The sequence below is a fragment of the Mediterraneibacter sp. 210702-DFI.3.120 genome, from assembly GCF_020561005.1.
Classification (GTDB): domain Bacteria; phylum Bacillota; class Clostridia; order Lachnospirales; family Lachnospiraceae; genus Mediterraneibacter; species Mediterraneibacter faecis.
Genome location: NZ_JAJCNG010000013.1, coordinates 1 through 91,320 on the forward strand (window position 1 = coordinate 1; position 91,320 = coordinate 91,320).

Annotated in this window: 91 protein-coding genes and 5 pseudogenes; 88 read left to right on the forward strand and 8 right to left on the reverse strand. The window is 40.1% G+C overall.

Features of this window, described 5'->3' with window-relative positions; genetic code table 11:
* Both LI162_RS08300 and LI162_RS08305 read left to right on the forward strand, forming a co-directional pair.
* A pseudogene (locus tag LI162_RS08300) lies at positions 1-244 on the forward strand (ABC transporter permease); the annotation flags it as partial.
* An 8-nt stretch (positions 245-252) separates the two neighbouring features.
* On the forward strand, positions 253-957 hold the full coding sequence (locus tag LI162_RS08305) for a M15 family metallopeptidase (protein WP_227156255.1): 705 nt from the start codon (positions 253-255) through the stop codon (positions 955-957).
* Positions 958-1,370: 413 nt separating this feature from the next.
* Here the strand turns inward: LI162_RS08305 and LI162_RS08310 are convergent, their stop codons facing one another.
* Positions 1,371-1,577 carry a DUF6219 family protein gene (locus tag LI162_RS08310; protein WP_008688150.1) on the reverse strand — a complete coding sequence of 69 codons (207 nt, stop codon included), beginning with the start codon at positions 1,575-1,577 and terminating at the stop codon, positions 1,371-1,373.
* A 333-nt stretch (positions 1,578-1,910) separates the two neighbouring features.
* Between LI162_RS08310 and LI162_RS08315 the strand changes: the two genes are divergently transcribed.
* From LI162_RS08315 to LI162_RS08350, 10 genes and pseudogenes are all read left to right on the forward strand, one after another.
* Positions 1,911-2,318 carry a Fur family transcriptional regulator gene (locus tag LI162_RS08315; RefSeq protein WP_195937608.1) on the forward strand — a complete coding sequence of 136 codons (408 nt, stop codon included), beginning with the start codon at positions 1,911-1,913 and terminating at the stop codon, positions 2,316-2,318.
* Positions 2,282-2,440: pseudogene (locus tag LI162_RS15925) on the forward strand (rubredoxin-like domain-containing protein); the annotation flags it as partial. The gene LI162_RS08315 and the pseudogene LI162_RS15925, both read left to right, overlap by 37 nt.
* A 42-nt stretch (positions 2,441-2,482) precedes the next feature.
* Complete coding sequence (rbr, locus tag LI162_RS08320; RefSeq protein ID WP_055156848.1) at positions 2,483-3,025, forward strand: rubrerythrin; 543 nt, start codon at positions 2,483-2,485, stop codon at positions 3,023-3,025.
* A 15-nt stretch (positions 3,026-3,040) separates the two neighbouring features.
* Complete coding sequence (locus LI162_RS08325) at positions 3,041-3,997, forward strand: L-lactate dehydrogenase (RefSeq protein WP_227156257.1); 957 nt, start codon at positions 3,041-3,043, stop codon at positions 3,995-3,997.
* A gap of 27 nt (positions 3,998-4,024) precedes the next feature.
* Positions 4,025-4,399 carry a desulfoferrodoxin family protein gene (locus LI162_RS08330; protein ID WP_227156316.1) on the forward strand — a complete coding sequence of 125 codons (375 nt, stop codon included), beginning with the start codon at positions 4,025-4,027 and terminating at the stop codon, positions 4,397-4,399.
* A gap of 94 nt (positions 4,400-4,493) precedes the next feature.
* Positions 4,494-4,652, forward strand: a complete 159-nt coding sequence (locus LI162_RS08335) for a rubredoxin (protein WP_005339874.1) — start codon at positions 4,494-4,496, stop codon at positions 4,650-4,652.
* Positions 4,653-4,806: 154 nt separating this feature from the next.
* Positions 4,807-5,079, forward strand: a complete 273-nt coding sequence (locus LI162_RS15570; RefSeq protein WP_195937601.1) for an SDR family NAD(P)-dependent oxidoreductase — start codon at positions 4,807-4,809, stop codon at positions 5,077-5,079.
* Entirely contained in the window at positions 5,042-5,395 is a 354-nt protein-coding gene (locus LI162_RS15770) for a thioredoxin family protein (RefSeq protein WP_331470809.1), read from the forward strand. Before LI162_RS15570 ends, LI162_RS15770 begins: the two co-directional genes overlap by 38 nt.
* A 12-nt stretch (positions 5,396-5,407) precedes the next feature.
* Positions 5,408-5,728, forward strand: coding sequence for a rhodanese-like domain-containing protein (locus tag LI162_RS08345; protein ID WP_195937603.1), 321 nt, complete (start codon positions 5,408-5,410; stop codon positions 5,726-5,728).
* Position 5,729: 1 nt separating this feature from the next.
* Positions 5,730-7,421, forward strand: coding sequence for an FAD-dependent oxidoreductase (locus LI162_RS08350; protein ID WP_227156259.1), 1,692 nt, complete (start codon positions 5,730-5,732; stop codon positions 7,419-7,421).
* 121 nt (positions 7,422-7,542) lie between these two features.
* Here LI162_RS08350 and LI162_RS08355 read toward each other — a convergent pair whose 3' ends face one another.
* The gene (locus tag LI162_RS08355) at positions 7,543-8,226 is read right to left on the reverse strand and encodes a Crp/Fnr family transcriptional regulator (protein WP_195937068.1); all 684 of its coding nucleotides are present in this window, start codon (positions 8,224-8,226) and stop codon (positions 7,543-7,545) included.
* A 505-nt stretch (positions 8,227-8,731) separates the two neighbouring features.
* Between LI162_RS08355 and LI162_RS08360 the strand changes: the two are divergent.
* The 25 genes and pseudogenes from LI162_RS08360 to LI162_RS08480 all read left to right on the forward strand — a co-directional run.
* Positions 8,732-8,911 (forward strand): annotated as a pseudogene (locus LI162_RS08360) (TnpV protein); the annotation flags it as partial.
* 188 nt (positions 8,912-9,099) lie between these two features.
* Positions 9,100-9,789 (forward strand): annotated as a pseudogene (locus LI162_RS08365) (Fic family protein); the annotation flags it as partial.
* 183 nt (positions 9,790-9,972) lie between these two features.
* Positions 9,973-13,404, forward strand: a complete 3,432-nt coding sequence (locus LI162_RS08370) for a VaFE repeat-containing surface-anchored protein (protein WP_227156263.1) — start codon at positions 9,973-9,975, stop codon at positions 13,402-13,404.
* On the forward strand, positions 13,404-14,468 hold the full coding sequence (locus tag LI162_RS08375) for a DNA cytosine methyltransferase (RefSeq protein WP_255616099.1): 1,065 nt from the start codon (positions 13,404-13,406) through the stop codon (positions 14,466-14,468). Before LI162_RS08370 ends, LI162_RS08375 begins: the two co-directional genes overlap by 1 nt.
* A 244-nt stretch (positions 14,469-14,712) precedes the next feature.
* The gene (locus LI162_RS08380) at positions 14,713-15,027 is read left to right on the forward strand and encodes a YdcP family protein (RefSeq protein ID WP_005363246.1); all 315 of its coding nucleotides are present in this window, start codon (positions 14,713-14,715) and stop codon (positions 15,025-15,027) included.
* A 14-nt stretch (positions 15,028-15,041) separates the two neighbouring features.
* The gene (locus tag LI162_RS08385; RefSeq protein ID WP_227156265.1) at positions 15,042-15,428 is read left to right on the forward strand and encodes a YdcP family protein; all 387 of its coding nucleotides are present in this window, start codon (positions 15,042-15,044) and stop codon (positions 15,426-15,428) included.
* Positions 15,429-15,565: 137 nt separating this feature from the next.
* A complete protein-coding gene (locus LI162_RS08390; RefSeq protein WP_227156267.1) occupies positions 15,566-16,099 on the forward strand; it encodes a hypothetical protein in 534 nt (177 codons plus the stop codon).
* Between the two features lie 98 nt (positions 16,100-16,197).
* Positions 16,198-17,601 carry an FtsK/SpoIIIE domain-containing protein gene (locus LI162_RS08395; protein WP_227156269.1) on the forward strand — a complete coding sequence of 468 codons (1,404 nt, stop codon included), beginning with the start codon at positions 16,198-16,200 and terminating at the stop codon, positions 17,599-17,601.
* Between the two features lie 188 nt (positions 17,602-17,789).
* Positions 17,790-18,989: a MobT family relaxase gene (mobT, locus tag LI162_RS08400; RefSeq protein WP_255616118.1), complete on the forward strand. Its 1,200-nt coding sequence runs from the start codon at positions 17,790-17,792 to the stop codon at positions 18,987-18,989.
* Positions 18,990-18,993: 4 nt separating this feature from the next.
* A complete protein-coding gene (locus tag LI162_RS08405) occupies positions 18,994-19,125 on the forward strand; it encodes a DUF3789 domain-containing protein (protein WP_118638329.1) in 132 nt (43 codons plus the stop codon).
* The gene (locus LI162_RS08410) at positions 19,125-19,346 is read left to right on the forward strand and encodes a hypothetical protein (RefSeq protein WP_005363222.1); all 222 of its coding nucleotides are present in this window, start codon (positions 19,125-19,127) and stop codon (positions 19,344-19,346) included. Before LI162_RS08405 ends, LI162_RS08410 begins: the two co-directional genes overlap by 1 nt.
* 71 nt (positions 19,347-19,417) lie before the next feature.
* Positions 19,418-19,876, forward strand: a complete 459-nt coding sequence (locus LI162_RS08415) for a hypothetical protein (RefSeq protein ID WP_118638328.1) — start codon at positions 19,418-19,420, stop codon at positions 19,874-19,876.
* A 65-nt stretch (positions 19,877-19,941) separates the two neighbouring features.
* A complete protein-coding gene (locus LI162_RS08420) occupies positions 19,942-20,184 on the forward strand; it encodes a hypothetical protein (protein ID WP_227156271.1) in 243 nt (80 codons plus the stop codon).
* On the forward strand, positions 20,166-20,660 hold the full coding sequence (locus LI162_RS08425; protein ID WP_182457068.1) for an antirestriction protein ArdA: 495 nt from the start codon (positions 20,166-20,168) through the stop codon (positions 20,658-20,660). Before LI162_RS08420 ends, LI162_RS08425 begins: the two co-directional genes overlap by 19 nt.
* Positions 20,661-20,683: 23 nt before the next feature.
* A complete protein-coding gene (locus tag LI162_RS08430) occupies positions 20,684-21,172 on the forward strand; it encodes an antirestriction protein ArdA (RefSeq protein ID WP_118638325.1) in 489 nt (162 codons plus the stop codon).
* Between the two features lie 123 nt (positions 21,173-21,295).
* Positions 21,296-21,685: a conjugal transfer protein gene (locus LI162_RS08435; protein ID WP_118638324.1), complete on the forward strand. Its 390-nt coding sequence runs from the start codon at positions 21,296-21,298 to the stop codon at positions 21,683-21,685.
* The gene (locus tag LI162_RS08440; RefSeq protein ID WP_227156273.1) at positions 21,672-24,122 is read left to right on the forward strand and encodes an ATP-binding protein; all 2,451 of its coding nucleotides are present in this window, start codon (positions 21,672-21,674) and stop codon (positions 24,120-24,122) included. Before LI162_RS08435 ends, LI162_RS08440 begins: the two co-directional genes overlap by 14 nt.
* Before the next feature lie 5 nt (positions 24,123-24,127).
* A complete protein-coding gene (locus tag LI162_RS08445; RefSeq protein ID WP_227156275.1) occupies positions 24,128-26,257 on the forward strand; it encodes a CD3337/EF1877 family mobilome membrane protein in 2,130 nt (709 codons plus the stop codon).
* Positions 26,254-27,258 carry a bifunctional lytic transglycosylase/C40 family peptidase gene (locus tag LI162_RS08450; RefSeq protein WP_227156277.1) on the forward strand — a complete coding sequence of 335 codons (1,005 nt, stop codon included), beginning with the start codon at positions 26,254-26,256 and terminating at the stop codon, positions 27,256-27,258. Before LI162_RS08445 ends, LI162_RS08450 begins: the two co-directional genes overlap by 4 nt.
* 15 nt (positions 27,259-27,273) lie before the next feature.
* On the forward strand, positions 27,274-28,179 hold the full coding sequence (locus tag LI162_RS08455) for a conjugal transfer protein (protein ID WP_117605952.1): 906 nt from the start codon (positions 27,274-27,276) through the stop codon (positions 28,177-28,179).
* 221 nt (positions 28,180-28,400) lie between these two features.
* Positions 28,401-28,955 (forward strand): RNA polymerase sigma factor, encoded by a 555-nt coding sequence (locus LI162_RS08460; RefSeq protein ID WP_118177788.1) that lies wholly within the window; start codon positions 28,401-28,403, stop codon positions 28,953-28,955.
* Positions 28,952-29,689 carry a hypothetical protein gene (locus tag LI162_RS08465; RefSeq protein WP_117605953.1) on the forward strand — a complete coding sequence of 246 codons (738 nt, stop codon included), beginning with the start codon at positions 28,952-28,954 and terminating at the stop codon, positions 29,687-29,689. The genes LI162_RS08460 and LI162_RS08465 overlap by 4 nt, the downstream gene beginning before the upstream one ends.
* A 1-nt stretch (position 29,690) precedes the next feature.
* Entirely contained in the window at positions 29,691-30,563 is an 873-nt protein-coding gene (locus tag LI162_RS08470) for an ABC transporter ATP-binding protein (protein WP_227156278.1), read from the forward strand.
* Positions 30,563-31,729 carry an ABC transporter permease subunit gene (locus LI162_RS08475; protein ID WP_117605955.1) on the forward strand — a complete coding sequence of 389 codons (1,167 nt, stop codon included), beginning with the start codon at positions 30,563-30,565 and terminating at the stop codon, positions 31,727-31,729. Before LI162_RS08470 ends, LI162_RS08475 begins: the two co-directional genes overlap by 1 nt.
* Before the next feature lie 46 nt (positions 31,730-31,775).
* Positions 31,776-31,976, forward strand: coding sequence for a cysteine-rich KTR domain-containing protein (locus tag LI162_RS08480; RefSeq protein WP_117980623.1), 201 nt, complete (start codon positions 31,776-31,778; stop codon positions 31,974-31,976).
* Between the two features lie 66 nt (positions 31,977-32,042).
* Here LI162_RS08480 and LI162_RS08485 read toward each other — a convergent pair whose 3' ends face one another.
* Positions 32,043-32,399, reverse strand: a complete 357-nt coding sequence (locus tag LI162_RS08485; protein ID WP_117739535.1) for a helix-turn-helix domain-containing protein — start codon at positions 32,397-32,399, stop codon at positions 32,043-32,045.
* Between the two features lie 567 nt (positions 32,400-32,966).
* Between LI162_RS08485 and LI162_RS08490 the strand changes: the two genes are divergently transcribed.
* From LI162_RS08490 to LI162_RS08545, 12 genes and pseudogenes are all read left to right on the forward strand, one after another.
* Positions 32,967-33,383 carry a sigma-70 family RNA polymerase sigma factor gene (locus LI162_RS08490; protein ID WP_087287479.1) on the forward strand — a complete coding sequence of 139 codons (417 nt, stop codon included), beginning with the start codon at positions 32,967-32,969 and terminating at the stop codon, positions 33,381-33,383.
* Between the two features lie 2 nt (positions 33,384-33,385).
* Positions 33,386-33,622 carry a helix-turn-helix domain-containing protein gene (locus LI162_RS08495; protein ID WP_117605958.1) on the forward strand — a complete coding sequence of 79 codons (237 nt, stop codon included), beginning with the start codon at positions 33,386-33,388 and terminating at the stop codon, positions 33,620-33,622.
* Positions 33,623-34,119: 497 nt separating this feature from the next.
* A complete protein-coding gene (locus LI162_RS08500) occupies positions 34,120-34,971 on the forward strand; it encodes a metallophosphoesterase family protein (protein ID WP_117682563.1) in 852 nt (283 codons plus the stop codon).
* 297 nt (positions 34,972-35,268) lie between these two features.
* Positions 35,269-36,882 carry a recombinase family protein gene (locus tag LI162_RS08505; RefSeq protein WP_008393050.1) on the forward strand — a complete coding sequence of 538 codons (1,614 nt, stop codon included), beginning with the start codon at positions 35,269-35,271 and terminating at the stop codon, positions 36,880-36,882.
* Positions 36,878-37,090 (forward strand): annotated as a pseudogene (locus LI162_RS08510) (cell filamentation protein Fic); the annotation flags it as partial. The gene LI162_RS08505 and the pseudogene LI162_RS08510, both read left to right, overlap by 5 nt.
* 84 nt (positions 37,091-37,174) lie before the next feature.
* The gene (locus tag LI162_RS08515) at positions 37,175-37,345 is read left to right on the forward strand and encodes a hypothetical protein (protein WP_227156280.1); all 171 of its coding nucleotides are present in this window, start codon (positions 37,175-37,177) and stop codon (positions 37,343-37,345) included.
* Positions 37,342-37,548 (forward strand): hypothetical protein, encoded by a 207-nt coding sequence (locus LI162_RS08520; protein ID WP_117826295.1) that lies wholly within the window; start codon positions 37,342-37,344, stop codon positions 37,546-37,548. Before LI162_RS08515 ends, LI162_RS08520 begins: the two co-directional genes overlap by 4 nt.
* Before the next feature lie 29 nt (positions 37,549-37,577).
* Positions 37,578-38,255, forward strand: coding sequence for a response regulator transcription factor (locus tag LI162_RS08525; protein WP_227156322.1), 678 nt, complete (start codon positions 37,578-37,580; stop codon positions 38,253-38,255).
* Positions 38,248-39,147, forward strand: a complete 900-nt coding sequence (locus tag LI162_RS08530) for a sensor histidine kinase (protein WP_227156282.1) — start codon at positions 38,248-38,250, stop codon at positions 39,145-39,147. The genes LI162_RS08525 and LI162_RS08530 overlap by 8 nt, the downstream gene beginning before the upstream one ends.
* Before the next feature lie 135 nt (positions 39,148-39,282).
* The gene (locus tag LI162_RS08535; protein WP_227156284.1) at positions 39,283-39,954 is read left to right on the forward strand and encodes an ABC transporter ATP-binding protein; all 672 of its coding nucleotides are present in this window, start codon (positions 39,283-39,285) and stop codon (positions 39,952-39,954) included.
* Between the two features lie 15 nt (positions 39,955-39,969).
* The gene (locus LI162_RS08540; protein WP_117826288.1) at positions 39,970-42,615 is read left to right on the forward strand and encodes an ABC transporter permease; all 2,646 of its coding nucleotides are present in this window, start codon (positions 39,970-39,972) and stop codon (positions 42,613-42,615) included.
* A gap of 137 nt (positions 42,616-42,752) precedes the next feature.
* On the forward strand, positions 42,753-43,037 hold the full coding sequence (locus LI162_RS08545; protein WP_015529291.1) for a hypothetical protein: 285 nt from the start codon (positions 42,753-42,755) through the stop codon (positions 43,035-43,037).
* A 40-nt stretch (positions 43,038-43,077) separates the two neighbouring features.
* On the opposite strand, the gene LI162_RS08550 is transcribed toward LI162_RS08545, so the two are convergent.
* On the reverse strand, positions 43,078-43,542 hold the full coding sequence (locus LI162_RS08550; protein ID WP_227156286.1) for a low molecular weight protein-tyrosine-phosphatase: 465 nt from the start codon (positions 43,540-43,542) through the stop codon (positions 43,078-43,080).
* Between the two features lie 51 nt (positions 43,543-43,593).
* The gene (locus LI162_RS08555; RefSeq protein WP_195942635.1) at positions 43,594-44,301 is read right to left on the reverse strand and encodes a J domain-containing protein; all 708 of its coding nucleotides are present in this window, start codon (positions 44,299-44,301) and stop codon (positions 43,594-43,596) included.
* Positions 44,302-44,460: 159 nt separating this feature from the next.
* On the opposite strand from LI162_RS08555, the gene LI162_RS08560 reads away from it, so the two are divergent.
* The 7 genes from LI162_RS08560 to LI162_RS08590 all read left to right on the forward strand — a co-directional run bounded on the left by LI162_RS08560 (position 44,461) and on the right by LI162_RS08590 (position 52,207).
* Positions 44,461-45,618: a D-alanyl-D-alanine carboxypeptidase family protein gene (locus tag LI162_RS08560; protein WP_227156288.1), complete on the forward strand. Its 1,158-nt coding sequence runs from the start codon at positions 44,461-44,463 to the stop codon at positions 45,616-45,618.
* Positions 45,619-45,751: 133 nt separating this feature from the next.
* Positions 45,752-46,417, forward strand: coding sequence for a deoxyribose-phosphate aldolase (gene deoC, locus LI162_RS08565; RefSeq protein WP_015529287.1), 666 nt, complete (start codon positions 45,752-45,754; stop codon positions 46,415-46,417).
* Entirely contained in the window at positions 46,414-47,343 is a 930-nt protein-coding gene (locus LI162_RS08570) for a metallophosphoesterase (RefSeq protein WP_227156290.1), read from the forward strand. Before deoC ends, LI162_RS08570 begins: the two co-directional genes overlap by 4 nt.
* Before the next feature lie 12 nt (positions 47,344-47,355).
* Complete coding sequence (locus LI162_RS08575) at positions 47,356-48,108, forward strand: segregation and condensation protein A (protein WP_055163155.1); 753 nt, start codon at positions 47,356-47,358, stop codon at positions 48,106-48,108.
* On the forward strand, positions 48,109-48,681 hold the full coding sequence (scpB, locus tag LI162_RS08580) for an SMC-Scp complex subunit ScpB (protein ID WP_117568244.1): 573 nt from the start codon (positions 48,109-48,111) through the stop codon (positions 48,679-48,681). It begins immediately after the preceding gene.
* A gap of 80 nt (positions 48,682-48,761) precedes the next feature.
* On the forward strand, positions 48,762-50,120 hold the full coding sequence (locus LI162_RS08585) for a D-alanyl-D-alanine carboxypeptidase family protein (RefSeq protein WP_227156292.1): 1,359 nt from the start codon (positions 48,762-48,764) through the stop codon (positions 50,118-50,120).
* Positions 50,121-50,218: 98 nt separating this feature from the next.
* On the forward strand, positions 50,219-52,207 hold the full coding sequence (locus LI162_RS08590) for a 2-isopropylmalate synthase (protein WP_118173922.1): 1,989 nt from the start codon (positions 50,219-50,221) through the stop codon (positions 52,205-52,207).
* Between the two features lie 104 nt (positions 52,208-52,311).
* Here the strand turns inward: LI162_RS08590 and LI162_RS08595 are convergent, their stop codons facing one another.
* Entirely contained in the window at positions 52,312-54,252 is a 1,941-nt protein-coding gene (locus LI162_RS08595; RefSeq protein WP_227156294.1) for an ABC-F family ATP-binding cassette domain-containing protein, read from the reverse strand.
* 165 nt (positions 54,253-54,417) lie between these two features.
* Here LI162_RS08595 and LI162_RS08600 point away from each other — a divergent pair, with 165 nt between their 5' ends.
* The 14 genes from LI162_RS08600 (at position 54,418) to gltA (ending at position 72,149) form a co-directional block, all read left to right on the forward strand.
* Entirely contained in the window at positions 54,418-55,053 is a 636-nt protein-coding gene (locus LI162_RS08600; protein WP_020437041.1) for a redox-sensing transcriptional repressor Rex, read from the forward strand.
* Between the two features lie 110 nt (positions 55,054-55,163).
* Positions 55,164-56,681, forward strand: coding sequence for a bifunctional ADP-dependent NAD(P)H-hydrate dehydratase/NAD(P)H-hydrate epimerase (locus LI162_RS08605; protein ID WP_020437040.1), 1,518 nt, complete (start codon positions 55,164-55,166; stop codon positions 56,679-56,681).
* A 3-nt stretch (positions 56,682-56,684) separates the two neighbouring features.
* A complete protein-coding gene (gene alr / locus LI162_RS08610) occupies positions 56,685-57,851 on the forward strand; it encodes an alanine racemase (RefSeq protein WP_055145403.1) in 1,167 nt (388 codons plus the stop codon).
* A gap of 148 nt (positions 57,852-57,999) precedes the next feature.
* Entirely contained in the window at positions 58,000-58,347 is a 348-nt protein-coding gene (locus LI162_RS08615; protein WP_020437038.1) for a type II toxin-antitoxin system PemK/MazF family toxin, read from the forward strand.
* Between the two features lie 139 nt (positions 58,348-58,486).
* Positions 58,487-59,218 carry a YebC/PmpR family DNA-binding transcriptional regulator gene (locus tag LI162_RS08620; RefSeq protein WP_020437037.1) on the forward strand — a complete coding sequence of 244 codons (732 nt, stop codon included), beginning with the start codon at positions 58,487-58,489 and terminating at the stop codon, positions 59,216-59,218.
* Positions 59,219-59,244: 26 nt separating this feature from the next.
* A complete protein-coding gene (locus LI162_RS08625) occupies positions 59,245-60,522 on the forward strand; it encodes an O-acetylhomoserine aminocarboxypropyltransferase/cysteine synthase family protein (RefSeq protein ID WP_055172488.1) in 1,278 nt (425 codons plus the stop codon).
* 215 nt (positions 60,523-60,737) lie between these two features.
* Positions 60,738-61,427 (forward strand): ClpP family protease, encoded by a 690-nt coding sequence (locus tag LI162_RS08630; protein ID WP_227156297.1) that lies wholly within the window; start codon positions 60,738-60,740, stop codon positions 61,425-61,427.
* A gap of 142 nt (positions 61,428-61,569) precedes the next feature.
* Complete coding sequence (locus LI162_RS08635) at positions 61,570-64,314, forward strand: FtsK/SpoIIIE family DNA translocase (protein ID WP_227156298.1); 2,745 nt, start codon at positions 61,570-61,572, stop codon at positions 64,312-64,314.
* A 40-nt stretch (positions 64,315-64,354) separates the two neighbouring features.
* On the forward strand, positions 64,355-66,025 hold the full coding sequence (locus tag LI162_RS08640; protein ID WP_015529275.1) for a formate--tetrahydrofolate ligase: 1,671 nt from the start codon (positions 64,355-64,357) through the stop codon (positions 66,023-66,025).
* Positions 66,026-66,117: 92 nt separating this feature from the next.
* On the forward strand, positions 66,118-66,957 hold the full coding sequence (gene folD / locus LI162_RS08645; RefSeq protein ID WP_015529274.1) for a bifunctional methylenetetrahydrofolate dehydrogenase/methenyltetrahydrofolate cyclohydrolase FolD: 840 nt from the start codon (positions 66,118-66,120) through the stop codon (positions 66,955-66,957).
* A gap of 13 nt (positions 66,958-66,970) precedes the next feature.
* Complete coding sequence (locus tag LI162_RS08650; protein WP_117568235.1) at positions 66,971-68,323, forward strand: chitobiase/beta-hexosaminidase C-terminal domain-containing protein; 1,353 nt, start codon at positions 66,971-66,973, stop codon at positions 68,321-68,323.
* 150 nt (positions 68,324-68,473) lie between these two features.
* Positions 68,474-69,655: an iron-containing alcohol dehydrogenase gene (locus LI162_RS08655; RefSeq protein ID WP_117568234.1), complete on the forward strand. Its 1,182-nt coding sequence runs from the start codon at positions 68,474-68,476 to the stop codon at positions 69,653-69,655.
* Positions 69,656-69,873: 218 nt separating this feature from the next.
* Positions 69,874-70,761: a sulfide/dihydroorotate dehydrogenase-like FAD/NAD-binding protein gene (locus LI162_RS08660; protein WP_117568233.1), complete on the forward strand. Its 888-nt coding sequence runs from the start codon at positions 69,874-69,876 to the stop codon at positions 70,759-70,761.
* The gene (gene gltA, locus LI162_RS08665; protein ID WP_117568232.1) at positions 70,761-72,149 is read left to right on the forward strand and encodes an NADPH-dependent glutamate synthase; all 1,389 of its coding nucleotides are present in this window, start codon (positions 70,761-70,763) and stop codon (positions 72,147-72,149) included. Before LI162_RS08660 ends, gltA begins: the two co-directional genes overlap by 1 nt.
* 239 nt (positions 72,150-72,388) lie before the next feature.
* On the opposite strand, the gene LI162_RS08670 is transcribed toward gltA, so the two are convergent.
* Complete coding sequence (locus LI162_RS08670; protein WP_227156300.1) at positions 72,389-73,696, reverse strand: sensor histidine kinase; 1,308 nt, start codon at positions 73,694-73,696, stop codon at positions 72,389-72,391.
* Positions 73,689-74,384 carry a response regulator transcription factor gene (locus tag LI162_RS08675; RefSeq protein WP_227156302.1) on the reverse strand — a complete coding sequence of 232 codons (696 nt, stop codon included), beginning with the start codon at positions 74,382-74,384 and terminating at the stop codon, positions 73,689-73,691. The genes LI162_RS08670 and LI162_RS08675 overlap by 8 nt, the downstream gene beginning before the upstream one ends.
* Positions 74,385-74,699: 315 nt before the next feature.
* On the opposite strand from LI162_RS08675, the gene LI162_RS08680 reads away from it, so the two are divergent.
* The 18 genes from LI162_RS08680 (at position 74,700) to LI162_RS08765 (ending at position 91,191) form a co-directional block, all read left to right on the forward strand.
* Positions 74,700-75,422 carry a hypothetical protein gene (locus LI162_RS08680; RefSeq protein WP_227156304.1) on the forward strand — a complete coding sequence of 241 codons (723 nt, stop codon included), beginning with the start codon at positions 74,700-74,702 and terminating at the stop codon, positions 75,420-75,422.
* Positions 75,423-75,424: 2 nt separating this feature from the next.
* Positions 75,425-75,649 (forward strand): hypothetical protein, encoded by a 225-nt coding sequence (locus LI162_RS08685; protein ID WP_227156306.1) that lies wholly within the window; start codon positions 75,425-75,427, stop codon positions 75,647-75,649.
* Positions 75,646-76,020 (forward strand): hypothetical protein, encoded by a 375-nt coding sequence (locus LI162_RS08690; protein WP_227156308.1) that lies wholly within the window; start codon positions 75,646-75,648, stop codon positions 76,018-76,020. Before LI162_RS08685 ends, LI162_RS08690 begins: the two co-directional genes overlap by 4 nt.
* 14 nt (positions 76,021-76,034) lie before the next feature.
* Positions 76,035-76,724, forward strand: coding sequence for a hypothetical protein (locus LI162_RS08695; protein WP_227156310.1), 690 nt, complete (start codon positions 76,035-76,037; stop codon positions 76,722-76,724).
* Between the two features lie 507 nt (positions 76,725-77,231).
* The gene (locus LI162_RS08700; protein ID WP_227156312.1) at positions 77,232-79,301 is read left to right on the forward strand and encodes a HelD family protein; all 2,070 of its coding nucleotides are present in this window, start codon (positions 77,232-77,234) and stop codon (positions 79,299-79,301) included.
* Between the two features lie 48 nt (positions 79,302-79,349).
* Positions 79,350-79,829, forward strand: coding sequence for a 23S rRNA (pseudouridine(1915)-N(3))-methyltransferase RlmH (gene rlmH, locus LI162_RS08705; RefSeq protein WP_196021023.1), 480 nt, complete (start codon positions 79,350-79,352; stop codon positions 79,827-79,829).
* Between the two features lie 85 nt (positions 79,830-79,914).
* Positions 79,915-80,202 carry a sporulation protein YqfC gene (gene yqfC, locus LI162_RS08710; protein WP_196021025.1) on the forward strand — a complete coding sequence of 96 codons (288 nt, stop codon included), beginning with the start codon at positions 79,915-79,917 and terminating at the stop codon, positions 80,200-80,202.
* Positions 80,199-81,467 carry a sporulation protein YqfD gene (locus LI162_RS08715; RefSeq protein ID WP_196021027.1) on the forward strand — a complete coding sequence of 423 codons (1,269 nt, stop codon included), beginning with the start codon at positions 80,199-80,201 and terminating at the stop codon, positions 81,465-81,467. The genes yqfC and LI162_RS08715 overlap by 4 nt, the downstream gene beginning before the upstream one ends.
* Positions 81,442-82,434, forward strand: coding sequence for a PhoH family protein (locus LI162_RS08720; RefSeq protein ID WP_015529266.1), 993 nt, complete (start codon positions 81,442-81,444; stop codon positions 82,432-82,434). The genes LI162_RS08715 and LI162_RS08720 overlap by 26 nt, the downstream gene beginning before the upstream one ends.
* On the forward strand, positions 82,431-82,928 hold the full coding sequence (gene ybeY, locus LI162_RS08725; RefSeq protein ID WP_015529265.1) for an rRNA maturation RNase YbeY: 498 nt from the start codon (positions 82,431-82,433) through the stop codon (positions 82,926-82,928). Before LI162_RS08720 ends, ybeY begins: the two co-directional genes overlap by 4 nt.
* Positions 82,929-82,980: 52 nt before the next feature.
* Positions 82,981-84,675 (forward strand): putative polysaccharide biosynthesis protein, encoded by a 1,695-nt coding sequence (locus LI162_RS08730; protein WP_196021029.1) that lies wholly within the window; start codon positions 82,981-82,983, stop codon positions 84,673-84,675.
* A gap of 46 nt (positions 84,676-84,721) precedes the next feature.
* On the forward strand, positions 84,722-85,096 hold the full coding sequence (locus LI162_RS08735) for a hypothetical protein (protein WP_054751224.1): 375 nt from the start codon (positions 84,722-84,724) through the stop codon (positions 85,094-85,096).
* Positions 85,097-85,343: 247 nt separating this feature from the next.
* The gene (locus LI162_RS08740; protein WP_015529262.1) at positions 85,344-85,577 is read left to right on the forward strand and encodes a DUF896 domain-containing protein; all 234 of its coding nucleotides are present in this window, start codon (positions 85,344-85,346) and stop codon (positions 85,575-85,577) included.
* Positions 85,578-85,581: 4 nt separating this feature from the next.
* Positions 85,582-85,764 carry a DUF4250 domain-containing protein gene (locus tag LI162_RS08745; protein ID WP_020437024.1) on the forward strand — a complete coding sequence of 61 codons (183 nt, stop codon included), beginning with the start codon at positions 85,582-85,584 and terminating at the stop codon, positions 85,762-85,764.
* Positions 85,765-85,775: 11 nt separating this feature from the next.
* Complete coding sequence (miaB, locus tag LI162_RS08750) at positions 85,776-87,224, forward strand: tRNA (N6-isopentenyl adenosine(37)-C2)-methylthiotransferase MiaB (RefSeq protein WP_196021031.1); 1,449 nt, start codon at positions 85,776-85,778, stop codon at positions 87,222-87,224.
* A 196-nt stretch (positions 87,225-87,420) separates the two neighbouring features.
* On the forward strand, positions 87,421-89,154 hold the full coding sequence (locus tag LI162_RS08755) for a class I adenylate-forming enzyme family protein (protein ID WP_227156314.1): 1,734 nt from the start codon (positions 87,421-87,423) through the stop codon (positions 89,152-89,154).
* 142 nt (positions 89,155-89,296) lie between these two features.
* Positions 89,297-89,971, forward strand: coding sequence for a response regulator transcription factor (locus tag LI162_RS08760; RefSeq protein ID WP_196021033.1), 675 nt, complete (start codon positions 89,297-89,299; stop codon positions 89,969-89,971).
* Positions 89,968-91,191, forward strand: a complete 1,224-nt coding sequence (locus LI162_RS08765) for a sensor histidine kinase (protein WP_196021035.1) — start codon at positions 89,968-89,970, stop codon at positions 91,189-91,191. The genes LI162_RS08760 and LI162_RS08765 overlap by 4 nt, the downstream gene beginning before the upstream one ends.
* Positions 91,192-91,320 lie beyond the last annotated feature (129 nt).

Consider the following 91,320-nt stretch of genomic DNA (forward strand, 5'->3'; position numbering starts at 1 on the left):
GCTTAGTCTGGCTGTTGTATATGGACCAATGATGATTGCAGAATATCTTCCTTATAAAATGCAAAAAGCATTGGATTTAATACCATTGGTAGGAAGTTCAACAGATATTTTCAGAACTAATACTTTTCGTATTTTGGGGAAGCTTATCTGGTCACCATATCTACTTATTACTATTCCTGTCTTGATTGGTATTCTATGTATGCCATTCGCTATAAAGAGCTGGTCAAAAAGGATGAAGGCATAAATAACAATATGGCAAAGAAAAGAGATAAAAAAAATAAGTTGCGAGGGAAATGGTTGAGAGGAATTATCATAGTTTACTTGCTTTTGATACTATGTAATCTATTTCACGAATTTCCTTCTCGATTAGGGAATTTACATAGTATTCCAGTTCCGGAGGAGTGGTATTCAATTGTAATAAACCGTTGGAATGAAATACCGGAAGATTATAGAGTGGAATTAACAGAGTTATCGAATGGTCAAAAGGTGGATAGCAGGATATATACGTATTTACAAGAAATGTTTGATGCAGCAAGGAAAGATAGAATATATCCGGTTGTTCGGGAAGGTTATCGAACTTATGATGAACAGCAGAAAATATTAGATGATAAGATAAAGGCTTATATAAATGAAGGATATTCACAGTCAAGAGCAGAAAGAACTACTAAGGAATGGGTAGCTTTGCCTGGAACAAGTGAACACCAATTAGGCATTGCAGTTGATATTAATGCTGATAAATCAAAGAGCTCAAATGATGAGGTATATACGTGGCTTGCCGCAAATGCACATAATTATGGTTTCATATTACGGTACCCACAAGGGAAACAGGAGATTACAGGGACAAGCTATGAGCCATGGCATTATCGTTATGTAGGAGTAGATGCGGCACGTTTTGACTTTCCTTCTTTTTCTTTCTTCAAAATAAATCTATATATAATGGCGGTACTGTCGACCTAAAAGCTTTAGTTCTGCGTAAATACTTTCTTCCGGTTCATATTCTTTCAGTCGATACCAATGATCAATTCCTACACTTATCATCTGTAACCTCCTAAAAAATCTGTAATTGTCCCATCCACACTTATTACCACTCATTTTAGTTCGTTACACGAAAGCACCTTGCGGGTTTCAACCTGCTTAAACGACCGCTTATAATAAGGGGTGGTTGACGGTTTTTATGAAGGATGTGGTTAATCCAAAAAGCAGCTCGCCAGACCAATTACTCCCTTATCATAAAAAATAAGTGCAGAAGATAAAGCACTAATGGTATACTTTATCTCTTACACTTATATGGTACTAAATGGAGCAGATTGATTACTCATCTATTTTGCAACAGCCCCTTTGTCTTTGATGAATAAAGGTCAATTTTTTATTTAACTATTCTCACTATTATTTGATTCAGTGATTTTTTTCTTCTTTGGAGAAACCAGTTTGTGACCGGAATAAATGGACATGCCCATACAAAGCAATGAAGAATAGGCAAAGTATTTATGTGCAGTCATAGATTTTTTGATTCCAGAATAAATGCATCCCAACATACAGAAAAGTGCGCCTAAGGACCAGTATTTATGTGATTTCATGATTTGATACCTCCTTTGATTTAACTGATTCAATCATAACGCTTTTTTTACGGAAATGCAAAGAAAAACTTTGAATATAGTTCTATAGAATTAGAACTTGGTTTTGCGATTCTGTATATTTAAGATATCCACAAGTATACTAAATGCAGAACGATTATTCGTTCTGGAGGAGGTGCTACGATGTATTTGAACGCGAAATAAAATAGTTATTCAGGTAAAAGATGCTCAGTTTGGCAGTTTTTATAATAATGATAATTATTACTATTTTTATTGACAACAGGATAATAGTGGTATATAATCCTTATTAAGAACTAATCCTAATAAGGAGGAGAAATGACAAGTAGGAGAAATACCATTCAAAAAGATCTTGTAAGAAATGCCGTATACGAAATGAAAAGACATGTTACAGCAAATGAAGTGTATGAATTTATAAAAGAAGCATATCCTACAATCGGAAAAGGAACTGTATATAGAAATCTTGATATATTGGTAGATGAGGGTTCGTTAAGGAAGGTTGAAGTTCCGGATGGACCGAACCGATTTGATTTTACATTGAAAAATCATTACCATGTAAGATGTATAAAGTGCGGTGAAGTTTTTGATGTGGATATGGATCCAATACCGGATTTGCTGGAAAGAATTCATAACACTCATGGAATTGAATTTGTGGATTATGATATTTCATTTAAAGGCGTTTGCCCGAAATGCAGGGAGAAGGTAAAGGAGGAACAGCATGGATAGCTGTGACAGTTACTAAAACAGAGGACAGTCAGACAATATGGCGTTGCAGAATTTGCGGATATGAATATGTAGGCGAGGAATTACCAGATGACTTTATATGTCCTTTGTGCAAGCACCCGGCATCAGATTTTGAAAAAGTAGTAAAGAAAACGGAGGTAAAAGAGATGGCAGCAAACAAATATGCAGGAACACAGACAGAGAAGAATTTACAGGAGGCATTTGCAGGGGAATCACAGGCAAGAAATAAGTATACCTTTTTTGCTTCTGTAGCAAAAAAGGAAGGTTACGAGCAGATGTCAGCATTGTTTTTAAAGACTGCAGATAATGAGAAAGAACATGCAAAGATGTGGTTCAAGGAATTAGCAGGAATTGGTGATACAAAGGAAAACCTGGCGGCAGCGGCAGAAGGCGAAAATTATGAGTGGACAGATATGTATGAAGGCTTTGCTAAAACAGCTGAGGAAGAAGGATTCCCTGAGCTTGCAGCAAAATTCAGGGCAGTAGGTGAGATTGAGAAGCACCATGAGGAAAGATATCGTGCACTTCTTAAGAATATTGAAACTGCACAGGTATTTGAAAAGAGCGAAGTTAAGGTATGGGAATGCCGTAACTGCGGACATATTGTGGTAGGAACTAAGGCGCCTGAAGTATGTCCGGTATGTAATCATCCACAGAGCTATTTTGAAGTACATGAAGAGAATTATTAAGGAGATGAGATTATTATGAAGAAGAAAGCGATTAATTCAAAAAAAGCAGTAATGATAGGCTGTGGCTTTGTTGGTTCTGCATCGGTATTTGCTCTGATGCAGAGTGGCTTGTTTACAGAGATTGTCCTTATCGATGCAGATAAGAACAAGGCAGAAGGAGAAGCGATGGATATCAGTCATGGTATTCCATTTGCGAGTCCGATGAAAATATATGCCGGAGATTATGATGATGTGGCTGATGCTGCAATTGTTGTCATATCTGCCGGAGCGGGACAGAAACCGGGAGAGACAAGGCTTGATCTCGTAAATAAAAATGTAGCAATATTTAAGTCAATCATTCCTGAAATAGCAAAGAGAAATTTTGCAGGTATCATGCTTGTAGTTGCGAATCCGGTAGATATCCTGACTCAGGTAGCCATAAAGTTATCAGGACTTCCAGAAAACAAGGTTATTGGATCGGGTACTGTGTTAGATAGTGCCAGATTAAGATATAAGCTTGGTGAGCATTTATCTGTGGACAGCAGGAGCGTTCATGCATTTATAGTAGGTGAGCATGGAGACAGCGAAGTTGTAGCATGGTCATCAGCCAATGTATCTGGTGTTCCATTAAGTGAAATGTGTGAAATGCGTGGACATTACAAGCACAAGGAAAACACGGCAGAAATAGCTACAGCAGTCAAGAACAGTGCGTATGAGATCATAAACAAAAAGCATGCTACTTATTATGGGATTGCAATGTCTGTAAAAAGAATCTGCGAAGTGATTATGAGAGATGAAAAATCAATACTTCCTGTATCACACATGATTCATGGAGTATATGATATTGACGGAGTATCGTTAAGTATGCCAGCTATTGTAGGTGCAGATGGTATTGAGTCTGATATACCTATTAATTTAAGTGGCGAAGAAGCGTTAAAGCTTAAGGAATCTGCAGATTCATTGAAAAAGATTATAGAGACAATTGAATTATAAATTTTACACATGGACGGAGAAAAAGGCATGGAAGTAAGGTACTGTATTTGTAAGCATTGTGGAAACATTGTTGAAAAGGTAAAGGATAAGGGTGTACCTGTAATTTGTTGCGGAGAACCTATGCAGGAATTAAAAGCTGGAGTGACAGATGCTGCTGTTGAGAAGCATGTACCTGTATATACGGTAGAAGGCAATCATGTTCATGTCGTGGTCGGAGAGACAAAACATCCAATGCTTGAAGAAGATTTCATTGAGTGGATTACATTAAATACAAACCAGGGAATATACAGAAAACAGTTAAATCCAGGTCAGGAGCCGGTAGCGGATTTTTGCCTCTGCGATGGAGAATATGTAGAAGAAGTATACGCATACTGCAATCTTCATGGGTTCAGGAAATGCTAAAAACACTTGATATTCGTGCTAAGATTACAAAACAATTCAGATACAACAGTAATATATGCTGTGTATTAATATATTTGTAAGGAGGAATAAACTAATGAAATATGTATGTGACGTTTGCGGATGGGAATATGATGAAGAGGAAGGTTATCCTGAAGGTGGTATTGCACCAGGAACAAAGTGGGAGGATGTTCCGGAAGATTTTGAATGTCCATTATGTAATGTTGGAAAAGATCAGTTTTCAGAAGTTGAATAGAAGCCTAATCTTGTGTTAAATACGGATGGATAAACCAAAACCCTGGTGCGTGAGCAACAGGGTTTTTTATTGCGATATTTTGTGATGATATCACAGAAAATAATCTACCTTTTGCTTATAATGTAGCTAGAAACTAAGTGAGGAGGTAGTCTAAATGAGATTAAAAGACAAAGTTGCAATCATTACGGGTGGAAGCCGTGGCATAGGATTTGCTACAGCTGATAAATTCTTGAAGGAAGGCGCTACAGTCGTATCGGCGGCAAGTTCAAAGGAATCGGCAGATACTGCTGTAGATAAATTAAAAGAGAAATATCCCAATGCAATAGTTGCTGGAATTAGTCCAAATCTGGCAAGCATGGAGTCTGTCAGAAAGGCTTTTAAAGAGACAAGTGAAAAATATTGGATGTGTCGACATACTGGTAAATAATGCAGGAATTTCAGAAAATACCTCATTTATGGATTATGTAGAGGAGACTTTTGATAAAGTCATTGACTTAAATGTAAAAGGAGTATTTAATGTTACTCGTGTAGCAGTAGAATGTATGGTAGTACCTATTGTAGAGAAGATTGCAGGTGAGCGTAGGGATATTAAAGTTGGAAAGATTAATGTAGATGAAGAGCCTGAACTGGCAAATAAGTTCAGTATTATGAGCATTCCGACTTTAGTGGTTATGAAGAATGGGAAGATTGTACAGCAGGTTTCAGGGGCGAGACCTAAGAATGCGATTTTAGAAATGCTTTAGGGAGGTGTGCTAATGGGATTTTTTGATTTCTTTAAACAGTCGAATATTAATCAAGGCATAGAAGAGTATAAAAGGACTGCTGGTGCAGTTCTGCTGGATGTCCGTACTCCGCAGGAATATCAGGAAGGACATATACCAGAAAGTAAAAATGTGCCGTTGCAGCAACTAGACAATATTATTTCTGTAGCGAAGAATAAGGATATCCCTCTGTTTGTATACTGTTATTCCGGTTCTCGGAGCCGTCAGGCAACTGGGATACTGCAACGAATGGGATATTCTAAAGTAAATAATATCGGTGGCATTGCAGATTACTCAGGAAAGGTGGAAAAATAAGATGAAGGTAATAATCGTAGGAGGTGTAGCAGGAGGAGCTACAGCCGCAGCAAGAATACGCAGACTGGATGAACATGCAGAAATTACTGTGTTTGAAAGATCCGGATACATATCCTATGCTAATTGTGGGCTTCCATATTATATTGGAGACGTGATCACAGACCCGGAAGAACTTACACTACAGACACCAGAAAGTTTTTTTAAACGCTTTCGTATTAACATGAAAATTCATCATGAAGTTATCTCCATACATCCGGATCGTAAAATTGTTTCAGTGAAAAATTTGGAGAATGATGAGATATTTGAAGAAAACTATGATAAGTTGATTCTTTCTCCAGGTGCAAAGCCAACACAGCCGAGACTTCCCGGAGTAGGTATTGATAAACTTTTTACACTTCGTACTGTAGAAGACACTTTTCGGATAAAGGAATATATAAATAAGAACCATCCAAAATCGGCTGTATTGGCAGGTGGCGGTTTTATTGGTCTGGAACTGGCAGAAAATTTGAGGGAGCTTGGCATGGATGTTACGATTGTCCAGCGGCCTAAGCAGCTGATGAACCCTTTTGACCCGGATATGGCATCCATGATCCATAATGAAATGAGAAAGCATGGGATAAAACTGGTACTGGGCTATACAGTAGAAGGATTTAAAGAAAAAGACAACGAAGTGGAGGTTCTGTTGAAAGATAATCCATCCCTTCAGGCTGATATGGTAGTTCTGGCAATCGGAGTCACACCAGACACAGTATTAGCAAAAGAAGCCGGTCTGGAACTTGGCATCAAGGAAAGTATTGTAGTGAATGACAGAATGGAAACCTCTGTACCGGATATTTATGCTGCAGGTGATGCAGTTCAGGTAAAACATTATGTTACGGGTAATGATGCGCTGATTTCTTTGGCAGGACCAGCCAATAAACAGGGCAGAATCATCGCTGATAATATTTGTGGCGGTGATAGTCGTTACCTGGGCAGTCAGGGAAGCTCCGTTATAAAAGTGTTTGATATGACAGCAGCCACTACAGGTATCAATGAAACCAATGCCAAAAAGTCAGGATTAGAGGTAGATACAGTAATTCTTTCTCCTATGAGTCATGCCGGTTACTATCCTGGTGGAAAAGTGATGACCATGAAGGTGGTTTTTGAAAAAGAGAGCTATCGTTTGCTTGGCGCTCAGATTATCGGATATGAAGGAGTTGATAAACGTATTGATGTGCTGGCAACAGCAATTCATGCGGGGCTGAATGCAACTCAGTTGAAAGATCTGGATCTGGCATATGCACCACCTTATTCTTCTGCCAAGGATCCGGTAAACATGTCTGGATTTATGATAGACAATATTGCAAAAGGGACATTAAAGCAATGGCATTTGGAAGATATGGACAAGATTTCTAAAGATAAAGATGTGGTGTTGCTAGATGTGAGAACTGTAGGTGAATTCAGCAGGGGGCATATTGATGGATTCAAAAACATACCTGTAGATGAACTGAGAGAACGAATTAGTGAAATTGAGAAAGGAAAGCCTGTGTATCTGATATGCCAGAGTGGTCTGCGCAGTTATATTGCGAGCCGTATTCTGGAAGGAAACGGTTATGAAACGTATAATTTTTCTGGCGGATTTCGCTTCTATGATGCAGTGGTCAATGACCGTGCGCTGATTGAAAGGGCATATGCATGTGGTATGGATTATTAAAAAATAATCACGATATTTTTATAATTTTCTTATAGCATAAAAAGATCCCCCATTTATTAGAATGACTTTCATAATTCTGATAAATGGAGGATTCTTCTTTATATGTTACAGAAAAACAGTTTTATGACCTTTGGAGTGTTTCCAGTCTTTTTGGATCAAGGATTGTGATTTTGCCGCGGGAGAGTTTGACGAGACCCTCGCCTTGAAAGTATCGAAGCATTCGAGTGATAACTTCCCTGTGGGAACCAAGATGATTAGCAATCGTCTCATGAGTGATTTTCAGCTCGTTTGTTCCTTCGATAGAGGCCTCTTCTAAAAGAAATGAAGCAACACGCTTATCCAAACTCTTCCACATGATTTGTTCAATCAGCCACATGACATCAGAAAAACGGGTAGCCATTAACTCATTGGTATAGTTTGCGACGGGAGCAGATTCCTTCATAATGTCCTTATAGATTTCAGCAGGGATGATCCAAAGATCAGTATCTTTTTCTGCTTCAATGGTTACTTCAAATTGAATGGAGCGTATGATACATGAGGCGGATAAAAGACACATATCCATATCGAACAGACGGTAAAGTGTAATCTCTCGTCCTTCATTTGAAAGTATGTAAGTTCGAAGCTGCCCGGATTTAACCAGTAATAATCCGGTACAGTCCAGGTTTCCGTTGTGAATGACCGTTCCTTTTTTTACATGCTGTGTGATTAAATTATCTGAAATTAGTTTTTTCTGTGCTGTATTTAAGTCATTCCATAGTGGAAAACAATTTTCGAAATTCATAACCGTTATCTCCTTTACGAACATAGTATACTTGCTTTTTTTAGATGCGTCAATTATATAACTGGCATATGCCATAAATAGAAATAAAAAGAAGTGTAATAATGTAATGACAAATATGAAGAGGAGCATAAGTATCATGCATATGCGTTTTGTGAGAATAATAGTTCAACACCATATTTTAGCTTAGAAGAAATTTCTTAACGAAAATCTTTAGTAGTAACCCTTTCCCTTTTACTACCAATTTTACTACTAACAGGTAGTAACAACTTGCTTAATCTTGCCCTGATTTGCCACAATCTGTAATTTCAGAGCAAACTACACGAATCCCAGAACCCCTTGCAAAACAGGGCATTCCGGGGCAAAACAAGGAGAAATAAAACAATGATAAAAGTGCTTTTCATCTGCCACGGCATTATTTGCAGAAATCTCTAAAATCCCCTGTAATATCAAGTTTTTTTAGGCTTGAAGGTAGTTCTACTACACCAGTGAGTCTCGATGTGACAAAAATTTTGAAATCGAGGTCAAGTTTATGGAAAACAAAAAGAGTATCAACAATATGGACTATGTGCTGGTTGGAGATTACTACATCCCGGATCTGAAGCTTCCCAATGAGGAACGGCCTATAGGAAAATATGGGCGGATGTACCGAGAGTATCTAAAAGATCATAACCCTATGAGATTCAACAACCTGGTTCTGGATGGGCAGCTTTGAGTTTATCTTGCCGACTTCATTTTCGATGGAGTCCGGCTTTCTATATCCGGAAGCGCCATTTCCTATGTCGGCAAAAAGAACAGAAATCGATCTTGGAATGTGTTGGTATTTTTGCCGATGATGTGATATACTATGTAATAGATTAACGTAGTTTTTTGGATAGATTTTATGGCGGAGGATCATAGATGCGATATCTTTCAGTTACTGAAATAGCGAAAAAGTGGGATGTGTCCGAGCGCAGTGTTAGAAATTACTGTGCCAAGGGGCGTGTGAACGGTGCATTTCTTACCGGCAAGACCTGGAACATTCCTGAGAATGCAGAGAAGCCGGAGCGTTCCAATAAAAAGAAAGAGCAGCCAATTATATTGCTGGATATTCTACAAGAGCAGAAGGCAAGTACGTATCCCGGTGGTATTTACCATAAGACACAGATTGACTTAACATATAACTCCAATCATATTGAAGGCAGCCGCCTGACCCACGATCAGACCAGATATATCTTTGAAACCAACACCATCGGTGTAGAAAAAGATGTGCTGAATGTGGACGATGTGATTGAAACAGCAAATCACTTCCGGTGTATTGATATGATTATTGATAATGCAAAGGCAGCTCTGACAGAGAAGTTTATCAAAGAACTTCATCTGATCTTGAAGAGCGGTACCAGTAATTCCAGAAAAGATTGGTTTGCTGTAGGCGATTATAAAAAGATGCCGAATGAAGTCGGTGGCATGGATACTGCACTTCCGGAAGAAGTTGCAGATAAAATGAAAGCGCTGCTTACAGAGTACAACGGAAAAGAAGAAAAGATTTTTGAAGATATCCTCGACTTCCATGTGAAGTTTGAGAGAATCCATCCGTTCCAGGATGGTAATGTACCATTGAGATACCAACAACAAATAGCGGCATAACAGCAGCAAACAACTTCATATCACATAAATACAATTTAATAACATATAGAATTAGAAATACTTGAAAAATGGTATTTCTTTTTTATTTTCAGACGTTCAGAAATGAGCGTCTATTTTTTTACCCAAATGAAAGGAGAATCAAAAAATATGAATAAGATATTGAAACGATTGTTTACAGGTGTTCTCACCCTTGCAACCGTCTTTACTGCTCTACCCACAACCGCTGTTCATGCTGCGGAAACGCAATACTGGACGGAATCAGAGGAACGTGTCGGAATCGTCGAGCGTGTAGAGAATAACGGTTCTATCAGCGAAACATTCAACAAGGGGCATATGACCGTCGAGGGCGAGGACGCTTACTGTATCGACATCAACACAGGTTTTAAGAATGGATATAAGACCAGAAGCGACGCAAGCACACGCATGAGCGCTGAACAGATAGAGGACGTTGCCTTATCCCTTGAATACGTCAAACAGTACACAAAAAATCATTCTGGAATCAGCAGCCAGCACGCCTATCTTTTAAGACAGTTGGTAGTCTGGCAGAGATTGAGCGTCCATCTTGGGTGGAGCTGTGACAATGTACGAGCTTCCTATGATGAAATCTCAAAATCCGTACAAGATGAAGTATTCGCCGGAGCGAAAGCCTTTGTAAGAGAAAATAAAGGACGCTATGACTGTTACGGCTATATCTACACTGGTGAGGGGCAGGATTTAGGACAGTTTTTCGCAGAGCTGGCTGTCGGAAATGGCAAGATTCAGAAATTTTCCAGTAATGTCACAGTCACAAACGGGAATGACTGCTATTCTCTCTCTGGTGCGACTTATGGTGTCTATTCTGATAAAGGCTGCACGAAGTCTGTTGCCACACTTGCGACAAATGCCAATGGCAATACTGACATTGTGGAATTAAGAGCTGCAACATACTATGTGAAAGAAACGAAAGCTCCAAAAGGATTTCAGTTAGATAAGAACGTCTATACTATGACGGTCAAAGCTGGCGAAACTACGACTTTAAAAGTCAGCGACACACCAAAAGTCACGGATACTTTGGTTGAGCTTTTCAAGATTGATATGGAAACTTCCAAAGCTACGCCACAGGGTAACGCTTCTTTGGAGGGTGCGGAGTTCGTCTGGAAGTATTATGACGGTTACTACACAAAAGACAATCTTCCATCAGAACCAACACGCACATGGACGACAAAGACAATCGCTGAAAAAGACAGCAATAATGAAGTCCATTACATCACAAGATTGGCGGATTCTTACAAGGTGTCTGGTGACAGTTTCTATACACAGAATGGTACTATCTGCTTGCCACTTGGTACTATCACTGTAGAAGAAAAGGCAGCTCCAAACGGTTACTTATTGGAGGGTGCTTATATGCAGGCTGCCGGAAGTTCTGAACAGATAAAAGGTGTCTATGTGGCACAGATTACAGAAGATGGTGAGCTTGCGGCGTTGAGTGGCAGCAACCAGTATTCCGTATCAGACAAGGTTATCCGTGGCGGTGTGAAAATCCAGAAACGTGACCTTGAAACCAAAGATACAAAAGCACAGGGTGGTGCGACTTTGAAAGATACTGCCTTTGAAATCATTTCCTTAAATGATAACGCTGTCTTGGTAGATGGCAAGTTATACAACAAAAATGAAGTCGTCAAGACAATCCATACTGGTGTTGACGGTATCGCTGCAACTGACGCTGATACGTTACCATACGGAAAATACCGTATCGAAGAAAGTAACGCACCAGAGGGATATTTGACGGACGGTGCAAAACCGATTGAATTTGAAATCACAGAAGATGGAAAAATCGTGGATTTAACAGATGAAACACACTCTATCTACAATCAGATTAAACGTGGTGATTTGGAGGGGGTGAAAATCGGTGATGGTACTCACAAGAGACTTGCGAATGTTCCCTTTAGGATCACGAGCAAGACGACTGGTGAAAGCCATATCATTGTGACAGATAAAAATGGTCAGTTCTCCACTTCCTCTGACTGGGTATCTCACAAGCAGAATACCAATGCTGGAAAGACCAGTGAAGATGGTATCTGGTTCGGTACTTCCACACCAGACGACAGCAAAGGTGCTTTGCTCTATGATACTTACACAATCGAAGAATTACGCTGCGATTCCAACAAGGGAATGACGCTGATTCCGGCATTTGATGTCGTGGTATCGAGAAATAAAGTTGTTGTGGATTTAGGTACGCTCACAGATGAATATGAGCCAGAAATCACTATCTATACGACTGCCACAGATAAGGTGACAGGTGAAAAATCAATCATTGCCGGAAAAAGCGTGACTATCGTTGATACTGTGACTTTGGACGGTCTGACAAAAGGCACAAAATATCAGTTGAAAGGCTGGGAGATGGTGAAGTCTGAAAATGCACAGCTTCTTATAGATGGTAAACCTGTGGAAAGTGATTACACGTTCACTGCGAAAAAATCAGAAATGGAAGTTGAGGTTTCCTATACGTTCAATGCTTCTGCTCTTGGCGGTAAAGACCTTGTGACATTTGAGGAATTGTACGATTTATCCAACCCGGACGAGCCTGTCAAGGTGGCAGAACACAAGGACATTGAGGACGAGGGGCAGACCGTGACTATCGAAGAACGAATGATTACGATTCATACTAATGCTGCCGACAAAGCCACAGGTGAAAAGATGATTGTTGCTGGTAAAGAGGTAACTGTCATTGATACGGTCATTTTAGATGGCTTGGAAAAAGGTACAGCTTATCAGTTAAAAGGCTGGCAGATGGTGAAATCTGAAAATGCACAGCTTTTGATTGATGGTCAGCCTGTAGAAAGTGGCTATACCTTTACTGCAAAAGATTCCAGTATGGAAGTCGAGATTGCCTTTACATTCAATGCTTCTTCTCTTGCAGGAAAAGACCTTGTGACATTCGAGGAATTGTACGACTTATCCAATCCAGATGAGCCTATCAAGGTGGCTGAACACAAGGACATTGAGGACGAGGGGCAAACGGTGACGATTACGGAACGTATCATCACTATGCACACAACCGCTACCGATAAGGCAACAGGTGAAAAGACGATTGAAGCAGACGATGAAGTAACGATTGTCGATACAGTCACTTTAGATGGTCTTGAAAAAGGCGTGAAATATACTCTTAAAGGCTGGCAGATGGTGAAGTCTGAAAATACAGAACTTCTAGTGAATGGCAAGCGTGTAGAAAACAACCTTACCTTTACTGCCGAGGATTCTAAAATGGAGGTTCAGATTGAATTTACGTTCAATGCTTCGGAGCTTGGCGGCAAAGAGGTTGTGACCTTTGAAGAATTGTACGATACGTCCAATCCAGACGAGCCTATCAAAGTGGCTGAACATAAGGACATCAAGGACGAGGGGCAGACTGTGACAGTCAAAGAAAAACCAGAATCCCCTACGACACCAGAAGAACCTAGCACACCAACAAAGACAAGTGATTCACCAAAAACAGGTGACAACACGCCATTTGTCGCACTATTCGTTATGATGGGAATTTCTGCTGCTGGTCTTATCTTTGCCGGATATAAGAGATTTGGCAGAAAAGGAAACAGATAATGTGCCTTACACTTGGGAGTCTGTTTGATGGAATCGGGGTATTTCCTCTTGCGGCTTCCCGTCACGGGATTACTCCCGTGTGGGCCAGTGAGATTGAAAAAGTACCGATTTCCATTACGAAAAGGCATTTTCCCGATATGCTCCACTTGGGGGATATAACGAAGCTGAAAGGCTCTGAAATACCTCCAGTGCATATCATCACATTCGGCTCACCTTGTCAGAACCTCTCCACAATCGGATTCCGTGAGGGGCTGGCAGGAAGTAAATCGGGGCTTTTCTACCATGCAATCAGAATCATAAAAGAAATGAGGTGTGCGACCAATGGAATATTTCCAGTTATCGCTGTTTGGGAAAACGTCGCAGGAGCGTTTTCATCAAATCACAGGCTGGACTTTAAATCCGTGCTGGAATCATTCACAGATTCCGAGATTCCAATGCCTGATTCTGGAAGATGGGCAAAATGCGGAATGGTTAGAGGGAGTGTCGCTGACGTCTGTTGGCGCCTCTTGGACGCCCAGTATTGGGGAGAACCCTCCCTCGTACAGAGAAGAAAGCGCGTCTTTGTCGTGGCAGATTTTGGAGGACAGCGTGCCGCAGAAATATTACTTAAACCCCGTCAACTGTACCCACTTCCTGACACTGGCACAGAGAGCAGGCTATCCTCCGCCGGAGCCGGTGGAATATCTGCTGCTGAAACAGGGAGGGAAATACCCGTCTTATGTCCCTTTGAGGAAAGAAGAATGCGAAGCTGTGCAAAATCGGGAGATATACCCGGATTCCTACGAAGCTTCGGACGGTCAGATGACCCTTTTCCCACTCTTTTAGCTGGTGCTGTCAATATTTTTTCGCTCTGGTATGAGGGGAAAGAAAAAGACGGAGTTATCCGCTATCTGACACCGCTTGAATGTGAACGTCTGATGGGGCTTCCTGACAACTGGACGAAGTATGACAATCTCGGAAAACAGACCAGCGACAATGCAAGGTGTACCGCACTTGGAAACGCAATCGCCTTACCCTGTGCGGAGTACATCATGGCAGGAATCAAAGAAGTATTGGAGGGATAAAGATTGAAAAACTATCACAACAAAGAACCGCCGGAAACACATTTATTTTAGGAAAATCAGCATATGCCTGATATTTTATCTAACTTCTGCTTGATTACGATTTATCTTTCTGAATGGGGATTGTCAAGGGTGCTTTCAGCACAACGCCTGCCCTTGATAATTCACAGGCAGACAGATATTATCCCGACAGCAGAATGACACAATCAATCTTTAAAAATATAGAAAGAAAAGAGGTAAACAATTTATGGAATTAAAACACGTTATCCCAAACATGGAAAAAACATTCGGAAATTTGGAGTTTGCAGGTGAGAATAAGGTGGAACAGCGTAGGATCAACGGACGTATGACGGTAGTTTCCCGTAGCTTCAACCTTTATTCGGACGTACAGAGGGCAGATGATATTATCGTGGTGCTGCCTGCTTCTGCCGGTGAGAAGAACTTTGAATCAGAGGAAAAAGTGAAACTTATCAATCCCAAAATCACCGCAGAGGGTTACAAAATCGGTACAAGAGGATTCACAAACTATATCTTATCGGCTGACGATATGGTGAAAGCATAAGGAGGTAAAATTTTATGAGATTAGCAAACGGAATCATTATTGACAAGGAAAAGACTTTCGGGGTATTGAAATTCTCCGCATTAAGACGAGAGGTACATATCCAGAATGAGGACGGTACGGTTTCTGAAGAAATCAAGGAACGCACCTACGATTTGAAGTGTAAAGAGCAAGGACGCATGATACAGGTGAGTATTCCGGCTTCTGTTCCATTAAAGGAATTTGATTACAATGCAGAGGTGGAAATCATCAATCCTGTAGCTGACACGGTGGCAACCGCTACATTTCAAGGTGCAGACGTTGACTGGTATATCAAGGCAGATGATATTGTCTTGAAGAATAAGAACGGTCAGACAGCCGGAAATCCGCAAAATCATAACCAGCAACCACAGCATAAAAAATAAGCGTAATTCTATTTTGCTTGAAAGCGGTGTTAAATAACTGTATAATATTGTTAGAAATCAGTGTCAGACAGTATTTATAAATAAATTTATCTATACCTATGACTATCTGGTCAAATTATTGATAAGGAAGAAAAAACATGGCAAACGATATTTTCTCTAAAGTAAACTTAGATAATTTTTCCTCTCTTGATTTATCACGTACAACGAATATGGCATTAAGCGTTCAGGCAGAAATAGAAGAAAATAACAAACTAATGAAACAAGCAGCTGATGAAGCCTATAATAATCGTCAAAAAATGCAAAAAGCGATTGAGCAAACAGCAGTTAATACCGCAGAAACCAATCTTCAATTACACAAAGTTGTAGAAAATCAAAATGCCTATATTGATATTTTGAAAAATCAATTATCTGTACAAACACAGCAGCTTGAATTTAATGAACAACAGTTGTCAATTCTCAAAAATATTTTTGCTTCTGGCGAGGATGGTGTAGCTGTTGAAAAAGAAATCTTGAATCTTATACAAGAACAAATAGATTCAAGTCATCCACTTTGGGATTATGTTAAAGATAAAGGTGGAGATGTTGCAGTAGCTGGAATTACTGCTGGTGTGCCTGTTTTATATAATGCAATTAAGATGTACTTGGCTTCAAAAGGAATACAGTTACCATAATAAATATTTTTGATTTATATTATAATTTCATATTCAATACCATAAGCAGTTAGTCTGTAAAAGATTAGCTGCTTTTTTCATGGAAAGGAGGATTTTATATGCCACAATTCAATAAACGTGGGAATCGAATCAGAGCCAGTGACAAATCACTGGTTTTTCGTTTCTCTTTTGGTTCACTGCTCCTGCTGTTCTTTGCGGTGGTTATGCTGCTGAACCTAAAGTCAATCATCACTACGGACTGGAAAGCAATCTCACTTTTTCAAGATGGCAGCGTCCATTTGACAATCATGCCATACAGGATAATGACTATCGTTGTGGCGGCTCTGGTCTGTGTGCTGGCTGCCCTTTTCTATCGCAGATTCCAGTATGACAGAGTGAAGCAGCTCTTTCACCGTCAAAAGCTGGCTCGTATGCTGTTGGAAAATGGCTGGTATGAATCGGAATCCACACAGGATAGCGGATTCTTCAAGGACTTGCCAGCTACTACTAAAAAAGAGAAAATCACCTATTTTCCAAAACTGTATTACCGTATGGAGCATGGACTTTTATATATCCGTACAGAAATCACATTGGGGAAATATCAAGAGCAGCTTTTACACTTGGAAAAGAAACTGGAAACAGGCTTGTACTGTGAGCTGGTTTCCAAAGAGCTGAAAGACAGCTATGTGGAATATGTGTTGCTCTATGATACGATTGCGAACAGAATCACTATCAATGAGGTACAGGCTGAACATGGCAGCTTGCGTCTGATGAAAAATGTCTGGTGGGAGTATGACAAGCTCCCACATATGCTAATTGCTGGCGGCACTGGTGGTGGTAAAACCTACTTTATCCTTACTATCATTGAAGCTCTGCTCCGCAGCAATGCGGTCATGTATATTTTAGACCCAAAGAACGCCGACCTTGCGGATTTGTCCGTTGTCATGTCGGAAGTCTGGTACAAGAAAGACGATATAACCGCCTGTATTGACAGGTTCTATGACGGTATGATGGCAAGAAGTGAAGCAATGAAGCTCATGGAGAATTACAGGACAGGTGAAAACTATGCCTATTTAGGACTATCGCCCCACTTCCTTATCTTTGATGAATATGTGGCGTTCATGGAAATGCTCACCACAAAGGAAAATGCTGCTGTCCTTAACAAGCTGAAACAGATAGTCATGCTCGGACGACAGGCAGGATATTTTCTCATTCTCGCCTGTCAGCGTCCAGACGCAAAGTATCTCGGTGATGGAATCCGTGACCAGTTCAATTTCCGTGTGGCTCTTGGGCGTATGTCGGAGCTTGGATACAGTATGATGTTCGGTGAAGTAGACAAGGACTTTTTCTTGAAGCAGATTAAGGGGCGTGGCTATGTTGATACGGGAAACAGTGTCATATCCGAGTTTTACACTCCCCTTGTACCCAAAGGACATGACTTTTTAAAAGAGATAGGAAGATTGTCACAAAACAGGCAGGACGGACAGGCGGCGTGCGGAGCGAAAGACGCAGGTACGGACTAGCCTGTGTTGGGGTAGCGTAAGCCGCCCCAACCATCTGCCCCCGTTATCTAACAGGGGGGCACAAATCAACAGGAAACAGGCAACAAAATATCGGAAAGTCCTTGAAAACAGAGGACTTTTCAAACATTCAAGGGAGTGTGACAAAATCGGTAACTGTCACATTCCTTTTTTGATAGGAGGGATTTTATCTGAATGATACCGACTGGATAAACAAACTCAAAGAAAAACGGACGCAGTACGGCGTTTCCCAGAATCGTCTTGCGGTCATGGCTGGTGTCAGTCGTGAGTATGTCAGCAGGGTTGAATCTGGAAAAGTAGCCTTGACGGAAGAAATCAAGGGGAAATTCACGGACGCTCTGGAAAAGCTGAATCCAGAGAATCCGCTGGAAATGGTCTTGGATTACGTCAGAATCCGATTCCCCACACAGGACATTCGGCACGTGATTGAAGATATTCTGCAATTAAAGCTGGACGTGATGATACATGAGGACTACGGGTTCTACTCCTATGCGGAACATTATGTCTTGGGTGATGTGTTCGTGCTGGCTTCACCCGATAAGGAAAAAGGCACATTGCTGGAGCTGAAAGGCAAAGGCTGTCGGCAGATGGAAAGCTACCTGCTGGCACAGCATAGGAGCTGGTATGAATTTCTCATGGACGCTCTGGTGGAGGGAGGTGTGATGAAACGTCTTGACCTTGCCATCAACGATATGACAGGAATCTTGGATATTCCAGAGCTGACAGAGAAATGCAACCATGAAGAATGTATTTCCGTATTCCGCAGCTTCAAGAGCTACCGCAGCGGTGAGCTGGTGAGAAGCAATGAACAGGACAGATACGGAATGGGAAATACGCTTTATATCGGTTCGCTCAAATCGGAGGTTTATTTCTGTATCTATGAAAAGGATTATGAACAGTACGCAAAGTATGACATAGCCATTGAAGATACGAAAATCAAGAACCGTTTTGAAATCCGGCTGAAAAATGAGCGAGCCTATTATGCTGTGCGTGACCTGCTGACCTACCATGACGCAGAACGTACCGCTTTTAACATTATCAACCGTTATATGCGGTTCGCTGACAGGGAGGTGGAGAAAAGACGCAGCGAATGGCAGACCAATGAAAAATGGGCGTACTTTATCGGCTCTGATCGTGGGCGTTTGAAACTGACGACCAAACCAGAGCCCTATACGCTCACAAGGACGCTGAACTGGATAAGCAGGCAGGTGGCTCCCACTTGGAAAGTCTTAGAGAAGATTGACAGTAAAAATGGCACGACTTATCTCAAAGATATTTTAGACCATGCGAAGCTCACGGAGCGTCACAAAAAGCTGATTGAACAGCAGACAACCTCTACGGAGGAAATGATTACAGAAACGGAGGAATGACAACATGAAGCATATCTTATTTGATTTATTCCTGTTCTCACTTGGGGCAGGATTCGGTGTAATTACCATGTGTCTTATGCAGGCAGGAGCAACCGCAGACAAAGAAATTGAAATGATGGAAAGGAGCAAAAAATAATGAATTTCGGACAGAACTTATACAACTGGTTTTTATCTAACGCACAGAGCTTGGTACTTATGGCGATTGCGGTTATCGGCGTGTATCTCGGATTCAAGCGTGAATTTTCCAAACTGATTGGATTCTTGGTGATTGCCTTAATCGCTGTCGGCTTGGTATTCAATGCTGCTGGCGTGAAAGACGTACTGTTGCAGCTATTCAATAAGATTATCGGAGCGTAATATATTGTTATCCCTCCTAGAGTTTTGATATACTAGAGAAAAGTCAATCTAAATCTGGGAGGGATAACCTTATGCTCCAATATGCTATAAAGAAAAGTTTTGAAGAAATGCAATCAGTAATTAAACTTGCTGAAACTGATTTAAACAATGATGAATTGAAAAAAGAAGTCAATTACAGAGTTGGTACATTTTTACATTGGCTATTAGATTATTATGAGTGGTTAGAAAAGACCTATGAAAAAAAGTTGGATAAGAACGATATTTCTTTTTTTAGCGGATTAAGATATGCAAATAATAAATTAAAACATGACCCTACCGTAATACAAATCTATGAACGTACAGGAGGTTTTTCTTTTCCGATTACATTTCCGCTATCCATTGAAAAAATTGAGTTTAAGTGGGGAAAGATTGATGTAGAAAAAAATCCAAAACGCCAAAATCAATATAATAATTACATTACTTATATTGAGGGGAAAGAAATCATCATTGTATCACAAAAGGCATTGAAACGACTAGATAATTATAAGTAGAACATACGAACAGCAGCTAAATAGTTGCTGTTTTTGTTTGCCAAAATCAAAGATTGGAGGACAACATGAAAACAGATATTTTTGAGGATATGAAAGAATGTATCGGCTGCAATGATGTTTCCGACCTGCCTTACCGCAAGCGTGAGGTATGGGAAGAAATCAAACGACAGCTACCGCTTAAATATCCTAAAGAACAGTTAGAAAAGTTTTCTCATTATGTGTTCGGTGTAGATTATGCTGTTATAATGGGAATACTGGAAATGAAAGGAAGTGACAGACCATGCAGGAAATGCGAGTTTACCTGTTAAATAATACAAAACCTTACCATGACGAAGACGATGGTTACTCTGGCGACTGGTTCAACTGCCCTGTGGATTTTGAGGAAGTCAAGGAAAAACTCGGCGTGGAACATGAAGAACAGATTGAGATTGCCGACTATGAGCTGCCCTTTGACTTACACAGCGATACGCCGCTCTGGGAAATCAACGCCAACTGCCGCATGGTGCTTGAATTGGAGGGTACGCCTATCGGCAATGAAATGAAAGCCATTCAGCAGAAATGGTTTTCCAGCTTCGAGGAATTTATCGACCACAAAGACGAGATACGCTACTATGATGTAGGTGACGGTGCAGCTCTGGCAGAATACCTTATCTGTGAGGAAAACGTATTTGGTGAGATTCCTCACGAACTGCAAAAGCACATAGATTATCATTCCTATGGAAGTGAGCTGGAACTGGACGACAGATACTTATTCACCACAAGCGGCGTGTTCCGCTACCAGTAAAGGGGTGATGTGGTATCGAAGAAATGCGAATCTATATTGCCAATCTTGGGAAATACAATGAGGGTGAGCTTGTAGGCGACTGGTTCACGCCGCCCGTTGATTATGACGAGATGGCAGAACGTATCGGCTTGAATGACAGGTACGAAGAATACGCTATCCATGATTATGAGCTGCCCTTTGAGATTGACGAGTACACCTCGATTGAGGAAGTCAATCGCCTTTGTGCAATGGTGGAGGACTTACCAGCGGACATACAGGACGAGTTATCGGAACTTCTCTGCTGTTTCAGCAGCATAGAGGAATTGTGCGAACACGCAGACGAGATTATCCACTATCCCGATTGTGACGATATGACAGACGTTGCCTATTACTTCATAGATGAATGTCAAAGTCTGGGTGAGATACCAGACAGAATCCGTAATTACATAGACTATGAAGCATACGGGCGTGACCTTGATATAGAGGGGCGTTTTGTCGTCACCAATCATGGCGTGTTTGAATTTCCATATTGACAACAACTGAATATTTTACTATCTGCCAGTGAAATGACACTGGTTATTTTTATACAGCAGCCTTGAAACACAGGCTGCTGTTTCCATGTAAAGAAAAATCTTCAAAGAAAGGAGCTGTGAAAATTGAAGAAAATCAAAAGCTATACAAGCATATGGAGCGTGGAGAAAGTCATTTACGCAATCAACGACTTTCAGCTCCCGTTCCCTGTCACGTTCAGCCAGATGGCTTGGTTTGTGGTGTCGCTGTTCGTGGTGATTCTCTTTGGGGAACTTCCGCCCTTTAACATGATTGATGGTGCGTTCCTCAAATACTTTGGAATCCCTATAGCGTTCACTTGGTTCGTGTCGCAAAAGACCTTTGACGGAAAGAAGCCTTTTGGATTCCTAAAATCCTGTGCGAGCTTTTTTCTCCGACCAAAAGTGACCTATGCTGGAAAAGCCATCAAATTGAAAAATGAGAAATTCAATCCCGTTATTACGACAGTTAGGAGTGTGATGTATGTTCCCGATTAAATATATCGAAAACAATCTGGTGTTCAACCATGACGGTGAGTGCTTCGCCTACTATGAGCTGACACCTTACAATTATTCGTTCCTGTCACCAGAAGAAAAGTACATGGTGCATGACAACTTCCGTCAGCTTATCGCCCAGAACCGTGACGGGAAAATCCATGCCCTACAGATTGCCACGGAGGACAGCTTACGTGCGGTACAGGAGCGTTCCAAAAAAGGAATCACAGGCAGGTTAAAAGAGATTGCCTGTAAAAAGGTAGACGAACAGACAGAAGCGTTGGTTGAAATGATTGGGGAAAATCAGATTGACTACCGCTTTTTTCTTGGATTCAAGCTGCTGGTGAATGAGGAAGAAATCAGCTTCAAGGGTATGCGAAAATCAGCGGCTATGACCTTTACGGATTTTATCTATGAAGTCAATCACAAGCTCATGGGTGATTTTGTTTCCATGAGCAATGATGAAATCAACCGTTTTCTAAAGATGGAAAAACTCTTGGAAAGTAAAATCTCACGCCGCTTTCAGTTCCGCAGGCTGGATAAGAACGATTTCGGGTATCTCTTGGAACATATCTACGGGAATACTGGCGTTGCCTACAGTGATTACAGTTATGACCTCCCGATAAAGAAACTAAAGCGTAAAACACTGGTGAAGCGATATGACCTTATCCGTCCGACACGCTGCATGATTGAAGAAAATCAGCGATACCTAAAGATGGAGCGTGAAGATCAGACAACGTATGTTGCCTACTTCACGATAAACAATATCGTGGGTGAGCTGAATTTCCCGTCAAGCGAGATATTTTATTACCAGCAACAGCAATTCACGTTCCCTGTTTCAACTTCTATGAATGTGGAGATTGTGACGAACAAGAAAGCATTAACTACAGTTCGTAACAAGAAAAAGGAATTGAAAGATTTAGATAATCACGCTTGGGAATCCAATAACGAAACGGGAAGTAATGTGATGGACGCTCTGGATTCGGTGAATGAGCTGGAAACGAATTTAGACCAGTCCAAAGAATCCATGTATAAACTCTCTTATGTTATTCGTGTAGCTGCGGATTCTCTGGACGAGTTGAAAAGACGTTGTGATGAAGTCAAAGACTTCTATGATGATTTGAATGTGAAGCTAGTTCGCCCATTCGGGGATATGTTGGGACTGCATGGTGAGTTTATCCCGTCAAGCAAAAGATATATCAATGATTATATCCAGTATGTCACTTCTGACTTTCTCGCTGGACTTGGATTCGGTGCGACACAACAGCTTGGGGAAACGGACGGAATCTATATCGGTTATAACCTTGATACAGGAAAGAACGTCTATCTGAAACCTAGCCTTGCGGCACAGGGCGTAAAGGGTTCTGTGACAAATGCTCTTGCGGCTGCTTTTCTCGGTTCGCTCGGTGGTGGGAAATCATTCTGTAACAACCTTATCATCTATTATGCGGTGCTGTTTGGAGGAAAAGCGGTCATTGTAGACCCAAAATCAGAGCGTGGCAACTGGCAGGAAACGCTACCCGACATTGCACAGGAAATCAAGATAGTCAACCTTACCAGTGAGGACAAAAACAGAGGACTTCTTGACCCGTATGTGATTATGAAGCGAACAAAAGACGCTGAAAGTCTGGCGATTGATATTTTGACATTCCTTACAGGTATTTCCTCCCGTGATGGTGAGAAGTTCCCTGTATTAAGGCGTGCGATCCGTTCTGTGACACAGAGCAAGAAAAGAGGATTGCTCCGTGTCATTGATGAGCTTCGCAAAGACGGTTCTCCTGTGGCAGAAAATATCGCAGGCCATATCGAGAGCATGACTGATTATGACTTTGCACACCTTTTGTTCTCGGACGGTGATGTGGAGCAGTCCATCAGTTTAGACAGGCAGCTCAACATCATACAGGTGGCAGACCTTGTATTGCCGGATAAGGACACGAAGTTTGAAGAATACACCACAATGGAGCTGCTTTCTGTGGCAATGCTTATCGTTATCAGTACCTTTGCCCTTGATTTTATCCATTCCGACAGGAGCATTTTTAAGATGGTGGATTTGGACGAAGCGTGGACGTTCTTACAGGTGGCACAGGGGAAAGCACTTTCTAACAAGCTGATTCGTGCCGGACGTTCCATGAACGCCGCTGTTTACTTCGTCACGCAAAACTCTGGTGATGTGGACGACGAAAAAATAAAGAACAATATCGGCTTGAAGTTTGCTTTTCGTAGCACAGACATAAAGGAAATCAAGAATACCCTTGAATTTTTCGGCGTGGATAAGCAGGACGAGGGAAACCAGAAACGACTTAGGGATTTGGAAAACGGGCAATGCCTGTTTCAAGACTTGTACGGGCGTGTGGGCGTTATCCAGATTCACCCTGTATTCTCTGACCTGTTCCATGCCTTTGATACCAGACCGCCAGTGCAGACAGAAGAAACGAGGTGAAGCCTATGCGTAAGAAAAAGATAATTCGCTGGCTGCTCATTACTCTTGCGGTGATTCTCGGCGTGCTGGTGATTTTATCCATCACAGGAACAGTGGCTTATGCGGCTGGACTGGTGGATAATACAGTGAGTGACGCTAACGCCTACTCTAAATATCCCCTAGAGAATTATCAGCTTGACTTTTACGTTGACAGCTCTTGGGATTGGCTACCGTGGAACTGGCTTGATGGAATCGGGAAAAGTATTCAGTATGGCTTGTACGCTATCACAAATTTTGTCTGGACGGTGAGCCTTTATATCTCCAATGCGACAGGCTATGTAGTACAGGAAGCCTACAAGCTGAACTTTATCTCTGATACTGCAAGCTCCATTGGAAAGAACATTCAAACGCTGGCTGGCGTGACTTCCAGTGGCTTTTCCAACGAGGGGTTCTATGTGGGATTCCTGCTTATCCTCATTCTGGTAATGGGTATCTATGTGGCATACACAGGACTGTTAAAAAGAGAAACCACAAAAGCCATTCATGCGGTTATCAACTTTCTTGTGGTATTTATTCTGTCAGCGTCCTTTATTGCCTATGCCACAAACTATATCAGCAAAATCAATGACTTTTCCGCAGATATAAGCAGCTCGGCATTATCGCTCGGTACAAAAATCGTGCTGCCCGATTCCAACAGCAAAGGAAAAGACAGCGTAGATTTAATAAGAGACAGCCTGTTTTCCATACAGGTGAAACAACCGTGGCTGCTTTTACAGTACGGGGAATCGGATATAGAAACGCTCGATTCTGAGCGTGTGGAAAGCCTGTTATCGGAAAGTCCAGACACGGACGACAGAGAGGACGTTGTGATTGAGGAAATCGAGGATAAGGACAATGACTATTTGAGCGTCACAAAGACCATGACCCGTTTAGGTATGGTAGTGTTCCTGTTTATCTTCAATATTGGTATCTCGGCATTTGTCTTTCTGCTTACCGGCATGATGATTTTCTCGCAGGTGCTATTCATCATTTACGCCATGTTCCTGCCGATTAGTTTTATCCTCTCCATGATACCGACTTATGAGGGCATGGCAAAAAAGGCTCTTACGAAGCTGTTCAATACCATTATGATGAGAGCCGGAATCACACTGATTATTACCACAGCCTTTAGTATCTCGACTATGTTTTATTCCATTTCCTCCGGCTATCCGTTTTTCATGGTGGCATTTCTACAGATAGTCACCTTTGCCGGAATCTATTTTAAATTAGGTGACTTGATGGCAATGTTCAGCCTGCAATCTTCCGATACACAGCAAGTCAGCAGACGAATCATGCGACACCCGTATATGTTCCTCAACCGCAGGGCAAGACGCTTGGAGCGTAAAATCGGTAGGACAATGGCGGCTGGTGCTGCTGGCGGTGTAGCTGGTGCGGCGGCTGCTTCTGCTTCTACGAAAAAGGCAGACAATACCAAACAGACAGGTAATACGCATACCAGAGCAAATCACAATACTTCTGCTTCTTCCAGTGGAGGTAACAGCAAGCCGCCAGCTCTGCCGGATTCCAAATCACAGAAGCCGCTTGCATTGCCGGATAAGAAAAGTCAGACGGATTCCTCACAGACCATACATAGTTCACAAAGCAATACACAGGAATCACAGTCTACCTCAAAGCGTGGAATTGTGGATAAAAAATCGGTATCGAAACAGCCGCAGTCAGAGAAACAGAATCCGCAGCGTCCGATTGTGGATAAGGAGCGACAAAGCAACGGATCAGCGACAAAGAGAGCTGCCCCGGTGCATGAGCGACCAGCCACAACGCCTGTTCCTGTAAAATCGGATTCACAGGTGGCAGCTTTAAAGCCGGAGCAGAAAGTCAAAGAGCGTCCTGTCACAGTGACAAAGGAGCAGCCACAATCAAGCAAGAGTAAAGAGCCTGTGACAAAATCACAGGAGAATGTAAGAACACAGGTTGTCAGAGAATCCCGTCCGGCAGATAAACAGACTTCATCAGCAGTAAATAAACATTCACAAGCTACCACAGATATTTCAAGGCAAACGGTACAACGTCAGAAGCAGACAAAGACGGTTCAGAAAAAGACCACAAATCAATCAACAATGAAGAAATCTACCAGTAAGAAAGGCGGCAAGAAATGAAGTTAAGGCATTTTGCTGTGTTCGGTGGGATTTTCACAGTGATTATCTGTCTGCTTCTGTTCCTGTTTATCGTGACCGCAGATGATGAAGAAAGCGGCTCTTCCAATTTTGATTTTTCTGGACTGAATCTGTCACAGGAAGTTTTGAAACATCAGCCTACGGTAGAAAAATATGCAAAGGAATATGGAATCTCCGACTATGTGAATTATCTGCTTGCGATTATGCAGGTGGAATCTGGCGGCACTGGCACGACAGACGTTATGCAAGCCAGTGAATCACTTGGATTGCCGCTTAATTCCCTTTCCGTAGAGGAATCCATCAAACAGGGGTGCAAATATTTCTCGGAACTGTTGAAATCCGCAGAATCAAAAGGCTGTGACATCAACACAGTGGTACAAGCCTATAATTATGGCGGCGGCTTCATTGATTATGTGGCGAAACATGGCAAGAAATATACCTTTGAATTGGCTGTCAGCTTTGCAAAGGATAAGTCCGGCAGCGTGAAAGTCACCTATAAAAACGAGATTGCCATAAAAGAAAATGGCGGCTGGCGTTACAAGTACGGAAATATGTTCTATGTGAAATTAGTCAGCCAGTATCTTGCTGTGCCTAGTTTTAGTGACGCAACCGCACAGGCAATCTTCAACGAAGCGTTAAAGTATCAGGGCTGGAAGTATGTGTTTGGCGGCAGCAATCCCAACACTTCTTTTGACTGTTCGGGATTGGTTCAGTGGTGCTATGGAAAGGCTGGTATCAGCTTGCCCCGTACCGCACAGGCACAGTATGACGCTACGCAGCACATAACACTATCACAGGCGAAAACTGGTGATTTGGTATTCTTCCATTCGACCTATAACGCTGGAACATATGTAACACATGTCGGTATCTATGCAGGAAACAACAGAATGTATCACGCTGGCGACCCTATCGGCTATGCAGATTTAACAGGCTCGTACTGGCAGCAACACTTGATTGGTGCTGGACGGGTGAAAACCAAATAAGAAAGGAATGGTACTATGATATTTAAGAAAAAGGAGAAAGAACCGAAACCGAAGAAAGAGAAACGTGTGCCTGTGATGAAAGTCGGCACACACAAGAAAACCGTGATTGCCTTATGGCTGGTGCTGATTGCAAGCGTCAGTTTTGGGGTGTATAAGAACTTCACCGCTATTGATATGCACACGGTACATGAGAAAGAAGTCATTGAACAACGTATCGTTGATACCAACAAGATAGAGAATTTCGTCAAAGCATTTGCGAAGTCCTACTATTCTTGGAGTAATACGCAGGAATCCATTGAAAAAAGAACCACAGCTATCAACCAGTATCTTACAAAGAGCTTGCAGGATTTGAATGTTGATACGGTACGACAGGATATACCCACAAGCTCTACGGTGACAGACGTTAAGATTTGGGATATAAAACAGGCTGGAACAACCGACTTTACCGTTGTCTACTCGATAGATCAGACGGTAACGGAGGGAGAAACTTCTATCGTCTACACTTCCGCTTATATGGTGGTGGTTCATGTAGATGGTGACGGGAATCTGGTTATCATACAGAATCCAACCATCAGCAGCATACCAACAAAATCCAGCTATGAACCAAAAGCGCAGGAATCAGATGGAACGGTGGACGCTGCCACGACGGAGGAAGTGACAGAGTTCTTGGAAACATTCTTCAAGCTCTACCCTACCGCAACAGAAAAGGAGCTTGCTTATTATGTATCGGGGAATGTTCTTAAACCTGTGAATTGTGATTATGTCTTCTCGGAGCTGGTAAATCCCATCTTCATACAAGATGGGGAACAGATAAAAGCGTCAATATCGGTGAAATATCTCGACCAGAGGACGAAAGCAACGCAGATTTCACAGTTTGACTTGACGTTGGAAAAAGATAGTAACTGGAAGATTGTAAAATAGATTTTGAATAGGAAATTGTCAGCAAGGCTATGTAGGCAATTTCCTACTTTATTATGTTATAGTAAACATAGTCAACTAACAAATTGTAAATCGGAACGATTTATTATCAAGAAATTAGCGAACGCTATATAATATAAATTATAAAAATTTTTGCTATATTTAAATGTTTTTTCAAAGAAGCTTGTTTATTTAAAGTGAAGGATATCCTATTTATAAAGAAGGTGAAGGAAATTAATGATTATTTACTGATAGAGAAAATAAAGAAAGGGGATACAGATGCATGGGAAGTATTGGTTAATAAATATTATAATCAAATTTATTGCTATTGTGTTCGAAGATGCTATGGTAATCGAAGTGTGGCAGCCGATTTGACACAAGATATTTTTTTAAAACTTGTTACATCAATTAATACCTTTCGTTATTCGGGTAAGTTTTACAACTATCTATTCACAATAGCTGTAAATACCTGTAACAATTATTGTACCAAAAAATCTTTGAATCAAACAGAATTGAATGATTCGGTTTTCTCTACTGATGTAGAAAAGTCAATGATTGATAACATAATAGAAAATGAAAATAGTATTATTATCCAGAAAGCTTTAGATACACTTCCAGATATGCAACGTGAAGCAATCATTTTAAAGTACTATCATGATTTTAAAGTTAAAGATATTGCGAAAACTACGGGGGTAAGTGTTCCTACAGCTCAATCACGTATTCAACAAGGATTAAAAAAATTGAGTAAATTACTGGACAGAAAGGAGTTTTTAAAATGAATGAGGATATCATTAAAAAAATTAAAAACTATCCTATAGATATTGATGGACAAACACGTGAACATATTATTTCTCTAGGCAAAGAACAAATTATTACTAATCAGATAAAGCAACATTCATACTTTAATTTATTTCTATCTACGCTACGTTTTATTTCCGTACGTAGCTGGATAGCACAATTTATTATATTGATATGTGCTATTTTTATTACATCAAACCTTTCCTCTCTTCATTCAATAAATGAAATTATGCAAATCCTTACGTTTATTTTGATTGTATCCATACTTTTCTTTATTGATGAATTATTTAAAAGCTTTACAACAGGAATGTGGGAATTGGAGCAAACATTGAAGTATGAGTTACGTCAACATACAATAGTCAAGTTATTGATTATGGGATTAATAGATATGATACTTGTATTTTTGATGTCTATTATAGTACAACCCACACTTTCTATATCGCTATTAAACATATTATTATACTTGCTTGTTCCTTATAACTTAATTTGTATCATTTTGTTTTCGATTCTTACTATGTGGCGAAACAAAATGTACAATTATGTTTTATGGTTTGCTTCTGGTTCAATCGGAGTTGCATTTATTCTTGTTACAAATATTTTTAATGTTTATGAGCAAAAAATAGTTTATTGGGCCGTAACCTATTTGCTCACAACTATCATTCTAGGGCACATTATTTATTCACAGGCACGAACAATTAGATTGGAGGTTGCATAAAATGGAGCTTACTTTACAAAATATAACAAAAAAATATGAGAGGGTATTAGTGTTGAATGATATTTCTTTAACATTGAAACCGGGCATTTATGGCTTATTAGGAGCAAATGGTGCGGGAAAGACAACTTTATTTAGAATTATTTGCAGACTTATGGAGCCTACTCATGGAAGCATAAAATTCAATGGCAAAAATGTAAATCAGCAAGCGGAAGCATATAGAACAAATTTAGGATTTTTACCTCAAGATTTTAGTTATTATCCGGATTTTACGGGTATGAGATTTATGTTATACATTGCGGCTCTAAAGGGTCTGAATAATACTGTGGCAAAAAAACGTTCTTTAGAATTACTTAAGCAAGTTGGTTTGGAGGAAATGAAAGACATAAAAATAAGAAAATATTCTGGAGGAATGAAACAAAGACTTGGAATTGCACAAGCAATGCTCAATAATCCTCAAATTCTGATATTGGATGAGCCTACCGTTGGACTAGACCCAAAAGAAAGAGTTAAATTCAGAAAATTAATCAGTTCTTTTGCTAACAATAAAATCGTTATATTATCTACACACATTGTAGCTGATGTGGAATATATTGCGAATGAAATTATTGTACTGAAGAAGGGAATGATTTTGAATAAAGGTACAACAGATATACTCCTAAAAGAAATTCAAAATCATGTGTGGGAATGTTTCGTAAACATGGATCAAATAAATCTTTTTGAGGATAAATTTATTGTGAGTAATCGGAAATATACGGAAAATGGAGCGGTTCTCCGCATTGTTTCAACAAACCAACCAGCTTTAAATGCAAAAAAAGTTGAGCCATCATTAGAAGATTTATATTTATACTATTTTCGTGAGGAGGGAGAAAACTGATGAAAATTATAAAGTTTGAATTTGAAAAAGTCCTTAAAAATAAAATTGTCATAGGAAGTTTAGTAATAAGTTTTATTGTTCTTCTAGGTATTTTCTTTGTTGGATATAACTATTCACAATTCAAAATGAGTGAAAGAAATAATGTCAACAAAGGATTTCCTAAAAATATAGATACTATCATCAGTCAAAAATATGCGGGGGACTTTACAGACAAAAAAGTACAAATGATATTATCTGATTCTATGAATCAGTTTCAGGAAAATGAAGAGAAAGGAGTTACCGATAAACCTTTTTATTTATTCTACTGGCAAATGGGCGACAATTTTTTTGACGATGACAGCGAAAATATTTACACAGAAATGATTCAAAAAGTAAAATCCGGAGAAAGACTATTGCTAGATGATGTATCAGTTCATTCGATTCGTGATTTAGGATTCACAGAATTTGAAAAGCCTTTACAAATAGGTAATTATGTTCCGTGGACAGATTTCTTTTCAGTAATTGGAAATATAAACCTGCTCATATGTGTTTTGACTATTTTAATTTGCTCTACAATATTTTCCAATGATACTTCAAAGAATGTGAATCAAATTTTATTGATTACCAAATTAGGCAGAAATAAAATGATTTTTGCGAAGATTATTGTAGGAACGGTGATTCCTCTATGTACATTGATTTTATTTCATCTTCTGAACGCAGGCATTTTTTCGCTCATGTATGATACTAGCGGGTGGAATTCAAGTATTCAGACAAATTTGTCAATGGGGTTATTTCAGTTTCCTGTTGAATGGAATCATTTGCAAACATACTTAATTGTTGTGCTTTTGCAAAGTATAGGAATTGTATTTGTTTCTAGTTTTACATTATTGATTTCTTCCTTTGCAAAATCACCTATAACTTCACTTTCTGTTTCATTGGGTATGTTTTTACTACCACAACTACTTTTGCAGATATTCAGAAAAGGAATATTAAATAAGCTATTATATTTCTTTCCTATTAACAATTTAAATGCTCAAAAAACTCTGGAATTACTAAGTTCAGAAAAATCATTTTTGATGAGTTCATTTATTCAGAATTTAATGGTAGTCTTTTTGTTTTTGATTACTTTGAAAATTATTTTTGATTTTATCACTTACAGACATATGAAATCATGGCATTTTTCATAAAACTGAATTTTCAGAAAGGAAACAACAAACTCTGTTAATGATATTTATGAATCAAACAAAGGAAAAAATAGAATGGTTATTATGTCCAATCTGTAGTAATAAAACTAGATTGAAAGTACGAAAAGATACGGAATTAATAAATTTTCCTCTATTCTGTCCAAAATGCAAAAAAGAAAGCTTAATCAACGTAAACAATTTAAAAGTAACCATTGTAAAAGAGCCAGACGCAAAGACGCAGAGCCGATAATACCGAGAATGAGTTAAGAATTTCTTGGGTTATCGGCTTATTTTATTGAATATGCAAGGTGGAGGATTACTTGTCCTCCACTTCCTTTGATTTGATGATTCCGTCAGCAACGCTTTCCATGATAACCAAATCCTTATCGGACAAGTTATCAAGTCGTTTTTCCAACTGTCGTCTTCTGGTGCTTTTTTCCAGATCAGACGCAGGCAGGAAAAATTCATCAACGGAAACATTAAGTAATGATACAAGGTCATAGAACACCTGTAAACTTGGGTGTTGCCCTTTGTTTTCGATATTTGTTAAATAGCGTGGGTCAATCTCAATCATTGCTCCCACTTGCTCACGAGTTAATTTTTGCTTTTTACGAGCTTCTTTGATTGCAAGACCAAAAGCTCTAAAATCATATTTATCTTCTTTTTTACGCATATGTAATCACCTTACTATATTTTACTGTTCCTGTTGATTTTCTAACAGGTATAGAAAAACGTATAGTATGGTTTGTGAGTTCCTATTATGCGTATAAAACCAAAAAAGGTACTGCCTAGCGGTAAATAAAAAAACCGTTATTAACAGTATCATTTTTGCGTGTCAAAAAATATCATTACTTCAATGGCGGTTTGATAAGCCGCCTTTTTCTTTTTCCATCAAAAAACAGCATATTGGTTTAGCGGCTTTGGGAGGTAGCCGCATTGAAAGACCTGTATAGCCGACATTTTTCGACAGATTCGTTATTATCAAAAAAATCTTAACTTTCAAAGCGGCACAAAATACCCTTGAATGTGGTTTTTCACATTATATAGCAGGAACAATCGTAAAAGCACAAGAACAGCATTTCTTTTATGCTCTTGTGCTTTTTTGCTGCTTAAAAATTTTTTTCAAATTCTTTTCTGAAAACGCAACAAATAGCTGCTGCGTGGGTAGCTACTGTGCGGAAAGGGGGATAGAGGGAAAACAACCCTTATTCACTCTCACGCAGAAAGGAGGTGAAAAACTATGAAGTCATCTTCTTTCGAGCAGGCTATTCAAGCACAGTTTGATTGCCTTACAAAGAAAGTCATTAAAAGAGCAGCAATGAAGTATAACCGTGATATATCAAGACGCTTGAAGCATGAAGTTCCATTTTCTGAAATATCAGATTTGGAATTGAATAAAGCTGGCGTTTACGACAAGTATTCCAGCGATTATACAGCGTTCAATGTTCTTGGCATGGAAGTACAAGTATCTGACGACCAGTTGAGTAAAGCACTCAAATGTTTACCAGAGAGAAAACGAAATATTATTTTGTTGTCATACTTTATGGATATGTCTGACGCAGAAATTGGAGAGCTTATGAATGTGGTTCGTACCACTGTTTACCGTCACAGGACAAGCACTCTGGAAGATTTACGAAAAATGATGGAGGAGGAATAAAAGTGGATAATAGCACAAAACACATACCGTTTGCTGTGATTGTGGCGGCTACTATTGGTGATGAAGCTGCAATACAGAAAATCTTGGATTTTTATGACGGTTACATATCAAAGTTGAGCTTACGCAAATTGTATGATGAATATGGAAATGTCTACATGGTAGTGGATTCTGAATTGAAAGGCAGAATACAGGCTGCGGTAATGGATATGATTGCAAACTTTGAGATTATCGTAATTTAACCATTCCGACAGGCGGAGCTTTTCTCCCTTTCCCTATGCTCCGCTTGTCAATCTATGAAAGTCTATTATTTCAGATAATGGATTTTCACAGACTGACAAATACAGTCGGGTGTTCTTTGACAACTGAATAAAGCAATCAGATACGTTTGATATGCAGCGAGCCAGCGGAAATTGTACGCCATGACCTAAAAAAGCGAGCGATTCATGCAATGAGCCGAGAGCGACTTGTGGAATGGTCGTTCTGCCATGACCTGTATATCTGAATAATGATACACTCGCATGGTGCGGTTCTGCTCATAGGAATGAGAATGGTGAAAGTCCAGTGGAGCTTCTAAAGCCATCTGACTGCTTCGGAAACACACAGTAAAGGAGGTGCATAAGGCAAAAATTTTGCAGTCTGTATGTCAGATATAAGCTGCTGATAATCTATCTCTGATATGGTATACTTTTAACTATGATTAGGAAGAAATGCTGTATTAAAAGGGGTAGAAAGTGATATGAAGATATTGTATGTTACAGATTTACACGGAGATAAAAAGAAGTACAGAAAGATTCTGGACGTAGCCATTGAAAAGGAAATCAAAGTCATTGTAAATGGCGGGGATATGTTACCAAAACAATGTGACCGCCACAGTGAGCAATCGTTTTTTATCAATGGATTCCTTGATGAATATTTTGAGGAACTGAAAAAGCAGGACATCACATACCTTGCCATGCTTGGAAATGATGATTTACTGGCAGCAGATGAAATGTTTGACAATCTTTGCGACAGATTTGAAAATGTCAGCAATATAGCTGGTAGGAAATTTTCTGTCAATGGATATGAATTTATCGGCATGAACTATATTTTAGACCATCCGTTCGGTTGTAAAGACAGGGTTGTTACAGAAACACATTATATTCCGCAGCGTCAGTTAAGTCCTGTAGCCGGAATCTCTAATGCTGTTGATTATGACAGGATTTACAACTGGCTGGAATATTCCAGAACAGAATTACCGCATATGTGTGATGTGCTGAAGAAACTTCCATTGCCGGACGATAGACAAAAAGCGGTTTACGTTATGCACATGCCGCCTGCGGGATTGAGATTAGGACAGTTGCGCTATCAAGATTTGGATATAGGCTCTGTTGATATTTACGAATTTCTGAAAGAAAAACAGCCACTTCTTTCTCTGCACGGACATATACATGAAAGTCCTGACACAGAGAAAGGAAAGTGGATAAACCAGATTCATCAGACAACCTGTATTCAGACTGGACAGACGGAACTTAATGACAAATACATGGTTTATGCGGAGATTGATTTGCAGGAAAAGAAGTATGAACGCAAAGTAATCAGTGTAGATTAGCAGAAAGACACCAGAAATGGTGTTTTTTTGTTGGAAGAAATGAGGTGGGATTATAGGAAAAACAGTACAGTCCAATACAATAAAAATAGGAAATACGACCTTTTATGTAACGTCAGTGTTCTCCGGTACAGTGGATTTGCAGCATTTGATTAAAAGGCTGATTCAAAAGGAAATCGAGCAGGAAAACAATGGATATTAAATTGAGAACAGTGTAATAAGCGGCTGAAAATAATTAAGTAGCGTGGTATAATATTAACAGGATATAAGTTGTTTGTTTGCTGTTGGAAAGGAGTAAAAATGACGAAACAGCAAGCAAGATTAAGAGTTAGATTATATGCACGTTTATCCAAAGATGATGGTGACGCTGATAAAGAAAGCAACAGTATCACAAACCAGTTGCAAATGCTCCGATATTATTCAAAGGAAAAAGGATTTGAAATCATTGACGAGTATGTAGATGATGGCTATTCCGGCACAACATTCAACAGACCGGATTTAAACCGCATGATTGAGGACGCTATGGAAGATACACAGCCTAGTGGAATCATGGTAAAGGATATGTCAAGGTTCGGTCGCAACAATGCCATGTTCATGTATTACGTGGAAGAAATCTTCCCGAACAATGACATTCTCTTTATCGCACTGAATGATGATGTTGACACAAGATATGAGGATAACGAGATGATGCCATTCAAATCTATTATGAATGAGTATTATGCACGTGATACCTCAAAGAAAATCCGAAGCGTCAAGAAAACAACTGCTTTAAGTGGCGGGTTCTGCGGTTCATTCGCTCCGTATGGTTATAGGGTTGACCCGAACAATAAGCGTAAACTACTGATAGACCCGGAAACAGCGCCTATCGTCAAGCGTATTTTTGAAATGTCGAAACAGGGAAACAGTGTTCATCAGATAGCAAGAACATTGTGTGAAGAAAAGATTTTGATTCCGAGAGCCTACAGAGCAATGAAGAATGGCACGCTGGAAACAAGCACAGGGTTCCGATTCCCTACCGACTGGGTTGGAAAAAATGTTAAGATGATTTTGGAAAATCAAGTGTATCTCGGTCATATGGTATCGCACAAGACACAGACAAAATCATTCAAGAACAGAAAACTGGTAGCGGTTCCTAAGGAAGATTGGATTGTTGTAAAAAACACCCATGAAGCTATCATTGATGAAGAAACCTTTGAACTGGTACAGAAATTCATCAGTGTAAAGAAAAGACCAAATAAGACTGGACGACCAAATATGTTTGTGGGGCTTGTAAAATGCCCGGACTGTGGACGCAATATGGCGTTCTCCAATCCAAACGGGAGAGAGCCGAGATTTCGTTGCAGGACATATGCCAGAAACAGCAACCTCTGCACAACTCATGCAATTTCCTATGACGCATTAGTGAAGATTGTCATGGACGACATTCAAAAGCATATCAAGAATATGGAAACATTAGGCGACCAGTTCATTGAAGAAATGAGGGTGTTGAGTGAATCCGGCGGCGGTAAGAAAATCAAGCAGTTTAAACAGGAATTGGAACTGGCAGAAAAGCGTATTGCTGAAATTGACAGTATCATAATGAAGCTGTTTGAGCAGAATGTAGCAGGAAAGATTTCTGATGGACGTTTTGAGAAAATGTCTGTAACTTATGAAAATGAGCAGAGAGAACTTGAAGAAAGGCGTAAGGCATTAAAAGAGAAAATCGAAGCCGAGGACTACAAGACGAAAAATACAAACCAATTTTTAGAAACCATACGCAAGTATGAAAACGTAACAGAGTTAAACCGTTCTATGCTGGTTGAACTGATTGACAGTATATATGTGTATCAAGCAGAGGGAACCGGCAAAGAACGTACTCAAAAAGTGGAAATCAATTATAGATTTCTTTGTGAGTCCCAATGTGGTATTGCATGATGGAAACGGCCGTGTAGGCAGATTGATTATGTTTAAGGAATGTCTGAAATATAATATCGTGCCGTTCATTATCGAGGATAATCTGAAGATGTTCTACTACCGTGGACTGAAAGAGTGGAACAATGAGAAAGGTTATTTGACAGATACCTGTCTGACCGCACAGGATAAGTATAAGGCGTATTTGGATTATTTTAGAATTGCATATTAAACGTGATTCAAAGTGAAAAATTTGCGCTTTGAGAAAAATAATAATATACATTTTAAAGACGGGAGTAAATACATGTTCTATAAAATGATAGAAAATAAGTGTACGCAATGGTATGAATCAGAACGGTGTACGGTTAAAAACTTAATTGAGTATATAGAGAAAAAAGGGCAGATGCGTGATGTTCAGATTGAGGCTATTAAGGTATATCTGTTTCAGAATCCAGCGGCTGCGCATTATTTGAATATGCATGTTTGACAAATGATAAAGGTGAACAGGTATATGAAAAACTGGAAAAACAGATAAATCATCAGCCGATTTCTGAGTTGTTTGGTCTTGTTGCTGTTACTAATGCGGAGAAAGTAATTCTTGAGCGTATTCAGGAAAAACAGGGACAGATAAAAGAGTATTTAAAGAATATTATGGCTGAAATAGCTCTGATAATAAGGAGGAGCGAATGATAGATATAGAAAAAATGGGAGTGAGATATATGGAGCAATTACTGATTGTTGAAGATGATATCGGTTTGAATCAAGGCTTATGCAAAGCGCTGAAAGCAGATGCTCGGCAGATCATTTCCTGTCAAGACCTAAAAACGGCGAAGGAGCAGCTACTTTGCGGCGGTGTATCCCTGATCCTGTTGGATATTAATCTGCCGGATGGCAGTGGGCTTGAGCTGCTCCGGGAGATCAAGGAAAACACGCCCGGGATTCCTGTTATTCTGCTGACTGCCAATGATACTGATTTGGACATCGTAGACGGATTGGAGAGAGGCGCTGATGATTACATTACCAAGCCCTTTTCTCTTTCGGTTTTGCGGGCAAGGGTGAATACCCAACTGCGAAAGCAAGCGTCAAACCATAAAAATGCGCCGATTTGTATTGATCTTTTTCAATTTGACTTTGAGGCGATGACCTTTTATGCGGGAGATTCAAAAGTAGAATTGAGCAAAACAGAACAAAAATTACTGCGTCTGCTTGTTGAAAACCGAGGTCGAACCATGACACGTGGAAACCTTGTAGACCGGATTTGGACAGATGGCGCAGAATATGTGGATGAAAATGCTTTATCTGTTACGATCAAGCGTCTGAGGGATAAGCTTGGTGCACAGAAATACATTAAAACCGTCTATGGAATCGGTTATAGCTGGGTGACAAAAGATGAATAGAACCGGCATTGTGATCATACTGCTGTGTTTTCTGGCGGCGGTAGCTGTTGTATTATGGGAGCGGAGAAAGGCCAGAAAAACGATGGAAGAAATCGAAAGGATGCTGGACGCTTCTATGATTGGCTCCTTTTCTGAAACCAATTTTGATGAAAGCCGGCTGTCTGCTTTAGAAACAAAGTTTGCACACTATCTTTCTGCCGCAGAAGCATCTTCTCGAAATGTAGCGCAGGAAAAAGACAAAATCAAATCCTTGATTGCGGACATTTCGCACCAGACGAAAACGCCGATTGCAAACCTGCTGTTATACAGCGAGCTTTTAATGGAGGAAGCGTTTCCTGTATCGGCGAAGGCAAATGTCGAAGCGCTGTACAAACAATCGGAAAAGCTGCGATTTTTGATCGATTCTCTCGTAAAGCTTTCCAGACTGGAAAACGGGATCATTTCACTTGCCCCTCAGCAAGCAGCGCTACAGCCACTGCTTGAAAGCGTAGTAGAACAATATACCGCCAAGGCTTCTGAAAAAGGATTGTCTTTGCAACTGCAGGATACCGATGCTTTTGCTGTGTTCGACTTCAAATGGACAGCGGAAGCGCTGGCTAATATCGTAGACAATGCCATTAAATATACAGAGCATGGCACAATCAGAATTTCTGCCGTAAGTTACGAAATGTTTGCAAGGATCGATATATCGGATACTGGCACAGGCATTTCGGAAAGTGAGCAAGCGAAGATATTTGCTCGCTTTTACCGCTCAAATAGTGTGCAGAAACAAGAAGGTGTGGGCATTGGCTTATATCTTGCCCGACAGATCATATCCGGCGAGGGCGGTTATATCAAGGTTGCTTCCGTTCCGGGAAAAGGAAGTACGTTTTCCATATTTCTGCCGAAATAACAACAATTCTTTCAAAACTGTTAGATTTTTTTGCGCCCTCGCAAGAATGTGGAAAGAATCCTATGCGATAATCTGTATGTGTAAAAGGATCATTTCCTTTCATACATACAGATTTTTTCATGGAGGTACTCATTTATGGAAGTTTTACAGGCAAAAGACCTGAAAAAGATTTATGGCTCCGGCAATAACGCAGTTCATGCGTTGGATGGAGTTGATTTAAGTGTAAAGAAGGGTGAATTTGTTGCAATTGTCGGCACGTCCGGCTCCGGAAAATCCACGTTGCTGCACATGCTGGGCGGGCTGGATCGCCCTACAAGCGGTACGGTCATGGTGGACGAACAGGATATTTTCTCCCTGAAAGAGGAAGCGCTGACCATCTTCCGCCGCAGAAAAATCGGCTTTATATTTCAGAGCTACAATCTTGTTCCGGTGCTGAATGTATATGAAAATATCATTTTACCCATTGAACTGGATGGTGGAAAGGTAAACAAGAATTTTGTGCAGCAGATCGTGCAGACGCTTGGACTGAGCGACCGCTTGGATGCGCTGCCAAATCAGCTCTCAGGCGGTCAGCAGCAGCGTGTGGCAATCGCCCGTGCTTTGGCGGCAGCACCCGCTATCATTCTGGCAGATGAACCGACAGGTAATCTGGATTCCAAAACCAGCCAGGATGTATTGAGTCTTTTGAAAGTCACAAGTCAAAAATTCGCCCAGACAATCGTAATGATCACTCACAACGAAGAAATTGCGCAGATGGCAGACCGCATTATCCGTATCGAAGATGGTCGGATCGTCTCAGAGAACTAACGGGAGGTGACTACGATGAATGTCAAAAACAGAAAATGTATTCGAAAGCTCAGCTTAAAATCTCTTTATGCGAACCGTCGCCGCAATCTGATCGCTATTTTTGCCATTGCGCTGACAACGCTGCTATTTACTTCCATGTTCACCATTGTCTTGTCACTGAACGCCAGCTATGAAACCTACCAGTTTCGGCAGGTAGGCGGCTATGCACACGGCACCTTTAAGGATGTTTCCCCCGAGCAGGCGGAACGCATCGCTGCTCACCCAAAGGTGAAGGCTACGGGGGTACGGAAGGTAATCGGTATCACTGCGGAGGGGGTCTTTGCCAAAATACCGGCAGAGATCAGCTACATGGATGCCAACTGTACCAAATGGAGCTATGCCACCCCAACTACCGGGCGGATGCCCGAAAGCGGCAAAGAGGTGGCTATGGATACGACAGCGTTGCAGCTGCTTGGTGTGACACCGGAACTGGGCGCCGAGGTCACGGTTTCATATTCCATCACGGACAAAGATCAAACCGCCTTTACTGTAACAGATACCTTTACGCTGGTAGGCTATTGGGACTATGATGAACTAATGCCTGTTCACTACATCAACATCAGCCGTGATTACGCAGATGACATCGAAGCGCAGGCAGTGAAAACAGGGTTACAGCCTTTCCGCACCGATTTGAATGTCATGCTGGCCTCCGGCACAAATATTCAAGGGCAGATGGAGCAGGTGGATACCGATCTTGGCTACACCTGGGACAGCTATACTGATCCCAACAGCGTCCGAATCGGCGTCAATTGGGGATATACCTCATCCCAGCTGGAGTCGCAGCTCGATCCAGAGCTGATAATTGCCATAGCAGCCTTTTTGCTGCTGGTGATTTTCACGGGGTATCTTATCATCTATAACATTTTTCAGATCTCTGTTGCAGGGGATATCCGGTTTTACGGACTTCTGAAAACCATTGGCACAACGCCCCGGCAGCTCAAACGCATCATTCGCCAGCAGGCACTTCTGCTTTGTCTGATCGGCATTCCGGCGGGGCTGCTACTGGGCTACGGCATCGGTGCTGTTCTGATGCCTGTTGTCTTGCGCTCCACCAAGTTGGATGCAGGCATCACCACCATCAGCACTTCGCCTGTAATCTTCCTTGGTTCCATGCTGTTTTCCCTGTTGACGGTGCTCTTGTCCTGTTCCAAGCCTGGAAAAATGGCAGCCAAGGTCTCTCCGGTGGAGGCTATCAAATATACGGATGCAATGCAGACTAAGAAAAAACAGCGCAGCACCCGGGGAGCCAAGCTCCATCAGATGGCCTTTGCCAATCTGGGACGAAACAAGAAAAAGACGGTGCTGGTGGTGTTGTCTCTGGCACTGTCGGTGACACTGTTCAATGCGCTGTGTGCCTTTGTGGGAGGCTTCAGCATGGAGAAGTATGTATCCTCCATGACCTGCGCCGATTTTATCGTCAGCACTCCCGACTATTTCCGTTTCAACCCGGCAGATGAATTCATCACGCCAGAACAGATCGAGGAGATCGCAGCAAACACAAAGGCCAGTCTTTCCGGCACGGGATATGCTGTGCGAAAAAACGCATACCTGTGGATGACGGAGGATGCTCTGCGGCAGAACTATGCAAGGTACGAAAGCGCCGAGCAGTTAGACAGCCATATGAGCCGCATGGAGCACCGGGGGAATATGGTGATGGGAGATAGCAGAATCGAGGCTCTGGATAACAGCCTGTTTGACAAGCTGCAAGTGTTTGATGGAGATATTTCTCCTATGTTGAAGCCGGGCAATAACGCGATTGCCATTGCGGTTTCTTTGGATGATTACGGCAATCTGCCCAATCCTGAATACTACCCCGAGGTTGGAGACACGATCACGGCTACCTATGCGGATGATGTGAAATATATCGACAGCCGCACCGGAGAACTCTGCACCGAAGATACACCGGAGGAGTACCTTCAGGCAAAATTGTATGGAGCCAGAGATGTAGAGTACACGGTATGCGCTTTGGTAGAACTTCCGTATTCCATGGGTTATCGTTATGGTGGTGATGGCTATGATGCAGTTTTGTCTGTGGACACCGCACAGAGGGACAGCGGTGGTGCGACCATTCCGATGCTCTACCTGTTCGACACAGCGGACGACGCTGATGAGGCCGAAGCAGAGCAATATCTATCGAAGCTCACTGCCGGTGAGTTTTCACCCTTGATGTATGAAAGCAAGGCCACAGCTCGCTCTGAGTTTGCTCAGTTCCGGCAGATGTTCCTTCTGATCGGTGGTATCCTCTGTGCTATCATCGGACTGGTGGGACTCTTAAATTTCTTCAACGCCATGATGACCGGTATTCTTTCCCGCCGCCGTGAATTTGCTGTGCTTCAGGCTGTAGGAATGACGAACCGGCAGCTCAAAACCATGCTGATCTACGAAGGATTGTTTTACGCAATGTCTTCCGTAGCGGCGGCCTTTATTCTGTCGCTGGCGGTGGAACCTCTTGCAGGGAAAATGCTGGGCAGTATGTTCTGGTTCTTTGAGTATCAGTTCACCGTTCTGCCTGTCCTGCTGACAATTCCGGTATTTCTTCTGCTGGGGTTGCTGATCCCCTGCATGATGTATGACAATGCAGCAAAATGCAGCGTTGTAGAGCAATTAAGGGATGCTCAATAACTGTTAAACCAAGGGTTGGAAGGCATAGACGGTTAGAAAATAACCCACGGGATTTTATGCAGATATTACATGTAAATATAGATGATTTTTTGGACGTAACATGATAGAATGGTTACAACAAAAAAAGGAGAACACCCATGAAACCAAGAACAGAAATCAGCATGCAGCTCTACAATCTGATGATGGAACGAGGTTATCCGGAGAATTTATGTGATCTTGTCACCAGAAATCTGAATACCGATTATACAGCAACAAGAATGATCGGATATTTATCTCATTATTCTGATTTGCCGGATGTAGAAGTTGTGGATGAAATGCTTGCTATTTTAAGTGACCGTAACGAGCTTATCAAGAAAAAAGAATCTGAACAGGCGCAGGCCAGGATCAGTGAAATTTACAGATTTGGATTAGATATTAAATGATAGTTGAATAGATAAGAGGGAGCAAAATCTGCCCCCTCGATTATTTTTGCTCTAAAATATAAGCCAATAAAGCGTCGCATCCTTCGTTTACGTCTCTGTAAGTTGCATCAAAATTCCCAGTATACCAGGGATCTGCGATATCAGCGCCTTTATGTGATGTGTAATCTAAAAGTTTAGAAACCTTACCGTCCGGATCACCTTTAAGCATGCGGTTAAGATATTTTATATTGATCGAATCCATACCTATGATATAATCGAAATTATCATAATCGGAAAATGTAATCTGTTTTGCACGATGTGGTACTAAAGGAATTCCAACTTCTTTTAATTTGTTTACTGTACCTCTATGCGGTGGATTTCCGATTTCTTCTGTGCTTGTTGCAAAACTGTCTATTACAAACTGATCACTCAACCCTTTTTCTTTTACCTTATAGGTAAACACGCTTTCGCTTAAGGTTGATCTGCAAATATTCCCCCAACATACAAATGCTACTCTTATTTTCATGATGTACCTCATTCTTCTAATAAATATACTGGAAATATTTCTCCCTGTCTCTTATGCCTCCAATGCATAGGAAAGAAGCTTTTTCAAATTGTGATGAAACTGACGTTTATATGCATGCAGTTTTTTCTTCTCGGAAGTGGAATAATGTTTCTCCACGTAGATATCATATCGATTGAACAAACTTCGGAAATCTGTATCCTGTCTTTGTCCCCAACGGACCAGTACCCAGTTCATGGCATCTATATTCCAGTATTCGCTTGGAATTCCTGCCATTTTCAATGTGGTAATCTGACGCATTGCCTGCATGGATAGGCGGCTGAGCTGGCGTTCACGGTGCATCTCATCCGGATCATTTTTCCCAAGCTTTTTCATTAATTTTTGAGAGAGTGTCTTTGTCCTGGAAGCACGTTCCATTACACGAACACTTTGATCAATGATATCCTGGAGCTGCACGGCTGCATTCCAGTAAGTCACGAAAGAAACGGATTCTTTCTCATCTTCCGGCGTAAGTTTAAATGTCTTAAAAACACGGTCTGTAACTCCAAAAATTTCCAGATTATAAGCTTTTCTTTTCGCCGGATTGGAAAGAACCCGGTAGGCTTCCAGAATCTCCTGCATAAAAGCAGTTGTATCTATATCTTTATGCATATTGGCATCCGGATGGTAGACCTTAGCCAATGCATTTTTCGCTGAAGTAATTTCTTCCAGAGTCGCATCTCTGGATACACCTAAGATATCGTAATAAGTGCGTGAGCTCATTTTGACCTCCTAATATTAGATTCCATTTATCTGAAATTATAGAAAATGGACAGTACTTCTAATATACGCCTGTAAAATTGAAAAGTCAATTCTCTCCAGACATATTTCCCCTCCATCGCTACTATACTGGTAAAAGAATAGTCCATGGGGGAATTGCAGATGAAGAAAGGTTTTACAGTGATTCTGCTGACTGTTTTTCTGCTGTATAGGATTACATTTCCGACAAGTGTAGTCCACGCGGAAGAAGTAGAAATAAGTGCGCCGTCTGGTATTCTTATGGAAATGTCTACGGGAACGGTTTTATTTGAAAAAGATGCAGATACTGCGCGGCCACCGGCAAGTGTTACAAAGATCATGACAATGTTGTTAATCTTTGATGCATTAGAAAACGGAACTATATCACTTGATGATGAAGTGTCAACTTCCGAGTATGCAGCTTCTATGGGAGGATCTCAAGTATTCTTAGAACCTGGAGAGATGCAGACGGTAGGTACGCTGCTAAAATGCATTTCTGTCGCAAGCGCAAACGATGCGTGTGTAACTATGAGTGAATGTATCTGCGGTAATGAACAAGAATTTGTAAAACAAATGAATGAGCGGGCAAAAGGACTTGGAATGAAACATACAAACTTCGTAAACTGTAACGGATTAGATGCAGATGGTCATGAGATGAGTGCCAGAGACATTGCACTCATGTCGCGGGAACTGATGACCAGATATCCGCAGATAAAGGACTACTGTACGGTCTGGATGGAAAATATCACGCATACAACTGCCCGTGGATCTTCGGAATTTGGCCTGACGAATACAAATAAGCTGATCCGGCAGTACGAATATGCCACTGGTCTGAAAACCGGATCCACCGGAAAGGCAAAGTTCTGTGTATCAGCAACGGCAAGTAAGAATGGTGTGGATCTGATCGCAGTAATTATGGGCGCTGAAGATTCAAAAAGCCGTTTTAAGGATGCGGTAACCTTATTGAATTATGGATTTGGGAAATGTCAGATTTATAAAGCAAAAGAACGGAAACTGCCAGTGGTTCTGGTGAAAGGTGGCAAAGAAGATCATCTAAAGATTCAATATGAGGAAGGATTTACTTATGTAGATACGGAAGGATCCGATTTATCGAAAGTCGAAGAAGTAACAGAAATTCCAGATGAAGTAAAAGCACCTGTGAAAAAAGGGGAAACAGTTGGTCGGATTTGTTATCGGATAAGCGGGAAAGAAATCGGATCCGTAAATCTGATCGCTTCAACACCTGTGGAAAAGGCAGATTTTGGAGATTATCTAAAAAAGATTTGGAAGAAATTATTATAACACTTGTCGGGAACATGGAAAATGTTTTATAATAAAGGGTACGAATGCGGGTAGCTCAGAATAATTTTTAGTCTGTTTTATGAAATTTTACTACCCGCAATGGATATAAAAATACAGGAGGCAGATTAAATTAATGATTACAGAACGTATTGATCATACATTATTAAGAGCAGATGCAACAGAGGAAGATATCCGTGGATTATGTGAGGAAGCAGTTACGTACGGATTTCATTCTGTTTGTGTGAATTCAAGTTGTGTTGCGCTTTGTGCCTCTCTTCTGAAAAATACAGGAATTAAAGTATGTACCGTGATTGGTTTTCCGTTAGGAGCAATGTCAACAACTGCGAAGATTGCAGAAGCAACAGCAGCAGTGAAAGACGGCGCAGAAGAGTTGGATATGGTTATCCATATTGGAGCATTGAAGAGTGGAAACTGGGATTATGTAAGAAGAGATATCGGTGCGGTTGTAGCTGCTGCCGGGGATGACGTGATTGTAAAGGTGATTCTTGAGACATGTCTGCTTACAGACGAAGAGATTCAGGAGGCTTGTCTTGTAAGCCGTGATGCAGGTGCAGACTATGTAAAAACCTCTACTGGTTTCTCAACCGGCGGAGCAACTGTAGAAGCAGTTTCTCTTATGAAGCGTACGGTTGGCTCTGACATGAAGGTAAAGGCATCCGGTGGTATTCATACACTGGAAGATGCACGGAAGATGTTTTATGCAGGTGCAGACCGTATTGGATCAAGTTCCGGTGTGGCGATTGCAGAAGCTGAGATGTCCGAGATACATACGATATGAGCATCCTAGGTTTTTTCACAGTTCTTTTTCTGATTGTGTGCGCGGTTATATTAGCAGAAATGTATCGGGAGCAGCATTCTTTTTGTGTAACACATTACGAAGTACATTCACCAAAGATAACCTGCACAGCCGAAAAAGATCCAGTGAACAGAATTATTTTTTTAAGTGATATGCACAACCATGTTTATGGTAAGCAGAACAATAAATTGTTCGAAGCTATAAGAGCAGAACAGCCGGATCTGATTTTAATTGGCGGAGATATGCTGGTAGCAAAAAATGACGTGCGATACCAAGAGGCACTGGATTTTGTCAGTCGTCTGCCGCAGCTCTGCCCGGTTTATTATGCCAGTGGAAATCATGAACAGAGAATCAAAGAGAATCAGGAAAACTATTCTTTGTGTTATGAAGAGTATCGTAAAAAGTTACAGGCAGAAGGGGTTCATTTTCTGGAAAATGAAAGTTGCGATATTCTGTTGGGAAATCAACCGATTCATATCAGCGGATTGGAACTCCCACTGATTGTGAATAAAAAATTCCGCAAGGCGGATGTCACCGCTGAAGATGTACGCAGATGCCTGGGAGAAAAGCATACTACAGGAAATCAGGAAAAACAGCAGGAGACAACAGAGAATTTTGCAGACAACAGTTATCACATTCTGCTTGCCCACAATCCATCCTATATGGAAGCTTATAAGGAATGGGGTTCCGATCTGATTTTGTCTGGACATTTACATGGAGGATGTGTACGCTTGCCGGGAATTGGCGGCGTGATCACTCCGCAGGCATTTCTTTTTCCAAAATATTCAGGAGAGATGACCGTGGAGGGAGAACAGACGATCATCGTCAGCAAAGGGCTTGGAACACATACATTTAATGTGAGACTGTTCAATCCGGCAGAAGTGATTGCAATTACCCTTTGCAGATAAAAGGAGATTATTATGGGAATACCGGTAAAACTGGAAGTATTTGAAGGACCGTTGGATCTGCTCCTTCATCTGATTGAGAAGAATAAAGTTGATATTTACGATATCCCCATTGTGGAGATTACGAATCAGTACATGGAATATATCCGTCAGATGCAACGGGAAGATCTGAATGTGATGAGTGAATTTCTTGTTATGGCAGCGACGTTGTTGGATATTAAATGCAAGATGCTTCTTCCAAAAGAAGTCAAAGAAGACGGAGAGGAAGAAGATCCAAGGCAGGAACTGGTTGAACAGCTGCTACAGTATAAAATGTATAAATACATGTCTTATGAGCTCAGAGACCGCCAGGTAGATGCGGATCTGATTTTATATAAGAATCCGACAATTCCGGAAGAAGTTCTGGAATATGTAGAGCCAGTTGATCTTGACCTTTTACTTGGGGATCTGACAATGGTGCAGTTAAAGAAAGTTTTTCAGGAAGTTATGCGTCGGCAGACAGATAAAGTGGATCCGGTAAGAAGTAAATTTGGCAAGATTGAGAAAGAGGAAGTTTCACTCACAGATAAGTTCCTTTATGTGCGTGATTATTTACAGGAACACCGCCGGTTCAGTTTCCGTCAGCTTCTTCAGAAGCAGAAGAGTAAAATGCATGTTGTTGTTACGTTTCTTGCGATTCTTGAAATGATGAAGCTGGGTGAAATTTATGTTGAACAAGAATCTACTTGTGGTGAGATCATGATTGAGAGAAAAGGAGACGTAGTGTAAATGGCAGGAGTAAAAACACTTCAGGCTGCAATTGAAGCTATTTTATTTACAATGGGAGAGTCTGTTGAACTAAGTAAAATTGCGAAAGCAATCGAACAGGATGAGCAGACAACCGAAGAATTACTTCAGGATCTGATGAAGAAATACGAATCAAAGAACAGAGGAATCCGCATCATTGAACTGGACAAGTCTTATCAGATGTGTACAAAGAAGGAAATGTATGACTATCTGATCCGTGTGGCAAAGCAGCCAAAGAAATATACTCTGACGGACGTTCTTCTTGAGACAATGTCAATCATTGCGTACAAACAGCCGATCACTAAGATCGAGGTAGAGAAGATCCGTGGAGTAAAGTCTGATCATGCAGTAAATAAACTTGTGGAATATGGTCTGGTAGAAGAAGTCGGAAGACTTGATGCACCTGGAAAACCAATTCTTTTCGGCACGACGGAAGAATTCTTAAGAAGATTCAGTGTACCGTCGATTGATGATCTTCCGTCATTGAATCCGGAGCAGCTGGAACATTTCAAAGAAGAAGCAGAGGATGAGGCAAAGATCCGTATGGACATTTGATTTTTGAATTCTACAACGTGCATTGGAATCATAAAATAAAAAGAAGAATGGAGCTTCCAATACAGACAGGAAATCAATTGATGATAGAATTTAAAAAGTGGTATTTCAGAATCTATTTATTCTTTGTTCGCATACTGATTGTCAGCATGATCATTGGAATTTCTTTTCCGGTTCATGTTTTTGGAACTACATCTGATCATACAGGACAAAACTGGAAGATAAATGTCAGTTCTAACGAACGTCAGGTAGTTCCAGATGAGCTAAAACAATTATACGCCCTGTCTGCCGTCTTAATGGATGCAGACAGTGGGCGTATTTTATTTTCCAAAAATGGACAGGAAGAACGGGCAATGGCAAGTACAACAAAGATTATGACTTGTATTCTTGCATTAGAGAGCGGCATAATTGATTCAGAAAATCAGATTGTTACAGTAAGCAATCAGGCTGCTGCACAGCCAAAGGTACATCTTGGAATGGTTGCAGGAGAACGGTTTTATTTAAAAGATCTTCTTTATTCCTTAATGCTGGAGTCACATAATGACTCTGGGGTTGCAATTGCAGAAGCTGTTGCCGGAAGTGTAGAGAAATTCGCAGATCTGATGAACCGAAAAGCGCGGACGATCGGCTGTTATTCTACTTATTTTATCACACCGAATGGATTAGATGCAGCCGATTCAAATGGAATCCACCACACTACAGCAGAAGATCTTGCAAGGATCATGCGTTATTGTATTATGAATTCTAAAAAACAGGAAGAATTTCTTACGATCACGCGTACCGAAACCTATCAGTTTCAAGATGTTGAAGGAAAACGGTCGTTCAGCTGTTATAATCATAATGCATTCTTAAATATGATGGACGGCGCTCTTTCCGGAAAAACAGGATTTACTTCAGATGCCGGATATTGTTATGTCGGTGCGTTGCGTAGAGATAAGCGGACATTTATCGTTGCACTTCTTGCCTGCGGATGGCCAAATAATAAGAGTTATAAATGGTCCGATATGAGAACTCTTATGACTTATGCTTTAGATCATTATCAATATAAGACATTTGAAATCGAATTACCTGTCCGGCAGATATTTATTAATAATGGGATAAAAGCACATTCAGATATGATAGCTTATCCCGGTAAAAACGGAACCAAGATTTCTCTTACTGCAAATCTGACACCTGTTTCTTTCCTATTGAAAGAAGATGAAACGATTTCTGTTGACTATGAGATTCCTGATCAGTTGGATGCTCCTGTAAGGAAAGGAATGCAAGTCGGCAGGATTCGCTGCACGTTAAATGACAAATTGATCCGTGAATATCCCGTCTATACAACACAGAATGCAGAAAAGAGAACCTTAAAAAAATGTGTGGAATATATTTTCCACCTGTTTTCTATAAAAAATTCGTACCAAAAAGCAGGAAATATTAAAAAAGATCAAGTGAGGTGATTAAAATAGTCACTACAATCTAAGACTTTCCTGTGCTAATATAAACGAGTGTTAAAAAACAACAACTAAATTGATTAAATATAAGAGAGGTACACATTATGGAAAACTGGAGGAAATACGAAAAGACTTACTTTATGCCACCTGAGCCATGTTATGACTGGGTAAAGAAAGATTCAATTGACAAAGCACCAATCTGGTGCAGTGTTGACTTGAGAGATGGTAACCAGGCACTGATCGAGCCGATGAGTCTGGATGAAAAGTTGGAATTCTTCCAGCTGCTTGTGGATGTAGGATTCAAGATGATCGAAGTCGGATTCCCAGCTGCGTCTGAGACGGAATATCAGTTTTTAAGAACATTGATCGAGCAGAACATGATTCCGGATGACGTTACGATCCAGGTTCTGACACAGGCAAGAGAGCATATTATCAGAAAAACTTTTGACGCTGTCAAAGGTGCTCCACATGCTATTATCCATGTATATAATTCAACATCTGTTGCACAAAGAGAACAGGTATTTAAGAAAGATAAAGAGCAGGTAAAGCAGATTGCAATTGACGGTGCAAAACTTTTGAAAGAGTTAGCAGAAGAAACAGATGGAAACTTTACATTCCAGTACAGTCCGGAAAGTTTTCAGGGAACAGAAGTTGACTATGCATTAGAAGTCTGCAACGCAGTCCTTGAGATCTGGCAGCCAACAGCTGATAACAAAGCGATCATCAACCTGCCTACAACAGTGGAAAATGCTATGCCTCATGTATTCGCAAGTCAGGTAGAGTATTTTAACAAGCATCTGCGCGACAGAGAGAATGTAATTCTTTCTCTGCATCCGCACAATGACAGAGGATCAGGAGTTTCAGATGCTGAGCTTGGAATCCTTGCCGGTGCTGATAAAATCGAAGGAACATTGTTCGGAAACGGAGAGAGAACAGGTAACGTAGATATTATCACACTTGCAATGAATATGTTTTCTCAGGGTGTGAATCCGGAACTTGATTTCTCTAATATGAGTGACATTTGTGAAATCTATGAACGCGTGACAAGAATGAAAGTTTCTCCGCGCCAGCCATATGCAGGAGATCTTGTATTTACAGCATTCTCCGGTTCACATCAGGATGCGATTGCGAAAGGTATGACCTGGAGAGAGGAGCATGACTGTCAGACATGGACTGTTCCATATCTCCCGATCGATCCACAGGATGTTGGCAGAAGATACGATTCCGATGTAATTCGTATTAACAGCCAGTCAGGAAAGGGTGGCGTAAACTATATCCTGAAGCAGAGCTTTGGAATCAGCTTACCGGAAAAGATGAGAGAAGAAGTCGGATATCTTGTAAAAGATGTTTCCGACAAGGCTCACGAAGAACTTACACCAGACAATGTATATCATATCTTTGAAGACCATTACATCAATGCGAAACCAATTTTCAGTGTTGATGAATGCCACTTTAAACAAGAAGATGGAATTGTCGCAGAAGCAACGATTCACCACAATGGAAGTAACCGCAAGATCACAGGTGTTGGAAACGGACGTCTGGATGCTGTCAGCAATGCAATCAAGCATTATTTTGATATCGAATTTGAACTTGCATTTTACGAGGAGCATTCTTTGACAAAAGGATCTTCTTCCAGAGCTGTTGCTTATGTCGGTGTTATTTCCAACAAGAAGCGTTACTGGGGTGTCGGAGTTGATGCCGATATTATCAAAGCATCTATTGAAGCACTCGTTGTTGCAGTGAATAAATTGGATAGCGTACAGAGATCCCAGACATGCAAGGATGAAAGATTATTAGATATTACAAATTATATTTATGCAAATTATAAAGAAGTTACATTGGACGATCTTGCTGAGAAGTTCTTCCTTTCAAAACCATATTTGTCAAAATATATTAAAGAAAAATCAGGAATGACATTCGGAGATATTCTGAAAGAAATCCGTATGAAAAAGGCAAGAGCAATGCTTAAGAGCAGCAGTGCAACTGTAGAAAGTATTGCAGAATCTGTGGGATATCAGAATGTAGAGCATTTTAACAGAACATTTAAAAAACTGTATAATATCACACCGGTACAGTATAGAAACAAACCTTGATCCCGATTCGAGTTTGACTAAATTTAGAAATGTAATCTTAAAACAAATCGCCTGACAGTTACCATAAGTAGTAGCTGTCAGGCGATTACTGTTATGCAGATTCATTATTCTGCTAATTCTTCCCACAATTCATACAATTCCTCTAATCTTGCTTCATTTGCAGCGCGTTCTGTTGAAAGTTTCTGGCACTCAATAGAGTTCGAATAAACTTCCTCTTTCGTCAGTTCCTCGTCAATCTCTGTGTTGCGATCTTCGAGTTTTGCAATTTCTTCCTCTGTTTTCTTCAACTCATTTTTACGTTTACGTTCACGTGCCTGCTGTTCCTTCTGTTCCTGCCAGCTTAATTTTGAATCCGAAGCAGGAGTGGATGCAGCAGAATTGCCTGAATTGGATACATTTTCTGCATTTGTTTCATTTCCAGAAGCATAAGCAAGTGTCAGTGCTTCTTTTTTCTCCAGATAATAATCGTAGTTTCCGATGTAATTAACAAATGTCTGATTCACCAGTTCAAGGATCCGGGAGGCGGTCTGATTGATAAAATAACGGTCATGGGATACATAAAGTATCGTTCCGCTGTAGTTATTTAATGCTTCTTCCAGAATTTCTTTAGAAGTAATATCCAGATGGTTGGTTGGCTCATCAAGGATTAGAAAATTTGCTTCCGAAAGCATAAGTTTGGCAAGTGATACGCGTCCTTTTTCTCCACCGCTTAACGTATGAATTTCTTTGAACACTTCATCTCCGGTAAACTGGAATGCAGCGAGTGTATTTCTGATCTGTGTATTGGTAAGATCAGGATAGTCATCAGAAATCTCATCAAAAATAGTCTTATCATCATGAAGTACGTGATGTTCCTGGTCGTAATAACCAATCGTCACTTTGGATCCAAGTGTGAATTCGCCCTGATCCGCTGTAATAACCTGATTAATGATCTTTAAAAGTGTTGTCTTTCCGGTTCCGTTATCACCAATCACAGCGACATGTTCGCCACGTTTGATTTCAAAACTGATATCACTGAAGAGAACTTGATTGTCAAATTGCTTTGAGAGATGTTCCACTGTAAGAACATCATTTCCGCTGATCTGCGATGGTTCCAGCGTAAAATGCATTTCTTTCGTACTGTCAACCGGTTTGTCCAATGGCGTAATCCTGTCAAGCATTTTCTCACGACTCTCTGCACGTTTGATCGATTTTTCACGATTGAAAGACTTTAATTTATCAATAACAGCCTGCTGATGTTTGATCTCACGCTGCTGATTCATGTATTCTTTCAGCTGTGCATCTCGGATCTGCTGTTTTTTCATTGCATAATCTTTATAATTTCCAAGGTACATGCGAACCTGTGCATTGTCAATCTCAACAACTTTTGTGACAACACGATTCAGGAAATAACGGTCATGGGAGACGATAAATACCGCTCCGGAATAATTGATCAGATATGTTTCCAGCCAGGCAATGGAATTCAGATCCAAGTGGTTTGTCGGCTCATCAAGCAGGAGGATATCCGGACTTGTAAGCAGTAATTTTCCGAGAGAAACACGGGTCTTCTGACCTCCTGAAAGTGTATCTGTCTGTTTATTAAAATCGTCTTCCGTAAACCCAAGTCCCTTTAATACACCTGTAATCTCACTTTCGCAGGCATAACCGTTTCTTGCATCAAATTCAGACTGTAGACGATTGTAGGTCTCCAGGTGGCTCTGCAATTCCTCACCTTCCAGATGCTTCAGTTCATGTTCAATGGAACGAATCTGAGCTTCCATTGCAAAAATATCCGCTTTTGCACTTTTTACTTCCTCATAAATGGTATTTCCGGATTTTAAATCCTGACGCTGCGCAAGATAACCTAGCGTCTTTCCTTTCGCGAGAATAACCTCTCCACCATCAAGAGGTTCTTCTCCGATGATCATCTTAAGGATTGTTGATTTCCCGGCGCCATTCACACCGACAAGAGCAGCTTTCTCACGATCTTCAATATGAAAGGAGCCGTCTCGTACAATTTCGCGTTCCCCAAACGCTTTTTCTATATTGTGACATGCGAGTATCATATATTTTCACCTCGTTTTTTGACTTCTAACATTATCATTATATAGAAAAATGTCGAAAATACAAGGAAAATATATGGATTTTAAAGGTTTTTGCAAAACAAAAGTTTGACAGAACTTTAACTCTTTTATATAATAAAGAGTAGTTTAAGAGTGGAGGGCTAAAAATTGGAACAGAGAAAGATATCACGCGCAGTCATTTCCAGACTTCCGAGGTACTACAGATATCTGGGAGATCTGCTGGAGGCTGGCGTAGAGAGAATTTCATCCAGTGACTTGAGTAAGAAGATGCATGTAACGGCTTCACAGATACGTCAGGATTTGAATAATTTCGGTGGATTCGGCCAGCAGGGGTACGGATACAATGTGAAATATCTTTATACAGAGATTGGAAAGATCTTAGGATTGGATAGATGTCATAATTTTATTATCATTGGTGCCGGTAATTTAGGACAGGCACTAGCAAACTATGCTTCCTTCGAAAGAAGCGGATTTATTCTGAAAAGTCTTTTCGATGTGAATCCTCGACTGGAAGGCGTAACGATCAGGGGGATTCCTGTGCGTATGGTTGATGAACTGGAAGATTTTCTTAAGAATAATGACATTGAAATTGCTGCACTGACACTTCCAAAATCAAAAGCAATTGAAGTGGCTGATATTCTGGTAGATAACGGTGTGAAGGGAATCTGGAATTTTGCACATACAGACCTTTCCCTTCCAAAGGATGTGGTCGTTGAGAACGTACATTTATCTGACACACTGATGAAGTTATCTTACAACCTTTGTCAGCAGGATAAAGAATAGAATCTAGCAAAGCTGCAAGGATGCTGTGGGACCAACTGACAAAAGGAGGTTTCGCAGCATCTGTTCATGTTAAAAGGAATTAATAATGTTAGAAAGGTCAGGCGATAAGCATGAGATATCTTCCAAATGGGAAGCAGATGAGTGAAGCTGATGCACACACAATTCATGAAATTGGGATTCCATCCCTTGTACTTATGGAACGTGCAGCACTTCAGATTGTCGAGACAATGCATAAGAAAAATATTTCCACAGAAAAAAGTCTGATTGTTTGTGGAAGCGGCAACAATGGTGGAGACGGATTTGCAGTAGCAAGGCTCTTAACCGAACAGGGAAAGCATGCAGATGTACTATTTGCAGGGAAAGAAGCTTCTTTAAGTGAAGAATGTCGATGTCAGAAACAGATTGTAGAAAATATGGGGATTTCTGTATTCACAGAATTCCCGGATGAAGAATATACTGTAATAATTGATGCTGTATTTGGTGTTGGACTCTGCCGTGAAATCACAGGACATTATAAAGATGTGATCGACTGGATGAATCTTCAGGATGCAGAAAAAGTTGCTGTTGATATTCCATCCGGAATCTGTGCTGCAACAGGAAAGATTCTTGGAACAGCATTTCGAGCCGACCTTACAGTATGTATGGCATGTGTAAAATTAGGCTGTGAGCTTTTCCCTGGCAAGTCCTATGCAGGAGAGAGCATTCCGGTTGCGATTGGAATTGATCCGAAATATTTTTCGAATCGCCTGGATGTTTGTTATACCTTTGACAAAAATGATCTTGGAAAACTTCTTCCTTCGAGAATGATGAATTCACACAAGGGAAGTTATGGAAAAGTTCTTATGATCACCGGAAGTCCCGGGATGGCTGGTGCTGCATTTCTTTCTGCCTGTGCTGCCTATACAGTTGGTGCCGGTCTAGTACAGATTTATACAGCAAGTGAAAACCGTCTGGCACTGCAGGAACTTCTTCCGGAGGCAATCATATCCTGCTATGATTCTTATGATGACAGTCAACTGTCTCATCTTCTTGACTGGGCTGATGTGGTTTGTATTGGCTGTGGACTTGGAATGGGACAGATTTCCGAAAAGATATTGAAAAATGTATTGAAAAATGTATCCTGTCCATGTGTCATAGATGCCGATGGACTTAATTTACTGAGCAGGAATATAGAGTTATTAAATCAATGTTGTGCACCTGTGATTTTAACTCCACATATGAAAGAAATGTCAAGGCTGACCGGATGGAGTATTGATACGATCATGGAAGATCGCTTCCAGGCACTTGATCAGATCATAAAACAATCTGGACCGGATACAAAATCATCCATAATCTGTGTGTTAAAAGACAGTCGTACTGTTGTCGCACAGACAAATCGGCAGAGATTTGTAAATCTCGCTGGTAATAACTCTATGGCAAAAGGTGGTTCCGGAGACGTTCTCGCCGGAACGATTGCAGGACTTCTTGCACAGCATATGGCACCATTTGAAGCCACTACTGTGGGAGTTTTCCTACATGCCTGTGGTGGAGATGAAGCGAAAAAGAGCAAAGGAAGTTACAGCGTATTAGCCAGAGACCTGATTCAGGGTATGGCCGATGCAATGAAGAATGCAAAGGAGTGCAGATAAATTATGAAACAGTATAACAGAGTATGTGCCCGGATCAATCTGGACGCAATTGCATATAATATGGAACAGATGAAAAATCGCATTGGTCAGGAGGGACGTTTAATAGCTGTTATCAAGACGGATGCATACGGACACGGAGCAGTTCCTCTTGCGGAAATGTTTGAGGAAACGCCTTATATCTGGGGTTACGCTGTAGCATGCATGGGAGAAGCAAGAACTTTAAGAGCACATGGAATCAAGAAACCAATCTTGATTCTTGGCTGTGTTTTTCCTGATGAGTATGAAGAAATGGTTGAAAAAGAAATCCGTGCAGCAGTTTATACAGAAGAGATGGCCAAGGGAATGGCTGATGCTGCCGCAAAGTCAGGAAAGACCGCATTTCTTCACATAAAAATTGATACAGGAATGGGACGAATCGGATTCAAAGTAAGCAAAGAGAGTGTTGAGACAATTTCCAGAATCAGCAAACTTCCTAATATTAAAATGGAAGGAATGTTCACACACTTTGCAAAGGCAGATGAATTTGACAAGTCTTATACATTTACCCAACATGAAAAATTCCTCTGGATGAAAGAACAGTTAGAAAAAAATGGAGTCCAGATCTCCTATTATGATTGTGATAACAGTGCCGGAATTATTGATTTTCCGGATATGAAGCATGATCTTGCCAGAGCCGGGATCTCTATTTATGGAATGTATCCATCAGATGAAGTGAAAAAAGATGCTGTTGACCTGAAACCGGCACTGGAATTAATCAGCCATATCAGCTTTGTAAAGGATGTGGAAAAAGGAACTTCCATCAGTTACGGTGGAACTTTCGTCGCGCCAAAGAAGATGCGGATCGCTACGATTCCCGTCGGATACGGTGACGGATATCCGCGTTCCCTTTCAAATAAAGGCTATGTTCTTATCCATGGAAAACGTGCAGATATTGTAGGAAGAGTCTGCATGGATCAGTTTATGGTAGATGTAACAGAGATTCCGGAAGCAAAATTCATGGATCCGGTTACTCTGGTCGGAAAAGACAAGGACGCCATTATCCGTGTAGAAGATCTTTCTGATCTGAGTGGAAGATTCAATTATGAATTTGTCTGTGATCTGAGCAAGCGTGTTCCGAGAGAGTATTATAAAAACGGTACGATCGTAAAACAGATTGATTATTTCGAATAACCGGAATAATTGAAAGAATCCGGTTGATATGCATACATCCGATAAAACCGGAGATACTTTAGTATGTTCTTAGAAGAAAAACAAAAGGTTCTGAGAAGAATCAGAGAACAAATACGAAAAGTAACTGGAATATCGGAGTGTGAATGAATTGATAATTAAGCGGGGCGACATTTATTACGCAGATCTTAGTCCTGTCGTTGGTTCCGAACAAGGTGGAATCCGGCCGGTACTTATAATACAGAATAACATAGGCAACAGACATAGTCCAACCATCATCTGTGCCGCAATTACGTCGAAGATGAATAAGGCAAAATTGCCGACACATATTGAAATCTGTACAAATGATTATAATATTATGAAAAATTCAGTCATTCTGCTGGAACAGATCCGTACAATTGACAAGAAAAGACTGAGAGAATATGTCTGTCATATCGATCAGGAACGAATGAAAAAAATTGACCAAGCAATAAGAATCAGTCTGGATCTTACTACATAAATCCAACCAAATTCTTTACAGAACAAAAAAAGCGTGGTAAAATCATAAGGATAGTGCTTTACAGAACTTAGTGTGTATCTGTGAATGCAAATGAATTTATATAAAATACATTGATACAATAGAAAAGGAGAATCAGAATATGTCAGGACATTCTAAATTTGCGAATATCAAGCATAAGAAAGAAAAGAATGATGCAGCGAAAGGAAAGATTTTTACAAAGATCGGACGTGAACTTGCAATTGCTGTTAAGGAAGGTGGAAGTGCTGATCCGACAAACAACAGCAGACTTCGTGATGTTATTGCAAAAGCAAAAGCAAACAACATGCCGAATGATACAATCGAGAGAAATATCAAAAAAGCTGCCGGAGAAGGAACTGCTGATAACTATGAGCGTATTACATATGAAGGATATGGACCGAACGGAACCGCTATTATCGTTAAGACTCTTACAGATAACAAGAACCGTACAGCTTCCAATGTAAGAAATGCATTTACAAAGGGATGCGGAAACGTAGGAACACCTGGATGTGTATCTTTCATGTTCGATGAAAAAGGACAGATCATTATTGATAAAGAAGAGTGCGATATGGACTCTGATGATCTTATGATGACTGTACTTGATGCAGGTGCTGAAGACTTTAACGAAGAAGAAGACAGCTACGAAGTATTAACAGCACCGGAAGACTTCAGTGATGTTCGTCTGAAGATGGAAGAAGCCGGAATCCCTATGGTTTCTGCTGAAGTTACAATGATTCCACAGACATATGTTGATCTTACAAAAGAAGAAGATATTAAAAACATCCAGAAAACACTTGATCTTCTTGATGAAGATGATGATGTTCAGGACGTATACCATAACTGGAACGAATAATCAGTTATAAGAAATGGGGGACAATGATGAGTAATTACAAGATGGAAACTAAATGTGTACAGTCCGGTTACAATCCGGGAAACGGTGAACCACGTGTGCTCCCGATCATACAAAGCACAACATTCCGTTACACCAGCAGTGATCAGATGGGAAGACTTTTTGATCTTGAAGAGTCCGGATATTTTTATACAAGACTTCAGAATCCGACGAATGATGCAGTAGCAGCAAAGATCTGTGATATGGAGGGTGGAGTAGCAGCAATGCTGACTTCTTCCGGACAGGCAGCAAACTTTTATGCGATTATGAATATTGCTGAAGAAGGTGATCATATCGTATGCGCATCTGCCTTGTATGGCGGTACATACAATCTGTTTGCTCACACAATCCGTAAAATGGGTGTGAAAGCAACTTTCGTAGACCCAGACTGCACAGAGGAAGAACTGAATGCGGCATTTCAGGAGAATACGAAAGCTGTTTTTGGAGAGACGATTGCCAATCCGGCATTGACTGTTTTTGATTTTGAGAAATTTGCAAAAGCTGCACATGCACATCATGTTCCGTTAATCGTAGATAATACATTTGCAACACCGATTAACTGTCGTCCTTTTGAATGGGGTGCAGATATTGTTACTCATTCAACTACAAAATACATGGATGGACATGCAGCCTGTGTTGGCGGTGCAATCGTTGATAGCGGTAACTTTGACTGGGCTGCTTACGGAGACAAGTTTGCCGGACTTACAACACCGGATGAGACTTATCACGGAATTGTATACACAGAAAAGTTTGGTAAAGCTGCTTATATAACAAAAGCAACATCACAGCTGATGAGAGATCTTGGATCGATCCAGTCTCCACAGAATGCATTTCTTCTGAACCTTGGACTCGAGAGTCTTCATTTGAGAATGCCAAGACATTGTGAGAACGCTGTAAAGATGGCTCAGTATCTCCAGGGACATGAGAAAGTAGCATGGGTTAACTGTCCGTCACTTCCGGGAAGTAAAGATTATGACCTCGTTCAGAAATATATGCCGGATGGAACATGCGGTGTTATTACTTTTGGATTAAAGGGCGGAAGAGAAGCAGCAGTTAAGATGATGGACAAACTGAAACTGGTTGCGATTGTAACTCATGTAGCAGACGCAAGAAGCTGCGTACTTCATCCTGCAAGTCATACACACAGACAGATGAATGAGCAGGAACTGTTGGAAGCAGGTGTACAGCCAGATCTGATTCGTTTCAGTCTTGGAATTGAGAATATTGAAGATCTGATTGCCGATGTAGAACAGGCACTGGAAGATTAATATAAATAACATATGATTCAGGAGGTATGGATTCCCATGATTTTGTATCCATATCTCCTGTTTTTTGTATCCGAATTGTAGGTTTTAAACAGTAATTAGCTCTTTTGCTTAAATTGTGGAGATTGATATGCGGAATTGGATACAATACATATTTCCCCGTATTCTGTGCATTCTAGTAATAGTATTTATTTACTTTCAACAGGAGGCATATTTATATGAGCGAGGAAAAAAAGCAAAAATCAGATGAAATCAAAGAATTTGGTGCGTTAATGTTAAATGAAAATAAAAAGAATTACAAAATTCGTCTTCTGACAATTATAGGTGAAATTGAAGGACATGAAACAGTATCAAATAATACCAAAGCAACAAAGTACGAACATTTACTTCCACAACTGGCTGAAGCTGAAGAAAGCGATGAAGTAGAGGGGGTTCTCATTTTATTAAATACACTGGGTGGAGATGTGGAAGCTGGACTTGCAATTGCGGAGATGATAGCTTCTTTGGGGAAACCAACCGTTTCTCTTGTCCTTGGTGGAAGTCATTCTATTGGCGGTCCTCTTGCTGTTTCGGCAGATTATTCCTTTATTGTACCGACAGGAACCATGGTTGTTCATCCGGTTCGTTCAAACGGTACTTTTATCGGTGTGACACAGAGTCTGAGAAATATGGAACGTACACAGGACAGAATTGCCAGATTTATTGCTACACACTCTAAAATCACAGAAAAACGTCTTGTTGATCTGATGTTGAACCCTACGCAGCTTGTAAAAGATGTAGGAACACTGTTGGAAGGAGAAGAAACTGTAAGAGAAGGGATCATCGACGAAGTCGGAGGCATTCATCAGGCATTTAAAAAACTCTATGAATTGATTGATGAAAAACGGGAAAAACCTTCGGAAATGTAAATATAGAACAAAAAAATGGCATCTGATCAAAGAAATTTTGTAATGACATGAATTTTAATTGATGTTATACTTAAAATAGTATGTATTCAATCTATCGTTTGATTGAATCAGTACAATGGTATAATAATTAAGGGGGAATCAGATGGCTGCAAAATCTACAAATACGAAAAAAAGTTCTACGAACAACACAGCGAAAGCAGCAAAAAATGCAACAACTAAGAAAACATCGACAGCAAAAAAAGCTTCTGCCTCCACAAAGAAAAGTTCTGGCAGTAAGACAAAAAGAACTTCAAATCATATAAATACAGCACAAAGTCAGGAAATCCGTTCAGAGATTCTTCTATTGGGTTCCCTTGCCATCTGTATCCTTCTTATCCTGAGTAATTTTGGTATGGGTGGCATAGCGGGAGGAGCAATTTCTTCTGTAGGATTTGGACTTGTAGGAGCAATGGCATATTTATTTCCATTTGTATTTTTCGGAGCAGTTGCTTTTTATATTTCCAACAAAGGAAATCCTCATGCTTACATAAAAGTAGGTGCCGCAATTGTTCTGGTCATTCTCCTTTGTGGAATTTTAGAATTGATGTTTCATCCATATACTGCCGGGACATCTGTTTTATCTTACTACAAAGATTCCAGTGCTGATAAAAATGCGGGTGGATTACTTGGCGGAATTCTGATCAGTATTTTATGTCCACTGATTGGAGAAGCAGGTACTTATGTTATTTTGATCATTTTCTCAATCATTTGTATCATTCTGGTAACAGAACGTTCTTTATTAGCTCCACTTGGAAGACATGGAAAGAAAGCTTATCAGGAAGTGAAACGGAAACATCAGGAAACTGCTGAGATCCGTACACTGGAGCGGGATGCCCGCAAAGAGGCACTTGCGTTGAAGCAAAGAGAAAAAGTCGAAACTTTACAGGCAGATGCATCTTCTCCAAGTGAGAAAAAGAAACGCACAAAGCGGACAGACCTTAAAGCATCAGGTATTACGTTCGCCACAACGCTTCTTTCAGAGGAAGAATCACCTGTTGGTGGCTTTGGGCGGACTCCAAAATCACCTGAAATGACAGAACTTGTCCCGGAGAAAGAGCCGAATTCAAAAGATCTGACGGATTCCTTTGAAGATCATTTTGTCATTAACAGAGCAGAACCGGCAATGGATGTACCAGAAGAGATTCCGTTTGACGATGCACTGCATCTTGAACCGGTACAGACACCCGCTTCCCGACAAGAAAACGAGATGAGTTCTGAACATGATCCGGCTGCGGATCCTATGATTGAAAATAGCCCGGAGATAAAACAGGAGCATTCCAGAAAAAGCAGCAAAAAAGATGCGCAGGCGGTTGCCGCAGAGACAGCCAGTGTAGAACAGACCATACGGGAACAGGAGCAAAAACCACGGTCGGTTTATCATACACCTCCGCTGAATCTGTTAAAGAAGGGGAAGAAAGGCGGCGGTGATTCGGATGAACACCTTCGTGCCACGGCTTTAAAACTGGAACAGACACTACAGAATTTTGGAGTTGGAGTACATGTAACAAACGCAAGCTGTGGTCCATCTGTTACAAGATATGAACTTCAACCGGAACAGGGCGTAAAAGTAAGCCGGATTGTTGGACTTGCAGATGATATCAAGTTAAATCTTGCAGTTGCAGATCTAAGAATTGAAGCTCCAATCCCTGGTAAAGCCGCGGTCGGTATCGAAGTTCCGAACAGTGAAAATACAGCGGTTATGCTGGGAGATCTGCTGGAGTCAAAAGAGTTCAAAAACAGTAAATCGCCAATTTCATTTGCAGTTGGTAAAGATATTGCCGGAAAGGTTGTTGTGACTGATATTGCCAAGATGCCGCATCTTCTTGTTGCAGGTGCAACGGGATCCGGTAAATCTGTCTGCATCAACACTCTGATCATGAGTGTTATTTATAAGGCAGATCCTGATGATGTTAAACTGATCCTTGTCGATCCAAAAGTTGTGGAACTAAGTGTATATAACGGAATTCCACATCTGATGATTCCGGTTGTCACAGATATGAAGAAGGCGGCAGGTGCTTTGAACTGGGCAGTTGCTGAGATGGAAAAGCGTTACAAACTTTTTGCACAGTACAATGTACGTGATTTAAAGGGCTTTAATGAAAAGGTCAAACATGGGGAAACCGGACCGGAGATTCAGAAAAAGCTTCCTCAGATTGTAATTATCATTGACGAGCTTGCTGATCTTATGATGGTTGCTCCGGGAGAAGTAGAAGGTGCTATCTGTCGTCTGGCACAGTTGGCCAGAGCAGCGGGACTTCATTTGATTCTTGCAACACAGAGACCATCTGTAAATGTTATTACCGGATTGATCAAAGCAAACATGCCTTCCCGAATTGCTTTTTCTGTATCATCAGGTGTCGATTCAAGGACAATTATCGACATGAATGGTGCCGAAAAGCTCCTGGGAAAGGGAGACATGCTCTTTTATCCATCCGGATATCCAAAACCTGTCAGGGTGCAGGGATCTTTCGTTTCGGACGAAGAAGTTCAAAAAGTTGTTGATTATTTGATTGACAAGAACGGAAATACCTCGTACAGTAATGAACTAGAAGAACAGATTTCAAGCAGCGCAGATCTTCCGGGGCAGGGGATGCTTCCGGGACAACAGGACAGCGAGAACAGCAGGGATGTCTATTTTGCAGATGCAGGGAATCTGATCATCGACAAGGAAAAAGCATCGATTGGTATGCTTCAGAGGATGTTCAAGATTGGTTTCAACCGTGCTGCCAGAATTATGGACCAGCTATGTGAAGCCGGTGTTGTAGGTCCGGAGGAAGGAACAAAACCAAGAAAAGTGCTTATGACAAAAGAAGAATTTGCAGAATATATGCAGAATCAGACTTCGTAAAATCTAAAAACACCAAAAGTGATACAAAGGAGAGGGAAAGATGAAAACAGATATTCAGATTGCACAGGAAGCAGAAATGAAACACATCAAAGAGGTAGCGGTACAGGCCGGTATTTCAGAAGATGAACTTGAATTTTATGGAAAATATAAGGCAAAACTTTCCGATGAACTCTGGAACAGAATCAAAGATAACGAGGATGGAAAGCTTGTACTTGTAACGGCAATCAATCCTACTCCGGCCGGAGAGGGTAAGACTACAACATCTGTAGGTCTCGGACAGGCATTTGCAAAACTTGGAAAAAAAGCAATGATCGCACTTCGCGAGCCATCTCTCGGACCATGTTTCGGAATCAAAGGTGGAGCAGCCGGTGGCGGATATGCCCAGGTCGTTCCTATGGAAGATCTGAACCTGCATTTTACAGGAGATTTTCATGCGATCACTTCAGCAAACAACCTTCTTGCAGCAATGCTCGATAATCATATCCAGCAGGGAAATACACTTGGCATTGATCCAAGACAGGTTGTATGGAAACGTTGTGTCGATATGAATGATCGTGTTCTCAGAAATATTGTTGTCGGACTTGGACGCAAAACAGACGGTATGGTCCGTGAAGATCATTTTGTCATTACAGTGGCATCTGAGATCATGGCGATCCTCTGTCTTGCAGATGATCTTGCTGATCTTAAACGCAGACTTGGAAGAATCATTGTTGCTTACAATTTCAAGGGAGAACCTGTTACAGCAGATGATCTTCAGGCAACAGGTGCTATGGCTGCACTTCTGAAAGATGCGATCAAGCCAAACCTGATCCAGACACTTGAGCATACACCGGCATTAGTACATGGCGGTCCATTTGCAAACATTGCACATGGCTGCAATAGTGTACGTGCAACAAAGATGGCTCTGAAGTTAAGTGACATCACTGTCACAGAAGCCGGATTTGGTGCAGATCTTGGCGCTGAGAAATTCTTTGATATCAAATGCCGTATGGCAGGTCTGAAACCAGACGCAGTAGTTTTAGTTGCAACAGTACGTGCATTAAAGTATAACGGTGGCGTTGCAAAGGCTGACCTTGCAGAAGAGAACCTGGATGCCCTTGCAAAAGGTATTGTAAATCTTGAGAAACATATTGAAAATATTCAGAAATACGGTGTACCGGTAATCGTTACACTGAATTCATTTGTAACAGATACGGATGCTGAAAATGCATTTATTGAAAAATTCTGTCGTGAACGCGGATGCGAGTTTGCCCTCTCAGAAGTGTGGGAGAAAGGCGGAGAAGGCGGTGTAGATCTTGCGCAGAAGGTTCTTGAGACACTTGAGACAAAAGAAAGTGATTTCCATACGCTTTATAATGATGAGCTTTCTCTGAAAGACAAGATCCGTACAATCGCACAGGAGATTTACGGCGCACATGATGTTGTATATGAACCTGCAGCTGAGAAACAGCTCGCCAAGATTGAATCTATGGGATTTGGTTCTTTCCCGATCTGTATGGCAAAGAATCAGTATTCTCTTTCAGATGACGCTACAAAGCTTGGAAGACCTGAAAACTTTGATATTCATATCCGCGAGGTATATGTAAGTGCAGGAGCCGGTTTTGTTGTCGCACTGACGGGCGCTGTTATGACAATGCCTGGACTTCCAAAAGTTCCTGCTGCAAACGGAATCGACGTTACAGATGACGGAAAGATCACCGGACTTTTCTAAAGTTTTTTATGATTGGCTGCCGGTCATAGTATTTTTTGACCGGCAATGCCAATTGTTTTCATGGAGTTAGATAATTAATTAAGGAGATACACATGGCACAGTTGATAGATGGTAAATTAATCTCTCAGCAGATTAAAGATGAGTTGAAAGAAGAAGTCGCACAGTTTAAGGCAGAAGGCATTGATATTTGCCTTGCTGTTATTCAGGTGGGAAGTGATCCGGCTTCTTCTGTATATGTCAGAAACAAGAAAAAGGCATGCGCCTATATCGGGGTAGAATCCAGATCATATGAACTTCCGGAAGAGACTTCGGAAGAAGAACTGATTAAGTTAGTAGAAGAGTTAAATGCGGATGAAAGCGTAAACGGAATTCTTGTACAGCTTCCGGTACCGGATCATATTGATGAAGATAAGATCATCCGTACAATTTCACCGAATAAGGATGTGGATGGATTCCATCCTGTAAGTGTTGGAAGACTCTGGATCGGAGAAAAAGGATTTTTATCCTGTACTCCGGCCGGAATCATTCAGCTTTTGAAAAGATCCAATATTTCGATTGAAGGAAAAGAATGTGTGATCATTGGGCGAAGCAATATCGTCGGTAAACCAATGGCAGCCCTTTTGCTTCGTGAAAATGGAACTGTAACCGTTGCACATTCCCGAACAAAAGATCTTAAAGAAGTAGCAAAACGAGCAGATATCCTGATTGTTGCAATTGGAAAAGAGCGTTTTATCACATCTGAATATATCAAAGAGGGAGCTGTTGTCATCGATGTAGGAATGCATCGTGATGAAGCGAACCATCTTTGCGGAGATGTTGATTTTGCGGATGTTGAACCTCATTCTTCTGCAATCACGCCGGTGCCGGGTGGTGTTGGTCCAATGACAATTGCGATGCTGATGAATAATTGTGTTGAAACAGTTCGTAAGTAGGAGGAACTTGTAAATGAGGTGTACACATTGCGGAGCAAATATACCAGACGATCAGTTGATTTGTCCCGTATGCGGTGCTGAAGTACAGATTGTACCAGATTATAACCCTCTGGAAGACGTACTCGCACGCGAAGTGAAAGGCTCAGTAGCCGGAGCTACACGTCAGATCCAGGCAGATGTAGTCCGCAGGCAGAATATGAGCCAAAACCAACAGAACAGAAATCGGCAAGATCAACGATCAAATCCTAGTTCCACACGCGTCTTAAGCCAGGCGGAACTGGATAAAGTAAGAGAAGAGCGAAGAGAACAGCTACGACGCCAGAGAGCGCAAAGACAACGTCAGAAAACAGATGCAAAGCGTTATCAGGATGCCCGTCAGTCAGCAGAGAATCTGCGCCGGACATCTACTGAGAGCAGACGCCTGCAGCAGATCAAAAAACAAGAGGCTGCCAGAAAAAAACGCCAAAAATTACTTACGGTTTTTTTCCTGCTCATTCTTCTGGTTGGTGTCGGAATTTATATCGGATATCAGAATTCCTATACAGGCATGATCAAAAAAGGGAATGCCGCACTGCAGAATAGCAACTATACTTCTGCAGAGAATTATTTTAACAGAGCAATTATAAAGGATAAATCAAAGGCAGAGGCTTATACCGGACTTGCTAATATCTATGTTGCCCAGGATGATCTGGACAGTGCAGAGAGCGTCTATCTCAACGCACTGGAGACACAACCGTCGAATGTAAATCTCTATAAAGCTGCAGTAAAATTCTATGAAAAAACAGAACAGCCGAATAAGATTTCTGATCTCCTGCAAGATTGTGAAGATAAGAATGTATTATCTGCTATGAATGATTATGTTTCATCTGCTCCTGAATTCAGTTTGAAAGAAGGAACCTATGATGAAGTACAGCAGGTAACATTAACATCTGCTACAGACGGAACGATTTATTATACAACAGATGGTTCTGATCCGACGGAGTCAAGTACAGAATACAAAGAAGCTGTTTTGCTTCAGTCCGAAGGTGACACAGAGATCCGTGCAATTGCTGTTAATAAAAAGGGAATACCAAGCGCTGTTTCCAGTGCAAAATATTCCATTGAATTTCCACTTGTAGACGCTCCGGCAGTTTCTCCATCAACCGGACAATATAGTACAGCCACTCAGATCACGATTACGGTACCGGATGGATATACGGCATACTACACGATGGACGGTTCAACTCCAACCGCATCCTCTGAGAAATATACTGACCCGATTGATATGCCAGAAAATTCACAAACAACTTTTTCAGCAATTCTCGTGAACGATAAAAATGGAAAAGCAACGGAAGCAACAACACGAAACTATATTACTACATATTAAGTAAACTGTGTAAAGTAACTAGAAAGCAACCTTGATTTTGGAAAATATTATGTAAATTTTCCAAAATAGGGTTGCTTTTTTTAGCATACAGAGTTATAATAATATCTGTTAAAAAAATAACAATACTACATAAAAAAGGAGAGATTTGTTATGAGTAGATTTTGCTTACCAAGAGACATTTATCATGGAAAAGGATGTCTGGAAGAACTGAAGAACCTGAAAGGAAAGAAAGCCATTCTTGTAGTTGGTGGCGGTTCTATGAAACGTCAGGGATTCCTGGATAAAGCAGTTAATTATCTGAAAGAAGGCGGAATGGAAGTTCAGCTGTTTGAAGGTGTTGAGCCAGATCCGTCAGTTGAGACTGTTATGAAAGGTGCAGAAGCAATGCGTGCTTTCGAGCCGGATTGGATCGTTGCTATGGGTGGTGGATCACCAATCGATGCAGCGAAAGCTATGTGGGCATTCTATGAGTACCCGGAGATCTCCTTTGAAGACCTGATCACACCATTCAGCTTCCCGGAACTGAGACAGAAAGCTAAATTTGCAGCAATTCCTACAACTTCAGGAACAGCTACAGAGGTTACAGCATTCTCAGTTATCACAAACTATCAGACTGGTGTGAAATATCCACTGGCTGACTTCAACATCACACCAGATGTTGCAATCGTTGATCCTGACCTTGTTGCAGGACTCCCGGTTAAACAGGTTGCATATACAGGTATGGATGCTCTTACACATGCAATTGAAGCATATGTATCCACACTGAACGGACCTTTCACAGATCCACTTGCACTGCAGGCAATTGAGATGGTTCTTGATTATCTGCCAGGATCTTACAAATGTGATATGGTTGCAAGAGAGCAGATGCATTATGCACAGTGCCTTGCAGGAATGGCATTCTCTAATGCATTACTTGGTATCGTTCATTCAATGGCTCATAAAACAGGTGCTGCATTCTCTACAGGACATATTCCGCACGGATGTGCTAACGCAATTTACCTTCCATACGTTATCAAATACAACGCAAAAGACGTTGTAGCTGCAAAACGTTATGCTGAAATCGCACGCAGAATGGGACTTGCCGGAACATCTGAGCAGGCTCTGATCAACAGCCTTGTTGAGAAGATTGATGAGTTCAATGTAAGACTGAACATTCCTAAGACTCTGAAAGACTTCGGAATCAATGAAGAAGAATTCAAAGAAAAAGTTGACAAGATTGCAGAACTGGCTGTAGGAGATGCCTGTACAGGATCCAACCCACGTGCAATCGATCCTGCTGCTATGGCTAAACTTCTTACATGTACATACTACGGAACAGAAGTTGATTTCTAAAATCAAAAATTAATAAAGGTTTCAGTGTTCTTATAAAATAAGATAACGCTGTAAACTTGTCTTAAACAATACGGGTAGATGCATGAAATTGTGTGTCTACCCGTATGTTTTACTTGAATTCATAGCTGAAGTGTCGTATTATTAACAAAGAGCGAGTTGTTATTGTTTACACAATGTTTGAAGACAATAACGTCGATTTATTTACAAGGAGGAGAAACATGTATAAGATATTAAAAGCTGAAAAACTGGCTGATAAGATTTATCTGATGGATGTTCATGCACCACGTGTAGCAAGCCACTGTCAGCCTGGTCAGTTTGTCATCGTTAAAATGGACGAGAAAGGCGAACGTATTCCGCTGACAATCTGTGATTATGACAGAGAAGCAGGAACAATCACAATCGTCTTCCAGGAAGTTGGAGCTTCTACAACGAAAATGGGGGAACTTAAAGCAGGAGACAGTTTCCGTGACTTCACGGGTCCACTCGGATGCGCTTCTGAGTTTGTTCATGAAGACCTTGAGTCCCTTAAGAATAAGAAGATGCTGTTTGTAGCCGGTGGAGTTGGGGCTGCTCCGGTTTACCCACAGGTAAAATGGTTGAAAGCACACGGAATCGATGCTGATGTTATCGTTGGTGCTAAGACAAAAGATATGCTGATCCTTGAAGATCAGATGGAAGCTGTTGCAGGCAACTACTACCCATGTACAGATGACGGTTCTTACGGACACGCAGGAATGGTTACAACTATGGTAGAAGAACTTGTAAACAACGGAAATAAATACGATGTCTGCGTTGCAATCGGACCGATGATCATGATGAAATTCGTCTGTCTCTTAACAAAGAAACTTGAGATTCCGACAATCGTCAGCATGAACCCGATCATGGTAGACGGAACAGGTATGTGTGGTGCCTGCCGTCTTCAGGTTGGTGATGAGATCAAATTTGCATGCGTTGACGGACCAGAGTTCGACGGACACCTTGTTGACTTTGATCAGGCAATGAAGAGAAGCCAGATGTACAAATCTGAAGAAGGACGCGCAATGCTGAAGCTTCAGGAAGGCGATACACATCACGGCGGATGCGGACATTGTGGAGGTGACGAATAATGGCTGATATGATGAAAAAAGTACCTGTAAGAGAGCAGGATCCAAAAGTACGTGCAACAAACTTTGAAGAAGTTTGTCTCGGTTATAACAAAGAAGAAGCAATGGAAGAGGCTACAAGATGCCTTAACTGTAAGAATGCAAAATGTATCCAGGGCTGTCCTGTATCCATCAACATTCCGGCATTTATCCAGCAGGTAAAAGAAGGAAATATCGAAGAAGCTTACAAGATCATTGGTAAATCCAGTGCACTTCCGGCTATCTGTGGACGTGTTTGCCCGCAGGAATCCCAGTGTGAAGGAAAATGTATCCGTGGAATCAAAGGTGAGCCTGTTTCTATCGGAAAACTGGAGCGTTTCGTTGCTGACTATGCACTTGAGAACGATATCAAACCAGAAGGTGCTGAGACTATGAACGGTCACAAAGTAGCCGTTATCGGTTCTGGTCCGTCCGGACTTACATGTGCCGGAGACCTTGCAAAACTCGGATACGATGTAACAGTATTCGAAGCATTACATGAGCTCGGTGGAGTACTTGTATATGGTATTCCTGAGTTCCGTCTTCCAAAACAGAAAGTCGTTGCAAAAGAGATCGAGAAAGTAAAAGAGCTCGGTGTTAAATTCGAGACAAACGTTGTTATTGGTAAATCCACAACAATCGATCAGCTGATGGAAGAAGAAGGATTCGAGGCAGTATTCATCGGATCCGGTGCCGGACTTCCAATGTTCATGGGAATTCCGGGAGAGAATGCAAACGAAGTATTCTCCGCAAATGAATACCTGACAAGAAGTAACCTGATGAAAGCTTTCCGTGATGATTACGATACACCGATCGCTGCCGGTAAGAAAGTAGCCGTTGTTGGTGGTGGTAACGTAGCTATGGATGCTGCAAGAACAGCTCTTCGTCTCGGCGCAGAAGTTCATGTAGTATACAGAAGAAGTGAAGCAGAGCTTCCTGCAAGAGCAGAAGAAGTTCATCATGCAAAAGAAGAAGGAATCATCTTCGATCTTCTTACTAATCCGAAGAAGATCAACGTTGACGAGAACGGTAATATCACAAGCATGACAGTGATCAAGATGGAACTTGGCGAACCAGATGCATCCGGAAGAAGACGTCCGGTTGAGATTGAGGGCTCTGAGTACGACATCGAAGTAGATACAGTTATCATGTCTCTTGGTACATCACCGAACCCGCTGATCTCTTCTACAACAAAAGGTCTTGAGACAAACCGCAGAAAATGTATCGTTGCAGAGGAAGAGAATGGACAGACATCTAAAGAAGGTGTATTCGCTGGTGGAGATGCTGTTACAGGAGCTGCTACAGTTATCCTTGCTATGGGAGCTGGTAAAGCAGGTGCCAAAGGTATCGATGAATATCTGAGAAATAAATAATAGAAGGAAGATTGTACATAGGAGCATAAGCTTCTTTAAGAAAATCGGAATTTAAAAACAGAATATCCTGACAGGATGCAGAAAAATCTGTGCTTGTCAGGATATTTTTTTATATATTAGGAAAGTCCTTTCCTAATATATAAAGAACGCTCCGCTCAGGATGCGCACTGCGGCGTATAAGGTAGAGGTGTCGCAGGCGCAAGAATGTGCCGAAGCACATTCTTTGTTCTATATATATTTTAAATAACTGGAAATTTCAAGGTAATAGAGTAAGAATCGGATTCAATATTTACCTGACAAAGTCCATTCATCTGATGCATCATAGCATGTATATTTTTTACACCAATGCCTGTCCCGTGTACAAATTGATCAGGAACAGCGATCGTATTTTGGATGGTAATACAGGCAGATGTCTTAGTGTATTCAGAAATCAGAAAAACTGGCAGATCAGGATGGGCATATTTTTTAATATTAGAAACAAGATTATTAATAATCCGTCCAGCAAAATCTGTGCATATTTGTATCTGTACCGGTTCCCAGTAGAGTTTTTCTATAGAAACATGATATCCGTCCATTTCCAGTAATCCACATAGTTCGGAAAGGTATTCTCCTAATGCATATTCTACATTTTCCGGCTCCTCTAATTTCATAGGATTCTCTGAGTTGATTAGAAAAAAATCAAAGAGCTGGTTAGATAAATCACGTATCTGTGTTGTCTTGACATAAGCTTTACTAATGTAGTCTGTGCATTCATTCAAGGAGTTTTGCTTTCTAGCAATTTCTAAAAATGTCATAAGACCAGTTAAAGGTGTTCTTAAGTCATGAGCCATACTAAGTACAAGCTGGTCCTGGGCAGATTTCATTTGAGCTTCCTTTAGTTGCTTTTCAATCAAGGAAAGACGCATTTCGTTTAAGCCATGTGCAAGAGTGGCCAATTCATCATTTCCCTTTATAGGAATTTCGTAGTCTAATGCACCCGATTCAATTTGTGTTACACCAGAACTTAGCTGTTGAATATAGTTCACCTTTTTTCCGATTCCAATAGCGAAAAGTAAGATCCATAGAAAAATACTGATAAATGCGGCAGCTATATAGTATAACAGATAATACTTCAATTCATAATTCGCATAAATGTAAACGTCTGCATCTCCATCAGAAAAAGATACAGTATGAAAATATTGCCAATTGTAATGTAAAGTATCCGATTCAGAAGTATTTCCCAGAACGATAGAGTTTGAATAGGTACTGTCATAGATTAATACTCGTTCGCGAGAAATAGTAAAATGCCGAATTCCCTTTTGATGAGCCCAATCGCCAAGTTGGTCGGTATCTGTTGCAGCAAGCTTTTTCTTATGAACAAATTCTGTGAGCTCATTAATGTACGATGTTTCTGAATTATAGATGAAATTTGAACTGGCAAAATATTCACTTAGCAAAGTTGTTCCTACCTGAAAAAGGATCAAAAAGAGAATAAGAGCTGCTGCAAGACCAGATAAAACTAAGAAAATGATTTCTTTCGTAAGACTGTTGCGTTTTAATTTAACCAAGACGATACCCCTTTCCCCAAACAGTTTGAATAATTTTAGGCTTTTGAGGATTTTCTTCAATTTTTGTCCGAAGATTTCTTATATGTACCATAATAGTATTAGCCGAAGTACTTATAAAAGGTTCTTCCCAAATACTTTCATAGAGATTTTGAAGAGAAAATATTTTAGTGGGGTACTGTATTAATAAAAGCAATATTTTGTACTCTATTTCGGTTAATTGAATTTCATTCCCTTGTTGGAACACAATGTTTTTTGTAGAATTGATGCGTATCTGATGGGTTTCAATCCACTCTTCTTTCTGAATTTGCAATATTTCTCGATCATAAACCTGATGACGGCGCAGAAGAGCTCTGACTCTTGCGAAAAGTTCAGTATAAGAGAATGGTTTTATAAGATAATCATCTGCTCCGGCCATAAATCCAATTAATTTGTCGGATTCTTTTGATTTGGCAGTTAAAAAAAGAATCGGAACATAAGAAATTTTTCTGATTTCTTCACAAGTCTTCAATCCTGAGATGCCAGGCATCATAATATCGAGAATGACTAGATTTGTGTTCGGAGTGAGTTTTTTCAGTCCATCTGCACCATTTGAAGCTTCTTCAACGGAATAACCTTCTCCTTCCAATAAAATTTTTACTCCTTCTCGAATATCTTTGTCGTCTTCAATGATTAATATATTTTTTTCCATGAATGTCTCCTAATATTTATTATTGTAAAAAATTTAAGATAAAAGCATTAAATTATAATGTCTGCTGATTAGTTACTACCCAAAACATACTATGAAAAGTAGTGCAGAGCGGTCTATATTTTATGCATTTTATAAATTAGTAGGCTTATTTATAATACCATAACAATGAATAAGAGAGAATAGACTTAAGAATTCTTCAGATTTCTTAAGATAAAACTTAAGGAGTTTTTGATAAATTAAAGAAGAATTAATTGGTTCACCGGGAAATTCAGTTAGTTACATTGGAAGATTATGTGATGAAGGAGAGAGAAAATAATGAAATGTTTTAGGAAGTTTATATGCTTTGGTTTGGCAACAATTATGATGTGTACAGTTGGACAACCAGTTTATGCATCAAATAATGAAGATAGCTATACTCAAGTGAGTGAAATTAATGATATTGAAATGCCAGAAGATTCAGCAGTTAATTATACTGAACAAAGAGAAGATGGCTTGTATTATATAACAGAAAAAATTAATGGAAGCAATATTGAAAGCACATTTTATAAAATTGACGGAGAGGAAAAAATTTTAGAATCTAGTATATTAAGTACTGTTCAAGAAGGAAAAGTTACATGTATTGAAACTAACAGTAATGGTGATGTGGAACAGTATACTATTTCTGTGGATCAAGAAGACCTAATACAAGCGGCAGATAATGAAAAACTTGCAAGAAGTAAAACGTATCTTCGAACGGATAAGTATGGCATTTCACTTGTAGGGAAAAAAGTCACAATAGCAATTGCAGCAGGAGCAATTGTAGCAGTAACACCATATGTAAGCCTATCAATAGCAACAAAGATTATTGTTTCAGCAATTGCAGGAGGTGCAGGATCAGGTGTGACAGCATTACCAGATTATTTATATGTAACAAGTAAGGTCTACAGATCAAAAACTTCAGGGAAAATATATACAAGATATGAGAACAAATATTATTTAAATTCTGCACGTACAAAATATGTGGGTTCTTGGACTTTTAGTAAACGGTTGGGACATTAAATATGAAAAGAGCAATGCAAGAAATTATTAGAATTTTATTAATATTAACTATTCAAATTCTGATTAGTGTTCTTTTATCTTGTTTAATAGATGAAAAATGGAATTTTAAAAACCTATTTTGGAATTATGGTTTTATAATATTTTGGAGTAGTTATATTGTTGTTAGTATAAGCATTAGAATTGCAAAAAAAATAAGAAATAGACTAATTTTAAGAGAGAAAAAATGAAAAAAAGAAATTTAGCTATATGTATTGTGGGAATGGCATTTTGTTATATATTAACCATATCGGATGTAACAACATATGCGGCTGAAAATACAGATGATAGTATTCAAACAGAGACAAATTATTGGAATGGCAATGAGAGCGAAAAAACATTTTCTGAAAATACAGAAAAAGGAATCTTGACAACAAAATATAGAGTAAGTGTAAGTAAGGCAACTATGAGATCAGGACCTGGGACAAGTTACACATCTTTGGGAATTTTATATAAAAATGATATTGTTTGGGTTAGATCTATTAATGAAGGATGGGCTAAGTTTAAAGTTAATAACAAATGGCATTATATTTCTACAAAATGTATAAGAAAAGATGAATAAAGAGGTAAATCGAAATGAAAAAAATAAGATTGATAATAGGAATGTTGGTATTTGCGTTAGGAATATCTAATTCTTCGCTTTCTATTTTTGCAGCAGAATTAGATAATGAGAACGAACAGAAGATAGTATCTGAAATAGGAGGTAATCTAATAAATTCAGAAGACGTTCCAGAGGGAGTAATACCTATTAAATTTTCAAATGTTGAACAAACGCAAAAATATCTTTCACTTGTAACTGAAATGACAAGCGAAGGCAAATTTTTAGATCTTTCTCCAAAGATATTTAATAAACTTTATGATGAAACTAATAATATTATAGATTTTTCAAATTATAATATTACAGAAGCTGATTTTACAGAACCAACTTTTTCAAATGAAAATATTGCGAATGTTGCTGTTTATTCCAATACAGGTGTTAAAAGCAAAAAACTTAGTGTTACAGCGGGACAGTCAATGACGCTTTATGCAAAATATACCTATGCAAATTCAAAATTTAAGTCTATTACAAGTGTGACGAGCTCTTATAGCGGACTGACAATAGGTAATAAATGGAAGCAAGATACATATTCTAGCAAAATAACAAATTCAGGAAAAAATTTGTCTGTAACGGTTTATGGACATTATGATCATTATATTTTGATTAATAGTTCTTTGACGCATATTTCAACTTCTAATGCAAAGTACAGTGCAAGTTGGAATTATTAAGAACATTACAACAAAAGTAAAAAATAGCATGGAATAAGAATTAAAATAGTAGATAAAATTAGTGATATTAAAAATCTCTTATATATGCTATGATATTTCACGAAAAAGGTGGAATATTATACGAGGGAGGTAAGAATATGATAAATTTGATTTACACAATCATAAATATTGCATTAATTATAGTTATTGTAGCTCTTATTGTTTATTTTATAAGAAAGAAGAATAGATAATAGGTGAATATCGAGAAGAAATCGGCATAAAGGACAATAAACTCCATAGATATTTTGAATGTATTAGCTTTTCAACCCGAAAGCTGAACTGTTACCCATTTTATCAGCAATTTTGCTCAAATTAGATGACAACCTGTTCGAAGATATGGTAAAATAATAAACCAAATGTTTGCAAATTTCCATAGAGTTCTATTAAAAAGAGAACCCTATGGAAATTTGTCATACATTTCAATAAACCTAAGAAGCAAAAATCTATTTTGGGGGAAATATAAAACATATGACGAATTATAACAGCAATGACAATCGATTTGATGGAAGATGCTTCCTTGAAGATGTTGAGATAAAGTTACAAAAACGACTGGAAGAAATAGGGCAGTCTCTCTCTGATGGACAGAAAGAGATTGATAACATGCAGGAATATTACTGGGAAAATTATACGGAGATGGATGAGTATGGTTACGAAGATTACGATAATCAGCAGGCACTCCTTCATCAGGTCAACGCTAATAATGAGAAGTTGCAATTAAAACATAGATTTGAGAAAATGTTAGATGCACCTTTTTTCGGACGTGTCGATTTTATGTATGATGGAGATGACGAACCGGAACCGTTTTATATTGGAATCGGAAATTTTGCTGAAAAGAACGGTATGCAGCCGCTGATCTACGACTGGAGAGCTCCGGTCAGCAGTTTGTTTTATGATTATGATAAAGGCTCTGCAAGCTATGAGGCTCCTGCCGGAAGACTGGATGGAGAGATTCTTTCAAAATGGCAGTTTAAGATTCAGAATGGAGAACTTGTCTATGCCTTTGAGAGTGATACAAAGATCGATGATGATATTCTGAAAAAAGAACTTGGAACAAACAGTGATGTAAAATTAAAAAATATCGTCCGCACGATCCAGAAAGAACAGAATGCAATTATCCGAAATACGAAAGATCGAATCCTTGTAATCCAGGGAGCTGCCGGAAGTGGAAAAACTTCGATTGCTTTACACCGAATTGCATATCTTTTATATCATGAACGCGACACTCTGAAATCATCCAACATACTGATTCTTTCACCGAACAGCGTATTTGCAGATTATATCTCACATATTCTCCCAGAATTAGGAGAAGAGAATATCCGTGAGATGAGTTTTGATCTCTACGCCTACAAAGAGCTTCGAAAAGGTGTCGCAGCAGACTGTGAGGATCGTTATGATCAGTTGGAACGTCGGATGAAGTTTCCGGATGAATCAGCTCAGAATCGTTTTGACTGGAAACAATCCAAAGATTTTATTGGTGAAATAGAAGGTTTCCTTGCGATTCTGGAAGATCGTCTGATGGAATTCAAAGAAATTGAGTTCCGTGGAATGACATTGACAGAAGAAGACTTGATCCAATTGTTCTATTATAAATTCACAGAGACTCCGTTATTGAAACGTATGGATGCTGTAAAAGACTATTTTATCGATTCCTGGGAAACTCTGAAAGGCAGAAATATTTCAGAGGATGATCAGGAGATGCTTCAGATGAAGTTCGACAAGATGTACACAACGAAAGATATTTACACCATTTATAATTGGATGCTTGATGACTGTGATTGTGATCTGTTGCCGGAAGTTCCGTACGAAAAACGAAAGCTCCCTTATGAAGATGTATTTCCTATGCTTTATCTTAAATATCGTCTTTCCGGTGGGAATTCAACTCATAAGAACATTAAACATCTTGTCATTGATGAAATGCAGGACTACACTTATCTGCAATACACCATCCTGGAATCCTTGTTTCATTGTAGAATGACTATTCTTGGAGACCGTGCACAGACACTGGATACAAAGCAACAGGATGTACTGAGATTTCTCCCTAAATTACTTGGACGTGAGATCCGAACGATTGAAATCAAAAAGAGTTACCGGAATACATTAGAAATTGCCCGGTATGCGGAAAAAGTCAGTGGAGTATCTGATCTTGAGTTACTGGACCGCCATGGAAAAGAAGTCGTAGAAAAGACATTTAACACAGATACGGAATTGCTTGATGAACTTGTCTGTCATTTAAAATGTCCGGGAGACTTTGAAACTGCTGCCCTGATCACAACAACAGAAGAAGAAGCTTTTGACTTAAGCCGTCTCCTGAAACTGCGTGGTATCAACGTATCCTATGTGGATCGTAACAGTTCCGCATTTAAGAAAGGACTCACAGTAACCACATTTTATCTTGCAAAAGGGCTGGAATTTGACCAGGTTTTCGCACTTCGCGGTGCAAAAGAAAATCCGCTTAAAAATCAGGCGGAATATATTTGCGCAACAAGAGCTCTTCACGAACTCTATGTTTACGAAATTGCTGACAGCTTATCAAAATAACAGTTGACAGGCATGCATGATTAAAATTTATTCAGAAAGAACAGAAAAATGAAGATTACATTAATAACCGTAGGAAAGATAAAAGAAAAATATCTGCGAGATGCAATTGCAGAATACAGCAAGCGATTAAGCCGATACTGCAAACTGGAGATTATAGAAGTAGCTGATGAAAAGACACCTGACCATGCAAGTGATGTCGTGGAAAATACAATTCGCGATAAAGAAGCTGAACGTATTATGAAGTATGTAAAAGAGGATACCTATGTGATCACTCTTGAGATTAACGGAAAGCTTCTTAGTTCTGAAGAACTTTCTGCAAAAATCAATCAACTTGGAATTCAGGGAACAAGCCATATCACATTTATCATTGGCGGATCCATTGGTTTGGGCAAAGAAGTGCTCGCAAGATCGAACTATGCATTAAGCTTTTCCAAGATGACCTTTCCACACCAGTTGATGCGGGTCATTCTGTTAGAGCAGATATACAGAAGTTATCGGATCATCAACGGTGAACCTTATCATAAATAGAGATCTGTCACAGAAAACAACTGGTATAGGACATCGTGATATATTCATATACTGATGACAAAGGATTTTTATATAAAAAACTTCAATGAACCGAGAGCAGATCAAAGAAAAGATGGCATCCGCAATGGATCTCCCAAAAGATGTGATTCAGAATGCTTCTGTTATAACCATTTTAGGACGAAATGAATTATGTATTGAAAATTATCGGGGCATTATTGAATACACAGATGCACTGATCCGTGTGCAGACGCGGGCAGGACAGATCAGGATCCAGGGAAAACGACTCCGGATTCAATACTACACAAATGATGAGATGAAAGTAACTGGAGCATTATCATCTTTAGAATTTACCGAGGGGAGGAATCCGGGGTGATTCATTGCCTGATCCGCTACTTGTCCGGTTATGTGAAGATTCAGATCAAAGGATACTCCCCAGAACGATTTCTGAATCTCTGCTGTTATCACCGCATCCGATTCTGGGGATTGACCCGTATCGAAACAAATTATGAATTATACTTGAGTTTATCTGATTTTCGAAAGATTCGTCCTTATGTCAGAAAAACACATACAAAAGTCATACTAAAAAAACGGTATGGCTTTCCTTTTTTTCTTTATCGCTACCGAAAAAGAAAACTATTCTTTATCAGCATCTTCCTATGCATTTTTCTAATCGATTGTTACTCGCAATTTCTATGGGATATTCATTTTCAGGGAAATAAAAGATGGACTGACACGACCTTGACAACGTTTCTGAAAGAAGAGGGGATTTATCCTGGAATGCAAAAGAAAAATGTAGATTGTCAGGGGATTGTCAAAGCCCTTCGAAAAGAATATAATGATATCGTTTGGGTATCTGCTTCTCTTGACGGCAGCCGATTAAAAATACAGATAAAAGAAAATGAAGATGCGCTTCCTATCATCTCATCTACTCAGGCAGATAAGAGTAACAAGACCGATCCTTTACCTGCTGATCTTGTTGCTTCTACTGATGGAATCATCACAAACTTAATTACACGCACCGGCATTCCTCAGGTACATATCGGGGATTCTGTAACGAAAGGAACTTTACTTGTATCTGGGCGAATTGACATCCTGGATGACAGTGGTGAAATTACCGGATATCAATATACGCATGCCGATGCAGATATTTTCGCTGATACACAGATTTCTTATCTGGATATAATTTCCTGTTATCATAATAAAAAAGTATATACAAAAGAAACTAAAAAGTCCGGATTTATTCAAATCGGATCTGTCCGGTTAGAAACATGGAAGCCAAAAATGTCCGCTACTTCTGAAAAATTGTGTATAGCACATCAATTAAAACTGGGAGAAAATTTTTCACTTCCTGTTTTTTATGGGCATGAAACAATAAAAAAATACGGCTTCAAGAAAATAAAATATACGAAAAAAGAGATGCAGACAATTTTAAGCAGTCGATTTCGCTATTTTTGTAAAGATTTAGAGGAAAAGGGTATTCAAATTAATGAAAAAAATGTTAAGATATATATATCTGCCGAAAAGGCAACGGCTTCAGGTACGCTCTATCTGAATCAGCAGATTGAAGAGGAAACAGAGACCGAAAGAATAACTTTAGAAAGGAACGAACCGGATGAGTCTGTCGGAACTGATCATTGATATTCCGGCTGAATACGAGATGAATGTATTTGGCCAGTTTGATACTTATATAAAGAAAATAGAAAGAACTTTTCATGTCACATTGATTTCACGTGACGGTGCAACCAAGATTGTAGGAGATACAATTGCTGCACAGAAAGCCCAGCGTGTACTTACACAGCTTGTGGAACTTGCTAAACGAGGAAATACGATTACGGAACAGAATGTAGACTATGCAATCTCGCTCGTATTTGAAGATCAGGAAGAAGCCCTTGTTTCTATTGATAAAGATCTGATCTGTCATACACTACAGGGAAAACCAATCAAACCTAAAACATTAGGTCAGAAAAAATATGTTGATGCAATTCGAAATGGAATGATCACTTTCGGTCTCGGACCTGCCGGAACAGGAAAGACCTATCTTGCGATGGCAATGGCAATCACAGCATTCAAGCGCGAAGAAGTAAGCAGAATCATCCTGACGCGCCCGGCAATTGAAGCCGGAGAGAAGCTTGGATTTCTTCCGGGAGACCTGCAAAGCAAGATTGATCCGTATTTAAGACCTTTATATGACGCGCTTTATCAGATCATGGGAGCTGACAGTTTTCTTAAGAATTCTGAAAAAGGATTGATTGAGGTTGCTCCTTTGGCATATATGCGCGGACGTACTTTAGATAATGCGTTCATCATCCTTGATGAAGCACAGAATACAACGCCGGCCCAGATGAAAATGTTCTTAACAAGAATTGGTTTTGGATCCAAAGTTGTTATTACAGGTGATTCTACGCAGAAAGATCTTCCATCCGGAACAATATCCGGACTTGATGTTGCTGTAAAGGTTGTAAAAGATCTGGAAGGGATCAACATCTGTACGCTGACAAGCAAAGATGTTGTAAGACATCCGTTAGTTCAGAAAATTGTAAAAGCATATGAGGACTATGAGAAGAAATCGTCCAGACCGAGAGAAAACAGGAGGAAAAAAGGATGAGTCTTTTTATCGAAGAAGAGGGGAATATAAAGTTAGACTTTGATACAGAAGAGATTGCCGCATTAGTTATTGACGCTGCATTAGAACTTGCAGACTGTCCTTATGAAGCAGAGATCAATCTTCTTTTGACTGAGAATGCCCAGATTCACGAAATGAATCTGGAACAGCGTGGAATTGACCGCCCAACAGATGTACTTTCTTTCCCTATGATCGAATACGAAGAACCGGGAGATTTTTCCGTGATTGATGAAGAAAGTGCAGAAGCCTTTAATCCGGAATCCGGAGAATTGATGCTTGGTGATATCGTTATCTCAAAGGAAAAAGTGTTATCCCAGGCTGAAGAATATGGACATTTACCCAAAAGAGAGTATGCTTTCCTGATTGCACACAGTATGCTTCACTTATTTGGATACGATCACATGGTTGATGAAGAACGTGTTGTTATGGAAGCAAAACAGAAAGAAATCATGGAAAAAGTCGGTATTTTCCGCTGATAGGATACATATATTAAATAGATTTTAAGGAATGGGACACTAGGAGGAAGTTATGTCTGAAACTGAGGCACAAACAACGAAAAAACGAACGAAAAAGGATGATTATATTGTCCAGGGTTCGATACTTGCAGCAGCAGCTGTACTTACAAAAATCATAGGCGTAGTCTACAGGATTCCGCTGACGAATATTTTAGGAGATGAAGGAAACGGATTTTATGGATATGCCTATCAGGTCTATGCAATCGCTCTGATGATTTCATCATTCAGCCTTCCGACTGCCGTATCCAAGCTGGTATCAATCCGACTTGCAAAGCGTCAGAGACGAAATGCATTCCGTGTATTTATCTGTTCACTTGCTTTTGCAATCGGTGTTGGATTATTCATCTCGCTGACAATCTTTTTAGGAGCAGGACTGATTTCAACACATTTAATGAAATCTCCACTTAGCGTTTACGCATTGCGGGTTCTTGCCCCGGGACTTCTGATTGTTGCAGTTATGGCTGTTATCCGTGGATATTTCCAGGGAATGGGAACAATGCTTCCAACAGCTATCTCACAGATCATTGAGCAGGTATTTAATGCCGTGATCAGTATTGTCGGCGCAAGTGTCCTCTTTGGTATCGGAACAAAGGCAGGAGAAAAATCCGGAGAGGAGCTTCTCGGACCTGCTTACGGTGCTGCCGGAAGTACACTTGGAACGGTTATCGGCTCTTTATCTGGATTGTTATTTCTTTTGTTTGTCATTTTTTTATATAAAAATGTAATACGCAAACAGCTTAAAAGAGACCGCACCCAGAATGTTGAAAGTTATTCTTTCCTTCTGAAAGCATTACTTTTAACAGCAATCCCCGTTGTATTCAGTACCGCTGTATATAATATTAACCAGATTATCGACCTTACAATCTTTAATCATGTTATGGAGTCACAAGGCTATGTAGAGAAAGAATATATGGCTCTTCAGGGTATTTACACCGGTAAATACGACACCCTGATCAATGTCCCGATGGCAATTGCGAACGCACTTGGAACATCTCTTGTGCCAAGTCTTACAGCTGTTGTTACAGCAGGTACAAAGAAACAGGTTCACAATAAGATTAACCAGACTTTACGTCTTACAATGGTAATTGCTATTCCAAGTTGTATCGGTTATTTTGTACTTGCTTCCCCAATTATGGTTCTGCTGTACAATGACTCCAGTGCAACACCGGCGCGTCTGTTGATGGCAGGAGCTATCGTTGTTGTACTGTATGGACTTTCCTCTGTAACGAATTCCATTCTTCATGGATTAAACTACATGACAAGTCCCGCAAAGAATGCTGCAGCAGCTCTTGGAATTCATCTGGTAGCATTTGTACTGATGATGACTGTATTCAAGATGAACGTCTATGCACTGGTGGGTGGAAATATTGTATTTGCACTTGCAATGAGTATTTTGAACCTGCTCAAGATTCGAAAAGTCAGCGGTTTCAAAATCGATTTTGTAAGCACTTTCGGAAAACCATTCGCTGCAGCAGCAGTGATGGGCATTGTAACTTTCGGCGTATTCAGACTGTTTGATACACTGATCGGCGGTCGTGTAATTCCAGTATGCATTTCACTGTTTGTAGCAATACTTGTTTATGCGGTTGTTATGTTGAAGATCGGAACACTTTCTGAAGATGATATCCTTGATCTTCCAATGGGTGGACGTATCCTGAGAATTTCTAAGAAATTCCATCTGCTTCCAGCCGTAAAAGTAGAAGAATAAAAAAAATAAAAAAGCCAATACTGTATGAAAAAAGGAGCGATTTGCGATGAAAAAATACATGATTGGCTTTTTTTCTGTTTTATTTCTGATTACCGGATGTTTGATTGCAGGTTACCAGGTTAGTTACAACAATCTACTGGAAAAGGAAAAAGCTATAGAACTGACTAAAAATGAAAAAAATGATTCCATTCAAACCAGACGCAGTTCAGCCAAAGGAGAGTCTGTTTCAGATGATGCCTATTATCTGAAAGAGCTGCATGGATATGTTGCTGTCTATCTGCAAGATGGGACAACCCTTTACGAAACAACCAGCCTATCCGTAAATAATCTGCCGGATGAAGTACAACAGGATCTGAAAAATGGAATCTATCTTAAGTCTGCCGAAGAACTGTATGGTTTTCTTGAGAATTATTCCAGTTAAAAAAGTGGACGAAGTGCACAGAATCGTGTATAATACAGAATCAGCGGAAAAAATATCGGTTACTGTTCACACGAGGTGCGACCAGCAACGCATCTCGCCATTTTAAATCGCCTTTGGCGATGGGGCGAGATGCATTCAAGTCAAAATACGCATCCTCCGTGTCAATCAGCGGAGTGATTGACACGGTAGTGAACAGTAAAGAATATCGCAACATTAAACGGAACAAGAAAAAGGAGAGATATAGACAATGGAACAAAAGAAGATTGATCGTATCAATGAATTATATAAAAAATCAAAAGCGGAAGGACTCACTCCGGAAGAAGCGAAAGAACAGAAGATTCTTCGTAAAGAATATATGGAACTTATCCGAGTGAACTTAAGAAGCCAGCTGAACAATATTGACATGGAACAAAAAGATGGAAGTATTGTTAATCTTGGTGAGAAGTATGGCGAAAAATATATGAACAAGAAAGGAAACTAGGATCATGTTACAGAATTTACCACAGGATCCAGTCATCCTTCTGAGCGTCATAAATACAAAGCTCAGAGATTTTTATCCATCACTGGATCAGTTATGTAAAGAGATGGAAGTAAATAAAAAAGAACTTACAGATAAATTAGATTTGATTGACTATGCTTATGATGCATCCTGCAATCAGTTTGTATAAAGGAAATGAGAATGAAAGAAATAATTGAAAATGTAAAGCTGGTGGAGAATGCTCCGTTGGAAGAGCCTGCACGCCAGTATTATTTTATGGAAAAAGCAAAAGAATATGTTGCTGAAATGTCTGAGAAACTGGGGCGTCCATTAACTGCGTGTGTGACGACATTTGGTTGTCAGATGAATTCGAGGGACTCTGAAAAACTGCTTGGTATTTTAGAGAAGGTCGGGTATGCAGAAGAAACGGATGAAGAGAAAGCGGATTTTGTAATCTACAATACCTGTACTGTTCGTGAAAACGCAAACCTTCGTGTTTATGGACGTCTTGGACAACTTGGTTCCATTAAGAAAAAGAATCCACATAAGATGATCGCACTTTGCGGATGCATGATGCAGGAACCGGAAGTTGTTGAGAAACTAAAAAAGAGCTACCGCTTTGTTGACCTTATTTTCGGCACACACAACATTTACAAATTTGCAGAACTTTTAACATCTGCAATACAGTCTGACAGAACAGTCATTGATATCTGGAAAGATACAGACAAGATTGTAGAAGATCTTCCGGTTGAAAGAAAATATCCGTTCAAATCTGGTGTAAATATCATGTTTGGATGTAACAACTTTTGTAGTTACTGTATTGTACCTTATGTACGTGGACGTGAAAGAAGCCGTGAACCAAAGGCAATCATCCGTGAGATCGAACGTCTTGTTGCAGATGGTGTTGTAGAAGTCATGCTGCTTGGACAGAATGTCAATTCTTATGGAAAGAACCTTGAAGAACCGATGACATTTGCACAGCTTCTTCAGGAGATTGAAAAAATTGAAGGACTTGAAAGAATCCGTTTCATGACTTCACATCCGAAGGATCTGTCAGATGAATTGATTGAAGTGATGAGTAAATCAAAAAAAATCTGTAAACATCTGCATCTTCCGGTTCAGTCCGGAAGCAGTCGGATCCTGAAACTCATGAACCGTCATTATGACAAAGAACAGTATCTTGCACTTGCTGAAAAGATTCGTAAAGCAGTTCCGGATATTTCACTTACTACTGATATTATTGTCGGTTTCCCTGGTGAGACAGAAGAGGACTTCCAGGAGACTCTTGATGTTGTAAGAAAAGTGCGCTATGACAGTGCGTTTACTTTTATTTATTCAAAACGTACCGGAACACCTGCTGCAGTAATGGAAGATCAGGTTCCGGAAGACGTTGTAAAAGATCGTTTCAATCGTCTTTTACATGAGGTTCAGACAATTTCCGCAGAACAATGTGCAATTCATGAGGGAACGGTACAGACCGTTCTTGTAGAGTGTGTCAATGAACATGACAATCACCTGATGACAGGTCGTATGAGCAATAATCTGCTCGTCCATTTCCCGGGGGATGAAAGTCTGATCGGTCAGCTGGTTGACGTTCATCTTGATGAATGCAAAGGATTTTACTATATGGGAAAGATAGCTGGTAACTAGAAATCAAGATTGTCGTAATTGAACTTTCTTTTTGATTTTATGAATCAGATACCTGTTTTTTCTGCATCTTGAATCAAACCCGTTCAAGAAATTCAGTGTTAAACTAAGACATATTTTTAAAATATTTCATGAGATTTATTTTCGAAGATGAATTCTAGATCCATGAGTATTCTGAAAACAGGAAGGAGATAAAAATATGACTAGAACACTGACAGGAAAACCGAGTATTGATCGCCCATGGATGCAGTATTATCCACCACAGTTGATGGAAGGACTTTCTATTCCAGAAGATACGGTTTATGAATATTTACTGAAACGTTGCCCGGGAGATGATGTCGCAGCAATTCATTACTATGGCAGAGAAATAACCTGGAAAGAAGTAAAAGAGCAGGTGGATAAAGTAGCACGTTCCCTTCGAGCAATCGGTTTTGGTGAAGGTGACGAAATCCCAATGTTTTTACGCGCTGTACCTGAATTCATCTACGTACTTCTTGCAGCAGAAAAAATCGGAGCTTCCCTTCTTTGCAGAGATAATACGATTCAGGAAAATGTTGATGCAGTAAAAAAATCCGGTGCAAAAATGATTATCGCACAGGATTTCTTATCTCATGAAGACCTGAACAAATATCGTAATGAAGCAGGTGTACGCGGAGCTGTTCTCTTAAGTTCTATACAAAGTGCCAATCGATCAGAAGTCCCGGATTATTGCTGGAATTATCTTGAATCACTTTATACAGATTATCCTGCGTATGGTCCGTGTACAATATCCTGGAATGAATTTCTCAAATTAGGAGAAGCGTATCAAGGTACTGTAGAGGCAGAAAAAAACATTGACCGTCCACTTTTCCGTGCTTATACAAGTGGATCTACCGGTCCATCAAAACAGGTAATCCATTCTGCCCACACAATGATCGGAAATATGCATCAGATGAACTTTTATGGTGCATCCAGTGATTTTCGTCCAACCTGGCTCGTGACACAGCTCACACCGTCTCTTGTGGCAGTCGTTGTTGCTATGTTGCTTCTGCCTTTAGCTTCAGATAAATTGCTGATTTTGAGCCCGTTTGTAGCACCGGAAGATGTCGATCTTGAAATGATGCGCTATCGTCCGAACTGCTGGCCACTGATTCCTATGTTTATTGAAACAGTTATGAAAAATGGCAGAGTTCCGGATGATTATGATATGTCTCACCTGTTTTCCGCCGGAGCCGGATGTGAAGCATATAACAACAATCAGCTGCAGCGTGCACAAAAATTCTTGAACGACCATAATTGTAAAGCAACATTTACAACCGGATATGGATGTAGTGAAGCCGGTTCAAATATGTCACTCCCGTTAACACCTCATCCAATTAGAAATGGAAATGTCGGAATTCCAATGCCGTTAACTACAATTTCGATTTTTAAGCCAGGCACAGAAGAAGAGCTTACATATAACACAATGGGAGAAATCTGTCAATGTGGACCTGGAACCATGCTTGGATACGATGACCCAGAAGCAACCGCAAAAGCTATCATGATACATTCTGACGGAACAAGATGGCTGCATACCGGAGATATTGGATATATGCAGGAAGACGGAACAATTTATGCATTAACCAGAGGAGACGCACCTCGCTATGGCGGTGGTTCTCTTGCAACACTTCCGATGGAAAACCTTCTTGCAGACGCAGAAATCCCGGGAATTGATGATGAATTTTTTGTAATCATTCCTGATCCGGAACATCATCGTTGCTTTGTGCCATATCTTTTTGTTGTTCTTGATAAGGGATACACGGTGGATGATATTCGTGAAAAAGTATACGATTGTCTGGAAGAATATATGCATCCGATTGATATTATTGCACTTCCGGAACGTCCTTTCTTCCATTTTAAAACAAACAGAATCGGATTATCTAAAGATATTATGATGGGAAAATTTGAAAATTAAATTTTAATGATTTTTATGTAAGCATTAAGGTGTTGTCCGCTGATACGGCAACACCTTCTTCTTTTTTTAATCATTTTGTGATATAGTAAGTCTTAACTTAAAAAAGATTGCAAAAATATGACAAGCAAAAGGAGTACTACACATGCGCTTATTATTAGCTGAAGATGAAAAGGCATTATCAAAGGCGCTGACAGCCATTCTGGAGAGAAATAATTATTCCGTAGATGCTGTTTACGACGGACAAAGTGCTTTGGAATATTTGGAAACAGATAATTATGACGGAGTGATCTTAGATATTATGATGCCAAAGATCGATGGACTTACGGTATTAAGAAAAGTTCGTGAAAAAGGAAACCTGATTCCGATTTTATTGTTGACAGCAAAATCAGAAGTTGATGATAAAGTGGAAGGACTGGATGCCGGAGCGAACGACTATTTGACAAAACCTTTTCATTCCAAAGAACTGTTAGCAAGAATTCGCGCTATCACAAGAACTCAGTCGGCACAGACAACATCTAAGCTGACTTTTGGAAATGTTACGTTAGATCGGGCAACCTTTGAGCTTTCTACAGCAAAGGGCAGTTTCCGACTCGCGAATAAAGAATTTCAGATGTTAGAGCTTTTAATGTCCAATCCTCATCAATTGATTCCTTCCGAACGTTTTTTAGAAAAAATCTGGGGATATGACAGTGATACAGAAATCAACGTAGTATGGGTGTATATTTCGTATTTAAGGAAAAAATTAACAGCCCTCCACGCAGACATTCAGATTAAAGCAACAAGAAATGCCGGATATTCATTGGAGGAGCTGACATGATTAAAAAACTTCGTATTAAATTGATTGCTACTTCTATGGTCTCTCTTTTCCTTGTCCTTTTTGTAATCGGAGGGATTGTAGGTATTATAAATCATAAGAAGATTGTGGCGGATGCTGACCGGATTCTTGATATCTTAGAGGAAAATGATGGAACTTTTCCAAGAATGGAACCAAGAGAGAAAACAGATGATCCTCATGGTATGTCGGCAGAAATTCCATACGAATCCAGATATTTTTCTGTTTTGTATGACGCGAATGGAACGATTATTTTAACAGATACTTCAAAGATTGCATCTGTCGATACTGAAACAGCTGTGAACTATGCTTCCGAAGTATGGAAGAAAAAATCAGAAGAAGGATTCCAGGATAATTACAGATATCGTATGTATTCGTCTAACGGCAATGTACGCATTATTTTCCTGGATTGCAGACGACAATTAAATAATTTTCACAACTTTTTGCTTACAACCTTTAGTGTATCCGGTATCGGACTCTTATCTGTATTTATTTTAATGCTTGGTTTGTCAGCACGTATCGTAAAACCGTTTTCCGATAATTACGAAAAGCAGAAACGATTCATTACAGATGCAGGTCATGAATTGAAGACCCCATTGACCATTATTGATGCAGATGCAGAGATTTTAGAAATGGACTTCGGTGAAAACGAATGGCTACAGGATATACAAGCACAGACAAGCCGGCTTGCCGATCTGACCAATGCTCTTGTTATGCTTTCCCGAATGGAAGAAGGGGTAAGCAGAGACACAAAAATAGAATTTCCACTGTCAGATATCGTAGAAGAGGTATGCCATACTTTTCAGGCTCCGGCAAAAGTGCATCAAATTAATCTGGACAGCAAGATTGAACCACTGATTTCTATGAACGGTGATGAGAAAGCAATCCGCGGACTTATAACAATTCTTCTTGACAATGCAGTAAAATATACGAACGAAAATGGAACTCTTTCACTCGCTTTAGAAAAAAAGAAAAATCGTATTTATCTGTCTGTTTTCAATACAACAGAATTTATTTCCAAAGAACAAACCTCTCATTTGTTTGACCGGTTTTATCGCACCGATGCCTCCAGAAATTCTCAAACCGGAGGATATGGTTTGGGACTTTCCATTGCTGCCGCAACTGTGGAGTCCCATCATGGGAAGATAAGCGCAGAGACAAAAGATGAAAAATCATTAAAGATTACCGTGGTTTTTCCAACATAACTGATTTACATAGCTCGTACAAACATAACGTTTGATACGGGCTTTTTCATATTCTTTTCTAGTCTTAATTTTTTTGTAACTGTTCAGAGCCAACCTCCAAAATGCTACGCATTTCGTCGGTGTGGCGTA

Bases quoted from the DNA above. Each gene is read 5' to 3' on its own strand.
- LI162_RS08305 (WP_227156255.1), top strand. From the start codon at position 253: ATGGCAAAGAAAAGAGATAAAAAAAATAAGTTGCGAGGGAAATGGTTG.
- LI162_RS08310 (WP_008688150.1), bottom strand. From the start codon at position 1,577: ATGAAATCACATAAATACTGGTCCTTAGGCGCACTTTTCTGTATGTTG.
- LI162_RS08315 (WP_195937608.1), top strand. From the start codon at position 1,911: ATGACAAGTAGGAGAAATACCATTCAAAAAGATCTTGTAAGAAATGCC.
- rbr (WP_055156848.1), top strand. From the start codon at position 2,483: ATGGCAGCAAACAAATATGCAGGAACACAGACAGAGAAGAATTTACAG.
- LI162_RS08325 (WP_227156257.1), top strand. From the start codon at position 3,041: ATGAAGAAGAAAGCGATTAATTCAAAAAAAGCAGTAATGATAGGCTGT.
- LI162_RS08330 (WP_227156316.1), top strand. From the start codon at position 4,025: ATGGAAGTAAGGTACTGTATTTGTAAGCATTGTGGAAACATTGTTGAA.
- LI162_RS08335 (WP_005339874.1), top strand. From the start codon at position 4,494: ATGAAATATGTATGTGACGTTTGCGGATGGGAATATGATGAAGAGGAA.
- LI162_RS15570 (WP_195937601.1), top strand. From the start codon at position 4,807: ATGAGATTAAAAGACAAAGTTGCAATCATTACGGGTGGAAGCCGTGGC.
- LI162_RS08345 (WP_195937603.1), top strand. From the start codon at position 5,408: ATGGGATTTTTTGATTTCTTTAAACAGTCGAATATTAATCAAGGCATA.
- LI162_RS08350 (WP_227156259.1), top strand. From the start codon at position 5,730: ATGAAGGTAATAATCGTAGGAGGTGTAGCAGGAGGAGCTACAGCCGCA.
- LI162_RS08355 (WP_195937068.1), bottom strand. From the start codon at position 8,226: ATGTTCGTAAAGGAGATAACGGTTATGAATTTCGAAAATTGTTTTCCA.
- LI162_RS08370 (WP_227156263.1), top strand. From the start codon at position 9,973: ATGAATAAGATATTGAAACGATTGTTTACAGGTGTTCTCACCCTTGCA.
- LI162_RS08375 (WP_255616099.1), top strand. From the start codon at position 13,404: ATGTGCCTTACACTTGGGAGTCTGTTTGATGGAATCGGGGTATTTCCT.
- LI162_RS08380 (WP_005363246.1), top strand. From the start codon at position 14,713: ATGGAATTAAAACACGTTATCCCAAACATGGAAAAAACATTCGGAAAT.
- LI162_RS08385 (WP_227156265.1), top strand. From the start codon at position 15,042: ATGAGATTAGCAAACGGAATCATTATTGACAAGGAAAAGACTTTCGGG.
- LI162_RS08390 (WP_227156267.1), top strand. From the start codon at position 15,566: ATGGCAAACGATATTTTCTCTAAAGTAAACTTAGATAATTTTTCCTCT.
- LI162_RS08395 (WP_227156269.1), top strand. From the start codon at position 16,198: ATGCCACAATTCAATAAACGTGGGAATCGAATCAGAGCCAGTGACAAA.
- LI162_RS08405 (WP_118638329.1), top strand. From the start codon at position 18,994: ATGAAGCATATCTTATTTGATTTATTCCTGTTCTCACTTGGGGCAGGA.
- LI162_RS08410 (WP_005363222.1), top strand. From the start codon at position 19,125: ATGAATTTCGGACAGAACTTATACAACTGGTTTTTATCTAACGCACAG.
- LI162_RS08415 (WP_118638328.1), top strand. From the start codon at position 19,418: ATGCTCCAATATGCTATAAAGAAAAGTTTTGAAGAAATGCAATCAGTA.
- LI162_RS08420 (WP_227156271.1), top strand. From the start codon at position 19,942: ATGAAAACAGATATTTTTGAGGATATGAAAGAATGTATCGGCTGCAAT.
- LI162_RS08425 (WP_182457068.1), top strand. From the start codon at position 20,166: ATGCGAGTTTACCTGTTAAATAATACAAAACCTTACCATGACGAAGAC.
- LI162_RS08430 (WP_118638325.1), top strand. From the start codon at position 20,684: ATGCGAATCTATATTGCCAATCTTGGGAAATACAATGAGGGTGAGCTT.
- LI162_RS08440 (WP_227156273.1), top strand. From the start codon at position 21,672: ATGTTCCCGATTAAATATATCGAAAACAATCTGGTGTTCAACCATGAC.
- LI162_RS08445 (WP_227156275.1), top strand. From the start codon at position 24,128: ATGCGTAAGAAAAAGATAATTCGCTGGCTGCTCATTACTCTTGCGGTG.
- LI162_RS08450 (WP_227156277.1), top strand. From the start codon at position 26,254: ATGAAGTTAAGGCATTTTGCTGTGTTCGGTGGGATTTTCACAGTGATT.
- LI162_RS08455 (WP_117605952.1), top strand. From the start codon at position 27,274: ATGATATTTAAGAAAAAGGAGAAAGAACCGAAACCGAAGAAAGAGAAA.
- LI162_RS08465 (WP_117605953.1), top strand. From the start codon at position 28,952: ATGAATGAGGATATCATTAAAAAAATTAAAAACTATCCTATAGATATT.
- LI162_RS08470 (WP_227156278.1), top strand. From the start codon at position 29,691: ATGGAGCTTACTTTACAAAATATAACAAAAAAATATGAGAGGGTATTA.
- LI162_RS08475 (WP_117605955.1), top strand. From the start codon at position 30,563: ATGAAAATTATAAAGTTTGAATTTGAAAAAGTCCTTAAAAATAAAATT.
- LI162_RS08480 (WP_117980623.1), top strand. From the start codon at position 31,776: ATGAATCAAACAAAGGAAAAAATAGAATGGTTATTATGTCCAATCTGT.
- LI162_RS08485 (WP_117739535.1), bottom strand. From the start codon at position 32,399: ATGCGTAAAAAAGAAGATAAATATGATTTTAGAGCTTTTGGTCTTGCA.
- LI162_RS08490 (WP_087287479.1), top strand. From the start codon at position 32,967: ATGAAGTCATCTTCTTTCGAGCAGGCTATTCAAGCACAGTTTGATTGC.
- LI162_RS08500 (WP_117682563.1), top strand. From the start codon at position 34,120: ATGAAGATATTGTATGTTACAGATTTACACGGAGATAAAAAGAAGTAC.
- LI162_RS08505 (WP_008393050.1), top strand. From the start codon at position 35,269: ATGACGAAACAGCAAGCAAGATTAAGAGTTAGATTATATGCACGTTTA.
- LI162_RS08515 (WP_227156280.1), top strand. From the start codon at position 37,175: ATGATAGAAAATAAGTGTACGCAATGGTATGAATCAGAACGGTGTACG.
- LI162_RS08525 (WP_227156322.1), top strand. From the start codon at position 37,578: ATGGAGCAATTACTGATTGTTGAAGATGATATCGGTTTGAATCAAGGC.
- LI162_RS08530 (WP_227156282.1), top strand. From the start codon at position 38,248: ATGAATAGAACCGGCATTGTGATCATACTGCTGTGTTTTCTGGCGGCG.
- LI162_RS08535 (WP_227156284.1), top strand. From the start codon at position 39,283: ATGGAAGTTTTACAGGCAAAAGACCTGAAAAAGATTTATGGCTCCGGC.
- LI162_RS08540 (WP_117826288.1), top strand. From the start codon at position 39,970: ATGAATGTCAAAAACAGAAAATGTATTCGAAAGCTCAGCTTAAAATCT.
- LI162_RS08545 (WP_015529291.1), top strand. From the start codon at position 42,753: ATGAAACCAAGAACAGAAATCAGCATGCAGCTCTACAATCTGATGATG.
- LI162_RS08550 (WP_227156286.1), bottom strand. From the start codon at position 43,542: ATGAAAATAAGAGTAGCATTTGTATGTTGGGGGAATATTTGCAGATCA.
- LI162_RS08555 (WP_195942635.1), bottom strand. From the start codon at position 44,301: ATGAGCTCACGCACTTATTACGATATCTTAGGTGTATCCAGAGATGCG.
- LI162_RS08560 (WP_227156288.1), top strand. From the start codon at position 44,461: ATGAAGAAAGGTTTTACAGTGATTCTGCTGACTGTTTTTCTGCTGTAT.
- deoC (WP_015529287.1), top strand. From the start codon at position 45,752: ATGATTACAGAACGTATTGATCATACATTATTAAGAGCAGATGCAACA.
- LI162_RS08570 (WP_227156290.1), top strand. From the start codon at position 46,414: ATGAGCATCCTAGGTTTTTTCACAGTTCTTTTTCTGATTGTGTGCGCG.
- LI162_RS08575 (WP_055163155.1), top strand. From the start codon at position 47,356: ATGGGAATACCGGTAAAACTGGAAGTATTTGAAGGACCGTTGGATCTG.
- scpB (WP_117568244.1), top strand. From the start codon at position 48,109: ATGGCAGGAGTAAAAACACTTCAGGCTGCAATTGAAGCTATTTTATTT.
- LI162_RS08585 (WP_227156292.1), top strand. From the start codon at position 48,762: ATGATAGAATTTAAAAAGTGGTATTTCAGAATCTATTTATTCTTTGTT.
- LI162_RS08590 (WP_118173922.1), top strand. From the start codon at position 50,219: ATGGAAAACTGGAGGAAATACGAAAAGACTTACTTTATGCCACCTGAG.
- LI162_RS08595 (WP_227156294.1), bottom strand. From the start codon at position 54,252: ATGATACTCGCATGTCACAATATAGAAAAAGCGTTTGGGGAACGCGAA.
- LI162_RS08605 (WP_020437040.1), top strand. From the start codon at position 55,164: ATGAGATATCTTCCAAATGGGAAGCAGATGAGTGAAGCTGATGCACAC.
- alr (WP_055145403.1), top strand. From the start codon at position 56,685: ATGAAACAGTATAACAGAGTATGTGCCCGGATCAATCTGGACGCAATT.
- LI162_RS08620 (WP_020437037.1), top strand. From the start codon at position 58,487: ATGTCAGGACATTCTAAATTTGCGAATATCAAGCATAAGAAAGAAAAG.
- LI162_RS08625 (WP_055172488.1), top strand. From the start codon at position 59,245: ATGAGTAATTACAAGATGGAAACTAAATGTGTACAGTCCGGTTACAAT.
- LI162_RS08630 (WP_227156297.1), top strand. From the start codon at position 60,738: ATGAGCGAGGAAAAAAAGCAAAAATCAGATGAAATCAAAGAATTTGGT.
- LI162_RS08635 (WP_227156298.1), top strand. From the start codon at position 61,570: ATGGCTGCAAAATCTACAAATACGAAAAAAAGTTCTACGAACAACACA.
- LI162_RS08640 (WP_015529275.1), top strand. From the start codon at position 64,355: ATGAAAACAGATATTCAGATTGCACAGGAAGCAGAAATGAAACACATC.
- folD (WP_015529274.1), top strand. From the start codon at position 66,118: ATGGCACAGTTGATAGATGGTAAATTAATCTCTCAGCAGATTAAAGAT.
- LI162_RS08650 (WP_117568235.1), top strand. From the start codon at position 66,971: ATGAGGTGTACACATTGCGGAGCAAATATACCAGACGATCAGTTGATT.
- LI162_RS08655 (WP_117568234.1), top strand. From the start codon at position 68,474: ATGAGTAGATTTTGCTTACCAAGAGACATTTATCATGGAAAAGGATGT.
- LI162_RS08660 (WP_117568233.1), top strand. From the start codon at position 69,874: ATGTATAAGATATTAAAAGCTGAAAAACTGGCTGATAAGATTTATCTG.
- gltA (WP_117568232.1), top strand. From the start codon at position 70,761: ATGGCTGATATGATGAAAAAAGTACCTGTAAGAGAGCAGGATCCAAAA.
- LI162_RS08675 (WP_227156302.1), bottom strand. From the start codon at position 74,384: ATGGAAAAAAATATATTAATCATTGAAGACGACAAAGATATTCGAGAA.
- LI162_RS08680 (WP_227156304.1), top strand. From the start codon at position 74,700: ATGAAATGTTTTAGGAAGTTTATATGCTTTGGTTTGGCAACAATTATG.
- LI162_RS08685 (WP_227156306.1), top strand. From the start codon at position 75,425: ATGAAAAGAGCAATGCAAGAAATTATTAGAATTTTATTAATATTAACT.
- LI162_RS08690 (WP_227156308.1), top strand. From the start codon at position 75,646: ATGAAAAAAAGAAATTTAGCTATATGTATTGTGGGAATGGCATTTTGT.
- LI162_RS08695 (WP_227156310.1), top strand. From the start codon at position 76,035: ATGAAAAAAATAAGATTGATAATAGGAATGTTGGTATTTGCGTTAGGA.
- LI162_RS08700 (WP_227156312.1), top strand. From the start codon at position 77,232: ATGACGAATTATAACAGCAATGACAATCGATTTGATGGAAGATGCTTC.
- rlmH (WP_196021023.1), top strand. From the start codon at position 79,350: ATGAAGATTACATTAATAACCGTAGGAAAGATAAAAGAAAAATATCTG.
- yqfC (WP_196021025.1), top strand. From the start codon at position 79,915: ATGAACCGAGAGCAGATCAAAGAAAAGATGGCATCCGCAATGGATCTC.
- LI162_RS08720 (WP_015529266.1), top strand. From the start codon at position 81,442: ATGAGTCTGTCGGAACTGATCATTGATATTCCGGCTGAATACGAGATG.
- ybeY (WP_015529265.1), top strand. From the start codon at position 82,431: ATGAGTCTTTTTATCGAAGAAGAGGGGAATATAAAGTTAGACTTTGAT.
- LI162_RS08730 (WP_196021029.1), top strand. From the start codon at position 82,981: ATGTCTGAAACTGAGGCACAAACAACGAAAAAACGAACGAAAAAGGAT.
- LI162_RS08735 (WP_054751224.1), top strand. From the start codon at position 84,722: ATGAAAAAATACATGATTGGCTTTTTTTCTGTTTTATTTCTGATTACC.
- LI162_RS08740 (WP_015529262.1), top strand. From the start codon at position 85,344: ATGGAACAAAAGAAGATTGATCGTATCAATGAATTATATAAAAAATCA.
- LI162_RS08745 (WP_020437024.1), top strand. From the start codon at position 85,582: ATGTTACAGAATTTACCACAGGATCCAGTCATCCTTCTGAGCGTCATA.
- miaB (WP_196021031.1), top strand. From the start codon at position 85,776: ATGAAAGAAATAATTGAAAATGTAAAGCTGGTGGAGAATGCTCCGTTG.
- LI162_RS08755 (WP_227156314.1), top strand. From the start codon at position 87,421: ATGACTAGAACACTGACAGGAAAACCGAGTATTGATCGCCCATGGATG.
- LI162_RS08760 (WP_196021033.1), top strand. From the start codon at position 89,297: ATGCGCTTATTATTAGCTGAAGATGAAAAGGCATTATCAAAGGCGCTG.
- LI162_RS08765 (WP_196021035.1), top strand. From the start codon at position 89,968: ATGATTAAAAAACTTCGTATTAAATTGATTGCTACTTCTATGGTCTCT.